The organism is Dictyobacter aurantiacus, assembly GCF_003967515.1.
GTDB lineage: Bacteria > Chloroflexota > Ktedonobacteria > Ktedonobacterales > Ktedonobacteraceae > Dictyobacter > Dictyobacter aurantiacus.
Genome location: NZ_BIFQ01000001.1, coordinates 5,190,439 through 5,305,781 on the forward strand (window position 1 = coordinate 5,190,439; position 115,343 = coordinate 5,305,781).

General features: G+C 57.7%; 85 protein-coding genes and 2 pseudogenes (1 of these 87 running past the window's edge). 50 read left to right on the top strand and 37 right to left on the bottom strand.

Features of this window, described 5'->3' with window-relative positions; genetic code table 11:
- Window positions 1-804, bottom strand: partial view of a hypothetical protein gene (locus KTT_RS20825; RefSeq protein ID WP_126597833.1) — the 5' portion only. Its footprint begins 171 nt before the window's first position; only the first 804 of its 975 coding nucleotides appear in the window; it begins with the start codon at window positions 802-804; its stop codon lies off the left edge, out of view.
- A gap of 534 nt (window positions 805-1,338) precedes the next feature.
- On the opposite strand from KTT_RS20825, the gene KTT_RS20830 reads away from it, so the two are divergent.
- The 6 genes from KTT_RS20830 to KTT_RS20855 all read left to right on the top strand — a co-directional run bounded on the left by KTT_RS20830 (window position 1,339) and on the right by KTT_RS20855 (window position 8,182).
- Window positions 1,339-3,174 carry a sialidase family protein gene (locus tag KTT_RS20830; protein WP_126597835.1) on the top strand — a complete coding sequence of 612 codons (1,836 nt, stop codon included), beginning with the start codon at window positions 1,339-1,341 and terminating at the stop codon, window positions 3,172-3,174.
- 592 nt (window positions 3,175-3,766) lie between these two features.
- Window positions 3,767-5,077 (top strand): MFS transporter, encoded by a 1,311-nt coding sequence (locus tag KTT_RS20835; protein WP_126597837.1) that lies wholly within the window; start codon window positions 3,767-3,769, stop codon window positions 5,075-5,077.
- 428 nt (window positions 5,078-5,505) lie between these two features.
- Window positions 5,506-6,159 carry a GNAT family N-acetyltransferase gene (locus KTT_RS20840; protein WP_126597839.1) on the top strand — a complete coding sequence of 218 codons (654 nt, stop codon included), beginning with the start codon at window positions 5,506-5,508 and terminating at the stop codon, window positions 6,157-6,159.
- Between the two features lie 104 nt (window positions 6,160-6,263).
- Window positions 6,264-6,854 carry a TetR family transcriptional regulator C-terminal domain-containing protein gene (locus KTT_RS20845; protein WP_126597841.1) on the top strand — a complete coding sequence of 197 codons (591 nt, stop codon included), beginning with the start codon at window positions 6,264-6,266 and terminating at the stop codon, window positions 6,852-6,854.
- Between the two features lie 72 nt (window positions 6,855-6,926).
- Window positions 6,927-7,670: an SDR family NAD(P)-dependent oxidoreductase gene (locus KTT_RS20850; RefSeq protein ID WP_126597843.1), complete on the top strand. Its 744-nt coding sequence runs from the start codon at window positions 6,927-6,929 to the stop codon at window positions 7,668-7,670.
- Between the two features lie 149 nt (window positions 7,671-7,819).
- The gene (locus KTT_RS20855; RefSeq protein WP_126599784.1) at window positions 7,820-8,182 is read left to right on the top strand and encodes a glyoxalase superfamily protein; all 363 of its coding nucleotides are present in this window, start codon (window positions 7,820-7,822) and stop codon (window positions 8,180-8,182) included.
- Window positions 8,183-8,322: 140 nt separating this feature from the next.
- Here KTT_RS20855 and KTT_RS20860 read toward each other — a convergent pair whose 3' ends face one another.
- On the bottom strand, window positions 8,323-9,156 hold the full coding sequence (locus KTT_RS20860) for a sulfite exporter TauE/SafE family protein (protein ID WP_371864902.1): 834 nt from the start codon (window positions 9,154-9,156) through the stop codon (window positions 8,323-8,325).
- Window positions 9,157-9,219: 63 nt separating this feature from the next.
- A pseudogene (locus KTT_RS37725) lies at window positions 9,220-9,603 on the bottom strand (DUF1634 domain-containing protein); the annotation flags it as partial.
- A gap of 258 nt (window positions 9,604-9,861) precedes the next feature.
- On the opposite strand from KTT_RS37725, the gene KTT_RS20865 reads away from it, so the two are divergent.
- Both KTT_RS20865 and KTT_RS20870 read left to right on the top strand, forming a co-directional pair.
- A complete protein-coding gene (locus KTT_RS20865; RefSeq protein ID WP_126597845.1) occupies window positions 9,862-10,299 on the top strand; it encodes a YidH family protein in 438 nt (145 codons plus the stop codon).
- Window positions 10,300-10,463: 164 nt separating this feature from the next.
- Entirely contained in the window at window positions 10,464-11,297 is an 834-nt protein-coding gene (locus tag KTT_RS20870) for a class I SAM-dependent methyltransferase (protein ID WP_126597847.1), read from the top strand.
- Window positions 11,298-11,427: 130 nt separating this feature from the next.
- Here the strand turns inward: KTT_RS20870 and KTT_RS20875 are convergent.
- Window positions 11,428-12,378 (bottom strand): annotated as a pseudogene (locus tag KTT_RS20875) (glycoside hydrolase family 16 protein); the annotation flags it as partial.
- 685 nt (window positions 12,379-13,063) lie between these two features.
- Between KTT_RS20875 and KTT_RS20880 the strand changes: the two are divergent.
- A complete protein-coding gene (locus KTT_RS20880) occupies window positions 13,064-14,698 on the top strand; it encodes a peptidoglycan-binding protein (protein ID WP_126597849.1) in 1,635 nt (544 codons plus the stop codon).
- Window positions 14,699-15,299: 601 nt separating this feature from the next.
- Here the strand turns inward: KTT_RS20880 and KTT_RS20885 are convergent.
- From KTT_RS20885 to KTT_RS37730, 4 genes are all read right to left on the bottom strand, one after another.
- Window positions 15,300-17,954, bottom strand: a complete 2,655-nt coding sequence (locus KTT_RS20885; RefSeq protein ID WP_126597851.1) for a LuxR C-terminal-related transcriptional regulator — start codon at window positions 17,952-17,954, stop codon at window positions 15,300-15,302.
- Between the two features lie 17 nt (window positions 17,955-17,971).
- Window positions 17,972-18,271 (bottom strand): hypothetical protein, encoded by a 300-nt coding sequence (locus tag KTT_RS20890; protein ID WP_126597853.1) that lies wholly within the window; start codon window positions 18,269-18,271, stop codon window positions 17,972-17,974.
- Between the two features lie 122 nt (window positions 18,272-18,393).
- Window positions 18,394-19,251, bottom strand: a complete 858-nt coding sequence (locus KTT_RS20895) for a DUF72 domain-containing protein (protein WP_126597855.1) — start codon at window positions 19,249-19,251, stop codon at window positions 18,394-18,396.
- A 316-nt stretch (window positions 19,252-19,567) separates the two neighbouring features.
- Window positions 19,568-22,510, bottom strand: a complete 2,943-nt coding sequence (locus KTT_RS37730) for a Gly-Xaa-Xaa repeat protein (RefSeq protein WP_443090103.1) — start codon at window positions 22,508-22,510, stop codon at window positions 19,568-19,570.
- 1,136 nt (window positions 22,511-23,646) lie between these two features.
- Here KTT_RS37730 and KTT_RS36805 point away from each other — a divergent pair.
- Window positions 23,647-23,886, top strand: a complete 240-nt coding sequence (locus KTT_RS36805) for a hypothetical protein (RefSeq protein WP_218030948.1) — start codon at window positions 23,647-23,649, stop codon at window positions 23,884-23,886.
- A 21-nt stretch (window positions 23,887-23,907) separates the two neighbouring features.
- Here KTT_RS36805 and KTT_RS37560 read toward each other — a convergent pair whose 3' ends face one another.
- Window positions 23,908-24,204 (bottom strand): hypothetical protein, encoded by a 297-nt coding sequence (locus KTT_RS37560; protein WP_218030949.1) that lies wholly within the window; start codon window positions 24,202-24,204, stop codon window positions 23,908-23,910.
- A 235-nt stretch (window positions 24,205-24,439) separates the two neighbouring features.
- Here KTT_RS37560 and KTT_RS36415 point away from each other — a divergent pair, with 235 nt between their 5' ends.
- The 3 genes from KTT_RS36415 to KTT_RS20915 all read left to right on the top strand — a co-directional run bounded on the left by KTT_RS36415 (window position 24,440) and on the right by KTT_RS20915 (window position 27,728).
- On the top strand, window positions 24,440-24,688 hold the full coding sequence (locus KTT_RS36415) for a hypothetical protein (protein ID WP_162511796.1): 249 nt from the start codon (window positions 24,440-24,442) through the stop codon (window positions 24,686-24,688).
- 634 nt (window positions 24,689-25,322) lie between these two features.
- Window positions 25,323-26,750 (top strand): transposase, encoded by a 1,428-nt coding sequence (locus KTT_RS20910; protein ID WP_126594302.1) that lies wholly within the window; start codon window positions 25,323-25,325, stop codon window positions 26,748-26,750.
- Between the two features lie 372 nt (window positions 26,751-27,122).
- On the top strand, window positions 27,123-27,728 hold the full coding sequence (locus KTT_RS20915) for a hypothetical protein (protein ID WP_126597857.1): 606 nt from the start codon (window positions 27,123-27,125) through the stop codon (window positions 27,726-27,728).
- Here KTT_RS20915 and KTT_RS20920 read toward each other — a convergent pair.
- Window positions 27,701-29,587, bottom strand: a complete 1,887-nt coding sequence (locus tag KTT_RS20920; protein ID WP_235845793.1) for a PAS domain-containing sensor histidine kinase — start codon at window positions 29,585-29,587, stop codon at window positions 27,701-27,703. The two genes, KTT_RS20915 and KTT_RS20920, sit on opposite strands and share 28 nt — an antisense overlap.
- 351 nt (window positions 29,588-29,938) lie before the next feature.
- Between KTT_RS20920 and KTT_RS20925 the strand changes: the two genes are divergently transcribed.
- From KTT_RS20925 to KTT_RS20935, 3 genes are all read left to right on the top strand, one after another.
- The gene (locus KTT_RS20925) at window positions 29,939-30,550 is read left to right on the top strand and encodes a hypothetical protein (RefSeq protein ID WP_126597859.1); all 612 of its coding nucleotides are present in this window, start codon (window positions 29,939-29,941) and stop codon (window positions 30,548-30,550) included.
- Window positions 30,547-31,296: a protease pro-enzyme activation domain-containing protein gene (locus tag KTT_RS37180; protein ID WP_126597861.1), complete on the top strand. Its 750-nt coding sequence runs from the start codon at window positions 30,547-30,549 to the stop codon at window positions 31,294-31,296. The genes KTT_RS20925 and KTT_RS37180 overlap by 4 nt, the downstream gene beginning before the upstream one ends.
- 86 nt (window positions 31,297-31,382) lie before the next feature.
- Window positions 31,383-32,291 (top strand): S53 family peptidase, encoded by a 909-nt coding sequence (locus KTT_RS20935; RefSeq protein ID WP_268904536.1) that lies wholly within the window; start codon window positions 31,383-31,385, stop codon window positions 32,289-32,291.
- On the opposite strand, the gene KTT_RS20940 is transcribed toward KTT_RS20935, so the two are convergent.
- Together KTT_RS20940 and KTT_RS20945 are read right to left on the bottom strand one after the other, a co-directional pair.
- Entirely contained in the window at window positions 32,192-32,584 is a 393-nt protein-coding gene (locus tag KTT_RS20940) for a hypothetical protein (RefSeq protein WP_126597865.1), read from the bottom strand. The genes KTT_RS20935 and KTT_RS20940 overlap by 100 nt on opposite strands.
- Before the next feature lie 249 nt (window positions 32,585-32,833).
- Entirely contained in the window at window positions 32,834-33,793 is a 960-nt protein-coding gene (locus tag KTT_RS20945; protein ID WP_126597867.1) for an NADP-dependent oxidoreductase, read from the bottom strand.
- A gap of 288 nt (window positions 33,794-34,081) precedes the next feature.
- Between KTT_RS20945 and KTT_RS20950 the strand changes: the two genes are divergently transcribed.
- Window positions 34,082-34,996: an AraC family transcriptional regulator gene (locus KTT_RS20950; RefSeq protein ID WP_126597869.1), complete on the top strand. Its 915-nt coding sequence runs from the start codon at window positions 34,082-34,084 to the stop codon at window positions 34,994-34,996.
- A gap of 167 nt (window positions 34,997-35,163) precedes the next feature.
- A complete protein-coding gene (locus KTT_RS20955; RefSeq protein ID WP_126597870.1) occupies window positions 35,164-37,668 on the top strand; it encodes a hypothetical protein in 2,505 nt (834 codons plus the stop codon).
- A gap of 112 nt (window positions 37,669-37,780) precedes the next feature.
- Here the strand turns inward: KTT_RS20955 and KTT_RS20960 are convergent, their stop codons facing one another.
- A complete protein-coding gene (locus KTT_RS20960; protein ID WP_218030950.1) occupies window positions 37,781-41,113 on the bottom strand; it encodes a GH92 family glycosyl hydrolase in 3,333 nt (1,110 codons plus the stop codon).
- 905 nt (window positions 41,114-42,018) lie between these two features.
- On the opposite strand from KTT_RS20960, the gene KTT_RS20965 reads away from it, so the two are divergent.
- The 4 genes from KTT_RS20965 (at window position 42,019) to KTT_RS20980 (ending at window position 47,551) form a co-directional block, all read left to right on the top strand.
- Entirely contained in the window at window positions 42,019-44,244 is a 2,226-nt protein-coding gene (locus tag KTT_RS20965; protein WP_126597872.1) for a serine/threonine-protein kinase, read from the top strand.
- 31 nt (window positions 44,245-44,275) lie between these two features.
- Complete coding sequence (locus KTT_RS20970; protein WP_160146009.1) at window positions 44,276-46,318, top strand: WD40 repeat domain-containing serine/threonine protein kinase; 2,043 nt, start codon at window positions 44,276-44,278, stop codon at window positions 46,316-46,318.
- Window positions 46,319-46,476: 158 nt separating this feature from the next.
- A complete protein-coding gene (locus KTT_RS20975) occupies window positions 46,477-46,743 on the top strand; it encodes a hypothetical protein (protein ID WP_126597875.1) in 267 nt (88 codons plus the stop codon).
- Between the two features lie 301 nt (window positions 46,744-47,044).
- On the top strand, window positions 47,045-47,551 hold the full coding sequence (locus KTT_RS20980) for a GNAT family N-acetyltransferase (protein WP_160146010.1): 507 nt from the start codon (window positions 47,045-47,047) through the stop codon (window positions 47,549-47,551).
- A 33-nt stretch (window positions 47,552-47,584) separates the two neighbouring features.
- On the opposite strand, the gene KTT_RS20985 is transcribed toward KTT_RS20980, so the two are convergent.
- Complete coding sequence (locus KTT_RS20985) at window positions 47,585-48,496, bottom strand: MmyB family transcriptional regulator (protein ID WP_126597879.1); 912 nt, start codon at window positions 48,494-48,496, stop codon at window positions 47,585-47,587.
- Between the two features lie 150 nt (window positions 48,497-48,646).
- On the opposite strand from KTT_RS20985, the gene KTT_RS20990 reads away from it, so the two are divergent.
- From KTT_RS20990 to KTT_RS21000, 3 genes are all read left to right on the top strand, one after another.
- Window positions 48,647-49,471 carry an SDR family oxidoreductase gene (locus KTT_RS20990; protein WP_126597881.1) on the top strand — a complete coding sequence of 275 codons (825 nt, stop codon included), beginning with the start codon at window positions 48,647-48,649 and terminating at the stop codon, window positions 49,469-49,471.
- 409 nt (window positions 49,472-49,880) lie between these two features.
- Window positions 49,881-53,174, top strand: a complete 3,294-nt coding sequence (locus KTT_RS20995) for a hypothetical protein (RefSeq protein ID WP_126597883.1) — start codon at window positions 49,881-49,883, stop codon at window positions 53,172-53,174.
- 105 nt (window positions 53,175-53,279) lie between these two features.
- The gene (locus KTT_RS21000; RefSeq protein ID WP_126597885.1) at window positions 53,280-54,758 is read left to right on the top strand and encodes a serine hydrolase domain-containing protein; all 1,479 of its coding nucleotides are present in this window, start codon (window positions 53,280-53,282) and stop codon (window positions 54,756-54,758) included.
- Window positions 54,759-54,820: 62 nt separating this feature from the next.
- On the opposite strand, the gene KTT_RS21005 is transcribed toward KTT_RS21000, so the two are convergent.
- The 4 genes from KTT_RS21005 to KTT_RS21020 all read right to left on the bottom strand — a co-directional run bounded on the left by KTT_RS21005 (window position 54,821) and on the right by KTT_RS21020 (window position 58,962).
- Window positions 54,821-55,534 (bottom strand): hypothetical protein, encoded by a 714-nt coding sequence (locus tag KTT_RS21005; RefSeq protein ID WP_126597887.1) that lies wholly within the window; start codon window positions 55,532-55,534, stop codon window positions 54,821-54,823.
- 161 nt (window positions 55,535-55,695) lie between these two features.
- Window positions 55,696-56,826 (bottom strand): L,D-transpeptidase, encoded by a 1,131-nt coding sequence (locus KTT_RS21010; protein ID WP_126597889.1) that lies wholly within the window; start codon window positions 56,824-56,826, stop codon window positions 55,696-55,698.
- 18 nt (window positions 56,827-56,844) lie between these two features.
- Entirely contained in the window at window positions 56,845-57,645 is an 801-nt protein-coding gene (locus KTT_RS21015) for an inositol monophosphatase family protein (protein WP_126597891.1), read from the bottom strand.
- A gap of 294 nt (window positions 57,646-57,939) precedes the next feature.
- The gene (locus KTT_RS21020; RefSeq protein WP_160146011.1) at window positions 57,940-58,962 is read right to left on the bottom strand and encodes a DNA methyltransferase; all 1,023 of its coding nucleotides are present in this window, start codon (window positions 58,960-58,962) and stop codon (window positions 57,940-57,942) included.
- Window positions 58,963-59,239: 277 nt separating this feature from the next.
- On the opposite strand from KTT_RS21020, the gene KTT_RS21025 reads away from it, so the two are divergent.
- The 3 genes from KTT_RS21025 (at window position 59,240) to KTT_RS21035 (ending at window position 62,356) form a co-directional block, all read left to right on the top strand.
- Window positions 59,240-59,569 carry a hypothetical protein gene (locus KTT_RS21025; RefSeq protein ID WP_126597895.1) on the top strand — a complete coding sequence of 110 codons (330 nt, stop codon included), beginning with the start codon at window positions 59,240-59,242 and terminating at the stop codon, window positions 59,567-59,569.
- A 280-nt stretch (window positions 59,570-59,849) separates the two neighbouring features.
- Window positions 59,850-61,019 (top strand): FAD-dependent monooxygenase, encoded by a 1,170-nt coding sequence (locus KTT_RS21030; protein ID WP_126597897.1) that lies wholly within the window; start codon window positions 59,850-59,852, stop codon window positions 61,017-61,019.
- Between the two features lie 515 nt (window positions 61,020-61,534).
- Entirely contained in the window at window positions 61,535-62,356 is an 822-nt protein-coding gene (locus KTT_RS21035; RefSeq protein ID WP_126597899.1) for a hypothetical protein, read from the top strand.
- 34 nt (window positions 62,357-62,390) lie between these two features.
- On the opposite strand, the gene KTT_RS21040 is transcribed toward KTT_RS21035, so the two are convergent.
- Together KTT_RS21040 and KTT_RS21045 are read right to left on the bottom strand one after the other, a co-directional pair.
- The gene (locus KTT_RS21040) at window positions 62,391-67,163 is read right to left on the bottom strand and encodes a HEAT repeat domain-containing protein (RefSeq protein WP_160146012.1); all 4,773 of its coding nucleotides are present in this window, start codon (window positions 67,161-67,163) and stop codon (window positions 62,391-62,393) included.
- 226 nt (window positions 67,164-67,389) lie between these two features.
- Entirely contained in the window at window positions 67,390-67,581 is a 192-nt protein-coding gene (locus KTT_RS21045) for a hypothetical protein (RefSeq protein WP_126597903.1), read from the bottom strand.
- Between the two features lie 562 nt (window positions 67,582-68,143).
- Between KTT_RS21045 and KTT_RS21050 the strand changes: the two genes are divergently transcribed.
- The gene (locus KTT_RS21050) at window positions 68,144-68,629 is read left to right on the top strand and encodes a group II truncated hemoglobin (protein ID WP_126597905.1); all 486 of its coding nucleotides are present in this window, start codon (window positions 68,144-68,146) and stop codon (window positions 68,627-68,629) included.
- A 71-nt stretch (window positions 68,630-68,700) separates the two neighbouring features.
- Here the strand turns inward: KTT_RS21050 and KTT_RS21055 are convergent, their stop codons facing one another.
- Window positions 68,701-70,986: a S9 family peptidase gene (locus KTT_RS21055; protein ID WP_126597907.1), complete on the bottom strand. Its 2,286-nt coding sequence runs from the start codon at window positions 70,984-70,986 to the stop codon at window positions 68,701-68,703.
- 533 nt (window positions 70,987-71,519) lie between these two features.
- Here KTT_RS21055 and KTT_RS21060 point away from each other — a divergent pair.
- The 6 genes from KTT_RS21060 to KTT_RS21085 all read left to right on the top strand — a co-directional run bounded on the left by KTT_RS21060 (window position 71,520) and on the right by KTT_RS21085 (window position 82,189).
- Window positions 71,520-72,212: a CBS domain-containing protein gene (locus tag KTT_RS21060; RefSeq protein WP_160146013.1), complete on the top strand. Its 693-nt coding sequence runs from the start codon at window positions 71,520-71,522 to the stop codon at window positions 72,210-72,212.
- Window positions 72,213-72,234: 22 nt separating this feature from the next.
- Window positions 72,235-74,241, top strand: a complete 2,007-nt coding sequence (locus KTT_RS21065; RefSeq protein ID WP_126597911.1) for a GNAT family N-acetyltransferase — start codon at window positions 72,235-72,237, stop codon at window positions 74,239-74,241.
- A 515-nt stretch (window positions 74,242-74,756) separates the two neighbouring features.
- Complete coding sequence (locus tag KTT_RS21070) at window positions 74,757-76,136, top strand: IS4 family transposase (RefSeq protein WP_126595959.1); 1,380 nt, start codon at window positions 74,757-74,759, stop codon at window positions 76,134-76,136.
- A 460-nt stretch (window positions 76,137-76,596) separates the two neighbouring features.
- Window positions 76,597-78,303: a serine/threonine-protein kinase gene (locus KTT_RS21075; protein ID WP_160146014.1), complete on the top strand. Its 1,707-nt coding sequence runs from the start codon at window positions 76,597-76,599 to the stop codon at window positions 78,301-78,303.
- Between the two features lie 72 nt (window positions 78,304-78,375).
- Window positions 78,376-81,072 carry a LuxR C-terminal-related transcriptional regulator gene (locus KTT_RS21080; protein ID WP_126597915.1) on the top strand — a complete coding sequence of 899 codons (2,697 nt, stop codon included), beginning with the start codon at window positions 78,376-78,378 and terminating at the stop codon, window positions 81,070-81,072.
- 163 nt (window positions 81,073-81,235) lie between these two features.
- Complete coding sequence (locus tag KTT_RS21085; protein ID WP_160146015.1) at window positions 81,236-82,189, top strand: PP2C family protein-serine/threonine phosphatase; 954 nt, start codon at window positions 81,236-81,238, stop codon at window positions 82,187-82,189.
- A gap of 152 nt (window positions 82,190-82,341) precedes the next feature.
- Here KTT_RS21085 and KTT_RS21090 read toward each other — a convergent pair whose 3' ends face one another.
- A complete protein-coding gene (locus KTT_RS21090) occupies window positions 82,342-83,433 on the bottom strand; it encodes an FTR1 family iron permease (protein WP_126597919.1) in 1,092 nt (363 codons plus the stop codon).
- 170 nt (window positions 83,434-83,603) lie between these two features.
- The gene (locus tag KTT_RS21095; protein WP_126597921.1) at window positions 83,604-84,872 is read right to left on the bottom strand and encodes an MFS transporter; all 1,269 of its coding nucleotides are present in this window, start codon (window positions 84,870-84,872) and stop codon (window positions 83,604-83,606) included.
- Window positions 84,873-85,587: 715 nt separating this feature from the next.
- Between KTT_RS21095 and KTT_RS21100 the strand changes: the two genes are divergently transcribed.
- The gene (locus KTT_RS21100) at window positions 85,588-85,827 is read left to right on the top strand and encodes a hypothetical protein (RefSeq protein WP_126597923.1); all 240 of its coding nucleotides are present in this window, start codon (window positions 85,588-85,590) and stop codon (window positions 85,825-85,827) included.
- A gap of 230 nt (window positions 85,828-86,057) precedes the next feature.
- On the opposite strand, the gene KTT_RS21105 is transcribed toward KTT_RS21100, so the two are convergent.
- Window positions 86,058-86,249, bottom strand: coding sequence for a hypothetical protein (locus KTT_RS21105; RefSeq protein WP_126597925.1), 192 nt, complete (start codon window positions 86,247-86,249; stop codon window positions 86,058-86,060).
- Between the two features lie 27 nt (window positions 86,250-86,276).
- Window positions 86,277-86,804 carry a response regulator transcription factor gene (locus KTT_RS21110; RefSeq protein ID WP_126597927.1) on the bottom strand — a complete coding sequence of 176 codons (528 nt, stop codon included), beginning with the start codon at window positions 86,802-86,804 and terminating at the stop codon, window positions 86,277-86,279.
- 545 nt (window positions 86,805-87,349) lie between these two features.
- On the opposite strand from KTT_RS21110, the gene KTT_RS21115 reads away from it, so the two are divergent.
- From KTT_RS21115 to KTT_RS21125, 3 genes are all read left to right on the top strand, one after another.
- Window positions 87,350-88,249, top strand: a complete 900-nt coding sequence (locus tag KTT_RS21115; protein ID WP_126597929.1) for an NAD-dependent epimerase/dehydratase family protein — start codon at window positions 87,350-87,352, stop codon at window positions 88,247-88,249.
- A 284-nt stretch (window positions 88,250-88,533) separates the two neighbouring features.
- Window positions 88,534-89,424, top strand: a complete 891-nt coding sequence (locus KTT_RS21120; RefSeq protein ID WP_126597931.1) for a cyclase family protein — start codon at window positions 88,534-88,536, stop codon at window positions 89,422-89,424.
- 211 nt (window positions 89,425-89,635) lie between these two features.
- Entirely contained in the window at window positions 89,636-89,830 is a 195-nt protein-coding gene (locus tag KTT_RS21125) for a KGG domain-containing protein (RefSeq protein WP_126597933.1), read from the top strand.
- A gap of 117 nt (window positions 89,831-89,947) precedes the next feature.
- Here KTT_RS21125 and KTT_RS21130 read toward each other — a convergent pair whose 3' ends face one another.
- Window positions 89,948-91,054, bottom strand: a complete 1,107-nt coding sequence (locus KTT_RS21130) for a DUF4037 domain-containing protein (RefSeq protein ID WP_126597935.1) — start codon at window positions 91,052-91,054, stop codon at window positions 89,948-89,950.
- A 102-nt stretch (window positions 91,055-91,156) separates the two neighbouring features.
- Window positions 91,157-91,669, bottom strand: coding sequence for a PadR family transcriptional regulator (locus KTT_RS21135; protein ID WP_126597937.1), 513 nt, complete (start codon window positions 91,667-91,669; stop codon window positions 91,157-91,159).
- A 137-nt stretch (window positions 91,670-91,806) separates the two neighbouring features.
- On the opposite strand from KTT_RS21135, the gene KTT_RS21140 reads away from it, so the two are divergent.
- Window positions 91,807-92,085: an antibiotic biosynthesis monooxygenase family protein gene (locus KTT_RS21140; RefSeq protein ID WP_126597939.1), complete on the top strand. Its 279-nt coding sequence runs from the start codon at window positions 91,807-91,809 to the stop codon at window positions 92,083-92,085.
- 196 nt (window positions 92,086-92,281) lie between these two features.
- Here KTT_RS21140 and KTT_RS21145 read toward each other — a convergent pair whose 3' ends face one another.
- The 3 genes from KTT_RS21145 to KTT_RS21155 all read right to left on the bottom strand — a co-directional run bounded on the left by KTT_RS21145 (window position 92,282) and on the right by KTT_RS21155 (window position 94,992).
- Window positions 92,282-93,079, bottom strand: coding sequence for an alpha/beta fold hydrolase (locus KTT_RS21145; RefSeq protein WP_126597941.1), 798 nt, complete (start codon window positions 93,077-93,079; stop codon window positions 92,282-92,284).
- A 21-nt stretch (window positions 93,080-93,100) separates the two neighbouring features.
- Complete coding sequence (locus KTT_RS21150; protein WP_126597943.1) at window positions 93,101-93,733, bottom strand: TetR/AcrR family transcriptional regulator; 633 nt, start codon at window positions 93,731-93,733, stop codon at window positions 93,101-93,103.
- A gap of 71 nt (window positions 93,734-93,804) precedes the next feature.
- Entirely contained in the window at window positions 93,805-94,992 is a 1,188-nt protein-coding gene (locus KTT_RS21155) for an MFS transporter (protein ID WP_126597945.1), read from the bottom strand.
- Between the two features lie 546 nt (window positions 94,993-95,538).
- Here KTT_RS21155 and KTT_RS21160 point away from each other — a divergent pair.
- On the top strand, window positions 95,539-96,069 hold the full coding sequence (locus tag KTT_RS21160; protein ID WP_126597947.1) for a DUF1349 domain-containing protein: 531 nt from the start codon (window positions 95,539-95,541) through the stop codon (window positions 96,067-96,069).
- Window positions 96,070-96,212: 143 nt separating this feature from the next.
- On the opposite strand, the gene KTT_RS21165 is transcribed toward KTT_RS21160, so the two are convergent.
- From KTT_RS21165 to KTT_RS36210, 3 genes are all read right to left on the bottom strand, one after another.
- Window positions 96,213-96,971: a response regulator gene (locus KTT_RS21165; RefSeq protein WP_126597949.1), complete on the bottom strand. Its 759-nt coding sequence runs from the start codon at window positions 96,969-96,971 to the stop codon at window positions 96,213-96,215.
- Between the two features lie 6 nt (window positions 96,972-96,977).
- On the bottom strand, window positions 96,978-99,782 hold the full coding sequence (locus tag KTT_RS21170) for a PAS domain-containing protein (protein WP_126597951.1): 2,805 nt from the start codon (window positions 99,780-99,782) through the stop codon (window positions 96,978-96,980).
- A gap of 467 nt (window positions 99,783-100,249) precedes the next feature.
- Window positions 100,250-100,624 carry a globin domain-containing protein gene (locus KTT_RS36210; RefSeq protein WP_160146016.1) on the bottom strand — a complete coding sequence of 125 codons (375 nt, stop codon included), beginning with the start codon at window positions 100,622-100,624 and terminating at the stop codon, window positions 100,250-100,252.
- 695 nt (window positions 100,625-101,319) lie between these two features.
- Here KTT_RS36210 and murD point away from each other — a divergent pair.
- The 4 genes from murD to KTT_RS21195 all read left to right on the top strand — a co-directional run bounded on the left by murD (window position 101,320) and on the right by KTT_RS21195 (window position 107,961).
- Entirely contained in the window at window positions 101,320-102,681 is a 1,362-nt protein-coding gene (gene murD / locus KTT_RS21180; RefSeq protein WP_160146017.1) for a UDP-N-acetylmuramoyl-L-alanine--D-glutamate ligase, read from the top strand.
- Between the two features lie 1,057 nt (window positions 102,682-103,738).
- A complete protein-coding gene (pckA, locus tag KTT_RS21185) occupies window positions 103,739-105,328 on the top strand; it encodes a phosphoenolpyruvate carboxykinase (ATP) (RefSeq protein WP_126597957.1) in 1,590 nt (529 codons plus the stop codon).
- A gap of 457 nt (window positions 105,329-105,785) precedes the next feature.
- Complete coding sequence (locus tag KTT_RS21190; RefSeq protein WP_126599792.1) at window positions 105,786-107,138, top strand: dipeptidase; 1,353 nt, start codon at window positions 105,786-105,788, stop codon at window positions 107,136-107,138.
- Between the two features lie 346 nt (window positions 107,139-107,484).
- Complete coding sequence (locus tag KTT_RS21195; protein ID WP_126597959.1) at window positions 107,485-107,961, top strand: hypothetical protein; 477 nt, start codon at window positions 107,485-107,487, stop codon at window positions 107,959-107,961.
- 38 nt (window positions 107,962-107,999) lie between these two features.
- Here the strand turns inward: KTT_RS21195 and KTT_RS21200 are convergent, their stop codons facing one another.
- Together KTT_RS21200 and KTT_RS21205 are read right to left on the bottom strand one after the other, a co-directional pair.
- Window positions 108,000-108,194: a hypothetical protein gene (locus KTT_RS21200; protein ID WP_126597961.1), complete on the bottom strand. Its 195-nt coding sequence runs from the start codon at window positions 108,192-108,194 to the stop codon at window positions 108,000-108,002.
- A gap of 114 nt (window positions 108,195-108,308) precedes the next feature.
- Window positions 108,309-110,219 (bottom strand): protein kinase domain-containing protein, encoded by a 1,911-nt coding sequence (locus tag KTT_RS21205; RefSeq protein ID WP_126597963.1) that lies wholly within the window; start codon window positions 110,217-110,219, stop codon window positions 108,309-108,311.
- A 382-nt stretch (window positions 110,220-110,601) separates the two neighbouring features.
- Here KTT_RS21205 and KTT_RS21210 point away from each other — a divergent pair, with 382 nt between their 5' ends.
- Window positions 110,602-110,814, top strand: a complete 213-nt coding sequence (locus tag KTT_RS21210; RefSeq protein WP_126597965.1) for a hypothetical protein — start codon at window positions 110,602-110,604, stop codon at window positions 110,812-110,814.
- A 58-nt stretch (window positions 110,815-110,872) separates the two neighbouring features.
- The gene (gene coaD, locus KTT_RS21215) at window positions 110,873-111,376 is read left to right on the top strand and encodes a pantetheine-phosphate adenylyltransferase (RefSeq protein WP_126597967.1); all 504 of its coding nucleotides are present in this window, start codon (window positions 110,873-110,875) and stop codon (window positions 111,374-111,376) included.
- Between the two features lie 80 nt (window positions 111,377-111,456).
- On the opposite strand, the gene KTT_RS36215 is transcribed toward coaD, so the two are convergent.
- Window positions 111,457-111,978: a DUF4231 domain-containing protein gene (locus tag KTT_RS36215; RefSeq protein ID WP_160146018.1), complete on the bottom strand. Its 522-nt coding sequence runs from the start codon at window positions 111,976-111,978 to the stop codon at window positions 111,457-111,459.
- A 183-nt stretch (window positions 111,979-112,161) separates the two neighbouring features.
- Between KTT_RS36215 and KTT_RS36220 the strand changes: the two genes are divergently transcribed.
- On the top strand, window positions 112,162-112,686 hold the full coding sequence (locus KTT_RS36220) for a hypothetical protein (protein WP_160146019.1): 525 nt from the start codon (window positions 112,162-112,164) through the stop codon (window positions 112,684-112,686).
- Window positions 112,687-112,814: 128 nt separating this feature from the next.
- On the opposite strand, the gene KTT_RS21225 is transcribed toward KTT_RS36220, so the two are convergent.
- Window positions 112,815-113,210 (bottom strand): hypothetical protein, encoded by a 396-nt coding sequence (locus tag KTT_RS21225; protein ID WP_126597971.1) that lies wholly within the window; start codon window positions 113,208-113,210, stop codon window positions 112,815-112,817.
- A gap of 333 nt (window positions 113,211-113,543) precedes the next feature.
- Here KTT_RS21225 and KTT_RS21230 point away from each other — a divergent pair, with 333 nt between their 5' ends.
- The gene (locus tag KTT_RS21230) at window positions 113,544-113,789 is read left to right on the top strand and encodes an SHOCT domain-containing protein (protein WP_126597973.1); all 246 of its coding nucleotides are present in this window, start codon (window positions 113,544-113,546) and stop codon (window positions 113,787-113,789) included.
- A gap of 74 nt (window positions 113,790-113,863) precedes the next feature.
- Window positions 113,864-115,321 (top strand): FAD-binding oxidoreductase, encoded by a 1,458-nt coding sequence (locus tag KTT_RS21235; protein WP_126597975.1) that lies wholly within the window; start codon window positions 113,864-113,866, stop codon window positions 115,319-115,321.
- Window positions 115,322-115,343 lie beyond the last annotated feature (22 nt).

Genomic DNA, 115,343 nt, shown 5'->3' on the forward strand with positions numbered 1-115,343 from the left:
GCTGGGATAGATGTCGGTCTCGGTTTCAGCGAACTCGTGACCACCAACGATGGTGATGCCGTCGGTCAGACCCGCGCTACCAGAGTTGACGAAGTTGGCGCCACAGCTCGAACCCGCGTCCGTGATGTAGGGCATGTTGGTATAGGCAATGTTGCCATAGCTTGAGCTCGTCGAACTGTGCCAGGCGCAGTACCGGGTGCCGAAACCGCTGGCATTATTTTTCGTGGCGGTATTGATCACATACTGAACCGTGGTATTCGAAGACGCGCTCGTGTTGCCGAAGTGCGCCGCAGCATTGACCGCTTCGCTGGCCAGCTGTGACTGCGAGGGTTTGGAAGGCGCCGCAGACGAATTGTCGTACCAGACACCCGCCAGCACACCGGTGGGGTTGGTGGCATGCGTGCCGGAAGTACCGCAGGTAATCGTGCCGGTGGCGACACCCTGACAGTACTGGGTTACCGAGTTGTTCCAACTGGAACCACCGACGCCATTGAAGAATTTCTGCTGGATAGCCGCTTCGCCAGATGGATCATTGTTGTTCCACTGTGATCCCCAGTAGATCAAATAGACTTTGTCCGCCCCGGTTTCGACACCGTAACCACCTGTACCACCATGGTAGCTCAGGTTGCTTGTCGTCGTGCTGGCGCAGTTGTGGCAGGAAGGCTTTACCTTCATGCTGTGGATGGAGTGAAGGACATCGCCTGAAGTTGCAGCACTGGCTGAGCCGAAAGAGCTCATGAGGCCGCTCATCGCAGCGAATGCCAAAGCCAACGTCATCGCAACGATAAAATAGGATCGTTTCATTGTTGGGCTCTCCTCTTAGGAAAAATAAAGTTGAGCGAAGGTATATTTACTCCTACTGTTTGTAAATATATTTACAAGTATAAATATGTTCATTCGCCCGGAATTTATAGTCTTTTCTTCTGAATTGAATTTTTAGAAAGACTCAGCAGAAGCATTTTTGACGCTCAAAAGTGAAAAAAGAAGCACCCCACTGCTTGCATTTGGGGCGTCTTATACCAATAGTCTTCTCTAAGTCTTATGTAAATTATTATTGCGATCCTATCACTTATCGTATTTTCCATCTGCTATATATGAGCCTGGCCGCTATTTTTCTCTTATGGATAAATTGCCTGCCAATCAAAAAGTGGCGAGTTAGCCGTTTAGTATATCAATTAACAATGGCTAATTTTTATAATCTTCTCTATCTATATAATGTTCAACATATTAGTTGAATGTTAAGAATGCTTATGGTATTCTTGCTATGAGATTTTTGATGTATCCGCATACTTCGATTTATGGGAGAGCGCGGATGCAAAGAATGAAGGAGGGTTAAACTTGCGTAAATGCTTTTTTGCGTGTCTAATCGTGATCCTGCTCATTCTGCTTATCCCTGCATCAACCCTGGCGCAGCCGCGTGTCTCAGGCTCTGGTGTGGGGAACATTCCGCAGGGGACGCAGACCAACGCGACCTATGCCAGGAGTGTCACGACGCATAACGTGACCAATGTATTTGCGACGACCCAGCAGACCAGCTGCTATACACCGGAAGTGCCATACGGGGTGAGCGATGGCCCCAATGATGGCTACAGCGGCGAAACGGCCTGCAACGGTGCCTCGACCACGGGAGAGGATCAGGGTCCCTATCCTACCCAGGCTGGTAGCAATCCAGGCTATCCCGCTTCAACCTCTATGCTGGTCAAAGGTCACGCGGAATCCGATATGCGCGTCGATCCGACCAATCCCAGGCACCTGATTGGTTCCTCCAAATGGTTTGTCAGCCCGGAGGGGTACAACCATCTGCTGGGCTTCTACGAGTCATTTGATGGCGGCACGACCTGGAGCGTCCAGGGGCACATCCCCGGCTATGAGGGTTGGACCGACAATACCGATCCGATCGGGGCCTTCGATGGCTTTGGCAACTACTATTCGTTCGTGCTGGGCTATCAATTCTTCTATAATAAGGATGGCTCGCATAACTTTACGGTCGGAAGCAGCCAGGAGCCTAACCCGGTTGTGGCTGCTGAAGTTGTCAGCGTTAGCGTCCATCCACATGGCGCGACGCGTGCCACCAGCTGGATTACGACGCACAATGCTCATCCCGATTACATCGCGACCTACGATAGCGTGGGCGGTGAGCCGGATAAGCAGTGGATCGCCATCGATACCAATAAGCTGCTGCCCAATGGCTCGCCCAATCCCAACTACAATATGATCTACGCCATGTGGACGCTCTTCGATGGTGGCTCAAGCAAGCCGTATGTCTCGACCGCCAGGGCGTTGTCGGATGGGACCCATACCGATTGGTCCGCGCCGCAGGTGCTGCCGACCCTTAGCAGTTCGGCGAGCGATACCTATTTGTTGCCACACGTAGACCCCTCCGGAGCCATCTATACCACCGTGACTAATTTTCCCGCGCAGCATTCCTACTGTTGCGCGACTATTGCGGTCGATAAATCGACGGATGGTGGCAAGACCTGGCAGGCACCTCAGGTGGTCGTGCAGAACGTGCAGCTTCCTCCGGGAAACTATGCGAATACGACCTTTCGTGATGGAATCGAGGATACCTTTGCCGTGGGTAACCAGCTGTCGGCTCAGGGCTCCTATCCGCTCTACGTGGCCTGGGAGGACTACAGCGCCGGGGTAGTCAATACCATTCTGTCGGCCTCCTACGATGGTGGCGCTACCTGGAGCGCGCCGATTCAGGTCAACGATAACGCGTCTCCGGTGGACGAGTTCCAGCCCAACCTGACGGTGGCCGCCGATGGGACCGTGAGCGTCGCCTTCTATGATCGTCGCCTCGCCTGTCCTACCGCGGGCACGTCGGAAGCCACTGGCGCGGGCCTCGCCCTTGACCAGAGCAATCCCAATTATGGCGGTAGTCTGCCGCCGTATGGCGCCAGCAATTATTGCATCAACGCCAGTGTACAGTTCTACAATGCCGCCCTGTCGCCATTGGGGAACAATATCCGGCTGACTCAGCATAGCTGGGATCCTCAGTTGAACGCGCCACATCCAGAGGGTGCCTCTAGCTCCGCTACGTTCATCGGTGATTACTTCGGCAATACGACCAGCGGCACGATCAACATATCGAGCTTTGTCAGTACGTACGATGACGGTACCAATCCTGCCCACCGTCAGCAGCAGGTTGTTGCTACCATCGCCATCCCCTGAGTCCACCCCGCTTGACTTTTTGCCTTTGCCGCAGGCGACTCTAGCCCGCTCTAGCAGTCGCCTGCGGCTCAAATCCTCTGCACCACATGCTCCAACTGATGCTTTCGCAGGCACACTACCAGCAAAACTCAAACGGACCGGGCGTGTCGGAGAACCAGAACCAAAACGCTATCCGGTTGGGGAGAAAGACTCCGAACAAGGCATGTAGCGTCGCGCCGAGATTATGTTGAGGGGGCATTTGGATCAAGACGGGCCAGTGCCTATGTAGAATGGCATTTGACGGCTGGGAACATTCTGTGCTACTCTTTAAATACTAAATATCTTTTCAAACAGCCAACAACAAGGATCGTGACGCAGCCATGATGAAACCACTTCACCTCTCCCTGATCTGCCTCATACACGTCCTTGCCCACTCTGTCGGTGTGTTCGCGCCGCATGCGGCGCGAATCGAGGAGTAAGCGGAGAGTCAAGCTCTCCCCATTGTTACCCCTGTCGGGGTCTATCCCCCTCTTTTTCGCACTGCACCCCCTCTTGAGACACGCTTGAATCGATCTCGCATCTCAACGCGGATGCCGCGTGTGAAAGGATTCCCATGTTTCCTCGCTTTTCCAAACGCCTGCTATCCGGGCCAAAGCTCGCACTGCTCATCAATCGCAACTATACCTTGTTGTGGCTTGGTGGCGCGATCTCGCTGATTGGCGATACGCTGTTCACAATGACACTCATCTTATGGGTCGGTACGCTGCTACAGAACCAGAGTGCGGCTCCCCTTGCTGTCAGCGGCGTGGCGCTGGCCGCCGCGCTCCCCGCTCTCCTGATCGGACCATTCGCTGGTGTGTTTGTGGACCGCTGGCCCAAACTACGGACGATGCGCCTCATGGATGCGCTGCGGGCCGTGCTGGTGTGCTCCCTTTTGCCAATTAGCGAACCGCTCCCGCTGCCACTGGCTGTCAAGCTCACCATTATTTATCTCGTTGTGGCAGCCGTCAGTGCTCTGAGTCAGTTCTTCACTCCGGCGACCAAGGCGATCCTCAAAGAGGTGGTCCCGGAAGAGCAGCTGACCCGCGCTTCGGCACTGATCGTCGGGGCCGTCACGTTCGGCTGGGCACTCGGGCCTTCTTGTGCCGGCATCTTCTACGTCTCCCTGGGAGCCGGGTGGGCGATTGCCTTGAATGTGGCCTCGTTTGCCTGTTCCTGGGTGTTGATCGGGCGCATGCGCGTATCTGCGGCAGAAAGTCGCGCGTCAGCCCAACCCACATCACTGTGGCACGTCTTGACTGAACTGCGTGAGGGATTACGATTCATCCAGGGCCAGCTCCAGCTCCGCACCATTCTGCTTACTCAGAGCTTGTTTTCCTTTGGATGGGGCATTGTGAGCGTCATGGCTTTCTTCTACATCACCCAGAATATTCATGTGCCCATGAGCCTGTTTGGCCTCCTCAGCGCTGCGCCACCAGTTGGGGGCATCCTGGGGGCCTTGCTCGTTGGTCGTGCGGCGGCCAAAGTCGGAGCGACCAGCGTCTATGCTCGCGCCTTCCTCTTTGCTGGGGTGATGATCGTCGTCTCAACCGTCCCGAATCAGGTGATCATCGATCTGGTGGGTTTCACGCTTATTGGCATCGCCACGATGCAGGCTGAGGCGCTGGTTGGATCCCTGGTTCTCTTTGCCACGCCAGAGCAGATGGTGGGCCGCGTCTTCTCCACGCTGGGAACCGTCACGGCCCTGAGTTCCTTGCTCGCCACGTTCCTCAGCGGGTATTTGAGCAGTACGCTGCTGCAAGGGGTCGTCATCCATCTGCCCACAGGCGAATTGAACGCGACCAACCTGCTTCTTATCGGGGCTGGGGTTCTCATCTTTGCGGGGGGACTGCACGCCTCTCGCCAGTTTAGAAAACGTCAATAGCGTCACCACATGGATAAGGAAGGTGGGCCAGCATCCATGCACATTGTGAAGCATATCTTGGCAGTAGATCTTGTAACACAAAGGCGCCCGACCCACGCGTCATCCTCACCCCAGCTAATTTGAGAAAATTGGTGCGGGGTGAGGGGCTTTTCCACGGACGCTCCTCACAAGCCGACTCAGACTTCCACCTGATGTCGCTTTGTGAAGGGTATCGTGCTCGATTTTGCCACAATATGCTGCAAAGTCACCAGCGGTTAATACGGAGGTTGCGCCCGCTCGCCTTGACATAGGCCCGAATCTGTTTATACTTAAAAACAGACCAATCGGTCTGGTATTTTTTTGACTGGTAAAACAGACCGAGCGGTCTGTTCTTTGTGACCATGTTGATTGAAAAGAATAGGTATTGCTTGCATATAAGGAGCCACTCTATGTCGCAAACCTTCTCGCTACTCTGCGCCCAGGATGCCATCCCGCGCAAGAGGACATTGGAGACCACAACGGCGACGCTCTTCTTGCAGGATTTTTGTGCCGCGCCCTTCGTGGAGTCGCTCAGGCCGGACGCAGGCCTGCGCGCCTTCACGCATCGTCCAGAGCTCGAATACCAGCTGCTGGGGAAGATCAGCCAGCGCGCGGACAGCCTGCTGTCTCTGGCCTATACCAGGCATGGCGTAATTGTGGGACAGGTGACCCTGACGCCAGCGGAAGACTACTGGCAAGGGCTCAACAATACCTATGAGATTGCCATCGAGGTGAGCTCCGGCTGGCGCAAGCTGGGCATCGCGCTGCAATTGCTCAAGCTGGTCTTTGAGCTGCGTTGCCTGGACGAGCTGATCATCATCGGCATGGGACTGAGCTGGCACTGGGATACTGATGGCCTCGGGCTGACGCGCTTCGCTTACCGCGCCGTGATCGAACGGCTCTTCGCGCGCTACGGCTTCACCGAATATCTCACCGCCGAACAGAATATCCGCATGGACCCGGCTAATATCTTTCTGGCGCGCATCGGCCGCCACGTCGCCGCCGCCAACCTGAACCAGTTCTATAATCGGCTCCTGCAATCTGATACCCTGCTCGGCATGTGATTCACCGCTGTTGATGGGACCCTGACCCTGTCTATCATTTGACATTTTCCGTCCCGCTCTGCTACAGTGCTTTCAGACCGGGCAGTCTGAAACAAGGAGTCCATATGGGTAAAGGTGAACAAACGCGAGCGATGATCCTGGCGCAGGTCGCTCCCCTTTTCAATCAACAGGGGTATGCTGGCTCGTCCCTCTCCGACATTATGCGGCAGACGGGCCTGGAGAAGGGTGGCATCTACAATCATTTCCAGAGCAAGGAGCAACTCGCCCTGCAGGCCTTTGACTATTCTTTTGCCCTCCTCGATCAGCGTATCCGCGCGGTGCTGGCCGACAAGAGGCACGCCCTTGAGCGTCTCTCTGCCCTGCTCATCTACTTCCAGGATCTGGCGGACGACCCGCCCATCCCCGGCGGCTGTCCCATCCTCAACACCGCCATCGAGTCGGACGACGCCGAGCCGGCCCTGCGCGATCGCGCGCGCACCGCCATGGACCAGCTACGCTCCACCTTCCGACGCATCATTTCCAAAGGCATCGAGCGTGGAGAGCTGCGCCCCGGCATCGATGTTGAGACCTGGACCAGCACGATGATCGCCGCCCTTGAGGGCGCGGTTATGCTGAGCCGCCTCTACCAGGACACGTCGCACATGAGCCGCACCGTCGCCTATCTGCGCCACTGTATCGAGCGCGACCTGGCCTGAGATTCATTCGCGCGAAATTTTCTTATGTTTGTGTCAACGAGCAAGCAATGATGGGAAGGAAAAGAAAGAGCGATGGACGATAGGAAACAAACCGGTTCGCAGATTGTGTTGGTGACGGGCGCCAGCCATGGCATCGGCCTGGAGGTGTGTCGCCAGCTGGCGGGGGCAGGCATGACGGTAATCCTCACTGCCCGTGATGTCGCTAAGGCCAGCGCCGCGGCCCAACCTCTAATTGAAGAGGGACGAGATGTGCGGCCCTATGCCCTCGATGTCGCGCAGGATGAGAGCGTGCGCGCCCTGGCTAGCGTCCTGGAGCAAGAATTCGGACGATTGGATGCGCTCGTCAACAATGCCGCCGCCTATGTCGATTGGACAGAGAAGGCGACGACTGCCGATCTGCAGGCCGCCCACGCGGTTTTAGAAACGAACCTGTTCGGGGCGTGGCGTACTACACAGATATTGTTGCCCCTTATCCGCAAGAGCCAGCATGGCAGGATCGTCAATGTGTCGAGTGGAGCGGGGTCCCATGGGGATCAGCAATTTGGTCTGACAACCAATCGGGGAGCGGTGGCGAGCTATGGCATCTCCAAGGCTGCGCTGAACGCGCTTACCTCAAAGTTCGCGGCGGAACTGGAAGGCACGGGCATCCTCGTTAATGCGGTCTGCCCCGGCCTGACGGCGACCGCACCTGGCATGGAGGCGATGGGTGCGGCTCCGGTTGAGAAGGGAGCATCCAGCGTCGTGTGGGCGGTACAGCTGCCTGACGACGGTCCAACGGGTGGCTTCTTCCGCTATGGAAATCCCTTGCCCTGGTAACGACCATGGCGAGGAGAGCGAGGCATGAATCAGGGCATTGGGTAGGAATTCAAAAAAACAAGGGCGGTTCCTGTCCCTCTTTCATAGTACACTGAGAACAGATGAAACGTTGAAGGCATACATACATGAAAGAGGAGTATAGGATGACTATGCAGATGAAGCTCGAACTGGTTATGGTGCCCGTGACAGATGTTGACCGCGCCAAAGCTTTTTACGTCGAGAAGATCGGCTTTCACGCCGACCATGACCACCGGGTCAACGAGCAGCTGCGCTTCGTGCAATTGACCCCTCCCGGTTCGGCCTGCTCGATCGCCTTCGGTGAGGGGATTACCACCATGCAGCCAGGGTCGCTGCAGGGCAATCTGCTGGTGGTCGAGGATGTGCGGGCTGTGCGCGCGGAACTGGTGGCGCGGGGCGTGGATATCAGCGAGATCGATGTGCAGGCCTGGGGGCATTTCGCCCACTTCAGCGATCCCGATGGCAATCGCTGGTCATTCCAGCAGATTGTGTAGGTTCGGCTCTTGCGGCCAATTGCCCCTCCAGGTACGACAATGTTCCCATAGGTTCGGCCCTCGCGGCCGATTTTTCTCCACCAGAAGAGACACGAAAACGCCGGAACGGGCCCGTTCCGGCGTTTTCGTGTCTCTTCTGGCTACAGCGCTACGCCAAACCCACGCAGGACCATCTCCAGGGCGATGATGACGAGGATGGGCAGGAAGATCATGCGTACCGTTTTGTTCTGCAGGCGCGCCAGCACTTTGGCGCCGACCAGCGCCCCGACCAGGATTCCCAGGGCGACCGGCGCGGCAATGACGGGCCGGATATCACCACGCGAGAAGTAGATGCCCGCGCTGGCCGCCGCGGTGACCCCGATCATGAAGTTTGAGGTCGTGGTGGAGACCTTCATCGGCAGGCGCATCAAGGTGTCCATGGCCAGCACCTTAAAGCTGCCGCTGCCAATGCCCAGCAGACCAGAGATCAGGCCCGCCACATACATCATGCCAAATCCATAGGGCGTGTGCGTCACTTCGTAGCTTACCTCGCCCAGATGCTGGTCTGGATAGCTGCCGTTCAGGCTGAGCAGGTTCGCCCAGTGATCATTCTTGATGCCCTGCGGCAGCTCCTCGGCCAGCTTAAAGACCAGCGGCGCGGCGGAGATGAGCAGCACGATCCCGAAGACGATATAAAGCAGAGTGGGATTGATGAGCCCGGCGATAAAGGCTCCGCAGACCGCGCCAACGGTGGTGGCGATCTCCAGAAACATGCCGACGCGCATATTGGTCATGCGATCATGCACGTACGCGGCGGCCGCTCCACTGGAAGTGGCGATGACCGAGATGATGCTGGCCCCGATCGCGTACTCGATTGGGAAGCCAAAGGCCAGGGTCAACAGGGGCACAATCAGGACGCCGCCCCCTAATCCGACCAGGGCTCCCAGCAGTCCGGCGATGATGGAACTGGCAAAGATCAGCGCAATGCCGATCACAGACGGCGCCGGGGTGGCCGGTGGCGGCGTAGATGGTCCCCCGGTGACAAAGATAAAGCTGACCAGCAGGATGGCGAAGACCATGCAGGTAATGATGACATACCTCAGGTCATGCTCAAGCGCGAAGGCCAGAATAGATACGATCACACGTACAACCGGTGTGGCGATCAACAGCAGCAGTCCTAAGACAATAATGGACTGGGGATGAAAGCCCTGCAGTCCCGTCCAGAGCTCGCTGAGGCTGTGTGGAAAAATATCTGTGCGCGACCCGCTCAGGGCGCCCGGACTGCTGATGAGCAGTAAAAAGCCGATCAGAACCAGTGCTGAACTGATGATGACGCCTCCCTGCAGTACCCAGCCAATAATCGAGCTCATCATATGGTCGTCCTGACGGACGTCGGACCGATTCATATCCCTCTCCTGGATTAGGCCATATTTTTTTTCCATGCGTATATGTTGTCCCCTTTCGTGATGCTTCCCTTCTACTTTTGCCAGGGCTAATGAATATTGTTCTATAGATATGTTACAATGGAATAGCTATTCCTGCAATTCATGTTTTTAATGATTACCATAAAAATGTGGAATGATTGTAGCTATATAAAGCCCGGGCGATGGAGAACATTCGATTGGTAGGAGATGTACAATTTAAAAGAGAGTTAAATATAAAAGTCTTCTACATATTATGCAGGAGGAAGGGAGTGCGGTGTGTTGATCGGGAGCCGTTATGTTCCTACGCTGGTCAAGGATGATCCTGGAACGGAGATGGCTGTTGAAGAAGCTACCCATTCCCAGAAAAGCAAGCTACCCATTAGCGAACATCTCGCCAATGAACGAACTTTTCTGGCCTGGGTCCGTACCGCACTGGCTGTAATCTCCTTTGGGGTGATGGTGGCGCGCATTGGTGGCCGCTTCGAGAGACACGATCCCCACTCCATGCCTCACTTCTCTTTTTCTTTGCTCCTGGGCGTCAGCTTCACCCTGCTGGGTGTGGTGCTTATGCTGGTGGCTCTGCGCAACTTCCTGTATGTGCGCTCATCGATTGAGCGGGCCTCTTTTCATCCTTACCGCGATTTCGCCATGCTCCTGACGGCTATGATCGCCTTCATCGCCATCGTCCTCACCATCTTTCTACTTACCTTTTAAAACGGAAAATTTACAACATGGGCAAAGATCTTGTTCCTAGGTGAAAATGCTTCTATAATTGGTAATATATTGATGGGCCGTAAAGTTGAAGAGATGCAGGCACAGTTGACCGCCGCGTTGAATAGGAGATGAGTGAACGCCGAGAGCGTATAAGGGAGAAATCGATGGCAACGGAGAAAGTCGCCTTCGCCAAAGAAAAAGAAACGATGCTCCTGACCCTCTATCCTCGGGCCTTGCAGAGCCAGTGGCAGAATCCCATTCTGCGCGACCCCTGGGCGGAAGAGGCTATTCAGCATATTGATTACGATTTCAACAAGCTTTACAAGAAACGGCTCTACCGGCTGATGCTCAATGTCGGATGCACGGTCGTAGCCACGCGCGCCAGTACCTTCGATCTGCTGACGAGCCGTTACCTGGCGGATCATCCTGACGCGGTGGTGCTGCACCTGGGCTGTGGCATGGATAGCCGCGCCTTGCGCGTTGATCCGCCGGCCAGCGTCGAGTGGTACGATGTAGACTATCCCGATGTGATCGATCTGCGCCGCCAGCTGTATCCGCAGCGGCCCGCCGTTCGCCTGATCAGCTCGCCCCTGGATAACCTGGGCTGGCTGGACGAGGTGCCGGGGGATCGCCCTGTCATGATGGTCGCTGAAGGAGTTTTACCCTATCTGTCCGAAGATATGGTAAAGGCGCTCCTGCATGCCATCACCCGGCATTTCCCCACGGGGCAGCTGGTATTCGACGCCATGCCCTCCCTGTTTGTGAAGAGTAAAAGCGGTTCCAATGTGGGAGACACGGGCGCGACCTTCCGCTGGGCCCTCGATGATCCCCAGGACATCAAGCAGCTTGAGCCGCGCCTTGAGCTGGCCAAAGAATTCAGAACGCGTGAACTGAACGGGTTCTCCCGCTTCCCCTTATGGATACGTGCGCTCCAGCGAGCGATGGAGCTCAACCCCTCGCTACGCAGGATGGACCGTATCCTTGTCTACCGATTTTAACTGTTCCATCTCCTTTGGGCCGCTCTCCAGGCGAAAAACGCTAAGCTGGCGTCAGTTCCAGGTTGTAATACCTGGGCATATGGCCCATTCAGCGTATGGGCCATATGTTTAAACACCTCTATCCAGGCTATGCTGTATAGACGTGCACGTAGTCAATGAGCATTGGAATACCAGAAGCGGTGGCACCTGTTGGATTGCCGGGCCAGCTCCCACCCATGGCAACGTCCAGGATGATAAAGAAGCTGTGGTCAACGGCGTTCGCCCAGGTGGTCGCATCCATACCGGGGTTGTTGGAGGCAACGTGCCAGAACTCGACACCATCCAGATACCAGCGGATCTGCTCAGGTGAGGTGCTGCGGTCAACCTCTACTCGATAGGTGTGAAAGCTGGCCTGGCAGGTCGTGCCGGAACAGGGTGTATTACCACCCAGGCCGTTGGTTTCGTTACAGGGGCCACCAGGGTTGACGCCACAGTGGAGCGTGCCATACTCTGTGTTGGTCCCGTTGACGTTTTCCATGCCGTCTATTTCACCAACGCCGGGCCAGTTATTATAATTGCCACGGAAGGCTGAGCCCAGCATCCAGAAGGCAGGCCAGTAGCCTTGAGCCGCGCGACCGGTAACATTGGGCATCTGAATCGATGCCTCAACGGCCATCTGACCCCCTGCTGGTGCCGAGAAGGATGAGTTCTGCGTCTCTATACGACCGGATGTCCAGTGTCCAGTTTTGTCACGGATCGGCTTGATTGCCAGATGACCAGCGCCATCGAGATACACATTTGAGATGCTGTTGGTCATTGTCTCAACCTCACCGGTTCCCCAGTTGGCTGCTCCACCTGGATAACTGGTTCCGGTATCATAGAGCCAGTTCGTCGAACTGGGAGCCGTATTTGCCGAACCACTGAAATCGTCGCCCCAGACAAGATTCCAGGTGGCTGCGTGTGCCTCTGGCCCGCGATTGAGGAAGGTGAAACTTACTATTGCCAGGATAAGCGCGGTTGTGAGAATAAGTGAGGAATTATATAAGGGCCGTAATGATAGTCTAGTGGTTGGTTGGTGAGCAGCGTCTGCCCCTCTCTTCATCGAGTACATAGGTTTTGTGATCCTTTCAAACTCTGAAAGTACAAAAGTTATCAATAAGCCGGTATTGCTTGTTCGCTGATCGGTTTTTCTCACCTCCTTAAAGATTTTTTTATACGAAAGGAACAACATGGTAAGCCGATGTGCATGCTAACCAGATAGGGATGACTGCGCGCAAAGAGCTGTAGCGATCATAGCGGGGCAGTCATAGTGTTCTTGCACAACGCCTATAACGCGCAGACCGTGTATCGGAGGACCGGGTGGATTGAGGCGAAGGGCACATGAGGCTGCGGCTTGTGAAGCCCGTGTCTGCTGAAAGATATTCTGGGCCGTGAGCTTTCCCTGCATATGTTTCTATACCCCTGCAACGAAAGAATAGAATGCAAGATGTGCTTCATGCACATTCATTCCGTTTCGTATGATTAAAATTTACCTGAGAAACCGGTTTCTGTCAAGGGAAAGCGGTTTCTGCGCAGAATGGATCGCATCCTTGTCTACCGATTTTAACTCAGGCCGGGGCAAGCCCGCACGTACTGGGGTCTTTGCTCTTTTCATGTTATAATACCGGAAGGGGGTTTTCTCGTGAATGAAAAAGAGAGCCCCTGCCGGTGCGATGTCAGGGAAGAAGCCAGAATGGTGCTCGCACCCTCATCCACCTCTATTGTTGGAATAAAAGGAGTCCAAATGCATGGATAGCAGAAAGGGATTTCATCTCCTCTTTCGCAGGCTGCTCCTTGCTCTCGTGTTGAGCATCGCGGCCGCTTCCGCCCTCTTTTCGTCCTCCGCCCCCACCCACGCGGCCACCTCGTCTTCCTGGCCGCTGGTCGGTCCCGGCGCCAGCGGCGAAAATGTTTTTTCCATCCAGTTGATGCTGCAGGCCCGTGGCTACTCGTTGTCCGTCGATGGTGCTGATGGACCGCAGACGAGCGGGGCCGTCGCCTCCTTCCAGTCCGCGCAAGGTCTGAGCGCCGATGGGGTGGTGGGGCCGCAGACGTGGCCGGTCCTGATCGTGACGACCAGCCTGGGGAGCAGCGGACCGGCGGTGACGGCGCTGCAGCGCCAGCTGAACGCGCATGGTGCCTCGCTGACGGTGGATGGCAGCTTTGGCCCGGCCACCGAGACGGCGGTCAAGAACCTGCAGAGCAGCCATGGTCTTACTGTGGATGGCATCGCGGGACCACAGACCTGGAATGCCGCCCTGGTCGGGGTGAGTGGTGCGCAGGCATATAGCTGGCCCGATGTCGGTCAGGGAGCCTCGGGTGAAAATGTCTTTTCCATCCAACTGATGCTGCAGGCCCGTGGCTATTCGCTGTCCGCTGATGGCAGCTTCGGCACGCAGACGACCTCGACCGTGAAGTCCTTCCAGTCCGCCCACGGTCTGTCGGCCGATGGGGTGGTGGGGCCGCAGACGTGGCCGGTCCTGATCGTGACGACCAGCTCAGGAAGTAGTGGAGCGGCGGTGACGGCGCTGCAGCGCCAGCTGAACGCGCATGGCGCCTCGCTGACGGTGGATGGTAGCTTCGGCCCGGCCACCGAGACGGCCGTGAAGAACTATCAGAGCGGCCACGGAATCAGTGTGGATGGCATTGCCGGACAGCAAACGTGGAGCAGCCTGGTCAGCACGGCCGGTTCGCCACCACCACCACCTCCGCCTCCGCCACCCCCCGGCCAGGTCCTGTGGGGCGTCGATACCACCAGCACGATCAACTCGTCGTTCCTCAGCGTCGTTGGCAACAACTATGGCACCCCACAGTTTATCGGGCGCTACATCGACGCCATCTCGTTCTCGCCGATCTCGTCCTCTGAAGCCTCGTATATCCATAGCCAGGGCATCCATATCCTGCCTATCCTCTCGGACTTCGGTGGGGACACCGGCTACAGCAAGGGCGTTTCGCGCGCCAATGATGCGCTGTCGAAGGCCAGCTCGTTGGGTATCCCCAAAGGCACCATCCTGGTAGTCGATATCGAGTCCAACTCGTCTATAGACTCGGGCTATATCCAGGGCTGGAACGACACCATCGCCGGGGCTGGCTATGTCGTTGGCTATTATGAGAATCCGCTCCCCGGCAGCAGTGGATTTAACAGCGCCTTCTGTTCGGCCATCGGCAGCGACTCGGCGGTCGCCGGCGCGACCCTGTATGCCAGTGAGCCCTCACCCGGCCGCACTCCAGAGTCCAGCGCGCCCGCCTTCGGACCCACCGGACTGCTCTGCAACGGCCAGAATCTCGGCGGCCATACCAGCATCTGGCAGTATGGTCTGCAGGGTAGCGGCTCCGTCAATATCGACACCGACGAGCTTCAGTCCTCGGTCCCACTCTGGTAATCACTAACTGACTGTAGAATTATGAGTCATCCCGGATTTTTGAAAAATCCGAAAATGGATTTCGCGCTCCCAATGCGGGAGGTGCAGGAGGGCGGCGAGCCCTCCTGCCGGGGGGCGGGGTGTCCTTACAGGTATAGGTTTTTTGGAGCGGGGTCCAGGGGCCGCAGCCCCTGGCGGGGTTTCAGGGGTGTCCCCTGATTTCCTCTCTCCTTGTGCCGCCGTCAGGCGGCACAAGCGCGCTCAAAGGGCAAGGCCCTTGAAAACCTATACTTGAAAGGACACCCCGCCCCCCGGCAGGGAGTTTAGCATGCCCCCGGCATGCTCGCCCTGCACCCCGGTTTTGGGAACTTTTTCAAAAGTTAGGGATGGCTCATTCGTAACGTAGGTTGTCTTTCAAACCTCAAGCTGGTCAGGTAGGCTTACCGAAGCAAGCCCCTAGCTTTAGCTATGGGGTTCCTGACATATTCTGAAGATCAGGAAATTAGAGATGCAATCAATTGAATCAACATCACAGGGCGGTGGCCGCCTTCTTCCTGAAGGATGTTCCGTTCTCCAAAGCGCGCACCTCGGCCCCCGCCGAAGCCGAGAACCAACCCGTCACCTACGAGAGCAAATGGTGTTCGAAGGCGAAGCGGGTGGCGGCGCTCCTGGATGAGACCTGTAGCTTGCTGTAGATGTTGGTCAGGTACCAGTTCACCGTGCGCGCGCTGATCACCAGCTTTTCCGCGATCTGGATATTCGTTAAGCCCTGGGCGACCAGCTGTAAGACCTCCAGTTCACGCTTCGTCAATTGATAGGGCAGGTCCTCTGTGTGTCTTTCTGGCAGTGGAAGAGGCGGTACATCTTCGCTGGCGAGTGGCGCAGGGGCCTTGACGTCCCAGGAAGACAAAAAGCGCTCGACCGCTCCTTTCTGGCCCTCTTGCCACATCAGCTGGAACTGCCCTTCCCCGCTCTGCTGGCGTATGCGCTCCAGCAGGTTGTCGTATTCGAGGCGTTCGGCCTCATTCATGTGCTTATCCGCGTCTAAACGCAGGGAGGCGGCCCCCAGCATCTGCGCCGAGCGTGCATATTCTGACTGCGCGCAGGCCAGGTTGGCCAGGCCGATCAGATGCCAGCCGGTCATGGGATTGTTGTTTATCTCGTGTGCCAGTGCCAATCCTTCGTGAAAAGAGTCAAAGGCCAGGACGTAGTTCCCTTGCTGAAAGGCGATATAGCCGAGGGTGTGCAGGGTGGTGCAGGTGAGCAGGGTGTATCCCAGGTCACGAAACAGTTTGAGACCTTGCTGGGTCAGCGTCAAGGCTTCGGCGAACTCCTTTTCATATGCCAGCAGGTAGCCGAGGTTCTGCAGCGTTGTCGCCAGCAGGTATTTATCTTCCAGTAGCCGGGCGATGCGCAGGATCTCCTGGTTGAACATGATCGCCTGTTTAGCAGCATTTTGTTGCATGGCCACGGCCGCCAGCAGGGAAAGAACCTTGGCGATCAATGCCTGGTCGCCGACGCGGCGCGCAATGGGCAGGCTTGCTTGCGCGCAGGTCTCCGCCTGCGGCACATCACCGCGCGCCCAGGCGATATACCCACGGGTGCGCAGGACATGCGCCAGCTCCCACTGTATGGAGGAGGCACGGCACAGCTTCTCCGCCTCGTCCAGGAGCTGAAAGGTTTTCTCACCCTCATTTTGTTTCTGCATCAGCAGAGACAGACAGCACAGTGCCTGGATGCGTTCCGCCACCAGTGTATGCGAGCCGGGAAGCGCCAGCCATTCATCCAGCGAGCGCCGGGCGGTGGCGATGTTATTCTGGTAAAAAATCAATTCGTCCAGTCGCTGTCTGACCTGCATGCGTAGCGCCGTTTCCGGGTGGTCAGTAGAGAGATCAAGCGCGGATTGCATCCATGCCCGGCTCTCTTTCCAGTAGCCGCGCAGGAACCAGAAGCGCGAGAGGGCCCGGCAGCACTGCAGCAGCGGCTCGCCCTCGTTGTGCGCGAGCAGCCACTGCAGCGCGCCCCTGAAGTTTTCATGCTCCTGCTCTAGCTTCCTCAACCAGGCGATCTGCTGCGGCCCTTTGAGCTGGCCTTCACCCTCTTTTGCCAGTGCCTGGTAATACTCCGCGTGCGCCTGCCGGGCCTGCTCGGTCTCTCCGTGCCTCTCCAGGCACGAGCGGCCAAAGACATGCATGGTTTCCAGCATATAGAAGCGGGGATACCCATCCTGATCCACCACCTGGTAGAGCAGGCAGTTGTCCATCAGCGCTGCCAGAATATCGAGTATATCTATCGTAGTGGAGCCCGCGCCGGGCAACGTGCTTTGCATTACGCTCTCGACCGCGTCGATGGTGCAGCCATCCACGAAGACTGAGAGGAGCCGAAACAGATGTTGCTCCCGCTTATTGAGCAGGTCATAGCTCCAGTTGAGGGTATTCAGCAACGTCTGCTGCCGCACAGGGTACGAGGAGACCCGGCTGCTTAAGAAATCCAGGCGCTGCGGGAGCTCTTTGAGCATCGTGTGCAGTGGTATGAGCTTGATGCGTGCCGCGGCCAGCTCGATTGCCAGTGGTAGACCATCCAGGCGGATACAGATGTCCGCGATGGCGCGCGCGTTTTCCTGGGTCATCTGGAAGCCAGGTAAGACCGCCTGCGCCTGGCGCAGAAAGAGTTGTACCGAGGGATAGCCAGCGATCTCCTCCGCGTCCATCTGCTCATCCTGCTCTGGAACGGGGAGAGGGGAAATGGGATACTGATGTTCGCCCCGCAGATGCAGGACGCTGCGGCTGGTCACCAGTAGACGCAGCGAGGGACAGCTGAGGAGCAGCCGCTCAAGCTCTGGAGCAGCCGCCGCCACATGCTCAAAGTTATCCAGGATCAGTAAGCACTCTTTTTGCTCAAGAAAGGTCCTCACCTGGTCAAAAAAGGAGTACTCGTCCCGGTCCCTGACTTCGAGCATATGCGCGATATGCGAGAATACCGACCCGGGTTCTTGAAGCATAGAGCATGAGAGAAAGTAGATGCCATGCAGAAAGCTACCCTTGAGCTGATGCGCTACCTGCAATGCTATACGCGTCTTCCCAACCCCACCCGGTCCCAACAGGGTAAGGAGACGTATATCGGGTTGTTGCATCTGTACGCAAATATCATGGACCTCTTTGTCACGGCCGATAAGAGAAGTCAGATACGCTGGAACCTTCCAGACGGCCTCAGAGGATTCCACGTTACGGGTGGCATCCGCGCCTGCGGCTTGCCGGTAAGTAGTATCTTCTGTCATGGCATCCTTTGCTTTACTTATCGGTCGGTAGGATCAAGTGTCTCAATCGACATGGAGTCAACAACAAAAAATGGCGGCTGGTTCGGCCGGATAATCTCTCCGGGATTGTAGGACTTGGTCTGGATATGGGATCCGGGATGCTGCATCGTAAGCGTGGTCATCCCATTATTATCCTGTGTGGCGGCAACATGGGAGCTAAGATAGCTGAGTGTATTCGCATTAATGATAAGGATCTGCTCATTGCATACCGGACATGTATACACTGCGTCCTTAACACTCACCGGATGAGCAGAGGTTTTTTTCTGCGACTCTGACATCGAAATTCCCTTTCTTGCTTAAATAGAAGTATCCTTATGTATTGACGATTGGTTCTATATAGCTTTAAACGCACTAGAAGATAATTTCTTGCCTATGCGTTAGTTAATGCCAGAAAAGTGTTTTAGAAGAGGCGCATCTGTTCGGGGCCTGAGTCGGGTTCGTCGGGCTGCCAGTTGAGGGGCGGTAGCGTGATGTGGGCGCGCACGCGCTGGTAGAGCTGGTAGCAGATCTGGGGCGAGTGTACTTCGTAGGGACAGTGGCAGAAGGCGTAGATGGTCAGCCCCTGCTGATACCAGTCGGCGAGCTGTCTGGCCCAGAAATCGAGCAGGGGGGCGTTAACTTTCATATCGGGATGGCCGATGTAGCGCACGAAGGCGAAGTCGCTGGTGGTGGTGATGTGCACGGGCAGGTGGGGTTTGCGCTCGCGGGCCTGCAGCTCCTTCTGCTCTTTGGGTGTGCCGGTGCGGATGGGGCGCGTATCCATGATCACGCGGGCGGCGTGGTGGGAGCGCAGCAGTTCGTCCAGTGCGTTGGCCTGCGGCTCCTCATAGAAGTCGGGATGGCGCACCTCGACGGCCAGCTTGAGATCGGTGGGCCAGAAGTCCAGCCACGCTTGCAGCTGATCGATCTGGGCGGGTCCAAAGTGTGGCGGCAGCTGCAGGAAGATGGGTCCCAGCCGCTCGCCGAAGACGCGCATGCGCTCCACGAAGGCCAGCGTCTCGCGCCTCTGCTGCGCGAGCATCCCCTCGTGGCTGATGCTGCGCAGCACCTTGGGGCAGAAGCGGAAGCTGCCCGGTGTCTCCTGCGCCCAGCGCGCCACCGTCTCGGCCGAGGGTAAGGCGTAGAAGACCGTGTTCCCCTCAACGGTCGAGAGCTTTTGAGCGTAGAGACGCAGAAAATCGTTGGCCGGCGTTCTGGCGGGAAAGAAATTCCCCAGCCATTCTTTATATCCCCACATCGGGCAACCAATATAAAACATACGATGTTGTGCTCCTTCAGTCGCTATCGCCCCACGCGAGCGATGATAAACCCTGTCTGCTGGCGTTCCTTCTATTGTACCAAAAAGCAACAGGATTATGCCGTTTTTAGCCCGGCACTGCATCCTTTTTCGGCCTATAAGGCGTTCCGTAACATACGTTTTTTACGGCCATGGTCGTGTGCCGATGGATGTATAGGCCACCTGGAAGCTTGTAGAGACAGATGAGAGGACGTATGGGTGGCGGTTTGCCACCCATACGTCCTCTCGCTAATCTTTACAGTTACTTAACGGCTTTGTAGGGAGTGAAGGATATTTACTAACTGCTTAGCTTCCACAACTCCACGGATGCGTTTATTGTAGGATTTGAGCCTCCAATATTCTCAGGAAGTGTAACCTCACCACTCGAAGTATTTACAACAGTCAGAACATCGTTAGCTTCCAACCTTACTATTGCTTCACCAATAGTTAACTTTGTTGTATCATCCGCACCAAATGTAGCAAGAGGTGTTGCTGTGGTGCTACCGCTATGTTGTACATCAAGGGTGAACTGATTGCCAGCGCCGCCCTGAACTCGAATTTGCACTCTATAGACTCCAGGATCAGTCACTGTAATTGCGGAGCTTCCAGCCTCATGCTGAATCCCTGATGTGTTGTCCGCCCTGTTCAAATCGAAGGTTATAGCAGTACCTGCTGGCACATTTAGCTGTTGTGAAGTGTTATAGATGTCGGCAAACTGCTGCGCGCCTATAGGGCCACTCGGACCAGAAGGACCCTCGGGGCCACTCGGACCAGAAGGACCTTGCGGGCCATCCTGGCCTTGCGGACCAGGAGGGCCTACCTGGCCTTGAGGACCTTGCGGACCTGTCTCTCCGGTAATGCCTTGCGGGCCAACCGGACCTTGCGGGCCAACCGGACCCAGGGGACCTTGATCACCTTGAGGACCGGCTGGGCCTTGCGGGCCGGTAGCGCCGGTATCACCCTTGGGGCCTTGCGGGCCAACAGGGCCTAGAGGACCTTGAATGCCTTGCGGGCCGGTAGCGCCGATATCACCTGCCGGACCTTGCGGGCCCTGGGGACCTTCCAGACCAGTGGCACCCTGGGGGCCAGACGGGCCGATGTTGCCCTGGGGGCCAGCGGGGCCAGAAGGACCAGAGGGACCGGAAGGACCGATGTCGCCCTGGGGACCAGAAGGACCGATGTCGCCCTGGGGACCAGAAGGACCTTGCGGACCAGACGGGCCGATATCACCCTGAGGGCCAGACGGGCCGATGTCGCCTTGCGGACCGGAAGGACCGATGTCGCCTTGCGGACCGGAAGGACCTTGCGGGCCAGACGGGCCGATATCACCCTGAGGGCCAGACGGGCCGATATCACCTTGCGGGCCAGATGGGCCGATGTCGCCCTGAGGACCCGAAGGACCTTGCGGACCAGACGGGCCGATATCACCCTGAGGGCCAGACGGGCCGATGTCACCTTGAGGGCCGGAAGGGCCAATGTCGCCTTGGGGACCGGAGGGACCGATATCACCCTGCGGGCCAGACGGGCCGATATCACCCTGAGGGCCAGACGGGCCGATGTCACCTTGAGGGCCGGACGGACCGATGTCACCTTGCGGACCGGAAGGACCGACGTCGCCTTGGGGACCGGAAGGACCGATATCACCCTGGGGGCCAGACGGACCGATGTCACCTTGAGGGCCGGACGGACCGATGTCACCTTGGGGACCGGAAGGACCGACGTCGCCTTGGGGACCGGAAGGACCGATATCACCCTGGGGGCCAGACGGACCGATGTCACCCTGAGGGCCAGAAGGACCTTGCGGACCAGACGGGCCGATATCACCCTGGGGGCCAGACGGGCCGATATCACCTTGCGGGCCAGATGGGCCGATGTCGCCCTGAGGACCGGAAGGACCTTGCGGGCCAGACGGGCCGATATCACCCTGCGGGCCAGACGGGCCGATGTCACCTTGAGGGCCGGACGGACCGATGTCACCTTGCGGACCGGAAGGACCGATGTCGCCCTGAGGACCCGAAGGACCTTGCGGACCAGACGGGCCGATATCACCCTGGGGACCAGACGGGCCGATATCACCCTGAGGGCCAGACGGGCCGATGTCGCCCTGAGGACCCGAAGGACCTTGCGGACCAGACGGGCCGATATCACCCTGAGGGCCAGACGGGCCGATGTCGCCCTGAGGGCCAGACGGGCCGATATCACCCTGAGGGCCAGACGGGCCGATGTCACCTTGCGGACCGGAAGGACCGACGTCGCCTTGCGGACCCGAAGGACCTTGCGGGCCAGACGGGCCGATATCACCCTGAGGGCCAGACGGGCCGATGTCACCTTGAGGGCCAGACGGGCCGATGTCGCCCTGGGGACCGGAAGGACCGATGTCGCCCTGAGGGCCAGAAGGACCTTGCGGACCAGACGGGCCGATATCACCCTGAGGGCCAGACGGGCCGATATCACCTTGCGGGCCAGATGGGCCGATGTCGCCCTGAGGACCCGAAGGACCTTGCGGGCCAGACGGGCCGATATCACCCTGAGGGCCAGACGGGCCGATGTCACCTTGAGGGCCAGACGGGCCGATGTCGCCCTGGGGACCGGAAGGACCGATGTCGCCCTGAGGGCCAGAAGGACCTTGCGGACCAGACGGGCCGATATCACCCTGAGGACCGGAGGGGCCAATGTCGCCCTGGGGACCGGAAGGACCGATATCACCTTGCGGACCAGACGGGCCGATGTCGCCCTGGGGACCAGACGGACCGATGTCGCCCTGAGGGCCAGAAGGACCTTGCGGACCAGACGGGCCGATATCACCCTGAGGGCCAGACGGGCCGATATCACCTTGCGGGCCAGATGGGCCGATGTCGCCCTGAGGACCGGAAGGACCTTGCGGGCCAGACGGGCCGATATCACCCTGCGGGCCAGACGGGCCGATATCACCCTGAGGGCCAGACGGGCCGATATCACCTTGCGGACCGGAGGGACCGATGTCACCTTGCGGGCCAGACGGGCCGGTGTGACCTTGTGGACCTTGCGGGCCTAGCGGGCCAGCAGGGCCAGCAGGGCCCGTAGATCCTTGCGGGCCAACCGGACCTTGCGGACCAGTATCACCCTTGGGGCCAGCAGGGCCAGCTTCGCCTTGCGGGCCTTGAGGACCAGTTGCCCCTTCTTGACCTGAAGGACCTTGCGGACCCGTTCCGCCAGCGGGACCTTGCGCGCCAGTAGGGCCTTGAGGTCCAACGGGACCCAGGTTACCTTGTGGACCTTGAGGCCCCGCTGGTCCGGCTGGGCCTTGAGGTCCAGTGGGGCCTTGCGGTCCAGGTGGGCCAGATGGGCCAGATGGGCCAGATGGTCCTTGCTGGATGACATCGGTAATGAGTGGCTGACTTTCATCCAAGAGGTTGGAATCGAGTGCGGATGTTTGTGGTGTCGTGTTGGCATTGGGGGAGTGCTGAATGCGTTGCTGCTCCCCGGAGGTGCTATGCATGATGTGCGTGCGCTGCTGCCCATGAGTGCTCCGCAATGCCTTTGCTGCATCGGCATGAGCACTGTGCATGGGTATCGTGAGCAGCGTTCCCGCAACCAGCACCAAACCGACCAGGCATCTGTCTAGCGGGGGGCATTTGCGCGGCGGCCAGCGGCGGCGATCCACCTTTGTCATAGATGCTATTCCTTCCTGTGTGAAGCCTGAAGGGTGTGTGGGCCATCCAGGCTTGCCGAACGGAATAAACAAAATACGTGGAACGAACATATAAGAGAAATTTCAGCATTCAGATAAATATTATCTAAAAGTGTTTCTCATGTATTAATTATATATAGTGTAGAAAACGAAATTTTTGGATGATATATGTTTTAATATTACAAATGTAGAAATTTTGCATATGGGGATGTAAATATCGAGCATAAATAGGAGCGGTTCTAGGGCGGTAAAACGAGCATGGGTACATGGAAATAGGTCGCGCTATGTGATGGATTATCTTAGACAGTATTTGATTCTCATAAATATCGCCTACAACCCGCATGAGCTTTCGCATTTGCCATGCTTAGAAGTTCGTTGTATGTTGGTGCATGCAGGACGCATTCGCGCCCTGCATGCACCAACATACAAAACCGGTGCGGCCGCGCACGCGGACGCCCGTGCGGGGGCGCTCATGTGCCCCACAATGGCGAGAATCAAACCTGGCTTGGGGAAGAAGATAGTAACAAGCTACGTAGCTAAGAGAGGGAATATGGCAAGTAGCTACCTGCTGGTTCCAGGTGCTTACCTTACTGGCAGAAGCTAGAAGTGGACGCAACGGAAACACCCGGATGCTTCAAACCATGCCGGGTGTTTCGTTCCGATCCAACATGTAGTGCTGTGTCGCTCCGCCGTATACGGGTGTATACATGACAATCACGTGTAGGCTCTGGTGGGCGACCAGTTTATTCAGGTTCATCAGTTACAGCTATGCATTTTTGTTGCTCATGGTCTCGGTTCGTTTTCTAGAAAGCTATTCACGCCGTCGTATCTCCCATCTATCCATGGTGCGGCAGATGAATCATACGGCCAATGTCTATAATGCCGAGATGACCTGTGACCTCGAAAATGCCTTGGGAACCGGCAATACCTATAATGCCGAAAGCTAATCCCACAAACCGGTTCAGGAATCACAATAGGAACCCGCAAAATAATGATCTGGGGAGGGCCAGCAGAGCCAGCAGAGCCAGCAGGACCGGCAGGACCTTGTGGGCCTTGTGGGCCTTGTGGGCCTTGTGGGCCTTGAGGACCGGCAGGGCCTGTCCCACCAGTATTGCCCCTAAGGCCTTGCAGACCTTGCAGACCTTGCAGGCCTTGAGGACCTTGAGGTCCAGAGGGGCCGGCAGGTCCAGAGGGGCCAGCAGGGCCAGGGGGACCCCCTGCACTACCTTGAGGACCAATCGGGCCTTCAGGTCCCGCAGGACCAATCGGGCCTTGCGGACCTTGCGGACCTTGCGGGCCAGTAGCACCAGCAAAGCCTTGAGGGCCAGCAGGGCCAGTCGCGCCAGTAGGGCCAGTTGCCCCTTGAGGACCTTCAGGACCTTGCGGGCCCGTTCCACCAGCGGGGCCAGCAGGGCCTATGGGACCTTGCGGTCCAACCGGACCCAGAGGGCCTTGCGGACCTTGTGGTCCAGGAGGTCCAGGAGGGCCTTGCTGGGTGACATGGGTAATAATGAGTGGCTGACTTTTGTTCACGAGGATGGAATTGAGTATGGGTGTTTGTGGCATCGTGTGGGCATTGAGGGAGTGTTGAATGCGTTGCTGCTCCCCAGAGGTGCTGTGCATGATGTGCGTACGCTGCTGCCCATGGGTGCTCTGCCACGTCCTTATAGCATTGGCATGAGCACTATGCATAGGTATTGTGAGCAAGGCTCCCACAACCAGCAGCGAACCGGCCAGGCGCCTGTCTAGCGGGGGGCATTTGCGCGGCAGCCGGCGGTGGCGATCCACTTTTGTCATAGATGCTATTCCTTCCTGTATGAAGCCTGAAGGGTAAGTGAGCTGGTCAGGCTTGTCGAATGGAATAAACAAAATACGTGGAACAAACATATAAGAGAAATTTTCAGCATTCAGGTAACTATTCGCTAAAAAGTGCTCTTCATGTATTAATTATAGCTCATGTAGAAAATGAAGGTTTTGGATACATATTTGAATTTCATCAATTATGTGGCAGCCGGGGGGTCCGAGCGTAGAGACGCAGAAAATTGTTAGTCAGCGTTCTTTTAGGAGAGAATTTTCTTTCATTAATATAAATGAAATATGCTTATACATGACTTGAAAAGGTTTATGAAATTTTTATAATGGGGTGTTGTATATACAGCCATTTCATATCTAAATGTGTGTTTGACTCTCGTCACCATGGGGCACGTGAGCGCCCCCGCACAGGCGGCCGCTACGCGGCCGCGCCGGTGTTCTGGTTGTTCATGAGTTACCCCGAACTTTAAGAACGGGAGTTCAGAGGTAGGAAAAAAGGGGGAAAAAGGCACCAAAGAACCCTTCTGAGATAAAACATATGTAGAACAAACCACTCAGGAGGGTTCTTTGTATGCACACACAGTATCGCACAGTTCCGGAACAGGAACAACTCATGACGCGCCTTGACCAGGAAGTGGCGGGCCAATTCGTCCATCGCTTGGATGCATGGCTCGCTCCGCTCTACGTCCTCTTAGATGCTTATCTCGATCGCCGCCTGGTTCGCACCTTTGCCGATGTGATTGTCAGCATCATCCAACTGCGGCATCGGGAAGCGGGTCTGTTGCAAACAGAATTGGGGGCTATGCTGCTGTCGCCCCAACATGCCCCGGCTGCCAGCAAGCGGATCCAGCGACTCTTGAGCAGCACCAAGTGGGGAGCCTGGCTCATTGACCAGTTTCTGTGGCAGCAAGCGACCAAGCAGTTAGAGACGTTGGAACACCAGGGGTGCCTGGCGCTGGTTCTCCATGATGGCAGTGAGTTGGAGAAACCCGAAAGTGTCAAGGTCGAAGGGTTGTGCCCGGTTCGTTCGTCCAAAGGACGGCGACTGAGCCGCCCGCGCCCCAAAGCCCACTGCATCAGCCCAACCAAGGGGGCTCCCATTCTGGTTCCAGGGATCCATTGGCACGGGGCCGTGCTCATCGGACTGCAGAGCCTGCCAAGTGTCATCAAGATGCACTACTGGAGCAGCCGCGGAAGCCATGCGAGCACGGGCCGGATTGAGGAAGAACGCGTGGTGCGTCACCTGGCTCAGCAGTGGGGCCGGAGGGTGATTCATGTCTTTGATCGCGGATGGGCTGGTGGCCCGTGGTTACAGGTCATGCATCGACTCGGGCAACGGTTTGTTGAGCGTTGGACGGGTCGCTATGAGTTGGTGGATGAGCAAGGTACCAAGCGCAAAGCGTGGGAAATTGCCCGGGGCAAACGCCAGAGCGTGCAAGGAACGCTCTGGTGGGCCGCGTTTGGTCGGGAGATCACCTTGACTATCAAATGGCGCCTCGTGCGGCATGCGGAGGTGGAAGGCATGCCGCTCTATCTGGTGGTGGCCAGTGCCAAAGAATGGAGCAGTCCCTGGTATTTGCTCACCAATGAGCCAGTTGAGGAAGCTGAAGCCGCCATGCGAATCGTGAACATCTACTGCCGCCGCTGGCAAATCGAGTGGAGCTTCCGCTTTGAGAAAAGTGAATTGGGGATCGAGCATATGCGGGTACGTGGATGGGAGAGGCAGCTGAAATTCCTGGGAATGGTAACGCTGGTCTATGCCTTTTTGCTCCAGCTGCTGATGTGTGAAGGGACGCTGGTACGTCTGTGGGCGCTCGATCGCTGGGATCATCAAACCGGCAAGCGGGCGCGTCAGACCCGGCAACCGCTCTATCGGCTGCGCCGAGGTCTCTCACGGTTATGGCAAGCGTACCGTCCGCAAGCGCAGGATCGGCCAGCGTGGCTCGGGGCCGATCTTGCGACGAGGACCCCGAACTTTTGTTCAGAAAGTTCGGGGTAACTCATGAAGGACTCTTGAGCACCGGCGGTGCTCAGAATTCCGTTGTGTGTTCGTGCATGGGGTGCACCAACAACCAAAGGACTCTTGAGCACCGGCGGTGCTCAGAATTCCGTTGTGTGTTCGTGCATGGGGTGCACCAACAACCAAAGGACTCTTGAGCACCGGCGGTGCTCAGAATTTCATTGTATGTTCGTGTGTGGGGTGCACCAACACACCAAAACAGTGCGGCCGCGTAGCGGCCGCCTGTGCGGGGGCGCTCACGTGCCCCCAACATGACGGAAGAAAGACACTCTTTAACGGAGCGCCATCAATAATTGAAGAGCTTTTCTGGTATCCGTGTATTTGCTGGTGGGGAGGAAGATCGTGAAGGTTATGTCTATTATCGCTATCATGGCATGGGTGTTGCTGGTATCGGTGGGACATGCGGCGAGTCGTACTGCGCCGGAGATAGGGGACAGTCCCAGGAGTAGTCAGCTGCCTGATACCCATGCGCTGATTGTCAATTCAGGCTCAACCAACACCTGTCCCTATACCATTGATGTGGCGCTCAATAGCTTCGCGACGTATACCGTGTGTCAGCGTCATGGCAGTGGAACCCTCGATGTCCCGCAGACCATTAGCTTTTTTGACCATGTGCTCAAGGCCACGCCACTGGATCACCTGCCTTATAAGCCTTGTTTGAAGCCTATCAGCTATGCCACGGAGACCACGGTCGACTATGCGCAGCAGAAGTCGCCCGATATTTCGTGTCCCAGCCATGATTCCCGCGTCACCCAACTCTACGATGATGCCGTCTCGATCCAGCATGCACTGGGGTTTTCAACCATCAGGCGGCCACAATCTCTCCCTCTGAAGACCGTTGAGATTCCTGATGCTCGGAACATGGTGGCACCACGTTATGGGAAACAAACATTTGCCCCACACCCCCTCCCGCGCACGATCACCTCCCCCTACGGCAGGGGGGCGTTTTGGGCATGAGCCAGAGGGAGATGAAACCAGAAGGTGGCCCCTCCGCCAGGGCTACTCTCGACATCGACTGTGCCGTGGTGCTGCTCAATGAGGGTCTTGCACAGATAGAGGCCCAGCCCCAATCCTTTCTCGGAGCCGCTTTGTAGGGGGACCTCTTTGACCTGGTGAAAGCATTGCCAGATGTTCGCTTGCGCCTCTTTGGCAAGGCCAGGCCCACGATCTCGCACCCAGACGTGCGCCATGTGGTTCTGGACCAGTATCCCTGTGCTGATTGGTTGGTCTACATATGAATAGCGCAGGGCGTTGGTGAGATAATTTGTGACAACCTGCTGAATGCGGGTGGGATCGGCCATGACGGTGATTGGCGTTTCCTGTGGCGTTTCGAACAGGAGTTGGCGCTGCGGAGCGACGAGCCGGAGATCCTCTACGGTCTCACGCACAATGGAGACCAGGTCGCAGCTCTGGAGTGACAGATTGAGCGTGCCGGTGGTGATGCGTGAAATGTCGAGCAGATCATCCACTAAACGGGTCTGGATGTCCACTTGCCGCACTCCTTCGAGCAGGTGCTCCTGGATACCGGCGAACAAAGTGGTCATCTCGGGCGTGACCTGATCCGTCCGTTTGATGAAGCGATTGATACGCCGATAGAGCAATTGTAGCGTACCCTTCAGAGCTGCCAGGGGGGTGCGTAGCTCATGTCCGGTAATGCCGAGAAAGATATCTTTTTGCCGCTCCGCCTCTTTGCGCGCGGTCAGATCGAGCACAAAGCACAGAAATTGTGGCGGCGCCCCTTCCCGGCGGAAGAGGGCACGCCCGATGAGCACCGGGATACGCCTGCCATCTTTCGCTATATATTCCTTTTCATAGGGCCATGCAATCCCTGTTCGCAAGGCCTCCTCGATCGCCGCGCAGTCCCGTTCCCGTGACTCCTGTGATGTGATGGTGTTCCATACGATTTGCCCCGTTTCGAGCTCTGCGCGTGTATAGCCCAGCAGGGCCAGAAAGGCGTCATTGGCGTCGAGGACGTTCCCCTGCTCGTCGGTGGTGATGATGCCGATGATGTTCGCTTCACGCAGGCGCTGGAAGCGGGCCTCGCTCTCGCGCAGCTCCTCTTCCACCTGCTTGCGCTCGCTAATGTCGTGTATATAGATGGTCATCCCATCTGGTTGAGGATAGACATGAACCTCGACCCAGATCTTGAATACGGGATGGATACCCTCGAAATGTATGGTCTGCCCGTTTTGCATCGCCGTGCGGTAATAGTCTTCAAAAGGTGTGCCAAGGAGCGCGGGGGCGACGTCCCACATACTTTTCCCCAGCATCGCTTCCGGCGTCTTCCCGTGTAGCGCTGCCAGACGCCGATTCACATAGCGGTAGCGCCACTGTGTATCGAGACCGACAAAGGCATCAGTAATGCTGTCGAGAATGGTGGATATCTGGTCTTTGGCCTGTTGAAGTTGTGCTTCCCGCTGCTTCTGTTCCGTAACATCGACGGTTGCGCCGATAACCTGGATTGGCTTCCCCGTCTCATCGCGTCTGACGTGTGCCTGATCGGTAAGCCAGTGCACGCTCCCATCGGGCCAGATGACCCGATAATCCTTCTTATATTCCTGCTGCCCGGCGAGCGCCCGCAGATTACGCTGGTGCGTGATCTCACGATCGTCCGGGTGCAGCAAGCTCAGAAAAAGCTCATAGGTAATGGGCGTCCCGGGTGGAACGCCGAAGAGGGCCCGCTTCTGATCGGTCCAGACGAGCTCATTGGTGAGAAGATTCCAATTCCAGGTGCCGACGCCGGAAGCTCGGAGGGCAAGTTGTATCTCCGTCTCATCCATGCCTGCTGTCGGTTCCTGTTGATGAAGATAAGCCATTGACTTCTCCCGGGTTAGCGCTACGTGTGATTCCTTCCATCGTATCATGCCAGATGAAAGGCGATCAAACACAGCGGTCGCCGTTGCCGGTCTCACCCCGGTTCAGGTCGTAAGCGAAGCAAAGCGGCCCGCTCGCGGGCGTACCCCTGCGAGGAGGGGAAATCGACCATGGAGAGATAGGGCACAGGGGATCTATTACGAATCAATTATTCTCATATATGGCTTGAAACGATTTGCAATTTTTTTATAATTAATCATATAGACTGTATCTGTGTATCTAAAATGTAATACATATGTTAAGAGTTTTTAGCTTATTTGAGCATTAGCGAGATTATTGGGTGGAGGGAAAGCATGAAGATCATATACGCTTTCATCATAGGATGGGTGCTGCTGTCATCTATGGGATATTCGGTGGCCTACGCCTCACCAGGGATAGGGACCAGCGCGAGGACCAGACTATTGCCTGCGACCCACGCGCTCATTGTCAATTATGGCTCGATGAATACCTGCCCCTACACTATTGATGTGATGCTCAATAGTGTCGCGACGTATACCGTTGGATCAATGTGTCAGAGTCATGGCAGTAGAACACTGGATGCAACGCGGACAATTCACTTTTTCGACGACGTGCTCAAGGCTATGCCACTGGATCAGCTTCCATTTGTCCCTTGTTCTAAGCCCTCCAGCTTTGGCACAGTGACCGTTATCAGCTATGGGCAGCAGAAAACCCCCGACATTTCGTGCCCCAGCCGTGATTCCCGCGTCACCCATCTCTTTGATGATTTTACCTCAATTATAAAAGCCCTGGGGTTTTCAATCTACAAACGGCCTCAAATTCGTGCTGTGATGGCCGTTCGAGCTCCTTTTTCTCTGAGCACGGTGGCACGGGTAGTGGCCCGGCGTCATGAGGGACAAAGATCTTATCGTTGGTCGTCGTCTAGCTCGTTGTGGAGGCAGTTATGAACAGATTTTCCCGATTGCTCTGGCGGTTCTCTGTGGTGCTGTGTGTTCCGGTGCTGGTGCTCATGCACCTGGCATCTCTGCTCCTGGGAGCGACGCCAGGTGCAATAGCGGCACATCCACAAGGGTCGCCTCCCTTGCAGATCATTCCCGGCCACCTGGTCCCCCTGGTGGAGAATATGCCCTCAGTTGGACCGACTTCACCAGGCACGGAGATGCAGCTCTCGGTTGGCCTCAAATTGCGTAATCTGCAGGCTCTGGACGCGCTGCTGGCCGCGCAAGACGATCCTGCCGCAGCCATGTATCATCAGTACCTGACGCGGGGGATGTTTCAAGAGCTCTTTGGGCCAGAACAGGCCACGGTCGACGCGGTCGCCGCTTTTCTAAAGCAAGGTGGTCTGAAGATTGGCATTGGCTCGATTAGCGACAATCGCCTCTTGATTAACGCCTCTGGAACCGCCCAAGAGGTGGAAAACCTGTTTCACACGACCCTGCAGAACTATCGCGTGGAGGGGCGCCTGGTTTACGCTCCCAAGAAAGATCCCTCGGCGCCCTCATCGATTGCCGAGACCATCCAGTCGGTTGGGGGGCTTGATAATGTAGGCTTGTATCGTCCTCATATATGGCAGAGCGAGAGGTTCCAGCACCTCGTCCCCCCCTGGAGGGGTATACGCCAGACGAACTGCGGACCGCCTATGATATCAATCCGCTCCTGCAGGCAGGGGCCGATGGTCACGGGCAGACGATAGCTCTCTTTGAGTTAGCCGGGTATTACCCGGACGATGTTAAAACCTATCGGGCACGCTTTCACCTTGGGACGGGCCAGTATTCGACGGTGCTGGTCGGAGGAGCTAAGAATACGCCGGGACCGGACTCCATGGAGGTGGCGGTGGACATGGAGAAGGTCTCTGCCATTGCCCCCGGGGCGCAGCAAAGGATCTATATCGGCCCGAACACTACTGCCGGGGTGAATGAGACGTTTAACCAGATCGTCACCGAGAACGTGGCGCGGGTCGTGAGCACAAGCTGGGGGGTGTGCGAACCGGCTGCGGATGAGGCGAATCTGCGCGAGCTTGATATGATTTTCCGCGAGGGAGCCGCACAGGGGCAAGCGTTTTTTGCCGCCAGCGGCGACCAGGGGGCCTATGATTGTCAGAACCAGGACCTGGCGGTGGATGTGCCGGCCAATGAGCCGTTCGTAATCGGGGTAGGTGGAACAACTCTATATACTGGAGATCACGGGGAATATATCCGCGAGACTGCCTGGCACACCCTTGACACGCCTATGAGTTACGGCGGCGGCGGCGGGATCAGCTCGATTTTTTCCCGCCCGGCCTATCAAAAGGGACTGGGTCCCGCTATCGACAATCGCCTGGTCCCCGATGTGTCGGCCAATGCCGATTCCTACTTTGGGTTTCAGGCATATTTTACCACTACCGGGCCTGACCCCTCGGGATGGTACCGCATCGGGGGGACCAGCATCGCGGCCCCCTTGTGGGCCGCGCTGGCTATCGATGTGAACCAGTATCTGATCTCCCAGCGCTGTCAGCCCCTGGGCCATGCCAATGCTTTGCTCTATCGGTTAGCTGCGATGAAGCGCCCATACCTTGCCTTTCATGACATCACGGAAGGGAACAATCTCTACTATCTGGCGGGCCCGGGATATGACCTGGCGACTGGACTGGGGTCGCCCGATGCCTGGAACCTGGCGCGTGACGCGGTGGCTATCTGTGCCCATACGTAGAAAAGCGTGACGTTTTGTCCACAGCAGGTTGATGAGGGGCAGGCGGCGATCGCCTGCAGGTTAATCTGGTGGGCCATCTCACGATCGTCGGGGTGGAGTGAGGCCAGAAAAAGCTCATAGGTAATGGGCGTCCCGGATGGAAGGCCGAAAAGAGCTCGTGTCTGGTTGGTCCAGATGATCTCATTGGTGAGCAGATTCCAATTCCAGGTGCCGACGCCGGAAGCTCGGAGGGCAAGCTGTACCTCCGCCTCATCCATGTTTGCTGTCGGTTCCTGTTGATGAAGATAAGCCATCGGACCTCCCCGGTGAATGTTACGTGCGATCCTGTTCATCGTATCATGCCTGATAAAAGATGATCAAACACAGCAGCCCCCAATGGCGGTCTCACCCCGGTTTAGACCGTGAACGCAACAGTATGGTTCTCTCTCCTTTTTACCTCATCTGACGAGGTGGACTCAAGCTAGTCGCAAGCCATTGAGCTTGAGTCCACCTCGTCGCAAACCACATTAGCTCTTTATATATGGAATGTTATGCTTAACAGACTATTCCATACTGAGGACGACTTTGCCTCGGACCCGTCCACCCTCGACCAGTTGATGCGCTCGCGCGGCCTCTTTCAACGGAAAGACCGCTTCAAGGTGCGTCTTTACCAGGCCTGCATCAAAGAGAGGTGCCATCTGCGCTAGCTGCTCTCCAGAGGGGTGGACCGGCTTAAAGATGAATTTTACCCCATATTGTGGTGCCAGTTCATCGCCGATAGCCTGAACGCCAGCATGACCCGGTAATGAGACGAGCGTGCTGCCACGTTTTATAACCTGAAAGGTTTCGCGCAGCGTCTCTCCTCCCACGGTATCCAGGACGGTATCCACATTGCTAGTGACGTCGCGGAGCGCTTGTTGCGTGTAATCAATCACGGTATCAGCCCCTAAGTTGGTGACAAAGGCCACGTTGCGTGTGGACGTTGTCGTCACGACTGTGGCGCCCCTCCATTTGGCGAACTGGACGGCGAGATAGCCTACGCCTCCGGAGCCACCGGTAATTAACACCGTTTGCCCTGTTTGCAGATCGATGGAATCAAACAAGGATTGCCATGCCGTCAGGCCCACCAGCGGTATGCTCGCCGCTTCCTGATGGGTCAACTTTGCGGGTTTGAGGGCAAGATCACGTGCTGGTGCCGCCACATACTCACTATAGGCTTTGGCCTCTTGAGGGAAGCGAGGCATCCCATACACCTGATCACCGACGCGAAATTGATCGACCCCTTTTCCCAATGCCACCACCTCACCAGAGATATCCCAGCCCAACGTATAAGGAAAGTGGGCCGCTCCAGTCGTTACCCGATAAGCATGGGCACGTGAAACGGTATCAATTGGATTGACCCCGGCGGCCCGTACTCGTACCAGCACTTCTCCTTCCTGCGGCTCAGGCCGTTCAACCTCTTCATATTTCAAAACATCCACATCACCAAAGCCATGTATTCGTACAGCTTTCATTGTAGCCATAGCGTATTGTTCCTTTTTCTCGCGTGTGTGCGCTCTTTGCAAGCGCCCGCGTGATCTTTTACTTTTTAACCGGGTATAACATGCCCTTTTGTATTCCCGCCTGGGGAGCGCAGAGGGCGGACCCTCTGCTTACGTTCGCACCTATGGGGCGGCTGCCCCTCCCAGCTTTTTTTCGTTGCAAAATGTGATGTACGTACACGATGAAGAGAGTGTAGCATTGAATGTTGGTATTATCTATGCCATACTGTCCATAAAATATGTCCGATCGTCCACAGAATGGAGCGAAGGATGGATGTTCTCACCGATGTACTCAACTCTCTCGAACTTAAAGGCTGGCTCTCTTCACGTGTAGAGATTGCATCACCGTGGCGCATAAACTTTGCGGCCAGTCGGGATAGTGTCTTTCATATTCTTAACTTTGGCGGTGGCTATTTATACACCGAAGGAGAGCCGACGCCGCTACGGGTTGAAGATGGAGATGTCGTTGTCTTCCCCTATGGGCACGCGCACGCATTGTGTGATGACCCTACCTCTCCTGTGATCAAAGTGTCGCACCTGGATTATGATGCCAGGCGTCAGTATGAGATCTCCTCCTTTGGGGGTGAGGGGACAAAAACCAGGCTGCTCTGTGGCGCGTTCCATTTTGAGCATCCCGGCGATTACCCGCTGCTCCAATGGTTGCCGAAAATCATCTATATCCCGGGAGAACAGGGGCGCATGACGCATGGCTTTGCCGATATTGTCAATCTCATTGCGCGAGAAGCCGCTTCACTTCAACCGGGTGTTGAGACGATGCTGAAACGATTAACCGAACTGCTCTTCATTCAAGTGATACGCATCTGGATAGATCAGCAAGAGCCGGCTAGCAGTGGATGGTTAGCGGCATTGCGTGACCAGCCCGTTGCGGCTGCTCTTGGCTTGCTGCATCAATACCCCGGGCGAGCATGGACCGTTGAGGATCTGGCCAGTGAGGTTGCCCTCTCGCGTTCGGCGTTTTCAGCTCGCTTTACTCAACTGGTGGGTGAGCCACCTATGACGTATCTCACGCGCTGGCGCATGCATACAGCAGCACGTATGCTCAAAAACGGCGTAACCATGGAAACAATCGCTGCGCAGCTTGGCTATGCTTCGGAAGTCGCTTTTCGCAAAGCGTTCCGGCGAGAAATGGGCATACCTCCAGCGCACTATCGCAAGACGCCGTAGATTCGACCCTTGCGGTCGATTGCCCCTCCACATACGACCACGGCCGCCGTAGGTTCGTTCGACCCTCGCGGTCGATATCGGGAGGGAGTTCCCTGTCGTTCTAAATTGAGAAAGGAAGACGCGAGCATGTCTGTTCGCGCACCTATGAGATGAATTTCGTCACGCTGATGCAACATGCGTCAGATCCTCAATGGCAGGCGACTACGCTTGCTGCAGTGCCACAACTCTCCGCTCAAGAAGGTGAGCAGCTTATCGGTCAATTGCTCCACGACGGCGACCAGGATGCGCGACAGCGCACCCGCCTCTATTTCCTGGCCGCCGCCTGCCTGGATCTTATGACGACGCCCGCTACCAGCGGGACTTCCGCCACCCCAAAACACTCACGGGAGATCCAGAGGCGTCTCAAGAAGCTGTTGCCGCCTAAAAATGTCAAAGATGCCGATAAACTGGCCGAGCAGGCAGGCGCGCTGGCGATCAAGCCGCTGGTTGATCAGATTAACGCGGGGGCGGCCCACTGGGGATCGTTGCGCACCAATAGCTTGCGCGCCCTGGCCCGCATTCCTGGTTTGCCAGCGCTCCAGGCCCTGCACACCTATCTTCAGCATACCAGCACGATGCCCTATCTCGAAGAAGGATTCAAACACTGGCGGATCGCTGCTGATCCAGATGGCTATGCGTGCGATGTCCTGGCCCCGTTATTTCAGAAGCGCGGCAAGACCGATCTGCGCCTCTATCGCGTGACAGAGTTGAGCGGACTACAACATCTCACGATGCTGGAAAGTCTGGAAATGGAACAATGTAGCGCCCTGCAGGATCTTACCCCGCTGGCAGGCTTAAGCAATCTTAAGGTCTTGCGTATGCCTGGCAGTAAAAAGGTCAGTGATCTGGCACCACTGGCCGCGCTAGAGCATTTAGAGGTGCTCGATATCAGCGAGTGCGCCAGTATTACCAGCCTTGCGCCGCTGCGCACACTGAACAGATTGCGCTGGATCAGCCTGACCAACTGCCACAAGGTAAAAGATCTCAGTGGGCTGATGCATAAGCCAGCGCTGACGGAACTGGTGCTCACGCAGCTCAACTATCTCACAGCTATCCCACCACTGACGGGCATGCATGGACTCAAGCGGCTCATTATCTCTTACGCCGGCAAGCTAAAGGATATCAGCGGCCTGAGCGAGCTGGAACAGCTGGAAGTGCTCGAACTGCGCAATTGCGATAGTCTCGTGGATCTCACCCCGCTGGCAAAGCTCAAACGGGTACGCGAGGTCAAGATAGTCACATGTCGCTCGATCAAGGATATTACGCCATTGGCGTCGCTGGAAGCTGTGGAAACGATCGAGGCCACGTGTGGGCTGCCTGCGGAGGTTGGCGACTGGAGCCATCTGCGGAAACTTCGTTCGCTCAGTTTAACAAACGGCAATCGCCTGACCAGTCTGCAAGAGGTCGGGCGCATTCCCAATCTGGAAGAATTACTGCTGAGCGACTGCACACAAATGCAGAGCTTCTGCGGCATCGAGCAGGCGCGCAACCTGAAGACGTTCGCCTTTCGTGGCGTCGATGGCTGTATCGCACCTGCGGATCTCACCCCTTTGCGCGGCCTGCCCGGGCTCCAGACGCTCTCGCTCTCCGCGGTGCATTGCCAGAATCTGACCGGTTTGGCCGATCTGCCCCACTTGAAGACGCTCAGCATCCATGGGTCTCCCATGCTTGCCAATCTGGCAGGATTACACCATGTCCCGACCTTGCGCGACTTGCGGCTGTTCAACTGCCCGGGGCTCCAGGATATCAGCGCCATCAGTGCCATCACCAGCCTGAAATCCCTGGAGATCTCATATACGACACAGGCGTACGACTTGAGCCCATTGGTCGCGCTCCCCGCTCTGCAAGAGCTCAATCTCACGGCGAACGCCAACCGCCAAAACATCGCTGGCCTGCAAGGACAACCTGCCCTGCGTAAGCTCATCATAAAAGAATGCCACGACTTAGAGGATCTTACGGTCCTGGCCGCATTGCCAGCGCTCGCAGAGCTATCCCTTAGCAAGAACGAGCGACTCGTCTGGAGCGGCCTCGCCAATTTGCCGAGCCTGACAGGCTTACACCTGTCGTATGTAACGCCTGCCAACCTTACCTTTCTGGGTAATGCTCCCATGCTTAAATCGATTACCATTGATCTCAGCAAGCAGATCGCCAGCCTGGATGGACTGGAAAATCTGCCGCGACTGGAAGCCATTCACTGTACATGGTGCCAGAACTTACAGGATATTGCCGCGCTGACCACACTCACCAGCCTGCGTACGATCCAGCTATCGGGTAATCAATATCTGACAAACATCGGCCCCTTGAGCGGCCTGTGTGAGGTGGAAACGCTCGACCTGAGCTATAGCGGAGTAGAGGATATTACCCCCTTGCGGTACCTCACCAAACTGCGCCAGCTCTCGCTGAAGGCCAGCAAGGTCAAAGATCTCTCCACGCTGGCGCACATCCCCCTCTTGCAAGAGCTCGACATCACCAACATGTGTGCCTATCAGCGGATTGAAGACATCCGACCATTGCTGAGACTGCCCGTGCTCCAGAAGGTCAAGCTTGGCAATATTTATCTCAACACAGATCTGCCCGGTTTGCAAGAACTGCGTGACATGCCCGGCATCCAGATCGATGACTCTCCACATTAAGCCAGGGGGTGGGGAAATCGGACGCGAGGTTCGAACGTATGGAGGGCGAGATCGAAGAGAGAAGAGGCGGGCAGGCGGCAATCGCCGCCTGCCCGCCAGGGAATGGGTCGGATCAGGAGATGGCCAGCGCGAAGACGTGCAGGGCTCCCTGATTGAGTGACGATGGGAAGGTGATGCTGGCAACCTGCTTGCTCGTGTTGAGCGCGATGGGTGCCGAGGCGAAGATGTAGGTGCCGACGTTGTCCGTGCCGGCGCCGGCGTTGCGGTACGGGGTTTTGACCGCGACCACGTTGCCGTACGATGGCTGGGAGGTGCCGGCCCCCAGGGTCCAGTCGCTGAAGCCGAGTTGGGCGGTCTGGGTGCTGCCATCGGTGTAGGTAATGGTGATGTTACCGACCGAGGGTCCATTGGTGGCGCTGCCCAGGAAGGTGAGCTGCGTCGCGCCCGCTTTGGCATCCGGCGTCTGGATGGTTTGGCCGGCGACCTGGACGTTGTCGTAGGCGGCGGCCGGAACATTGGGCCAGCTGTACTGGATGCCGTTGACGGTGACGGTGGCGCCCGGCGCGTAGCCGGCGGCCGTCAGCTGCTGCTCGGAGTAGCTATAGCCGTCGCCGTCGAAGTCGGCGTTGCCCTGTCCGTCGTTGGAGATGCCGGCATTGTTGAAGAGTCCCAGCAGGTCGCCCGGTTTAGCCACTACGACCGTGAGCGCCGAGATCGGCAGTTTGGTGCCGTCGCTGGTCTGGGCGCTGAACGGAACGCTGTAGACCCCTTCCTGCATGCTGGCGTCGGCGGCGACGGTGAAGGACTGGTTGGCGTTGCCGCCAGCCGGGACCGTGAAGCTACCCGAAGCCGGGGTGACGGTGAGGCCAGACGGGGCCGTGGTGCTCCACTGGATCGTGGTGGCATTGCCGCTGATGTCCTGCGCCGTGATGCCGCTCTGCGTCTGCGCGCCCGGCGCGACCGTGACGCGGCCAGGATTGAGCGCGACCAATGTAGGAATCGCTCCATACTGGTACGAGGGCGGTGCATCGTTGGGACTGCTGCCCCAGCTGGTGTTGGGCGTGCTGCCAATTGTATAGTCGAGTGTACCACCATTGGCGATAAAGGATGGTGGCAGCCAGGGTTTGCTGCTGGTCTGGCCGTTCACCTTCAGGCTCTGCACATAGTACGTGCTGGCGGTGGTGCCGGGAGCGTTGATGGTGATGGTCTGGCCGCTGGGACGATGGACGGTAATGCTCGGGAAGAGCGGACTGGCCAGGACCAGATTGGCCGTGCCAGGTGTCTCCGGGAACATGCCCATGCTGGCCCATACATCCCAGGCCGACATGGTGCCGAGATCATCATTGCCCGCCATGCCGCTGGGTCCCGGGAACCAGAGCGAGTTCTCGACTTTGTGCACGATATCCTGCGTCTTGTACGGCGCGCCGGCGTAGTCGTACTCCCAGGGCGTCTCGATGGTTGGCTCATTGCCCAGGAAAGCGTACGGGGCGTTGGGACCCGCGTTGAGCTGCGTAAAGAACGTATCGAGGCGCTGGATCGCTTTGGCGTTGCCGCCCTCGGCGCTAAAGAGTCCCTTCAGATTGAAGGGGACCATCCAGTTGTACTGGGAACCATCACCCTCGACCCAGCCGGTGCCGCTGGTGGGATCGTATGGGTTGGGGAAGGTGCCGTCCAGGTTGCGCGGCTCCAGCAGGCCATCAGCAGGATTGAGCAGGTTCTCCCAGTCCTGGGCGCGGGTAGTGAACTTCTGATAGTTGGCCGTGTCGCCGAGCGCCTGCGCGAAGGCGCCGATAGCGAAGTCCGCTGTGTTGTATTCCAGCGTCGTAGAGGCCGAACCGTAGAAGTTACAGCAGCCGTAGGTGCCGTTCTGCGGCTCGTAGCCCGGCGAGTCCAGGTAGTTCAGACCGGGGCGCACGTTGTTGGTCTGCGTGGCCTCGTGGATCATCGCCGCCAGCGCTCCTTTGGTATCGAAGTTCTGGGCGCCGAAGGCGTAGGCGTCGGCGATGATGGCGTCGGCCGGATCGCCGTTCATCACATAGGTCTCGCCGTTGGCGGCGGCCCACTTGGGCAACTGGCCGCTCTGCGTATAGTCATTAACCATTGACTGAATGATATCACTGGCCTGCTGCGGTGCCAGCAATCCCAACAGCTGCGCCTCCGAGCGATAGATGTCCCAGCCGGAGTAGTTGGCGTACTGGGCATGTCCCTTGGGCGCGGTATGCACCTGCCCGTCGAAGCCCGCGTACTGCCCGTTGACATCAGAGAAGACGTTGGGCTGCAGCAGCGTATGGTAGAGCGCCGAGTAGAACGTCGTCTGCTGCGTCGCTGTGCCGCCGCTGACCTGGATCTCGCCCAGTTTCTGATTCCACGCCTGCTCGGTCTGCTTCAGCGTAGCACTGAAGTCGCCCTTCGGGTTCTCCGTGTTGACGTTCTGCTTCGCGTTGGCCACGCTGACAAAGGAGAGGCCAACCTTGAGGCTGATCGCTGTATTCTTGCTGGTATCGAAGGTCACAAAGGCGCCGGAGCCGGGACCCGAAACGACCGTGGTCGGCGGGTTGGCCGCCGTCTTGACGTCAGCGGACGAAGCGGTCCCATTCGCCACTTTAGCCTGCGCCTGCATAAACTTCTTGACCGCCGGGGATACCGTGCTGGAGCCCTTCGCGGCCGTCGAGCCGGGCGTCACGATATCGTTGTGCCAGGTGCCGGTGGTCGCGAACGGCTGGCTGAACTGGGCGTAGAAGTAGACGTGGTAGACGTCGTTGGCGCCGCAGAAGCCGCCGCTAACCGCCGAACCGGAAATATAGTCTGATCCAATGGTCGCCTCGGCGTCGGCGTTGCCATTGATCGAGCCCGATGGATTTACCAGCATCGTCGCGGTCTTGCCGGCGGGATAGGTGAAGAGGCCCGCGCCGCTATGCTGGGTCGCCGTCAACTGGACGTTCGCCCCGTTGTCCAACTTCACCTGGTAGTAGCCGGCGTGGGCCGACTCATTGGAGTGCGAGAAGGTCGAGACGTACTGTCCGGGATTGGTCGCCGGCGACGTCGTCACCGTCCCGATGTAGGGCATGAACGGAATATCGCTATACACCGTACAGCCGGCGCCGCTGAGGTGCGTCAGGCTAAAGCCCTTGATCTGGTTGTTGCCGTAGTAGTAGCCGCCGGCCCAGGCCGTCGCGTTATCCGGACTAAACTGGACCATGCCGAAGGGCGCGTCCGCGCCGGGGAAGTCGTTGCCCACATTCCAGCCCGCCGGGCCATTGGTCGATGAACCGGTGGCTGTGAAGGGATCGACCAGGCTGGCCAGATTGGTGGCCGCCGGTGTGGTGGCATGTGGGGTCGTTGCCGCCTGTACATTGCCCGGAAAGAGTAGCAGACAGGTGGTAAATAACGCCGTAAAGGCGGCTACCATCCTGGCTAATGTACGCGTTGTCATTTGAGGGTGCATGCTTGCTGTCTCCTCCTTGTTCCAGCAATGACACATGCATACCTGGAGGGGGAGCAAGACACCGCCTGCGCGAAAATAGAGCAACACGCCGCGACCGAGCGTCGCTGAGAGGCAGAAAGAAGTAGAGGTCTTCTGGCATCTTTGCCATCACATAATGGTGGTGAGGTGTCGTGTGAATTCCTCTCACAAATAACTTGCATCCCTGCGGATATGCATCTTCATAAAGGCGTCTTCCTGCTCTTAACCCATCTGGCACATACCGTGCTGGATGAGATAAGACGATGAATTGAATCATCTCACCGAAGACATAGATAATAGTAACACACACGCTTAAAAAGAATCAAGCCCCGCATAAAACACGAGATGCAATTTTACACAAATACCGTACATCGTAGGTTCGGCCCTTGCGGCCGATTTCCCCTCCCCGTACGACCAGGCCCACCGTATGTGTGAACGATATGGGGAATGGCGTGGATGAACATCGCGTTTCCGAGGAACGGGATTGGATGGGGAGGGGAAATCGGCCGCAAGGGTCGAACCTACTGCTCTGTCAAAGTTCATTTGATGGGGGAGCGGGGATGCAAGGGGCGGCTAGCCCCTTGACTGGGGGTTCGGGGGCTGTGCCCCCGGCAGCTCCTCCCCCTCTCGCCCGCGTAGCGGGCGAACAATCCATCAAACGAAGTTTGACAAAGCACTACGGTGGGCGTGGTTGTGCGGGGAGGGGAATGCATCGGGTTATATTCATAACAGGCGCGTAGCTAAGCGTGAATTTTCATGTTTTATTTGCGTATATCTATATATAGGGATATAAGACTAGAGAAATGGTAGGTAGGGATAAAGCGTATTTATCTGTCCTTTTCGCTTTTTAGAAAAGCACCATTTGAATTCAGGAAGTTGTCAGTAGTATGTCTGGAGCGCAACAAGAGAATCTGGTCGGCAGGTATCTAGGTAACTATCGGCTGGTTCAACTGCTGGGGTCCGGTGGTTTCGCCCAGGTCTACCTGGGCATTCATCGACACCTGGAGACGCCGGCGGCGATCAAAGTTTTGCATACGCAGGTTAAGGATCAGGAGCAGCAGAGCTTCTTGCGGGAGGCGCGTATGATCGCTCGCCTGCAGCATCCCCATATCGTGCGCATCCTGGAATTTAACATCGAAGACGAGATGCCTTATCTTGTGATGCAGTATTCCGCCAGTGGCACGCTGCGCCAATATTTTCCCCGTGAACAGGCTGTGCCGCTGGAGCGCTGCCTGCCCTATCTCAAGCAGGTGGCCTCGGCGCTGCAGTACGCGCATGACCACAGGGTGATCCACTGCGACGTCAAGCCAGAGAATATGCTGCTGGATGAAAAAGGAGACGTTTTCCTCAGCGATTTTGGGATAGCGACGCAGGCACGCAGTTCGCGTTCGGTGACAATCTCCGATGTGATCGGGACGGTGCGTTATATGGCGCCCGAGCAGCTACGTGGCAAGCCGCGTCCCGCCAGCGATCAGTACGCACTGGCGATCATTGCCTATGAGTGGCTCTGCGGCCAGCTGCCGTTCCAGGGGAAGGAGTACCTCGCCATCGCCAGGCAGCATCTGACGGTCCCGCCCCCCTCGCTTCGGGAGCACGGCATCGCTATCTCCGCCAGCATCGAACAGGTCATCCTGACCGCGCTGGCCAAAGATCCCCATCAGCGCTATGGGCAGGTCCAGGATTTCGTGGAGGCCCTGGAGGAGGCGCTGCGTTCGGGTCGCTATATCGCGCCGGACTCCGATCGATGGCAACGGCGGGATCTAGCGTTATTGTCATCTTCCCGCATTGGAGCAGGTGCAAACACAGCTGTTCTCACCTCCTCTCAGTCATATCTCACCGTGCCGGACCCGCATATTCCGCCCGAGGATCTCACAGAAGCACCCACAGACCGGGTTGCCTCCATCCCTACCGGGGGCGGCGCGCCGCTGACCGGGCCGACGACGGCGAACACACCCGGCAAGCGCGTCTCGCGGCGCGCCACGCTTCTCGGCCTCGGCGCGGCTGGTATCCTGGTACTTGGCGGCGCCGGGCTGGCATGGAGAGAACTGGCCCCCAACCTTGCCGCCCCGGTGAGCCATTCCCGGCATCCCGCGCCGACCACATCAAGCCTCCCGCCGGCCACACCAGATCCCGTGCCGACCACGCCACGCGCCACACTCCTGTATACCTACCAGGCGCAGAATATGGCTATCTCGGCCGTTTCCTGGTCTCCTGACGGCCGATATATCGTTTCTTCATCCTCGGCTGGCACCGTCAATAAGCAAGTTCCCGCAGACAATGTACAGGTCTGGGAGGCCCGGACGGGGAAGCTGTCCTGGAAAGCATCAATAGGGTCGCCCGTTATCGCCGCCGCCTGGGCCCCTGATGGCCATGCTATTGTGGTTGAGGGCGAAGTTCTTGCCGATAATGTGTTAGACCTGACGACGTTATTGGGCGTGGATACGGGCCAGGCCATCTCTCATGAGGATCACGGGACGGCGGTTGACGCCAACGGCAACAATATGATCGGCGACGCCTACTGCGTTACCTGGTCGGCTGATGGGAAGCACCTGCTGATCGGGTATCAGGGCGAGGTGGGTATCTGGACCGGGGCCGCCAATGACTGGCCCGTCCTGTATCGGGTTGGAGATAAGCAGAAGCAGATCACTTCGGTGGCCTGGTCGCCCGATGGGAAGTATATTATCGGCGGGGTCAATAGCGGCTATGTGTATCAGTGGAACGTTGGTGACGCGGAGAAGATCGCGTCCACCTATCAAATGAACCTGCCCAATGTGTTAGCGGTGGCCTGCTCGCCCGACAGTCAGTATATCGCCGCCGCCAACGTGGCGGCGGTCCAGATCTGGGATAGCCAGGGGGGTCTGAGCTACCAGAAGAGCTATCTGACCTATGCCGCCCCCATCGCCTGGTCGCCCGATGGCAAATATATCGCGTCCGCGCATAGCGATCAGGCAGATTTTAGCATCGCCATCTGGGAGGCGCGCACTGGCAGACAGGTCAGCACGTGTGGCGGTCATACGGCCGCGCTCACCTCACTGGCCTGGTCGAAGCGGGGTGATATGCTGGCCAGTGGCAGCCAGGACAAAACGGTCCGCGTATGGACGTTCCAGGCATAGATCTCAAGCAGGGAAGAGGAGTTTTAGCGCTGTGAATACATATAGCGGTCAGCAGCTTGGCAATTATCGTCTGATCCGTCCTTTAGGACGCGGAGGATTCGCGGAGGTCTATCTGGGGGTGCATCGCTACCTGGAAACGCTGGTCGCTATTAAAATCCTGCACTCAAAAAATCTGGATCGAGCGATCTTCTTGCAGGAGGCGCGCCTGATCGCGCATCTGAACCACCGTCACATCGTTTCCGTGCGCGAGTTCGATATTAAGAACGATATCCCCTTTCTGGTGATGGATTATGTCCAGGGGGGCACCCTGCGCCATCACTGTCCACGAGGCACGTGCCTCCCCCTGGGACAGGTGGTCGCTTATGTGAAGCAGATCGCCTCGGCCCTGCACTATACGCACCAGCAAGGGATCGTGCACGGCGATGTGAAGCCGGAAAACGTGCTGGTGGCGACGGATGGCCATGTGCTGCTGAGCGATTTTGGCCTGGCCGGCATCATCAGTATGGCCGAGGCGCGGGATGGTGGTGTCTTGATAGGGACCGTCGATTATATGGCCCCGGAACAGTTTCAGCACCGCCTGCTGCCCGCCAGCGATCAATATGCACTGGGGATCATGGCCTATGAATGGCTGAGCGGCCGGCCACCGTTTGCGGGCTCATACATCGAGGTGGCTGTCCAGCATGCGCTGGAACCGGCGGCATCGCTGCTGGACAGCGTCGCCGAGCTTCCGGCAGAGGTCGATGAGGTGATCCTTCGCGCGCTGGCCAAAGAGCCCGCAGACCGCTTTGCCAGCGTTGAAGCTTTCGCTGAGGCTCTGGAGGCGGCCGCGATGGTCGCCCAGGGGATGGGGAATACTCCACAGGCAACGCCACATCGGCGGGGAACTACCATCCTGCTAGAGTCACAGCCAGCGCCAGCCTCGCCGTCACCGGTTTTGTCAAAGCTCTTTTCACGGCGTAACTTATTCGGCCTGCTGGCCGGCGTCGTCATTGGAGCCGGTGCCGTCGTCACCGAGAGCATCCTGCGGGACCGACCAGAGCCGCACAATTCGGTGGTAAAGCCAGTGGTAAAGCAGACGGCGAAGCCAGCCGCGACGGCGACACCACGCGAGGCATTACTGTATGTCTATCATGGCTCCCCACACTCTGTCGATGCGCTGGCCTGGTCGACCAATGGGCAGTATATCGCATCAGGAGGAGGCAAGCAGGAGCAGGGGCAGCAAAGGACAGATCAAACCTACCCTGTTCAGGTCTGGAAAGCGGCGACCGGCCAGACGATCAGCATATTCAATGGGCATGTAGATGTGATTTATGCGCTGGCCTGGTCCCCCGATGGCACCAGGATCGCTTCTGGTGGTACGCGCATGATGGCCGCGTGGGCAGCTAATACAGGCGTTGTCATTGGCCAGTATACAGCGACGCAGGCATATTTTCAGTGTAACGATATCTTCTGGAGCTCGGATAATCAGAGCGTCATTGTAACCGATGATTATGGCAGCGTCTATAAGCTGGTGCCCACTGATCTGCAGACATTCCCCGGCAATGCAACTGTCCTCTATGGGATGCCCGTTGATAGCCAGGGCGATTATGTGAGCACCTCACGCTGCGCGCCCGATCAGCAATACATTTCCATGCTTGAGCGACAGGGCATTCGTGTGATCAGGATCGCGGATAAGCAGCCGCTGGCTTACTTCCAGAAACTAGCTGGAGCGCCTTTCCAGCGCTCGACGACTCCCGACGCCGTCTTGAGCCTCTGGTCGCCTGACAGCACGCGGATCGCCGCCGGTGGCAAGGCTGGTCCATTCTATGTCTGGGAGGCGACTTCTGGCGAGGTCGTGCTCACATTTGAGGGGGACACGGCGATCACGGCGGCCGGCTGGTCCGCCGACGGCAGATATATCGCCTCCTCTGGCAGCTCCAGGCAGATTCAGATCTGGGAGGTCGCGACCGGCAACGTCATGCAGCGGCACGTGCGCAAGAGCACCTCTATCGTGCGCAGCCTCTCCTGGTCGCCAGACGGCCAGACGATCGCCTGCGGCTGCCAGGACGGCACGGTCGAACTCTGGCGTCGATAAAGGGCCTGAGCATGGTGCCAGGGATCTTTTATGCTCTGGCAAGCGTATATACCTTATGTTATTGACGATAGCAGGAGGGTGGGGGCCAAGCCGGTGGTGAACGTGGAGCCGCTGGAGCCGCCTCTTTTCTCCTGGAGGTTTAGAGGGAGGTTTTGCTGATGGAGACACGCTTGCTCGGTCATGAACGCGCGGATACGGTTCTCGACGTGGCGGCCTGGGCCAACGACCTGATCGGAAAAGATCTGCCCGGCCAGCCTGGCTATAGAGTGATCAAGGTGATCCAATTTCAACTCGTCCAACTCGACGCTGGCTACGACGCCATGGTCCTGGTAGAGGTTCAGAATGAAGGAGAGTTCCTCAACCTCAAGGAGGCCGACGTGGAGGCGATCGTCGATATCACCTCGGCCGTGGACGACAAAATTTAAGAGAGTGACTGACGTTTGTCCTCGTGGGGCGCTTGCGCGCCCCCGCACGCGCGGCCACTACGCGGCCGCGCTGATATTTATATTCGTGCCCGGGAGCGCATCCGCGCTCCCGGGCACGAATATAAATATAACTTTTGAGCATTTACAAATTGGAGCCGACTTTAGCAACGATGAGCATGTTATCGTGATAAAGCGTGCCGTCGACGTACAAGCATAATCATGGTATGCTTGATAAATGATTCAGGAAATACCCTCTTCTGGATCATTCATGATAATTTGTATAGTCAGGAGCATATGTATAGTGCTGCAACTTACCACGCCGCGTCTTCTATTTCTGCCACTTTCCCTGGAACTCAAGAAGGTGACCCTTCATGATAAGTCCCGGCTCGCCGAACTGATGGATATCCGGGTGCCCGAAGATTGGCCTGGCCCCGGTTACGCCAGGGCCTTGCCCTTTTTCATTCAATTGATGGAACAGGATCCTTCTGGCGCTGTATGGGATGGGGCCATTGTACGCCGCGAGGATCGTACGCTGATCGGTGATATGGGTTTCAAAGGTGGCCCGAATGCCAGTGGCCGTGTCGAGATTGGTTACAGTATCGTCCCCGCTTATCGCCGCCAAGGATATGCTTCGGAAATGGCGCGCGCGTTGATCGAGCGGGCCTTTCAACTACCAACCATCGCGGCGGTAACCGCCGAATGTGACGAATCGAACATCGCATCGATCAGAGTGCTGGAGCATGTGGGGATGCAGCGCCAGGGGCGTAAAGACCATATGCTCCTGTGGGAGATTCAGAAACCAGGTTGATCCTGTGTATAAGCACTATAGTGTTGCTTCTCCTCAAGAGGGTGCGCTGGCTAGCGCTGCGTAGACGGTACGCGCGGCCTCGTCGACCGGCAGCAGGGCCGCGACCGCGGGGTAGGTTTTGCTGCTGACGGAGATCATCATGTTGCGCACGCGGATGGGGAGCAGTTCGCCGGTTGTTGGCATGCGCGCAAACACCATCTTTGTCGGCGCGACCTCCTGCCGAGTGACTTCGTTCGCCTTTTCCCAGAACGCCTGGAAGTCCGCAACCTCACCATAGCCGCGCTTGACGAACTGCTGATACCAGGCATCATACTGATAGAGCGCGTTCTGCTGTTTGAAGTGTCGAATGGCATACAGCACGTGCTGTTGCCACATGGTGTATGCTTCCGCGTTGACCATGGCGTTTGCCCGAAATTTCGGATTCAGGAGGAAATGAAGTATCGTGCGTTGGTGAGCCGGAAGCGTATCAAGGGACGGCAGCTCCATCAGGCGTAGAAAGAGCTCGTTGGCGGCATGGACCTGCAGTGTGTGCGTGACCACGATGGCTGGATAGGGCAAGGTCTCCATGGTTAGTTGCGCCTGCTCCAGCGCTTGCCGCAAGGCGTCTCCTTCCCATCCTGGCTGTTCCGGCAGATATTGCGCCGCCAGCAGGATATCGTTGCGCTCGCTGAGCCTGCATTCCAGGTAGTCGGCGATCACCATGAGCGTTGAACGGCTCGGCAAGCGCTGGGAGCGCCCAATCAACCAGTTCTTATAGGTCGGACAGACTTCGTCATTGAGCTCTTGCTGCGTAAAGCGCTTCAACTGAGGATGGTGCCGCGCACGATACTCCTCCTGGCGCTTCTCGCGCACCGCCTCAATGGCTGCGAGCATCTGATGGAACACCCGCGCCTGCTCTTTGGCGGACGCGTTATCCTCGTTCCGCGCAGATAGTTGTAGTGACATCTCTTCCTCATACAATCCGCTATCGAATCCAGACCACAGGGCCGAAGGCTCAGGTGTATTTTTACTCTTGGTGCAACATCCGCATGCTTCTATACTATTCCCAGAAAGCAAATCTGCTCTTCATTTTATCACGAGAAAGAAGATTTTATTATGCGTGTTTTCGTAACAGGATCAACAGGCTTCATCGGTTCGGCCGTCGTGCGCGAACTCATCGGTGCCGGCCACCAGGTCGTCGGCCTTACCCGCTCGGACAACGGTGCCGCGTTCCTGAAGGAAGCCGGGGCTGAGGCGCGGCTCGGTACCATTAACGACCTCGACATCTTGCGCGCCGCCGCCGCCGACTCCGATGGCGTCATCCACCTGGCCTTTAACCACGACTTCACGGACTTCGCGTCCGCGCTGGCCACCGATCTACGAGCCGTCCAGGAGATGGGAGCGGGACTGGAGGGCTCCGGCAAGCCGTTTATAACTACCGCTCACCTGAACGGCGAGGCATCGGACAACGCGGTACTCAGGCTGGCTAATGTGCGCTCGGTGATCGCTACCCTCTCGTTGTCCGTACATGGCGAAGGCGACAGGCATGGTCTGGTGCCGCAACTGATCGACGTTGCGCGTGCGAGGGGTGTCTCTGCCTATGTCGGCGACGGGTCCAACAGCTGGTCGGGCGTCCATCGCCTCGATGTGGCGCGCATGTTCCGCCTGGCGCTGGAATGCGCTCCGGCCGGGTCACGCATTGACGGCGTCGGTGACGAGGCGGTGCCATTCCGCGACATCGCCGGCGTCATCGGTCGCCACCTGAACCTGCCGGTGGTCAGCATCGCCCCTGAAGAGGCCGAGGCCCACTTCGGTCCTTTCCTCGCCATCGTAGCGTCGATCGATGCCCCCAGGACGAGCGCCCGGACCCGTGAACTCCTGGGCTGGCAGCCCACGCACCCCGCGCTGATCCCGGACATCGAACAGCACTACTTCAACTAACCGCCGAGGCCCACGTGGGGCGAGATGTTCCCCACGTGGGCGCCGAACCGGCCGGGGACGAGGCCGCTTTGCGGCGGGTGACCGCGAGGGTCACCCCTACGGGGACGTGATCGTGTTGCGGGGGCTTCTCACCGTTCGGGGGAGATGGGTTATGCGTCGGTCCGGCGTACGATGCCAGCGCCCCAGATTTCGGCAACGCGTCCGTTTTCGATGCGAAAAATCTTCATTGGTTTCCTTGAATATTACATGGAAAAACGATATTATCTATGAAAAGAGCCTGTGTTGACATACTCATGTGTATCGCTTATAATCACCCTGGTGAATACATAAAATAATCGAAATACCCTCTTAAAATCCTCTAACATGTGCATGTTGCCCGTGCCAAATAATATAGGGCTATCTTTTCTGAATGGATAAAGCACAACTTCTCCAGGAAGTGGAAGCGCTTACCTTCGCGCAACGTTCTCGTCGTATGGTTGATTTTGGTCGCCTGTCTTTAACCGATGCTCGGATGGCTCAGACGCTGGCTGAGATGGCTGTAGGACCCTTCTATGAGCGTTTCCTGGCCTTGCAGGCTTGCTATGGCAGTCGCGACGGGGCGCTGGTTTTTGCCTCTCTGTCCGATCCTTCGTCGTGCATGCGCCGATTGGCTGTGAAGCTGGTGCCCCTGACCTGTGATCAGGAGCAGCAACGGCAGGCGTTGCGGATCGTGCCGCGTGAGCTGCGTAGCTCGCTGATCCGCTTTCTGCGCCACTATGATCTGCAGGAGCCGATCGACCTTTTTCTGCACTATCTGGCCGAACAGGCAGACCGGTCGCTGGGTAGCCTGCTCCCGTTTGGCTCGCCCGATGTGGTGGCTCGCTACCTGCCCCGGGTCTCGCCACGCTTCAGCCGCGATCAATGGCGGCGCCTGGCCCGCTGGCAGCCTGAGCTAGCGCTGGATGTGCTCCAGCGGCGCCTGGAAGACCTGGGCGAGCAGGAAGAGCTCTTCATCGCGCACCTGAACGCGACCATCCCCATTCTGGTTCGCGTACATCCTGATGGCCTGCTGGCGTTATTACGCTCCTCGCGTCTCACAGATCTGTTGTCCCGTCTCAAATTGGAGGAGCTCTGGCGTCGGCGTCCCAATGAACTGTTTGATCTGTTGTACGCGGCCCACATCGACATAAATCTAGATGAGTATATTATTAATCGTCATATCACGATGGATCGCCTGCACTTGCTCGCTCGCCATAATAGTAAGGATTATCGGATCATTGAAAGTTTAGGATTGCTCCCACCCGAGCAGCGAGTCGAGATCTTTGAGGCGCATCTGCGGCATGTGACAGACCGGGGAATGCCGCCATTCGAGGCTCTTGCACTCTTGCCACGTCAGCAGCGTGAGCAGGAGGCGCGCCATCTCTGGTCGCGTACAGACCTCGATTTGCGTCAGTGGGAGGAGCGGCGTCAGTATGCTCAATTGCTCCCGTGGCCGGAGGCGCGTGCGAAGCTAGATTATGATCTGCATCATGCCGATGTTCAGCGGCGCGACTGTGCATTGGGTATCCTGGCGCGCGCGGTGGCCTATCAACGTGAACATCTTGATGATCTGTTGGATCTGTTCCTGAAGCATCGCAATGAGCCTGATCCTGTACGCCTGTCTATGTGCGATGGCCTCAATGCGCTCCCTCCTGGTGCCTGGCGGGAAGCGCATCTCCCCGCGCTGGCTGCGTTTGTGCGCGCCAGCCTGGATGCAATCGACCTCTCAATGCACACATTGGAAAAATTGGCGCGTTTGTTGTTTCGGCTCGTTCCCTGGCATCTACAGTGGGCCAGTGAGCAGATCGCCGCTCTCCTGGGGGAGCGTGGAGCGTTTCCGCTTTCGGCCAGTGTTTATGATGAGCCTGCGCTTGAAAGCCTGCTCACGGCCCGTCATATTCGCGGCCTGGTTCCCATTCTGTTGCCGGTGCTCACCGATTGGTTGCGGCAGGATAAGCGCGAGGCCCTGGCAGCTTGCGCCGCCTCTCTCGGCTGCCAGTTGCGCCACTTTCCAGAACTGGGTCAACTGCTGGCTCAACTGGTCGCGAGTTCACAGACGACCACCGAGGCACAACGTATCATGAAGCTACTGATTAGATGGCAACCCGCGCTCTCACATACGCTGATCCCTGAACTGGTGGCGCGAGATCCCAGTTGGATCATGGTTTCAGCGGTTGAGGAGTATCTCCAGCGCTTCCGACAGGATCTGCTGTCCCCTTTCCTGGTGCGGACCACCATCCAGGGGCGTTTCGCCTCTGAAGAGGCTCACTTTCTCCCGAGCATGAAGTCTGGCCTGGTTTTGACGCAATCTCAGCAGGAGCGCTATGCCGAGCGCCTGGAAGGGGAGATTGCCAGCTCGTTTGAACATAGACTTTTGAGGAATGCATACTCACAACTGGCGCTCCTGCCCGCTATCGCGCCCGAAAGGTTGCTGAGCCTGGCTCAGAATACGCGCAATTATAATCGACAGATAGGTGCCATTAATGCTCTGGCCACGACCGATAATACCCTGATGGCCGCCACCATTTTCGCGCTCTTGCGCGAGCAGTCTGAGAAAGATGAATCGGTCTACATGCTGCGCGTTACCCTGAGGGCGTTGCGACGCGCCCTGCGCCGCTTGCCAGAAGAGGCGGCCTTTGAGCTTCTATCTTCGTACACGTTTCCGCAACTGACGATGCGCAAAGAGATTACACTGCTGATCGGACGCCTATCGCTGGACGCGGCCTATCAGTATCTCTTAGACCTGCAGACGCGGGAGGGACAACATCCCGACCTGCGTGCCGTCGGTATCCGCGCGCTCTGGAACCACCTGGATCGGCCCCTGACCTGGGAGATCCTGCAGCGGGCCGCCAGCACCGCCAGCAATAACATGGCCTTCAAGATCGGCCACATTCCGCCAGAGCAGCTTACGTCCCAGGAATTGCAGCAACTCTTGCGGCTTCTCCACACAACGCTGCAGCACGCGGGGCAGGAGGCGCGCCTGGACTTACTACAGAATATCGGAGAACTATCGCTGCGCGATACGCAGCGCATTCTGACACCGTTGCTGCTGAGTATGATGCTTTCTGAATCGGTCGCGGAAGCGGAGGCCGCCATTACCGCCTTCATGGCCGTCTGTACCGATCGCGATATTCCGCAACTTCAGGAGACCATTCGCGTGCTGGGTCGCGACCGCCGGCGCCTGTTGATGCTGCTCCCGCGTTTTTCGCTGTGGAGCTCAGTCAAGTATCGTCGCTATCGGAACCTCTCAAAGAGCAAGTTGCAGGGCAGGCGCCAGCTGGCTCTGGCCCTGATCTCAGTTCTGGGCGAATTTCCGGCCACCAGTCAGGTGCGTCTGCGTAACGTCTTTACTCTGTTATCCATCGCCGATGTTATTGAGCTCATCAAACAACTGGTCGAGACCGACCAGCTGCATCCCGAAGCCTTGATGGAGGCTTGTAATCAGCTCAATGTGGTTTATCATCCACGTCCTCTGGCAGAGGAGGACTTGCGAGCGGTACAGGATGCGCTGGCCGCCCATCCGGACGAGCGGCTGCGGCGTGTGGCTCTGGCCGCCCTGTGCGCCCAGGCCCACGAAACGCACTACTCCAGCGAGTGGACTCCCGAGCTCACTGAGCGCCTGCGTGTATACCAGTCCGATCCATCGCCGCTGGTCGCCGAGGCGGCCCTGAATATATTTCCCTGAGTACAGGAAAGGTGCCAGGCCCCGTGCACTTTTATTGAAATTGATGGGCACAGGCGATTCGCGGGCGCTTCCCGCGATCGCCTTATTGAACAGGGAGGGAAAACTATGCTTGAAGATACATTGTCAGAAGATACGCGTTTTGATGCTATTCGGGAGCGCATCCAGAGGGGATTGGTGGAACATGGTATACCTTCCCTTAGCGTGGCCGTGGCGCGTGGAGCAACCGTTCTGTGGGAGGAGGGCTTTGGCTGGGCCGATCGCGAGCGCCGCATTCCGGCGACACCCCATACGATGTATTCGCTGGCCTCGATCTCCAAGCCGATCACGACTACCGGGTTAATGATTCTCAAGGAGCGCGGGCTGCTCGATCTCGACCGGCCCATCAATGAGTATCTGGGCGATAGCAGGCTGCAGGTTCACGTTGGTAGTGCCACGGAGGCGACGGTGCGCCGCGTAGCCAACCATACCTCGGGTCTGCCGCTACACTACCAGTTTTTCTATGAGGATGAGCCGTATCGGTCGCCATCGATGGATGAGACGATTCGGCGCTATGGCCACCTGATGAACGCGCCCGGTGAGCACTATCAGTATTCCAACCTGGGCTACGGCATCCTGGGTGAGGTGATCGCGCGTCTCTCGGGCAAGAGCTACGCGGACTTCATGCGCGAAGAGGTGTTTTTGCCCCTTGGCATGCTGCGAGCGTCCGTCGATCTCGGTCCAGGCATGGAAGAATTCCAGGCCCAGCGCTACGATGAAGGCGGATCGCTCTATCCCTTTTATGATTGCGACCATCCGGCCGCGTCCTCCGTTTACTGTAGCGCCCACGACCTGCTGCGCTTCGGCATGTTCCACCTGAAGCAGCATCTGTCCGATCAGAAGGCCATCCTGTCAGACGAGGCCATCGATGAGATGCAGGTGCCAACGACAGCTTCGGGCGATACCGATGGCTACGGGATTGGCTGGGGCATCCACAATGGGATTCCTGATTATGTCGTTGTCGGCCATGGTGGTGGCATGGGCGGGGTCCGAACTCAGCTGAGCATAATTCCCGCCGCTCAGGTGGCGGTCGTGGTCCTTTGCAATGGCGACGGTGAGGCGGCCTCGGCCCTGGTTGACCAGGTGGCGGTTGATATTTTTTCAGAACTGCTGCCCCCCTATGCCGAGAATCGTGCCCTCAGCATGCAGAAGCGCAAACCGGAAAAGGATGACAAGGCTGAGCCAGACTTCCGTCCCGATGAGCGGCTGTTGGGGCAATGGAGCGGGCATGTGCATACTTATGAGGGCGATGTCCCGCTGACGCTCTGGTTTAAAGAGGATGGGGATATCCATGCCCGGCTCGGCAAGCAATTGAAGACTCTGCTCAACAGGCCCCGCTTCAAAGAGCAGCGCCTGACCGGCGAGATGACGGGCACCATCAACACGGTAGACACGCGGCGCTATCTTCATGGCCTCCACCTGGACCTCAAGCAGCGCGAAGATCGTCTCAGCGGATCGGCGACGGCGATGACCTATGAGACGGTGGTTCAGGGGTGGCGTTGTGGCCACGCCCTCAGCTTCTGGACCGAATTGAAGAAAGACGCTTAATGACCCGAACCTACGGCGGACCTTTTCGTGCGTGGAGGGGAAATCGGGCGCGAGGCCCGAATCTACGGCGATGGTGGGGCCGCCGGGGGCGGCAGGATGCGCAGGCGGCAGACGTGGCCGAGCTCGTTGAGCAGGGCCACGGTCAGGCTGCCGTCGGCGGCATGATGGGCCAGCGCCGAGCGGGCGCGTTCGTTGAGGGCGCGCAGCACCAGCGTCGGCGGATAACTGTCGGTGTGCAGCGCGACCGGCTGGCTGTCCGCCAGCGCCTGCGCGATCTCGCCGCCGTTATCTTTCTTATAGATCATCTTGCTGATCTGCGGCCAGTCGGCCTGGATGTATTCCAGCTTGAGCGGATCCGACCAGTGCTGGCGTCGCATGGGAAACGTTTCGATCGTGACGTGGGTTGTCTGCGCCTCGGTTATGACTGGCGGCATAGTTACCACTGGTGTCTGTCCGTGTCGCCCCGCGTCCCGTGGCGGGGATACGCGCAGGATACCCTGCAGCGGCGGCAGGAGCTGGACCTGGCAGGGGATGCCCATGGTCATTTCGATAGCCCAGCTGACCACGTCTTCCTCGACGTATGGGAGCAGATTTCGATACTGGTATATGGCCGAGGCTCGGATGACCAGCAGCGGGGGAGTGTAGCTTTCATCCAGGTCGAGCAGGGTACAGCCGTTGAGCAGGGCCGCGATTTTGGACCCGTTGTGAACGGTCCTGATGCGTCTCTTAATGTATTCCCATTCATGACGTATATAGTCGATGTTGAACTCTTGCATTTTCGATACCTTCTCTGTCCGAAATAACTTCATTGTTGGGCGCAAAAGCTTCGCTTGTTGAGTTGTGCCGGGTGGTTCATCGAACTGGATCTCATCCGGTGGGCGCCGTCGCCCGGGATGAGATCCAGCCAATCGGGCGCGAGGCCCGAACTTATGTTGTTTTAGTAGATGATTACGCCGGTAAAGAGCTTGACGTGGTCGTAGACCCATTGGGCGTCGCTCTTGGACAGGTTGACGCAGCCATGGGAGCCGATGTCGGCTCCGGAGTCGCCGGTGGTGTCCTGGTGCGGGAACTGCGTGAGGGGGCCGTATTCGGCGCGCCACCAGCTGTCATGGATATAGTAGCCGTCGCTGTGATATTGCATGGCGAAGTTGATGGGGGTGTCGGGAAACCAGAAAGGATCACCTTTGGGGGCGATGGACTTAAAGGTGACGTGCTTCTGGTGGCTCTCGACCCACCAGCTTCCGGGAGGGGAGGGCTTGTCGGGCTGACCGGTCGTGACCAGCAGGGTCTTGATCAGCTTGCCTTGCTCGTAGACGCGCATAGTCTGCTCGCTCAATGAGACGACCAGGACCTGCCGATCGGTCTTGCCATAGGTCTGCAGCAGCTGCAGGTCGGTCTGGTGCGGCTGGTTGTATGGTGTCTTGTCGCTGGCGTTGGCCATCATGGCTTTGAAGTTGGTGATATACATCAGGGTGTTTTCGACGATCTGCTGGTAGTCGGCGAACGTTTTGGCGGTCGATAGGTCATCTTTGATCCATGTGCCAATGCCGGTCTTGTCGTCGTATTCAAAGCCCATCTTATACGTTTTGTTGTTGAATGTGTCGTGGTAGGGATGGGTGTTTTCCCAGTTGGAGACCATCTGCTGCAGCTGTTGCTGGGTGCTCTGCTGCTCCTGCTTGATGGCCGCCAGCTTGAGATCGCTGACATGGCTGCGCGCCGTGTCCAGCGCGCTTTGATACGTGCTGGCGCTGTGCGCGTTCTGCAATGCCTGCTGATCGCCGGAATATTGCTGCTGATAGCTGGCGGTCTGACCACCATACTGCTTCATGGTATTGATCCACTGCTGCATGGTCTGCAGCTCCGTCGTTCCCTGGCTCTTCATGCTGGCGCTGATGGCCGGGGTCGGGGTCGGGGTCGGGACCGTGGATGGGCCGCCGCCGCTGCTATTGCTGGCAAGACCGGGCAACTGGCAGCCACTGAGAAGCAGGCAGAGTGTCAGACCGCACAGGAGATACGACAGCCGTGTGCGCCGCACAGCGGGGGTGGATGTGCTCTGTGTCGTATACATAGATATAAAGTCCTTTGATTATCCTTTGTGAATCCTGGCCAGAATATTCTGGTGCAGCTTCTTGTTGCCGGCCATGACCAGTGAAAACTTGTCATTGAGCGATGTGATCGGGCGCAGTGGCTGACCTTCATGGTCGCTAACGATACCGCCGGCCTCCAAAACAATGTTGGCTGATGCCAGGAACGACTCGCCAGTAATTTCATCTCCAATATCTATATACGCATCATAGGTGCCGCTGGCAACATAGACGCTATCAATGGCCGAACTACCGGTGCGCCGGACGATCCCCAGACGTGGATTTTCGGTTAGCAGGGCGCGCAGCGTGTCGCCGTTGCGACCGTCGAGGTTGAGGCCGGCCACGCAATCTTTGAGATTGCTGGTATTGCTCACCTGGCAGCGGCGTCCGTTGCGGAACGCTCCGCCGCCCTTCTGCGCCTCGAAGACGGTTCCGGTAAACAACTCGCCGACCAGAGCCCACTGGACGTTTTCCGGGGTAACCGGCGCGTCAATGGGGAGCACTGCCAAAGCGACCGCGGCCGTCGTAATCCCTCGCTCAACGTTGGTTGATCCATCGATGGGGTCTACCACGATCCGATATTGCGGATGTTCGGTTGTGGCGAAGGTGGGACGTTCCTCGGTAATGATCTCAAAGCCCTGGCCGCTCGCGGAGAGCCCGTTGATGATCAGGTCTTCCGCGTCTCGATCAAACTGCATTGTGGTGTGTTTGGATGATCGTGCGTAGACCTGCTTGCGATCATAACGTTCCGCCTGCGTGTAAGCTCTGACCTGTCGAAAAAGTTGTTCGAGAAGTTCTAGCATTGCTATTTTCGCCTATCTGTTGTGAGACATTATAAAAAATGTGCTGACTGTATCATATCAGCATTTATGCGCTACATGCAAAGGGGGGATCTCTCGCCCTTTCGCGCCGCCTGCGGCGGCACGAGGGGAGAAGGGAATGCCGGGACACCCCCGGCCCCCGGCAGGAGGACCTTGGCGGCCCTCCTGCACCCCCCGCCCCTGTTTGCCGTCTGCGGCGGCGATCAGAAAAGCGGGGATGCAAGGGGCGGCTAGCCCCTTGACTGGGGGTTTGGGGGCTGTGCCCCCAACTTCCCTTTATTCTATCCTTTTAACGGTTTGGAGCGCAAAAACGTTGCGGTGGATGTGGCGCAAAAGTCGGGTGAGGGTGACCGAAATGGCTACTTCGCTCTGGTCACAGGCGAGCCAGCGACGGCCGAGCTGTTCGGCGACGACGGGGGTGACGCCGCTGCCACAGAAGCAGTCCAGGACGAGGTCGTTTTCGTTCGAGGAGGCGAGCAGGAGGCGTTCGAGGAGCGCGGCCGGCTTCTGGGTGGCATAGCCGCTGCGTTCGGGATCCTTCTGGTGCAGGTGGCTGATGTCGTTCCAGACGTCGTCGCGCGACATGACGCTGCTCTCGGTATAGGTGTAGGTTTTGCCGGCGCTGCGGATGGTCCAGACCGGCTGGCCGTCGGGCCCGATGGTTTTGCGCATGTGGTTGCGCTTCTCGCTGCCTCTGATCTGGCCGACGCGTTCGGCGTGAAACTGGTAGTGGCGCGATTTGGTGTAGAGGAGGATCGTGTCGTGCTTGCGTGCGAATGATCTGGTGGCGCGTCCGCCCGATTGGTAGTGCCAGATGATCTCGTTTTTGAGCCCGGCCCCCAGGTGGCGCGGACCGGTCAGGAAGATCTCGTCCAGCAGGATGCGTGCGTAGTGGGTGGCGCGCCAGTCGAGATGGACATAGAGACTGCCGTTGTCGGCCAGCAGCTGGTGGAGGTAGTAAAAGGTCTCGTAGAGCCATTGCAGATAGACATCCAGGTCGTTATTCCAGATGTCCTGATAGGAGATGCTTCCTGTTGCCAGCAGTTGCGCACCTGTTTTAAAGGTGCGACCGGTCATAAACGGGGGGTCGATATAGATCAGGTTGACCTGGCCCTGAAATTCTGGCAGCAGCGCTGGCAGCACCAGACCTTTATCGGCGTAGATCAGGCGATTAAACCAGCCCTCAGGCGGAGTCGCGGGCCGCTCATCGCCGGGACCATAACAGGCGTCCACGCTCAACGCAAGTGTCGCGGGATCGTATCCCGGTATCCTCTTTCCCTTCCAAACCAGTTCTGCCATCGACTCAGAATACTCCCTGCCTGCATTTTCCTCTGCGCACACTGTAGCATATGACAGCCAAAATATCCACCACCTCCTCTTAATTTTCATCGCATGATATAATGGCGATGCAGGTAACGCAGACGCTGCAACAGATTTGTCTCGATACGTTATAGGTATCTTGCACGGGCAGCAAGCCGATATGCGTGCTCAGAAAAAATTTGAGGATTAAACATACATGTCAAATTTCTTATGGGTTTTATTCAGTATAGTTGGATATATCGCTGGACTATACATTATGTTAAAGACAACGCCGATGTTGCTCGCACGATCGTATGATGAGGGGCTGTTTATGGCGATCGCCGCCGCCGATATCCTCGGGGCGATCCTCGCCTTTGGGGGCATCATCGTCATGCTGGCGGTCTTCAACGCGAATATCTTCATCAAGATTATCGATTTTATCTTACTGATCGGTGTGATGTTGATCACGGCTCGCCTGGCCATGTTCAGCCTGCGCCCCAGGTATGCCACGCGCACCAACAAGATCTCGCAGATCGCGGCCGGTATCTACTGTATCTGCCTCGTCGTGGCTGCCGTCTACTGCATCGTCCAGCTCTTCATCTCCTGAACCATCACCCATATTCAACGTACTATAGAGGCCGCTCGCATCACTGTATATATAGATATATATTGATGCAGGCGGCTTTTTCTCTTCCCTCGTTTTAGTATGTCGAGAGGGCGGCATGTACAAGGCGTGGCTTGCTGCATAATCGTGATGGGACATATCAAAATGGCGCGAGCCTATGCCGCTACAGGGATACATGGTCGTGGTTCACCAACGATCCACTCTCAAAAAAGATATGCATGGCTCTGCCGCAGCCACCAGTCTATAGAACCAGGAGTAGATTATGACAACCCGGGAACAAGATTTTCCAATCCTGATTATTGGAGCAGGCATTGGCGGACTGGCGACGGCTCTGGCCCTCCAGCAGGCCGGTTTCGCGGTACAGATCTTTGAACGATCAAAGGAACTGCGAGAACTGGGGGCCGGGCTGACCCTCTGGGCGAACGCGGTACGGGTGCTAGAGGAGCTTGGTATGGCTGAACTGGTGCAACAACGGGTCCAGCAGTCCACCCCCACGCAGGCCGGTTTCTATACGATGCACGGAAAACAACTGGTTCACCTGCCACCACAGGTAGTTGAGGAACAGTGTGGGGGACCAACCATTGTCATCCACCGCGCGGAATTCCAGGCCGCGCTGCGGGAGCGGCTCGCGCCGGGCACACTGATCCTGGATCGGCAGCTGATCGATCTTGAGCAGGACGCCACGGGCGTGACCGCCTGTTTCGCGGGGGGCGAGCGGGTACGCGGCAGCCTGCTGATCGGGGCCGATGGCATTCATTCGCGGGTCCGCCAGCTGCTCTTTCCCCACAGTCAGCTGCGCTACGCCGGGTACTCGGCCTGGCGAGGTATCGCCACAGGTGTAACGCCATCACTGATGGGCGAAGTGTGGGGACGCGGCAAGCGCTTCGGCATTGTTCCCCTGGCGGAGGAGCGCATCTACTGGTTCGCCTCCTGCAACGCCCCGGAAAACGCGGCGGAGAGTCCGCAGGGACGCCAGAAAGAATTGCTGGATCTGTTCAAAGGCTGGCATCCTGTTGTTAGTACGCTCATCAATGCGACAGAAGAATCGGCGATCCTGCGCAACGATCTCTTTGATCTCAAGCCGTTGACCTCCTGGAGTAAGGGACGCGTAACGCTGCTGGGGGATGCGGCGCACGCCATGACGCCGAATATGGGCCAGGGGGCCTGCCAGGCGCTTGAAGATGCCCTGATCCTGGCCCGGACCCTGCGCCACGCGCATTCCTCTGAGAAGGCATTAGATATGTATCAGCAGAAGCGCCTGGCGCGCGCCAACATGGTCCTCGTGAACTCACGCCGCATAGGCCAGATAGGCCAATGGGAGCATCCCCTGGCCTGCTGGCTGCGTGATTCTCTGCTGGCGCTCACCCCACGACATCTGCTGCTGACACAACTCAAATCCGTGGCTAGTAGTCTGTCAAAGCAAGATTGCTAAAGCAGACTTTGTCAGATGTCGAGCATCTCAGGAGGTTTCGTGTTCAACGCCACGAAATGAACACCTTTTGAAAAGCTGAAGCAAACAGTGGCCGCTAAAGTGTAAATCCCAGAATTAAATTAAACGGTGAAACCTGTACAATTATCCTGGTGATACGGTATACTACGGGGAGATGGTGTTGTTCGTGCCTTTCAGCAGAGAGTGAATGGACGATGGCGGAAGTCCCCTTGCCGCTGATTTCACAGACAGAGAGGCAATTGCGGCGATTCTCCGTATTTCCAAAGGGAATATTCGTCTCATCGAACGCCTGATGTTGCAAGTCGAGCATGTACTTGTCGTGAATTAGCTGCACGTCGTTACCAGGGAGGTCGTCGAGACTGCTCGTCAGAATCTTATCATTGGACCTGATTGAGTGAGATGCAACAGGTGAGCTGTCTCAAAATCGTTTGGTCGCTGAGACTGATGGAGAGAAGCCAAAGGAGATATTGGCTGCAAGGATATGAAAGGCAGAGGAAATGCGCCAGATTGTACGGTTTCATCCAATACTTTCCCCTTTCTCGCAAATTGAACTCCGCGCTGGTTGCTGTACACTGAATTGTCCGCTGATTCTTTTCCTGCTGGTTATTCCTGCTGTTCTTTTGATTTGGCCGAGCTTAGTCCCGCTGGGATTTTTCCAGTTCTGGGGGTGGCGGGGCAGTTTGCTCAATATTACGCTCCTGATTTGGCCACTGTTGGCGTTGGGGCTGTTCTTTACTCTGCTCTATATACCAACTAGCCGTCGTTTTGCACACTACGCGCTCGTGTATGGGCGCCGTAGGTTGCTTATTTTTCTATTGGCTTCAATACTAGAGGAACTGATCTTCCGCTGGCTACTCTTTTATGGTGCGGCCCTCCTCATACCACTGGTCAACGTCATCAGCTTTGGTCTGCTGAAGTGGTTCTATTCAACCGTGCTGGGACCACTTGCCGACTTTTTGACCCTCCATCAATTGCACGTCTATCTATCAGGCACTCAATATAGCTGGGTGGTTGGCCTGGCGCTGATTTCAAGTAACGGATCATTTCGCGATGGACATAAGTATCAGGGTCGGTTGGGCTGGGCCTGGGCCTGGTTTTGCGGGATGGTGCTTTTCTTGGTCATGTTTCGCTACGGTCTCTTTGCTGCGATGTTTGTACATTGCTGCTATAACCTGTTTATCTGGTTGTTAAACTGGCTGATCGCGCGCTTGCAAATGACTCCAGAAGAGGCGCAAACGCTTCTCCAGCGGGAACAAGCAGAGCAGCAAGCTCAACTGGCGTCGTTTTCAATAGGTAGTCGAATTGTTGATACCATGTGAAGCAGTTCAACGCGAAAGATCTCCGGCCAGATATTCAGTCCACCGTCCCACTTCGTTCATCGTCTTCGATACCTGCCTCCAGCGAAAGAATCTGAGCCAGCGCATCATCTGCTGCATCCCGCACCGCCTTGATGCTATCCTGGCGCATGGCGAGCAAACGGAGCAGAGCGACATCTGGAATATTGCGCCGGATGTTGCCCAATGCCTCAGCTGCTTTGATGCGTACCTGCCAGTGAGGCCAATCCAGCAACTGCGTCACGCTGTCAAGCAGATCCGGCTCGCCTTTGCTCAAGAACCCGATAATCTCAGCTCTCCACCCCTGGGTGAGCGAACCAAGATATTTGCCTGATGGTTGACCCTTGAGGATGGCCTCCGCTTCAGCGAATACTTCACGCACCATTTCATCGTCCTCTCTTCCCTTGAGTGCTTTGAGTGCCGCCGCTCTGACATCGATATCCTCATCACATAACGCGACAATAAGTGAGGCTGTTGGGACACGCGCACCGAGTTTGCTCAGCGCTTCTGTTACTACCCTGCGCATATCCCTCTCAGGATCATACAGAGCCTCTATCAACGGCTCGACGGGCGCTCGTTCTCCTAGCTCTCCTAATGCATACGCTGCTACTCTGCGCACATCCTCCTCAGGGTCATGCAGCGCTTCTACCAACGGCTCGACGGGCGCTCGTTCGCCTAGCTCTCCTAACGCATACGCTGCTACTCTGCTCACAAGCATCTCAGGATCATGTAGCGCTTCTACCAACGGCTCGACGGGCGCTCGCTCTCCTAGCTCTCCTAACGCATACGCTGCGGCCTTGCGCACATCCCCCTCAGGATTATGCAGAGCTTCCACTAACAGCTCGACGGGCGCTCGTTCGCCTAGCTTTCCTAATGCTTCAACTGCGGCCTCGCGCACAAACAGCTCAGGATCATGCAGAGCTTCCACCAACGGCTCGACGGGCGCTCGTTCGCCTAGCTCTCCTAATGTTCGGGCTGCTGACGCGCGCACAAGCAACTCAGGATCATGTAGCGCTTCTACCAACGGCTCGACGGGCGCTCGTTCGCCTAGCTTTCCTAATGCTTCAGCTGCTGCCTCGCTCACAAGCAGATAATGATCATGCAGAGCCTCTATCAACGGCTCGATGGGCGCTCGTTCTCCTAGTTTTCCTAATGCTCTTGCTGCTGCCTCGCGCACATCCCCCTCAGGGTCATGCAGCGCCTCTATCAACGGCTCGACGGGCGCTCGTTCTCCTAGCTCTCCTAACGCATACGCTGCTTCCATGCGCACATCCCCCTCAGGGTCATACAGAGCATCTATCAACGGCTCGACGGGTGCTCGTTCTCCTAGCTCTCCCATTGCTCTTACTACTACGCTACGTCTAAATTCGTCAGGATCATCCACATATTCCATCAATAGTTCTGCGGGTATTTTCTTTCCTACCTCCCATAATATGTATGCCGCTGAATTTTGTATAATATAGCTTTTATTAAGCAACATACTTATAAGTCTCTCTATTGGTGCCTCTTCTCCTAATGCCCCGAATACTTTCACTACCGCACTGCGCACGCTCCACTCAGGATCAGATAACAGTGCCAGCAGTGGTTCTACAGGTGTTTGCTTTCCTAAATCCATGAAGCACTCAACAGTTGCTGTGCGCATTTTTGCATCAGTATCCTGTAGATAGATCAGAATTTTTTCAATAGCTTCTGGTATTTTTTTCTGTGTTAACAATTGTAAAGCTAAAAATTGCGTCACTTTCCCTTCACGATCGACCAACGCTCCTCTCTTTAGTAAAGAGATTTCCTCTCCTACCTTCCCTAATGCATACGCTGCTCGTCTGCGCACAGACGTGTCAGGATCGTGCAAAGCCTCCACCAAGGGCTCTATCGGCGCTCGCTCGCCTACTTTCTCTAATGCAAAGGTTGCTTCATATCTCACCAAAGCATCAGAATCATGCAGAGCCTCCACTAACGGCTCTATCGGCGCGCGCTCTCCTACCTTCCCCAACGCCTCGGCGGCTGCCTGGCGTAAAAAGCTTTTAGAATCATGCAGGGCCTCCACCAAGGGCTCTATCGGCGCGCGCTCTCCTACTTTCCCTAATGCATACGCTGCCGCCGCGCTCACATATATTCCAGGATCATGCAAAGCTTCTACCAACGGCTCGACGGGCGCTCGCTCGCCTAGCTCTCCTAATGCGTCCAATGCTGCTTTGAGCACCTCCCAATCAGGATCATTCAAAGCTTCTACCAACGGCTCGATTGGCGCTCGCTCGCCTAGCTCTCCTAATGCATACGCTGCGGCCTTGCGTACGTCCGCCTCAGGATCGTGCAGCGCTTCTACCAACGGCTCGATTGGTGCTCGCTCGCCTAGCTCCCCTAACGCTTCGGCTGCTGCCCTACGCACACCCCTCTGAGGATCGTGCAAAGCCTCCAGGAACGGCTCGACGGGCGCTCGTTCTTCTAGCTTCTTTAACGCACGAGCAGCACTAGATCGCATCCTGGAATCTTTATCATAAAGAGCAATTTCAAGCAACGTCTGTGGCAACCCACTTGGTTTTAATTCTGCTAGCACTTCTACAGCACAGCGACGCACATCGCTATACGTATGCCCTAGAGCTTGCTGCAATCTCTGTATCACCACCTCCGTCGTTTCATCGCTCAGATAAGCAAAATCCTCTGTCAACTGCTCAAGCCTTCGCCGCCTCAAATACTGCTGCTGTTTCGCAGCGCTCAGCAGCTCATTCACCCACCGCTCTGCAATCTCCCCCTCCAGCTGTGCAACCAGCCTATGCTCCCCTGTCGAACTTCCTACCAGTTCGACCAGGGATTTCAGCGCCAATACAAACCCCAGCAGCCCTGGATCGCCTTCCGCCGTTGTCTGCTGGTTCATCAATGCATGTATCCAGCGCACGGCTTCCTGGATACCCCGCTTGTCGGGGAGCTGGGCGAGCACGCCGACCATCAGCCGCAGCACTCCGGTCCAGCGACTGTAGGTGCGTTTGCTCCAGGCCAACGCCCATGCCTCTTCTCGTTTCTGCACATGCGGATCCGTCAGGCGGCGGGCCAATTCGGTTGCGGCCAGGTATTCCTGAAAGGTCTGGTGCCTGAAGCTGTAGGTGTCGTGGGCCAGGAGCTCCATCATGCCCGAATCGATGATCTGCTGCGTGACCTGCGTTGTCTCATCCCAGGGGTGCTGCTGCACCACGCCCAGAAACTCCAGCAGGTCATCAAGCGTGTAGATGTGCCCCTTCTTTTGATGCAGCCAGAGGGCCAGCGAGCTCAAGACTGGCAGCAATTGCTCCTGGCGTAAGCGGTTGGGCTCGCGCATGGTCAGGACTGCTTCAATTACCTCGCGGTAGAGCATGGCGCGCGTGGGGGGGAGCCCGCCCGTCTGAAAGTAGACGATGGCAGCCAGACTGAAGAGCAGCGGATTCTTGCCCCATGCCGCTGCCTGGGGATGCTGTTCCAACGCCGCCACAAACGCAGTGGGGGAGGGTTCTCCGGTCTCGGAGGCAGGCAACAAGCGCTGTAATTCGGAGAACAGGTGGAGCGTGAGGTCCAGCCGCAGCGTGGCATTCATTGGCAGCAGCTCCCACTCACGAAACTGGCCTTGCGTGAACTGGCCACCTTTGTATTCGGTGAAACGCGACCCGATCACCCAGCTGTTGCCCTTCTCCGTGGCCCAGAGGTTGATATGCTTGATGATCTTCGGGCGATGCTGCGGGGCCACTTCGTCCAGGCCGTCCAGGCAGAAGAAGGCGTGGCCCGCTTCCCTGGCTTTCCACAGCAGATCGGCAAAGCGATGCTCGATGTTGAGGTCCTCGACCTGCTCATGCAGATACTGTTGCAGCGTTTTGCCCGAACGCGCCAGGTCCGCCAGGGAGACGAAGATAGGCAGCGGAGCCGATGGATTGAACAGCGCGTCCCTGGCCGCTGTCCCAACGAGATGCTTGAGCGTGGTGGTCTTGCCCGTGCCCGGCCCTCCTAAAATGACGATCCGTTTCTGCGCGCTCTTTTCGAGGGCTTCTTCACTGGTGTTGACGGTGATGTCTGCCGGCTCAGCGGCTCGGGCGGAAAGGTCATGCAGAGTGGGCTCGTCCAGGTAGCGGGAGAACTTGCCGGGCTGCCTGGGGCGCTGCTCTCGCTCCAGGTCTTCTGCCGCTAAGGGGTTCTGACGCAAGCGCAGGGGCTGGAAGATGGCTGGTAAGGAAAAGCCCTCGGTCGGGCCAACGGGCAGACGCACGGCGCTGTAGAGCCGAAAGAGGTGCTCTAGATAGCGGGTGCGCGCGTGTTGGTAGAGAGGGGATGAGAGGTCGATGCCTGGCGAGGCGGTCAGTTGCTCATGCGAGGGTGACCACTCGTCGATGACGTTCTTGATGCCCTGCACGATATCGACAAGGGCGGCCTCCTGGTCCTTCCAGGTTTTGGCCGGCTTTCCGTTCGTTGGCAGCGGACGCAGGTGGCCGAAGGGGGTGCTCTGCCAGTCGGTGGAACGTACGAGGATGGGGATCACCCGTGCGTACCCCTGCTCGTGTCGTTGCAGAGCCTGTGCCAATTCGTTGCCATAGCAGTGCTCGGAGGCGATGAAGTCCGGGCTGACCAGTAAGAGAATGAGATGGGCCTCTTCCAGTTGCCGCTCGATCTCTCGCGCAGGCTCTGCACCCGCTATCACCTGTTGCCGGTGCCAGCTGGTGATGATGCCCTGCCGCTGTAGGGCGGTAAGATGGATATCCAGTTTTTTGCGCCACTCGTCATCTTGTTGCGCGTACGAATAGAAGAGCCGCAAGCCGCTTGTAACGTGTTCGTCCATCGATAGCATTCCTCGTTTCTATTTTGGACAAGGGACGTATTGTCAGCACGTAGACCAACGCTCCTATTTCTCTCTTTCTGCCTGGCTGGTCCTCCACTACCTATCCTCCCTGCGTGCGCCACCATGGGATCAGCAGGTCCAGGCACCAGTCGTGTCTCATACGCTCCTCCTGTCTCCATTGCTCGCTGCAGCTCGTCGTAGAGCTCCAGAATGACCTGCTCCTTGATCAGCGCATAATCGTCTGACCCTGAGCGAAAAGGGGATTGAATTGAATCAAGGGCTCAGGCCAGAGCACACCGTGCTGGAAGCGCTCGTGATCAACGAACAAGCGCATGGTGGTGTCGTGTATCTTGATGAAGCTCTGAATGTAGGTCGCGGAGTTACCAATGAGAGTGTTGCGGAGATCAAAAATAGTCATCAGCCAATCCTTGCTAGCTTGTTCACACATGAAGAGATTGTAACTAGTGTAGAGAGTGAAGTCAATACAGAAGAAAAGAAAACAGGGCTATTTAAAAGTAGCAATCAGCGGGGTCAAGGGGCGGCTAGCCCCTTGCGGGGCGTGGGGTGTCCCCACTCACCCTCTTCCCCTCTCGCCGCCGCCGAAGGCGGCAAAAAAGACTTTTAAATGCCCCTGAGAAGAAAACCGCTAGCTTGCTCTGATTGATGGTTATACACTTTGATTGTTATGGCCCTCAGACGGAAGACTGGACTATTAAGAGGAACTGGCAGCTCTTCAGACACACGGTCCAGAGCCGAGGACGGTTCCTGCCTGGAAGGTTCGCGAGCATGCTCTATCCTTCATGTGAGACATTGCACCTGTAGAAATGTACAGGGCAAGTCAGGTAGTTTGCAGAGGGCACAAAATATATCTGGCATGTTATAAACATAATGGGTAACCATTAATGTTGCATATGGTACTTTCAAGCAGAATATATATATAGCATAGTGTACGAGAAGAAGGAAAGGATAGGGTAGAATTCATGCCAGTTCCCACCCTTTATGAATGGGCCGGCGGGATGCCCGCGCTTGAGCGGCTGACGACGGTCTTCTACCAGCGCGTAATGGAGGACTCTTTGTTGCAGCCGATCTTCGCCAGCATGCCGAAGGATCATCCGCAGCACGTGGCCTGGTGGTTGGCCGAGGTCTTTGGAGGACCGGCCGCCTACAGCGGTCCCTATGGTGGTAGCCATCATTCGATGATGTCCAAACATCTCGGCCGCCATCTGACCGAGGAGCAGCGTGTGCGCTGGGCCCATATGCTTGGGGCCGCCGCCGATGAGGCCGGCCTCCCCACCGATCCCGAGTTCCGCTCGGCCTTTGTGGCCTATATTGAATGGGGAACACGCATCGCGGTGATTATGTCGCAGCCCGGCATGGAGCTTCCGGCCAAACCCGAGCCGATGCCTCACTGGGGCTGGGGTGAGGTCCTCCCCCCCGAATACGCCTCCACCAAAACGGAATCATAGGGAAATTATGATATGAGGTTGCCGGGTGGAAAAACTTTCCGCCCGGCAACCTCATGTGTGTATCGTTTAGTTTATAGGAAGCGCTCGAACCATTGGATGGTGCGGCGCAGGCGGTCGATGCGCTGGTGGGGTGCGCCGACGCCGGGCCAGTCCATCAGGTGGCTGGTGTTGGTGTAGCCGATCAGCTCCACAGGCTGCTTGCGCTTGCGCAGGGCGACGAAGAGCTGCTGGGACTCGCTGAAGGGGCAGCGCTGGTCGTTCTCGGCGTGCAACAGCAGCAGGGGGGTCTGGATGGCCTCGGCATGGGTGAGCGCGGAACGCTCGTGCTGGCGCGCCCACGTCTCCATGGAGAGGTTGAACCAGATGGTCTGGTCGGAGAGCAGGGCGGCGCCAGGAATGTAGCTGATGCCGTTGCGGCTCACGGCGGCCCTGAAGCGCTGCGTCTGACTGATGCTCCAATTGGTCATGTAGCCGCCGTAGCTGAGTCCGCTGATGCCAAGCCGCTCACCGTCGATCTGTTCCGTAGCGATGACGTGATCGACGCCGACCATCAGGTCCTTGAAGTCGTCGCCGCCCCAGTCGTTGAGGACGCGGCGCGCGAAGTCCTCGCCATAGCCGGCGCTGCCCCTGATATTTGGTGCCAGCACCGCGTAGCCGCGACCCGCCAGCACCTGGAACTCATGGACGTAGCCGTCGCCCCAGGCCAGCGAGGGACCGCCGTGCGGACATACGATCAGCGGGGCTTTGATGTTCTCGGGCAGCTGCGGCAGGTAGAGCCAGCCCTCGATCTCCAGTCCGTCGAAGCTCTGCCAGCTGATGCGCTTGGGGCGCGTCAGGCGGTGGCTCTGCAGGATGGCGTCGTTGACGCGGGTCAGCTTGCGTGGCTGCTTGCCCGTGCTATCCATGCACCAGATATCGCCGGGCGTAAACCAATCGGCGCGCACCATGGCGATCGTCTGCCCATTCTTGCTGAGCTGCGGGCTGATGTAGCGCCCATTGCCATTGGTCAGCCGCTCGCTCGTCTGCTGGGCGAGGTTGAGGCGATAGAGATGGAGCTGTCCGCGCTCCTGCACCGGAACGAGCAGGGCCTGGCTATCAGGATACCAGCGAGGAGGCGTCAGATATTCGTCGCGCAGCTCATCGATAATCCAGGATTGGCAGGTGAAGGCATCAGCTCCGGGGACCGCCAGGCGTGGTGTGCCGCCCTGCGCATCGACGATCCAGGGCATGATATTGCCCGCCTCGCTCTGGTCGGGGGTATAGAGGTAGGCGATCTGGCGGCCATCGGGCGACCACGCGGGCATCTGGGCCAATCCCTCCTCGGGCGTCAGGCGGCGCATCTGGCCGGTCGAGAGTGTCAGCACCCATAGCGCCAGGCTCACGCTCAGATCGGGATCGGCGCGGCGGTTGGCGCAGAAGACCACCTCCTGTCCGTCCGGTGACCAGCAGGACTGGGTGAGATCGACCGATTCGGAGGTCAGGCGCATCGGATTGCCGTTGAGCGGGATCAACCACAACTGCTGGTGGCGACCATTGGTGTGCCCCTTGCCGTCCCAGCGGCTCCCCAGCCGCGTATAGACGTTCAGGGTATTCTTGGGCTCGACGGCCTCGGCGGCCTGGTCATCCTGCGGCTTCCAGGCGCTGTGGGCCAGCAAGATCTGGCTATTGGGGTGCCAGCTGTATTCGCTGATCCCCTGCGGCAGATCGCTGATCTGCTGCGCCTCGCCGCCATAGAGCGCGAGCACATAGATCTGGGGGACGCCCGAGCGATCGCTGAGGAAGGCCAGGCTCTGTCCATCGGGCGACCAGCGCGGCGTGCTATCATGGCAGATTCCGCTGCTCAGCTTGCGCGGCACCGCCGTCTTGCCGGCCGTGATGTCGACGAGCCAGACGGCACTACTCGTCTCCTCCGCGTTGCTCTCCATTACGGTATAGGCGATCAGACTCCCATCCGGCGAGATCTGCGGATCGGACGCGATCTTGAGCGAGAGCAGGTCCTCGACATCCATGGGAGGCACGACCGGCATCGCCCCCGGCAACGGGGCTGAATGCGTCGCCGTCGGCGTCTGCTCGATCGGCATCTGGATCGTACTCGCCTGCGCATCGGCCGGGGCCGGTTCCGGCGGGCTGGACGGCTCTACCGGCTCAGGCGGCTGCTCATCGCTCTGCTCTGGTTGATCGGGTTGCGCGGGGGTGGGCGCGGGCGGCGCGTCAGCGGTCGCGCCGTCGCTCTCTTCTTGTGGCGCCAGCTGCCCCTGTTGTCCATCTAATTGTGATCCGGTGTCCTGCGCATACTGGGATCTCTGGGATGAAAGCTGAGTCGTCGGTTCATCATCCTGGTTCTCTAGCTCACTCATAACATATCCCCTCTATATCATTAATGTACATGTGTCGTATCGATATTTTACACGATGTATACGTGTCAGATCGAACGTAGGTTTGAATTGCTCCATCTGAACCATATCATAGCCATTGAACTTGAAAAATTAATGTAAATGGCATTGCCTGAGAGCAATTCGTGAGGGTGATGTGCTATGATACACATGATCATCCCATGGATTTGGTATCCAACACCTTCAATGTGAGAAAGAAACAAAATGCGCCGTGAGTCGCCATCGTCGCCGTAGGTTCGGCCCTTGCGGCCGATTTCCGTTCCGCGTATGAAACGCCCGGCGTAGGTTCGGCCCTTGCGGCCGATTTCCGTTCCGCGTACGAAATGCCGTGGTCAAACGCGAATGGTGATGCGAACGAGTGTTACGTGTGGAAGGGATATGATCGGGTAGGAAAAATCGGCCGCAAGGGCCGAACCTACGACGGTGGTGGTGGTCGTTGCGAGCAGCCAGGTGCAATGATGCGTTTTGGGAGGTGCGCCGTGATTGTCCAGGAAATTATGTCAACGAAATTAACGACGGTCGAGCCCGATGATACGCTGGCTCATGCCGCCAATCTGTTTCGTCAATATAGCTTTCATCATTTGCCGGTGACGCGTCGTATCTATCAGACCAATGGTGAGGGGGTGCGGGTGGCGCTGCTGACCTGCGAGGGCCTGCTATACGCGCAGGATATCGACCTGGCGGTGGCGGTGTCCGAGGGAGATGAGCAGGGGAGGCAGCCGTGGCAGGAGCGGCGTGTGGTCGAGGTGATGCATAGCGCCGCCATTCGTGTGACGCCTACGACCAGCGTGGCGGCGGCGGCCCAGCTGCTGGTTGAGCGCGGCCTGAACTGCCTGCCGGTGGTGGAATATAAACTGGTAGATGGCGAGACGCGCACCATCCTGGTCGGCCTGCTGACGCGCAGCGATCTGCTGATCGCGCTCTCGCGGGCCATGGGTGCCTTTGAGCCGGGTATGCAGCTCGACATCGCGCTACCCCACGGCGACATGACGCCGTTGGCGCGCACGCTCCAGCTGGCGGCTGAGCTGCACGTCCACATCCGCAGCGTCCTGGCGGCCCCGCAGAGCGACGGCACCCTTTCAGTCGCCACCGTGCGCCTGGGCACGATCAATCCCACGCCCTTGCTGCTGCGCCTGAAACAAGAAGGCATCCAGTACACCTTTGGCGGTCCCTTGCTGGCGTCCCATTAGTAGATCGGAGAGGCAAAGAGCTATGGCAGAGCAAAAATCCCCCAATCCCAATCATCGAGCGCGCCTCATATTTGATCCGCAGGAATTGAACTATGACTTCGGCGAGCAGCATCCCCTCAATCCCGGCCGGTTGCGGGCCCTGGTTGATCTGCTGGCTTGCAGCGGTCTCTGGGATGTCAATGATGAGCGCACGCGCCTGGGCCTGCGTCCCGCCTCGATTGAGCAGCTGAGCCTGGCCCATGATCCCGCCTACATCGCGGCCGTGCAGCGGCTCGGCGAGCCGGACGTCGCCGACAGGACGCCGGAAGAGGAGGAGCAGCGGCGCGAGCTGGCGCAGCGCTACGGCTTTGGGGATAGCGATACGCCGCCGGTTCCGGGCATGCACGAGGTCTCGGCCATGATCGCCGGTGGCTCGCTGGTGGCGCTCAGCGCCGTCATGGGACTGCCCGAAGGGGGCACCTTCGCCTCTGAAGAGGAACGTCCTCTGCACGTTTTCCATCCGCAGGGGGGACTGCACCACGCCTGGTCCGATCGCGCCTCCGGCTTCTGCATCTACAACGACGCGGCGGTGGCCATCGCGCACGTCCTGCGGGCCAGCGAAGCCAAGATCCTCTACATCGATTTCGACGCCCACCACGGCGACGGCGTGCAGCGCGCCTTCTACGATGATCCGCGCGTCATGACCATCTCGATCCACGAGACCGGCCGCTACCTCTTCCCCGGCAGCGGCGATGTGCTGGAGATGGGCAACGGCAGCGGACGCGGCTACTCGATCAACGTGCCGCTGGAGCCGTTTACCGAAGACGACAGCTATATCGAGACCATGGACCCCCTGCTGTCGCAGCTGGTGACGGCCTTCGCCCCCGACGTGATCGTGAGCGAGCACGGCTGCGACACCCACGCCTGGGACCCGCTGACGCACCTCAATCTGACCATGCGCGGCATCGGCGCGCAGATGAAGCTGGCCCATCAACTGGCCCATACCTACTGCGATGGACGCTGGGTGGCCCTCGGCGGCGGCGGCTACGCCCTCTACAGCGTGGTCCCACGCGCCTGGAGCCGGCTGTGGGCCGAGATGTCCGAGCAAGAACTGCCCGAGCAGCTGCCGCAGGAATGGATCGAGCGCTGGCAGCCCCTCTGGCAGGCCGCTCTGGAGCGTGAGCAGCAGGGTCAGCAGATCATGGGCAAGCAGCCCACGCAGGAGGAGTTCCCCACCACCTTCAACGACCGTCCTGAGCTCTTTCCACCGCAGCCGCGCCGCTGGGAGATCAACCACATCAACCGGCAGACTGTCGGTCTGGTGCGCCACCTGCTGATCCCATCGTCGATCCGTCAGGCCTTCCCCATCGCGCGCCACCGCTCGCCGCTCTCGGACCTCTTCGACCTGCTGCACCTCAACCGCAGCTCGACGCCCTCGCGCATCCGCACCCTGCAGACCATGCGCGGACCCGTTCTGCTGCGCGACTTCAGCCCGCCATCCCTGATTGAGCGCCTGCGGCCCGATCACGGCCTCAGCTCGTTCGCCCGCCTGCCCGAGCGCGAGCACCAGCTGCTGCTCGACATCGCCCGCAGTCCCGACTGCGCCCTCACCGTCGCCCACACCCCGGCCGGCGAGATCATCGGCCAGGTCACTATCGCCCCCGCCGACGAATGGTGGGAGGGTGTCGAAAACCTCTACGAGGTCGCCATCGAGGTCAGCTCCGACTGGCGCGGCCTCGGCATCGCGCGCGAGATACTGGCCTTTGCCCTTGAACTCGACGCCAAAGAGGACATGATCTTCTTCGCCATCGGCCTCTCCTGGCACTGGGACGCCGAAGGGCTCGGCATCTCCACCTTCCGTTACCGCGAACTGATCAAGCATCTCTTCGGCACCCAGGGCTTCGTCGAGTACGCCACCACCGAGCCCAACGTCAGCATGGAGCCCGCCAACGTCCTCGTCGCCCGCATCGGGGACCGCGTCGACCCGCGCGTCTCCAAACAATTTCTCAACCGCCTCATCCGCTCGACCGCCTTCACCCCGCATTGGTAACGCCACCAACGAAAAGAGAAATCGGGGCGTGGGTTCGAACCCACGCCCCGATTTCCCATATCCTCCCCGAAAATGAAACGCCCCCTCCAACACGAAACGCCCCCAAAAAATGGAACGCTCAATTCCATAAGGAACGTAATCGTAGAGTCGACCCTCGAGGTCGACTGGACCGCCAGCGTCAGCGATTGCGGTCCACGTCCCCGGCCGGTTCGGCTTCCCATGGAAAATTCCTCGCCCCACGTGGTACCCCGGGAGGAACGTTCGCTTAAAGGTTCGTGTGCGGAACGTTCCCCTCGGGGAACAACGTTTGCCAGCGTGTACGCCACGAGAAGGGTGTCGTGGGGGGACGTGGGCTGCCGCCGCTGGCGCTGGCAGCCCGGTCGACCTCGAGGGCATCTGTTGATACTAAATAGCCAAAAGGTCTCTGGATGGGGAGGGAGACTTGCCAGAGTGGCAAATATCGAGGAACATCCAAAGAAATTGTCATCACACGTTTTCGAAAGGATCTTCCTCGTATGCCTCATCATACCGCATCTGGGCCCGAAGAGGCGAATGCCGATTCGCTCTCACAACAGATCGTTGGCTGCTTGCAGCGCCTCATCGAACCCTCTGATCCCCCTGCCGCTGCGGTGAGCCGCCCTCGTGGACGACCCGCAGTGCTCTCCTCTGAGCATCTGTGTCTGGCGGTCTTGCTGGCGCTGCTGCGCGGCTTGAAGAGCTATGCCTGCGTCTGGCGCCTGATCACCTGGTCGGGGGTCGGCCACTTTCCTCTCTTGCCCCATACTCGTGACGCCATCCGCAAACGCCTCTTGCACACCTCCCTCGACGTCTGGCAGCGCCTCCTGCTGCGCGTGAGCACCGGCTTGCATGCCCAAACCCAGGCGGTCGCCCAGTGTGATCTGCTTCCCTGGGTTTCCCATATCTTCGCTCTGGATCAAACCACGCTCGATGCCGTCCAGCGGCGCATGCAGGATGTGCGCGATGAAGCCGTGGACAGTCCACGCCTGCTGGTCGGCAGACTGGCCGCCCTCTTTGATGTCCGCCGCCAGCAATGGGTTCGTATCCTCTTCCGTGAGGACGTCTTTGCCAATGAAAAACTGCTCGTCCAGGACGTGGTGCGTGGATTGCCCGCTGGCAGCCTGCTGCTGGCCGATCTGGGCTACTTCAGCTTTCCCTGGTTTGACTGGCTCACGGACCAGGGCTTTTTCTGGCTCTCACGGATGCGGGAGAAGACCTCCTACCAGATCCTGCACGTCTTTGTGCAGCAAGGCACCACGCTCGACGCCCTGGTCTGGCTGGGAGCCTACCGCGCCGATCGCTGTGCCCACCGGGTGCGCCTGATCCAGTTTGAGCATCACGGCAAGCTGTACCAGTATCTGACCAACATCTGCGAACCCGATCGCTTGAGCATGAGCGAGGCCGCTCGCCTCTACGCGCGTCGCTGGGAGATCGAGCTGGCGTTCAAAGCGCTCAAATGCACGCTGGGCATTCGCGTGTGGTGGTCCTGCGATCCTCTCCTGGTGCTTCAGCAGCTCTTCGCCGCCTTCATCCTGGCTCAGGTGCTCCATGCGCTCCACGCTCAGGTGGCCTTCGCCGCCCAGGTCCCTCTCTTCGACGTGTCCTTGCCCGTGCTTGCCACCTTGCTTGCTCAGGCGCCCACGCGATCGGGTGGGCAGCCCCTGATCCAGCGACTGCTCGAGGTGGGTCGGCGCCAGGGTTTGATCCGGCCCTCGCGGCGCATCGAGCCAGCCGTCCCTGCTCTGCTGAGGTCCTACACCCCGGCCCCACCTGATCTGCCGACCATCCGACCGCCACGCTACGCCCATCGTGTCCGTCAGGGACGTTCGGATCGACCCGACTTTGTGCCTCGTTTTTTCACCTTCATCGTGATTTAGTATCAACAGATGCCTCGAGGGTCGACCCTACAGGGGCGTTTCACGTTGGGGGGAGTGTTTCGAATTTTGGGTGCGTTCCGCGTGGAATTGGGGGATGTGTTTACCGTTGCGTTGAATGTATTGCTCCTTGCGGCGCAACTCCAAATCAGCAATATCCAGACTGTGGGAGGGGAGATGGGTAGGTTGTGCCAGCCAATGTTAATCTATGCTATTAATGTCTGGCTTATGCCAACCATCTAGAATGAAATGTATAGAAATGTAATAGTTGAGTCCTAAGTACTATCTACCTTCCTATTGTTTTCTACAGGATTATGCTGTAAAATCCCATCAATATGTATTGTATTAAGGTAATTAAACGCATATAAGGGTTTATAGTATGTCAAATTCGGGAATGATATGTTCGGTTTGTAAAGCAGAGAATGTTTTTAATGATGGCGTTTGTCACTTTTGTGGATCAGATTTGTCGCCACAAGATGATATCTATGGAGCGAACAATATTTTTGTCGCTAGCTCTGGTGGGCTGGTTTTGAGGAATCGTTATCGTATCAGGCAGACGATTGGCCAGGGCGGTATGGGCTCGGTCTATAGCGCGGAAGACGAGCAGCTGGGGAAGCGTCTGGTGGCGGTCAAAGAATTGGTGTATCAGCGGCTGTCGCCGCAAGAAAAGCGCGACGCGGCCACGCAATTTCAGCGCGAGGCGCATCTGCTGGCGAGTCTACAACATCCTAACCTGCCGAATATCTATGATTATTTTGAGGAAAATGGGCATTGGTACCTGGTGATGGGGCTGATCGCGGGCGAGACGCTGGAGTCATTTCAGCAGAAAGCTCTCAATGGACGCCTTCCGGTGGGGGAAGTGGTCAGCATCGGCATAGAGCTCTCTAATGTATTGGAATATCTGCATACACATCAGCCGCCGATCATCTTTCGTGATCTCAAGCCCGCCAATATTATGCGCACGGCCAATGGACATCTTTACCTGATTGACTTTGGCATCGCGCGCCACTTCAAGCCTGACCAATCGCGCGATACCGTCAGCTATGGCTCGGCCGGCTTCTCGCCGCCAGAGCAGTATGGCGGTGCCCAGACCAATCCACGATCCGACATCTACAGCCTGGGCGTGACGCTGTATGCCTTGCTTTCCGGCTATGATCCATCGCGCTCCCTCTTCAATTTACCTCCTCTGGCAACATTGGTGCCCGATGCGCCTCCCAGACTGGTACAACTTATCAGCCAGATGATAGAGTTCTCTGAAGAGATGCGTCCCGCCAGCGCCGCGGCCGTCCGCCATGCCCTACAAACCATCAACGCGCCGACCGGGCAGTCGCTGGCGCCACCACCTCCGCTCTCATTGCGTCCATTGGATACTCCACCGCCGCCTCCCCCATTCCACCAAGCGACGCAACCTGCATTTCCCGAGTATCAACAGATGATGACTCCTCCTCCAAATTCGGAATACCGGCCCTACCTCGAGGGGGCAGCGGTAGGATCTGGTGGGCAGCAACAAATAATGCAACCATTCGCGGCGCCAGCTCCATCGAATTCGCCTATGCGTGTTATTTTGAAGGTCCTTGGTGTGCTGGGATGCGTGGTTGGTGGTGGCCTGCTTGGGATGGGCCTTCTTTTTGCTCTTTTCGCGCTTGGCTCGTTTGCTAACTATACATTCTTTGCTAACGAAATCTGGGTGGGGCCTTTGTTCATTATAGTTGGATGGATTGTGTTGCGCATCGGGTTGCTGCCATTTCGTCATCCGCTGAACATTGATGCACCTGTCGGGGGGTGGCGCCGTGTGGGGATCGAAGGCGGCATCTTCCTGGGAGGCGCTATGGTGCTGGCCGGCGTTGTCTGTACCTTCTTCCTGCTGTACAGCTACTACCTCTTGAATCATCGAGCTGATTTATATAGCGCGGGCGTCGGCGGTAGCATTCTGTATGTGACGAGTGGCCTGTACATCTTATTGAATTCCAGGCTGAAGCCGCCGAAGATATCCTTCTCCCAGAACCGTCGCGAAGCGATCGCATATACAGGCAGCCTGTTTGGCGCCAGCTTTGGCATACCCGGCCTGCTCATGATCCTCGCGTTTTCCAGAGGAACGATGGTCCCCGGCGTAATCCTGTTGATCATTGGCGTATTCTTGACTTTTATCACACGCATACGCAAGAATTGATAATAAGAATGTAGCGAGATTCTATAGGGAAAGATCATCTGAGACATACCAGAGTGGCGAAGGAGCTTCCGTGTGCGTGACTCGGAGCAGCATCAATTAGAAAACAACGTCATCTCCTCCACTTTACAGGCGTTGCCGGATCTGGGAGAACTGGTAGGGCGTGAGGATGAGATGGGGGATGGGTTGCGGTTGCTGGCACGGCCAGAAATACGCCTGCTTACCGTGACAGGTGTCGGTGGGGTGGGGAAGACGCGGCTGGCCCAGGAGCTGGCGCGACAGGTTGCTCCTGCGTTCGCCGATGGCGTATTTATGCTGTCGCTGGCCGCGCTCAGCCAGCCCGATCAGTTGCTGCCAGCGCTTCTGCAGGTATTCGGCTTGAGGACGGAACCTGCGTATCCACTACTGGCGACGCTGGTGGCGTTTCTGCGCGACCGCCAGGCGCTGTTGCTGCTGGATACCTTTGAGCAGATCGTCCTGGGCGCTACCCTGCTCGTCGAGCTGCTGGCGCGCTGCCCGCGGATCAAGCTGCTGGTGACCAGCCGGGAGATGTTGCGCGTGCGCGGTGAGCATGTCTTCCAGCTTGATCCGCTGCCGCTCCCCGATCTCACCTCCTCCAGCGATGAAGCCGGACTGGCCGAGAATGCCGCTGTCAGGCTGTTCACGCGACACATGCGAGCGCTTCGATCTTCCGAGTCCTTATCGAGTGAAGATGTACGTGCGAGCGCCGAGATCTGTATCCGCCTGGATGGGTTGCCGCTGGCGATCGAGCTGGCCTCCGCTCGTTGTGTCCTCTTTGCGCCTCGTGAGTTGCTGACGCGGCTTGAGCGTCGCCTGCCCCTGCTTACACACGGTCCGCGCGATCTGCCTGAGCGCCAGCAGACGCTGCGCGATACGCTGGTCTGGAGCTATAATCTGCTTGCGGAGCAGGAACAGCGCCTCTTTACGCGCATGGCAATCTTCGCTGGCGGTTGTACGCTGGCTGCCGCGCAGGCGCTTTATGTAGATGATCCCGGCGCATGCCTGGATGGCATCACGTCACTGCTTGAGAAGAACCTGTTGCGACGCGTTGAGTCACCCGTGACCGGGCCACGCCTGCGCATGCTGGAGACGCTGCGTGAGTTGGGCCTGGAGTGTCTGCGGGCAAGTGGAGAGGAGCACGAGATACGGAACCGCCATGCCAGCTATTATCTGCAGCTAGCGGAACAGGCTGAGCCAATCGGTCCCGATGATGCCACGTGGCTGTCCTGTCTGGACCTGGAGCTGGATAACGTGCGCGGCGCGCTGCAGTGGTGGGATGAATCCGGCGACGCCGTCAACGTGTTACGCATGGGCGCTGCGCTCAGATATTACTGGATCAGCAGCGGGCATGCGGCCGAGGGCTATGGTTGGATCACGCAGACTCTGGACCGTACTCCCGGCTGTACGCCTGTGGTGCGCGCCCAGGCGTTGCTGGCCGCTGGGATGCTGGCGCCCTATCAGGCTCAATATACGCGGTGGTGGCAGCTCTGTCAGGAGAGCAGGCACCTGTTTCAGGAGCTTGGCGATGGGAGGGGGATGGCCGAGGCGCTCAACGAGCTTGGACTGGCGGCCCGCTGGCACGGAGAGCTGGCACGAGCGCATCAGTTTCACGCCGAGAGCCTGAATTTGTGGCGGGCATGCGCTGATCAGCAGGGGATCGCTAGCACGCAGCTGCACCTGGCCAGGGTCCTCTATGCGCAATCCGGCTATCATGCGGCCCGTGAGCTAACACTGCAGAGCCTGCAGCACTTCCGCGTCCTGGGTCAGCGTCAGGGGATCGCCCGATCTTTGATGTTGCTGGCGTTTATCGTGAGCTATTACCAGGAACATCGGCGCGCCCTGATGCTGGCCGAAGAGAGTCTGGACCTGTTTCGAGCGTTGGGTGTGCAGTGGGAGATGGCTGGTCAACTTCAATCCGCGGCGAAACTGGCTCTACGCCAGAATGATAGCGCGCGGGCATTGGCGTATACCGAGGAAAGCCTGGTGGTCGCCAGGCGCGCGGGCAATCGCGAAGCCGTGGCTAGTGGCCTCCACTTGCTAGCCCTCCTGCGCTGGAAGCGGGGCGCGTGGGAAGAAGGGCGACAGCTCCTGACCGAGAGTCTGGTTCTCTATGAGGAACTGGACTGTCAGGAAGGGATCGCCGATGTGCTCCTGACGTATTCCCAATTGGCGTCTGTGCGCAAGGAATATACGGAAGCACGGATGCATCTGGAACGCTGCCTGCGGATCCTCTTGCGCCAGGAGAACAAGCCGGCGCTTATCGCCAGCCTGGTGACGCTGGCGCGGCTGGCCGCGCGTGAGGGGCGGACCGACTGGAGCATTCGCCTGCTTGCGGCCAGCGATGCCCTGCGTGAAGCGATTGGTCGTCAGCCTTTTCCCCTCACGGATGCCTATCGGCGCACCGCGATGCTGGTCGCTTCTATACCGGAGAAAAGGGAATTTACCAGCGCCTGGCGGGCGGGACGCGCCATGACCCCCGCTCAGGCCGTAGCGGCGCGTGAAGAAAGCCCTCTCCTCGATCCATCCCCACGCAGCAATCCCACGCACTTCTTGTCTCCGGTCCATCTGACGGCCCGTGAGCGCGAAGTGTTGCACCTGATCACCCTCGGCCTGACCAATCCGCAGATCGCCCGGCTCCTGCTCATCAGCCCCGTCACGGTCAACGCCCACGTACGCTCTATCTATGACAAACTGGCCGTATCCTCGCGCAGCGCCGCTACCCGCTACGCGCTGCAGCACCATCTCTTCTGATCCTATCCTCTCGTCTATTTATACTATTTGCGCTAACGACATCCATTTTTCAATGGCCGAGAAATACTCCATTCAAACGATGTGTCTGCGCGCAGGTATAGGCTACACTCCTGGAAGAGATGGAAAGCATACATGCAGTGAAGCGAAAGGATGGGTAGATCAATTGGATAGTACATTGCAGCGGACAACAAAGGGGCTGCCTCCCCTGGCCTTTGTCAAAGCGGCCATCGCCAGCGAGGAGCACGAAGATGGCAATCGGGACCATGCCTTGATCGACGTGGAGAGCAGGCTGGCGGTTATCTGCGATGGCTTTGGTGATGTGCCCGGGGCCGCGCGGGCCGCACGCTTGGCTGCCAGGACGGTCAAGATACACTGGCGGCAGATGTTGTCCGCATTGGCGCGGGAATCCAGGCCATCTGGTGAGCAGCAGCCAGCATTCGATCTGGAGGCCAGTCTGCGTCAGCTGCTGGAGGAGGCCAGCACCGCGGTGCTGGCGCTGGATAAGCGCCTGGCGGATCACGCCAGGAAACAGGGGAGTCAACAAGAGCAGGAGAAAGAGGCTGAGAAGAGGAAGCCCGTGTATGCGGCGACGACGATCGCTCTGGCGCTGTTGCTGCCACAGAGCGACGGTTATCTGGTGGGCTACGCGCACGTCGGCGACAGCCGGGTCTATCTGCTGCCCAAAGAGGGTCCGCTGCGGCGCCTGACCGCCGACGATGGCTACTTTGAGTGGAAGATCGGCAAAGATGAGCTGAATGCCGAGGATGCCCTGCGCATCGAGCAGGCCTCCTCAGCCGAGCAGCTATCCGAGCAAGACCGCGTCCATTTCGATAATCGCAACCGCATCTCGCAGTCGCTGGGAGATCAGGAAATCAAGCTCCATGTCGGCCAGACCACTATCCATGGCGGCGAGCGCCTGCTGCTCTCGACCGATGGCATCCACGATAATCTGACCGACGCCGAGATAGAGGAGACCGCGCGTAAGAGCACGCGTACAACGGTAGCCCGCGAACTGCTCAAGCGCGTGGTCGAGCGCTCTAAACTGGGCAAGGAGGAGCACCTGCGCTCTAAAAAAGACGATATGAGCATTATCGCCATCACCTGCTGTATGGGCTGAGGATTAGTTGGCTGGTGTGAGGGTGAGGACCATATAAAAAGGATGGGAAATCACATTTCCCATCCTTTTTATGTGGCGATTTTTTGTATGACCCGAACGGATTATAGGGTACATTGTCACGGCCGAGGAATAATCGGACGCGAGGTCCGAACCTATGAGACGGGTTCGGCTACGCGGGCGGGCGGCGTCTCCGGACGCTCCGCGGGCCTCTCTCCACGCTTGCGCGGCAGCAGGACGGTCTGGTAGCGGGCCAGGAAGTAGGAGCCGATGACGAGGATGGCCGCCAGGGCCTGCGCCACCAGGGTCTCGACCGTCGGGAAGACGGCGAACCACAGTCCCATCCAGCCGGGGATCGGCAGGTTGAGCGGGGTGGTCGAGATCCAGTGGGCCAGCTGCATCTCCTGCGCCTGCTCACCGACCATGACCAGCAGCACAGCGCCCAGCATGACGCCGGTCAGCACCAGCATCTTCTTGTAGGGGAGCCGGTGGTGTACCACGAAGGTCAGCGCGCCCACGATCCCGGTCAGGACCAGTCCGATCAGCACGCCGTAGAGGACGATCAGCGAGCCGACCTGGAGTCGCAGGGTCTGCAGGAACAGCACGACCTCGAAGCCTTCGCGATAGACCGAGGCGAAGCCAAGCAGGATCAGACCAGACATCAGGCGCGATTGTGAGTGGCCCTCTTCGTTTTTCTGGCTCAGCAGCTCTTTCTTGCGCTTATTGTGCATGGAGATCCAGCCGGTCCAGTAGATCTTATGGAAGAACCAGTTCATGATCACCAGCAGCACGATGATAGCCAGCAGGCCCGTCGCCGCCTGGATGTCCAGGGCCGGTAGATTATTGGAGAGCGCGCTTAAAATACCCACCACCGCGAACCACGTCAGCACGACTGCGCCAAAGCCCATCGCCGAACCCATGGCGATCGGCTTCCGATAGCCCTGGTTTTTTCCCATCATACTGGCCGTAATGGCCATCAACACCAGGATACACTCCAGGCCTTCGCGGAACACCAGGATACCGGTGTTCACAATCGCGGCCTCAGGAGTAATGTGGGCGGCGGTTGGATCGGGATTGCCGCTGGCTGTGATACCCTGCCATATCAAAAGCGCCGCGACCGCGATCGCGCCAATAATCAGCACAACTTTTCCCGCGAGGAAGGTGGGGCGTGCTATCGCTGAAGAGATCCTCACGACATCAAATCCTTTCTGGTCATAATCGGGAGCGCGCGTCGTATGCACCCCCATGCAAAAAATCTTGCTCAGCATGAATATTAGGGTGCCCTAATATCCGACTTCGCTACTAAGATATTAGGGCACCCTAATGTTTTTGTCAAGAGGAAGATGAACTCTGTGATCAATTGTAAGCAGGCTTACAGTATAAATTCAAGCTCTGCCACATTGGTGGCGCGCATCTTCTATCCAGCTTGCCGCTGCTCTTCGGGTTGTGGTGCCACGGTAGAGATATGGATCGCCTCCCTGGGCAGATGGGGTTCGAGCAAGAAGGTTCCCAGGCTGGCCAGCAGGGCCAGTACGGTCCCGATCGCCCAGGGTAGGGCTGGATTGAGGCTGAAGGATACCGTAAACATGGTGGGGGCCACAAACAGGGCCAGCGCCCAGGAGAACTGGAAGACTGCCAGGTAGCGGCCGCGTAGCGCCAGGGGACTGGCCTCTGTCGCCAGAGCGTTAGAGGTTGGAGCATGTAAGGCTTCCCCGAATGCCTGCGTACAGGTGGCGATGATGATGTAGGGAATGATGATGGTCTGTGGCATCGGGAGGGCCAGGATGTAGAGCAGACTCCACAGGGCCAGGATCAGTCCCGCCAGGATGAGGATGCGCGTGCGACGCATCGCTCGCAGGTGACGGATGAGAAAGGTCTGTAGAAATGCGATCAGCGCCGTGTTGAGTCCCAGGGCGACCCCGACTACCCAGATCGGGATATGCAGGGCGTCAGTGGCATAGACAGGCAGTCCCAGGCCAATCAGGCAGAAGCAGAGTGCGAAGGCGGCGTTGGTGACGATCAGTCCCAGAAAGGGTCGATCCCTCAGCACCATCCGGTAGCTTCCCTGTTGTGCATTCTTATGCTCTGTGCTGTCCTCGCGCCGCTCGACCGGCACCAGGAAATAGAGCATGAGAGCCGCCACAAAGAAGCTGAGCGCATCAATCGCCACCACGCTATAGTAGCCCGGCGTCCCCAGCGTCCCGATCAGCACGCCGGTCAGCGCATTGCCGATGCCGATGCCCGTTATCTGTGCGGCTCCCAGCAGGCCGAACCAGCGATCCCTTTCGCCGCCTTCTGAGAGCTCGCTCACCAGCGAAAAATAGGCCGACCAGAAGATACGCTGTCCGACATTGACCAGGATTGCCATGATAATGAGCAGCGGCATATCACGCACCAGCAGGTAGCCAAGGAAGCCAACCCCCTGCAGCAGCTGCGCGCCGATCACCAGCCGCCGCGCCCCAAAGCGATCCACCAGCGTCCCGGTCAACGGTATCACCGGAAAGGTGAAGACGGTCGCGATACTCAGCGCCACGCCCACCTCCGTCAGCGGCAGCGCGGCGATCACATGGAAATACAGCAGCGAGAACGGCGCGAACAGCCCCGTCCCCAGTGCATCTATGAGCAGTATAAGTAAAAAGCTTTTTGTCCCTTTCCGCCGGGGAATACCCAATTGTTGAGCCAGCATAGCAGAAATTCTTTCCTTCACAGTAGAACCAGGACCACATTAAACAGAGCATTCAAATATAACACATATAGCAAAATTAATCCTCTTCAGCAGAGACAACTAGTCTGACCCTAATGTGACATCATTTCCAACCAATGCATGTACAAAAATGGTATAAAATCTCCTCTCCGTACGATCATGTTTCCCCGAACCACGACCTTCCTTATCATAGGACGTAGTACTTTTGGTGGGGACGAAAAAGGCTTGCTGCTAGCTGGTGGGCCGGTTTACGGAGCAAAGCTGGCTTGAAGGGCCAGAAAATATCGAGTATATAGATGATTGACAGCCCTGCGGTCGCAAAATGGTCTGTTACACGTCAGTAAGTATCATTCGTAGTGCGTTTGTCTCTTAGCGCATTTTCTGTAGTGTAAGTATCCTGTATATATCTTCTGACCGTTTCTGTGTCTTATGGTTGCATTTTATGCATTTCGCCATGAGATTAGCCAGCGCGTTGTACGCAGGTGCTGGCAGGCACTATCGTATCTTCAGGCAGCGGTAAGCTAGCCATAGCTTACCGCTTTTCTTTCTTCAACTGACGCTTTAGCTTAGAAATTGCTGAGAACGGGTGGTTTTAGCCAAGAATTCGTTAAGAAAACTGAGAAAAAACTGAAACCTCCTTCTCCAATTATACGTAGTATAGTCATGAACGATACGAATGATAAACGGGGGATTGCACATGCAGAATGTTTCACCTGTTCGTTTTCAAGATGACGATGAGAATGATAATTTCGCTGATATTGATCGTCTCTTTTCCAAATTAGAGCACTTTGATCCGCCTGCCGACATGGTCTCGCGTATCATGGGGGCTGTCAATAAGTTGCCGCCGTATCCTCTGATGGAGAAGTTGCTGCGCGAGCAATCCTTCCCGCTTGAAGAGGGCATGATCGTGCGACACGACGATAAAGATCCATCCTAGCCTGCTTAGAGGAGTGATCGAGGTGGGGTGAGAAGGGAAGGGAAGGTATTGATTGACACAAGGTCCGCCTTTTTGGTGAAACAGGGTGTGAGGATGTGTGGAAGAGCTGGAAAACAACCACAAAAAAGCGACAACCGCAACGATTGTCGCTGTGACGCACGTATTTCACAGAGCATGCCTACAGCTTAGAGCCGTGTGCAAGATAGAGGTTTTTTTCTGGCGCGCACCAACTAGGCAATCTGGTCCGAAAGTTTTCCTGTCGAGACCAGCCAGCGAATGAACTCCAGGCGCCGCTTCACGATCTGGGCCTGATTCTTCTCTCTTTCGCTGTAGTCCTTACGGAGCTTGCTTAGTTGAACAACCTCATTTTCAGCAAATCCACCCTTACGCAGAATTTCACGATCTTCGTAGCGGTCCGTCATATGAGCCTCCTTTGGTACTAAGAAGAATTAGTGAGCAGGTGAGATTGGCAGCATGCGTTGAATGCGCTTCAGAAGCGCCTGTAAAGGGTACGGCTTTGGCAAGTGATCCAAAGTCAGGCGCGTCTCTCCACGTTCGCGCATATACAAGCGTGCATGGCTAGCTGAACTCGACGTAATGAGAACGGGGATGGATGCCAGTGAGCGCAATGCTTGCAAGACATCCCAGCCATGAATTTCTCCTGTCAGTTCAAGATCAAGCACTACGAGATCGGGAATCGCGTGATGGAGAGTAGTGATCGCAAGCTCACCACTATGTACGGTGACGACGGTATAACCTTGTGCAGTTAATGTATCAGTTTCCAGCGTGGCGAGTGTTGGATCATCTTCAACCACCAGGATGTTGTATGTGCTTTTGGCCCCGCCCTCCTGTGGCTGGCCGGGCGTTCCACTATCCGAGAAACGTGATGGCCCGGATCGCTCATCAGCAGGCGATCCCTCCATCCCATGTGTCTGGCTGCCCTCCGATGAATCGTTCGCAGCGCTTTGGTCGTGCATACGGGCATCCTGCTTCCGCTAGCTACCATACCTTCAACCAACCGGGCAGAACACTTCCTGCAACGCAGATTGTGTCTTCAGACTGAGATTGTCGCTGCTGCGACACCATAGAGAAAGAATGTCCAGGTGATGTGCTAACTTTCTCTATGTACAGCTTACCTGATGATGAGTGAGAATCACGTGAATATCTGAGCAGTTGTGTGAAATTCGTGTGAAAATTTGTTGTTTTTGCCCGCGCCTACGGGGGCCCATTTCGTACGCAGAGGGGAAATCGGGCGCAAGGCCCGAACCCACGAGGATTCTGCTTAAAATATATATTGACATGCCTTGCCCTTCTTCGTATACTGATTTCTGTCATTTCTCCTGGTCTGGTCGTCCACCGTCGGATGGCTTTCCGCTGCTGCAAGCCGTTGATCAGCTCATGTGTATCTATTGTGTAATCCTCTTTTCCTGTTTTTGCGAGGTGACAGGGTGGTAAGCCCTTTCTGGCTGTGCACGCTACAGTGTCTGCCCTTTCTATTCTGATGTAGAAATGGATTCCTTTCATGAAAGTATTGATCACCGGTGCCCTGGGCTTTATTGGTCGTGCGCTAACCGAGTATCTTGGGCGGCGCGGGCATGAGCTGCGGCTGCTGGATATCGCTGATCCTACGGCGGTCTCGATGTATAACCCAGTGAAGCACGAGCGCGAGACGCGGTCCATCAAGCTGGACTGGCCCTTTGTGCGGGGTGAGATTACTGATCCGGTCGCGGTCGCCGAGGCTGTGCGAGGGGTGGAGGCCGTGGTGCACCTGGGTGGCATCCCTGTGAATATCCCGGATCAGGGGGCCACTATTTTCCGTACTAACGCGCTGGGGACCTTCGTGGTGCTGGATGAGGCGCGCAAGGCGGGGATTGCCCGCTGCATCTGCGCGTCGAGTGTGAACGCGTTTGGCACCTTTTACTGGCGCCTGAGCCGCCACCCTATCCCCTATACGCGTCTGCCACTGGAGGAGGAGTATCCACCGGCCCCGGAAGATCCCTATAGCTTGAGTAAGCTGGTGACCGAAGAGACGTGCGCGGCCTTCCATCGCGGCTACGGAATGACCACGGCGGCCCTGCGCTTTACCTTTGTGTGGCCCGAGGAGATGTATCAGCGCCTGCGGGGCGACCTGAAGATGACGGATCAGTGGCATGATGACCTGTTTAGCTGGCTGCATGTGCATGACGCCGTCGAAGGCATCGAGCAGGCGCTGCTATGTCCCGATCTGCCCGGTTACGGGGCCTATAACATGTGCGCCAGCGACACCTGTTGGCCCGAACCGACCGTCAAGCTGCTGGAGCGCTTCCGTCCCGATCTCCTCTCGGCCCTATCGCGTCCTCTACAGGGACGCGAGTCGTTGCTCTCCATCGAGAAGGCCCGGCTCACCTTTGATTTCTCGCCCCGCTACCGCCTCGGCGACTAATCTCCACTTCCTGATCGGCAATAGGCATCTGTCCTACGCGAATGCCTGTTGCCGCGCCCCCATCTCCATGGGGAAATTCCCTATTGCCGCTCCACCTTTTCTACGCCCCATTATTTTCTGACTGCGCGCCTCGATTGGCTTTCCGGGCTGCTGTATCTGTGTATGCAAATGATGGCAATTTTGCCTATTTACAGTCATCGATCAGCTCTTGTAAGATAGCTGCAGATGTACATATGAAGTGCCACAAGACATTCGGATTGCCTGACGGCTGGAAAGGTTGTGCGATGGATAAACGCGTTCAATTTGATTTTGTGATCGAATTTACCAACGGTGGCGGTGTGCAGGGACAGGGATTCCGCCTGGATATCGAGGGCGATGATATCTCCGATCAGGAATTGGCCGACTCCATCATCAGGGATATGCGCCTGCTGATGGTTGGCCGCGTCTCCATCAGCAACAAACAGATTTTGATGGAGCCGCATAAGCGCACGAGTACGCAGCCGCTGGCGTCCGCTGCTCCACGTTATGTCGATTTGAGCCATACTATCGAGAGCGGTTTGATTACGTATAAGGGATTGCCCGCGCCGCTGATCTGCGACTACCTGAGCCGCGAGGAGTCGCGCAAGCAGTACGCTCCTGGAACTACTTTCCAGATCGGCAAGATTGAGATGGTCACCAATACCGGGACCTACCTGGACTGTCCTTTCCATCGCTATGAGCATGGTAAGGATCTCTCGCAGGTTGGCGTCGAGCGGCTGGCGGACCTGGAAGGCATAGTTGTGCGCGCCGACTACCATGCGCAGATGGCGCTGGATGCCAGTTTCTTTCGCGACAAAGAGCTGCGCGGCCGCGCCGTGCTGGTCCATACCGGTTGGGATGCTCACTGGAACAGCGATGCCTACTTCGAGTATCATCCCCACCTGACCGAGGATGCCGCTCAATACCTGGTCGAGTGCGGCGTACAGCTGGTCGGCATCGATTCCGTTAACATCGACGACACCAGCGGCGGAGCGCGTCCTGTCCACACCACGCTGCTGGGCGCTGAAGTCCTGATCGTCGAGCACCTTTGCAACCTCGACCAGCTGCCCGACGAAGGCTTCCGCTTTAGCGCGCTGCCGCCCAAATTCAAGGGGGCCGGCACCTTCCCTGTGCGCGCCGTGGCTCGCATAGAATAAGCATTAATGCAGCTTTAATGCCGTATAATTGTTCTATATACTATTTACATATTTTGAAATTCAATAATATTTTCAAGTGTGTAAATACATTATTTACTATTTCATTGATATGAGTCCGTTTTTCCTGCGCATTCGTATACCATATAACGATCGCATGTTAAAGGATATGATCGTTGAAGAAATGTTGGAAGTGTTGAAATGGAGGAAATATATGGCATCTGAACATGATAAGAAAAGCGCCGCCGGCCACAAAGGCGGAGAGTCTGTAAGCCACGAGCAGCATCAAAAAGCTGGGCACGCCTCCCACGAGAGCGGCAAGGGGCATGAATTCGATAGCCGCGAGGCCCGCGAAGCTGGCAAGAAGGGCGGCCACGCCTCCCACCATAAATCATCATCGTCGTCGTAGGTGTCGGGCTTGCCCCGACTTTGGAGCGAAGCGACCCCGTCCTTACGATTCGTTTTCCCCGCGACGAATCGCAAGGGGACGGGGTCGCTTCGCTCCAATCGGCCGCAAGGGCCGAACCTACGACGACGATGATGGCGATGAGGGGTAAAGGTGGCGGCGTTTCTGGCGCGGCACGCCTTCCATGTCGGTGTTGTCGCTCCACTGGTTAAGGTTGCCAATCAGGGGCTGCGCGGCGATGTGCTTGACCTGGGGGTCTGTGATCTGCTCCAGTAGGGCTTGGGCGAAGCACTCGGCGTGGATGACCGGGAAGGGGCGCTCATGGAAGTTTGAGGCGCTTGCGGGTTGAGCCGGGCAGAGCTGCAGCGCGTTCTGACGGTGGGCCAGGATCTCGTAGGCGCGGGCCAGAGTCTGCGTGCGTTCCCGCCAGTGGCTGGCCTGTTGGGCACGCCAGAGCAGCGGCTCCAGTTCTTGCGCGCCGTTCAATTTCTTGAAGAGCGTGCCGAACCATTTGGCGTAGGGGGCGTACTGCTGCTCCTGCAGGAAGCAGAGGTTGATGATGTCGCGCACCAGCCGTGAGGCGATGAGAGATGAACCTAGCTCGTCGCCGACGCTGCCGGCGCGCGGCATGAGGTGCTCTTCCTGTCCGATGCGCTGCCAGCCGGCGGCCAGCAGATAGAGCCAGACGTCGTGTGGATACCAGGCGAAGCGTTCGCGCAACGCCGTCAGCTCGCCTATCTCGTCCAGGTAGACCGCTCCTTTGACCAACTCGCCCAGCGCGTGCGAGGGGAAGGTCAGCCAGTCGGCCGCCCGCAATGGCTGATCCAGATCGTAGTCGAGCAGGACGCGCACGAAGCTGCGTACCGTCACCAGCATGACGCGGTGCCGCACCGGACCGCTGAGCGGCCGGCTCAGCGCCTGTATGCTAAATGCCGTGGAGGGGGGAAAGGAGACCGCATAGCCGGCGAACGTCTCGGGCAGCCGCTGACTCAGCAGCTCAGCGATGCCGTCTCCCTGTCCTGCGTCCTCTTCGCGCAGGAAGATAAACTGACGCGGACCCCAGTCGTGGTCGACCGACATCTCGGTATCGCATCCGATTACCTCGCTGCCCGGACCGATCAACGCGGCCGCGTAACGCAATTCAGGAAAGGCGTCTGCGAGCAGGGGGCGTACCACCTGCTGGAAGAAACGGCGGTTCAGCTCAAGGCCCGGCACAAATGGAGGCATGGCGCATCCTTTCGAAAAGACGTTGACGAGATCGCTGCCCAAGAAGTCGGGGCAAGCCCGAGAAGTCGGGGCAAGCTCGAGAAGTCGGGGCAAGCCCGACACCTACGACGGCAATTGTTGGAGGGTCTCTTGCAGCCAGCTCAGCTCGGCTTTCAGAAGGGCCAGGCGGTGACGCATGGCGATGTCGACCCCCTTGCCAAAGCCGTGCGCCGGAGTCGCCTCGTAGACCACGATCTGTTGATGGGTCCGCTGCAGATGCAGCTGGAGCGCCGCCCGCAGCTCCTCGTGGCTGATGTGGTCCAGAAACATCAGTCCCACGTCGAAGGGAGAGGTCATCGGATCGGCCTGCTCCAGAATCTCGCGCAGCAGCTCATTGAACTTCTGCTCGCCTGCCTCGGTTAGCGTATAGACCTTCCTGACCGGTCGATGCCCCTCCTGTTCCGTGCGCTGCTCGACATAGCCCTGTTCGCACAGCCGGTCGAGGAGCGTATAGGCCGTCGAACGCTTCATATTGATGACGCGACTCAAATTTTTCTCGATGAACTCATTAATTTGATATCCATGCTGGCTCTGGGATTTCAGCATCCCCAGCAGGAGCAGGCTTCGTTCGTCCAACTTGCTTTTTCTCCTCGTTTTTTGTATGTATATTATAGTCGAACTTGACTATATTGGTCAAAGGTTGTATATTATCCATAGATCAAATAGTCGTATCCGACTAATCGAAGTTGATTATCAAATGAGGAGAGTTTCCAATGTTTATTGCGGTCAATAAAGTCGCGGTTCCGGCTGAGCGTCAGCAGGCTATGATGCAGGGTTTCCAGCACGCCATGCCCGGCATGAAGCAGTTCAAAGGGTTCCTGGGCATGGAGCTGTGGGTGGCTGACGACAACACCATTCTGGCCATCTCGCGCTGGGAGTCCAAAGAGGCGCTGGAAGAGTACACCAACAACGACCTGTTCAAGCAGCACCATGGTGGTGGTCAGGGTGCCCCCGGCCAGGTTACTTATTACAACGGCACGGTTCTGAGCTAATCTTAATAAGTTCAGCTTTAGAGCATGCATAAAGAAAAATGACGAGAGTACGTGCGGGCGAGCATGCTGGGAGCATGCTCGCCCGCACGTACTTTAGTTTTTGTTCTTTTTACGCAATAAAATGTATCGGGGGGCGAGCTTGTCACCTACGGTCACCTCCAGAGGATACATGATCGTGTGAAGGCAACCAGTTTTTTTATACCACCTGATCTCTCGCCCGAATGCGGTGGGCGAACTCGTCCAGAGCGTGCGCGAGCCGGGTGGGTTCGTTGAACGGAAGGAGATGGGTGTTATCCAGCCAGCTGAGAGAAAGCGCTGGATACTGGTTGGCGAGTTGTTCGCCGCCAGCGTGCCAGCGCGCGTTGTTGCGCTCGGCACGCTCCTCTTTTTCCCCGGCGCTTTTCGTTGCCAGAACCAGTTCGACCGGGCAATCAAGCTGGCTATAGGCCGAAAGAAGTTGTTCGCGGCGTCTATTGAGTTCAATGGTGAGAGTTGCATACGCGTCGGGTGAGAGGCGATAGCCCATGCCAACCAGGTAGAGCAGCAATGGCCCGATGCGCATCGCTGGCGTGTTGAGCCGGCGCCTTGTATCCTCAGGATCAGTCACGAGGTTGACCGGCACTGCCCCGTCAATGAGAAACAGTCCTGCCACTCTTCCTGGATGGCTCGCCGCATACCAGACAGCCAGGTCTGCTCCCAGAGACCAGCCGACCAGGATCGGTCGATCGAGAGCCACTTTGTCCATGATGGTTTCCGCATCCGTCAGGAAGCTATCAAGGGATGTGTCGTGCGAGGTGGTGGTTTTCCCATGGTTACGAAAATCGAAGGTCACGAGCCGATACTGTCCTCCGAGCTCGCGTATCATGCGCTTCCAGGACACCTGTGTTGCCCCACCACCGTTGAAGAACAGTAGCGTCTGCCCCTGACCACTCTCACTGACCGCGAGCTGCACTTCTCCGTTTGGCACTTTGTAGTGTTTTCTCTGTGTTCTCATATGCTGGTCCCCGCCTTTCTCTCATGCAAACAGACACTGGAACAGTGCCTGCAACCCAAAGTCAAACTCGTCATCAGGATTCCATTGCGCGATCTCCGGCAACAAGGCGTGGAGCGTCGGGTAGCGCTCTGCTGGAAATTGCCGCCACACCATCGGGCCATTGGGCCCGGGTTCCAGGCCAGCCACAGACTGAGACCCTATCTCGATCCAGGTGTGCCCAACAATAAACCCGACGAGGCACTGTAACGCATAGATGGCCTGAACTCCTGTGATCTGCGCACGCTGGACCGTTGCCAGCAGACGATCCAGCATCACCAGCGTCTCTGGGGTTCGCAGTGGACTCGTCGCCACCAGAGGGAGCACGCGTGGGTGCGCGCGTAAGATGTCTCGAAACGCATGGGCAAAAGTCCACAATTCCTCGCGTGGCGTGGCATCGGGTTGCTCAGGATATGGCTCCTGGGTGATGAGCAGCTCGATGACCCCATCAAACAAGGCCCGCTTACTCTCAACGTGGTTGTAGAGCGACATCGCCTCCACCCCAAGCATTGCTCCGAGTTTGCGCATGCTAAAGCCCTCCAGCCCCTCCTGGTCGATCAACTGCAGGGCCGCCTCCAGCACCCGTTGACGTGTGAGTGTTCCACCGGGTTTCGTCATTATTTCCCTCCCTGCCCTATACTTACACTGTAAGTTTACAGTGTAAGTATAGGGCAGGGAGGGAATGTGTGTCAAGGAGTTTCTTGCGACTCGTGTGGACGCTGTGGACGTAATGCCGGGGCGCAGAGGGAGGCAAGCAGGCAGAGCATCACGACCAGGGCCAGCGCGAGGCGCAGCCCGAGGTGATCCGCGATGAAGCCGATGATGGTTGGTCCGGCCAGTAGTCCGGCGTAGCCCCAGGTGGTGACCGCTGTCAGGGTATCGCCCGACCGTGCCGCTGAGATCCGCCCGGCCGCGCTCATGACCAGCGGCAGCGGGACCGACAGTCCCACGCCGACCAGCGCCAGGCCAGGAAAGGCTGCTGGCGTCCAGGTGGACAGCAGGGCCAGCGCCAGCCCACCGGCGGCCAGCAGGCAGGCGCTACGGGCCAGCGCGACCGCGCCAATGCGCGTCGTCAGCGCATCGCCCGCCATGCGTCCCATGGCCATGCAGACCAGGAAGGTCGCGAAGCCGGCCGCCGCCAGCCCTGCGTCCGCATGCAGCGTTCCAGTCAGGTAGATGGCGCTCCAATCGAACAGCGCCCCCACGCTGAGCAGGGCGCAAAAAGCTATTGTCCCCATCCCTATCAGTGTAGGAGAGAGGCGTAGCGAGCGCTTCTTCGACGCCCCACGCACCGGAGTCATTGATGGCAGGAAGCGCGCGCCCCCGACGAATCCGACCCCGGTCACGAGTGCGATGGCCAGAAAGTGCGTCCCAGGATCTACCCGCAGGGCCGCCAGCATACTGCTGAGCAGCGCGCCGACCAGGCTTCCCACGCTGAAGCAGGCGTGGAACGAGTTCATGATCGGACGGCCATGCGCGCGCTCGACCTCGACTCCCAGCAGATTCATCCCGACATCCATTGCGCCGCTGCCCGCGCCGAACAGGATCAGTGCCAGCACCAGCAGCGGGAGCGTGGGAGCCCACGCCATCAGGGGAAGCGAGCCGGCCATAAGCAGCGCGGCCAGCGTGGTGATGATCCTGCTGTCAATGTATCGGGTGCCGCGACCGGCGGCGTTCATCGCTATCAGGCTACCCACGGTACAGCCCAGCAGGGCCAGTCCCAGCTGACCGGCGGGCAGTGCCAGTTTCATCTGGATGCCCGGCAGGCGCGCCGACAGGCTGGCCGTCATCACGCCATTCAAGAAAAAGAACGCGACCACCGCCAGCCGGACCGTGAGTAACCGCGGTCTATCTTCTCGTCGCGATAGATATTTCATATATTCATTCCTTCACTTCAGGCTTATACTACAACTGCCAGGGAATTAAGCAGGCATGCTCGCCTGAATCGTGAAGGGGAATGCCGCGAGCGTCTTATGGCCAGCGCGGGATCATCTCACGGGGGCGAGATGCCTGGCGATACACGCACGGCGCGCGGAATAGATGGGGGGAGAGAGGGTGAAAGCCATAGGAAACAATCCGACATCATCATGTCGACTTGGGGAATATGCCAGATTGGTGGCCGCTTTCCTCCCGCATAAGCTCGGCGTGATCGCTTATGCGGGTCGGGCACATGCGTTGATCATGCACTCACAAATAGTCATCGATATTCTTTCTTTTATCTGCATTGCATATTTTTCAATTGATAATGTACCAATAGATGGCTCAGCCGTCAAGAGGCATATCAATACTCCATGATGGGCTCATATAAGCGCAACAATAAAAGAGAAGACCGTAGGTTCGGGGGTAATGGTTGTCGGAATGGGCGTTGTCTTCTATACTTATGGCATATGATTTACGTTTGACGATTTAGGAGGGTAAGGCTAATGGACTGGTATAATGAGCCTCCGCGCTGGTCGGATCGCGGCGATGTGGTGATGATTCAGTCGGGTCCGGGGACGGATTTCTGGCGTGTCACGCATAATGGCGCGGTCAACGATAATGGGCATTTCTATTATCAGCGGCAGAAAGGTGATTTTCAGGCGGATGTGTGCATTAGCGGCGAGTATCGCGCGCTCTACGATCAGGCGGGCCTGATGGTGCGCCTGGATGAATCCAATTGGATTAAGTGCGGCATCGAGTTTGTGGATGGCCTGCAGCATGCCAGTGCGGTGGTGACGCGCGATTATTCCGACTGGTCGGTTGTACGCCTGGAGAATAACCCCTCCTCATTCTGGTTGCGCGTGCTGCGTCATGGGCCCACCATCGAGATCTCCTACGCGCTCGATGGCCGCAACTACCGGCTTCTGCGCCAGGCATATTTTACTCCCATCGAGACGCTGGATGTCGGCCTGATGTGCGCCTCCCCCCAGGGATCGGGTTTCTCCTGTAAATTCGAGCAATTCCGCGTCCAATAGGTTCGGACCTCGCGTCCGATTATACGTATGGGGCGGGCATGGTCGTACGCGGAGAGGAAATCGGACCTCGCGTCCGATTATACGTATGGGGCGGGCATGGTCGTACGTGGAGGGGAAATCGGACGCGAGGTCCGAACTTATGATCATGTCAGGCTCTTTTCGACGTCGGGTGGGGGGACGTAGTAGCCGACGCCGAGTTCGTTGCGCAGGAAGCGGGGTTGCGAGGGGTCGGGCTCCAGTTTGCGGCGCAGGTGGCGCATAAAGGTACGCAGGTAGGTGTTTTCGCCGCTGTAGTCGGGTCCCCAGACGCGCTGCAGCAGTTCGCGGTGCGTCAGGACCTTGCCGGCGTTGCGCGTGAGCTCGCAGAGCAGGTCATATTCGGTGGGGGTGAGGTGGACCTCGTTGCCGCCGGAGCGCACGTGGCGGTGGGCGAAGTCAACGACCAGCCCGTTGTCACCGCCGCAGCGGTAGAGCGGGCGTTGCCCCTCTTTGGCGCCGGAGTTGTTGCGCAGCCGCTCGGTCTCTTCGGCGCGCCTGAGCGCGACGCGTACGCGGGCCAGCAGTTCGTTGATGCTGAACGGTTTGGTCAGATAGTCATCGGCCCCCAGGTCCAGCGCCTTGATCTTGACCGGCTCCTCGTCGTGGGCGGAGAGCACGATCACCGGGGCCGGGCTCCATTCGCGGAAGCGGCGCAGGAAGCTCAGGCCATCCAGCGAGGGCAGGGAGAGGTCCAGCAAGACCAGGTGTGGCTGAAAGATGGCCGCCATATCGATCGCCTGCGCGCCGTCGCGCACGGCCTGGCTGTAATAGCCCCTTGCCTTGAGCTGGGCGAGTAAAAATGTGCGCATCTGGGGATCATCTTCGACGCAAAGGATGCGTATCTTTTTCTCTGTGCTTGACATCTTCTCTCACTCTCCGTTAGCGAGCGCGGTCGTTGGTGGCGTGGTATTGCGCGCGGGCCGGCGCCTCTCCTTAAAGACAGGTAGCGTGAAGGCAAAGGTCGCGCCGCATCCCGGACTGCTGCTCACCTCAAGCTGACTATCGTGTGCTTCAATAATACCACGACTGATATAGAGTCCCAGGCCCGTGGCGGGACTCCAGCGGGTCGCCTTCTGGCGGCGCGCCACCTCTGGCTGGCCCGGTCGGTCGGCCGAGGGGCGGTTGGAGGCCGCGAAGGTGCTAAATCGCGTAAAGAGGGCGCTCTGCTGCTCCTGGCTGATGCCGGGTCCATGATCAACTACGCTGATCTTGACGTATTGCGCTCGCTGCCTGGAACCCTTCTGGATTGGCTCGACCAGTAGCTGCACGGGGTCACCTTCGGGTGCGTAGCGGAAGGCGTTGCTGAGCAGATTGGTGAGCACGCTCACGATCAGCTCATAGTCCCCGTAGACGGCCGGGACCTGCTCGGGCAGCTGGATCTGCAGGCCGCTGCTGGCCGCGTTGATCAGTGCCTCCAGCCTTTCCCGCAGGTCCTCGATCATCTCGGGCAGTAGGATGGGCTCGCGTGCCAGCCGCAGGGCGCCGGCCTCGACGCGCGAGGCATCCAGGAAGTGATTGATCATGCCCACCAGGCGATCGACCTGCTGGTCGGCGGTCTGCAGGTAATCAAGCTGCGCCTCGGGTGTCCAGTGCAGGTCGGGTGCCAGCAGCGCGCTCAGGTGGGCGCGGATATTGGCCAGCGGCGTCTTCAGCTCGTGGGCCATCGTGGTAAAGAAGTCCTCGCGCACGCGCTCTAACAGCTTGACACGACTGATATCCTGCAGCACCAGGATGGCGCTCTCGATGCCACCATCTAGCGCGCGCAGGGGCGCGGCATTGACCAGCAGGTAGAGCGCCTGCCCATCGTTGGTCTGCAGATGCAGTTCGGCCTCGCTGCTCTCTCCCTGCAGCAGCGCGATCGCCAGCGGCTGCTCATCGTAGGGGACCAGCGTGCCGGAGGGACCCAGCAGGGGGAGCGCCCGCAGCAGCCGCTCGCAGTCCTGATTGAGGGTACGTTGCAGGGCTTCGTCGAGGTCTTCGGCCGGCGGCAGCGGCGCTCCCAGCCGCAGCAGCAGTTCAACGGCCTGGCGATTGATGACCGAGATGTGTTTGTTTTCCGCCGCCACCAGGATGACCCCGCTGGGTAGGCGTTCGAGCAGCACCTGCATGCGCGCGCTGGTAATGGCCTGCGCCTCCTGGGCCTCCTGCAGCGCCTGGTTGCGTTGATTAAGCTCGGCGGTGCGCATGACCACCTCGGCCTCGATGCGCTCACGGTCGGCCACCTGCTCGGTGATATCGTGGTAGATTACGATAAAGGCGAAGATATCACCCAGCTCATCGCGGATCGGCGTATATGATATCTGCAGGGTATAGGCGCGACCGTTGGCGCTAGTCAGCTTGACCTCATCGGTCGTCCCGGACAGGGCGCGCTGCTCCAGATCCTTGATGACGTGTTCTGGATGCCAGGGGATCTGCAGCCAGTTCACGCGGTCGCGCCCAAAGGCCTCCTGCAGGCTCTGACCGACTACGTTCTCGCTCCATCCCAGCAGGTCGCGCGCCGCCTGGTTGACGTCGGCGATGCGCCAACGTGGATCAAAGATGATCACTCCATCCGGCATGGCCTGCATGATATTATCTTTCTGGCGCACGGTGCGGCTGGCGGTGCGGGCCAGGCGATCGACGCGGCGGAAGACGCGCGCGTTCTGGATGGCCAGGGCCGCCTGCTGGGCGAACTGTTCGAGCAGTGCCACCTCCTCGGCGGGAAAGCCACGGGCGCGCAGATGGTAGACCTCGATGGTCCCGAAGACGACGCGCTCCGCGTTTTCCACCTGTCCGGGTGTGAGCGGATCGTCGGCGTGCGGCTCGAAGATAGGGACGCATAGCACGGAGCCGGGCCGGTGCGGCTCTCCCTGGTGATTAAGGTAGGGAAAGACGTAGTGGGGCGCCGTGCTGGTATTGGTAATGATGCGTGTGCGATGCTCACGCGCCACCGTTGCCAGCAGGATGTTCTCGTCTATCCGCGCCTGCCAGTGCTGTGAAACCGCGTGCAGACCCAGCTGGGCTACCACGCGCGCCGTCTGGGGTCCATCGCTTTTTTCAAGCTGACTCTCTTCCAGATCAGCCAGGCGTGGCTCGATGGCTGGCACCGAATTGTCGCGCAGGATGATGGCGCAGCGCTTCGAGCCAAAGGTCTCCTGCAGCACGTTCAGGATGCGTTCCAGCACCAGGGGGAGGGAGGCCGGACCCGCCAGGGCCGACGAGATGGCGTGGACCGCCTGGATATGGAGCCGGGCACGTACCGCCTCGGTAATATCCTCCAACATAACCCGTAGGTGCCGGGTTTGCCCCGGCTTGGAGCCGAAGGCGACCCCATTCCCGGGCGCCCCGGCTTGCCCCGGCTTGTCGGTCGCCGTGTAACTCTCGATGGTGATGCGCCAGTAGGTGCGGCCCCGAATCTCCAGGAAGCCCTCAAAGGGTACCTCCGCCAGCTCGACACGTTCCCCGCCGCTCGCCACCTGCCGCAGCAGTGGCAGCAGCGCCGCGTTAATCGTCTCCGGCAAGAGTTCGCTGGCGCTGCGCCCAACGACCTCCTGTTGTCGCAAGAGGGCGACCAGCAACGACCGCAGGTAGGGATTTACGTAACGAATGCGAAAGTCACTGCCGTCCAGCAGGGCGACCCCCACCGATAGGGTATCCAGGGTATATTCGAGTTGTGTTCCATATTCAGGGTCCATTTTCGCCTGTTTCTATTGCTTCTATGACTGGCTATAAATGGTAGAGTGCTCTATATATTATATAAACAATTTATCTTCAAATTGTCCACCGCTTTTGTTATCTAAAGCTATTATACATCGTTTTTAAACGGCTGTCGCCGTATATCGTGTATCGGTGTATTCTCCAAACGTGGCAATGCTCGTAGATTCGGCCCTTGCGGCCGATTTTCCTTCCCCATTCAACCATGCCCCTTAAACACACCAATGTTTTTCGTATTTAACGGACATCTCGTACCTGGAGAGGAAATCGGCCGCAAGGGCCGAACCTACGATGGGGCGTTTTCATGCGTCGAGGGGAAATCGGCCGCAAGGGCCGAACCTACGAGGCATTCCGTGTTTCTTTTCGCTGTATCTCCTGGCAAAAAAATGACATACACCCGTTCGCTCTCTGACCCGAGAACGTCATTGTGGAACTATAAGTAAACTGATCAGTTGAGCTTTTGCGTGCCTTCGATCATCTGATTACTGATCAGCTCAAAAGCGTTGCTCCAGGCATCCTGCATGGCCGGGGTGAATTGGGAACCGAGATATTCGTGAAACGTCTCTAACAGAACGCCCCCAACCAGTGGATAGTGTTCTGGTGCGGCACCATAATGGCTGTGGCGTTTCCCCAGAGTGTTCAAGGTTGGAACCAGGCTGTCGCCTCGCTCTACACCTGCCACGACAACTGCCAGTGTAGCCATAAGCGAACTTTCTTGCCTGCGCATATCGGTCTGCGCGAAGAGGTGCTTTGTTTGAGGATAGTATGAAAAGAGGCGCTCATAAAAGCTATGCGCGAACTCCTCTTTGCGGGGGGCAATCATGTTGAAGCTTTCCTTTAAAAGCGCGATGTTCATTTCAAGTACCTTCCTGTCAAGATGTAAGCTAAGAAAACCATTAACTGTAAGCTCTGTAATTACGCGATAGACAGAATCTTCTGGCTTGTGTAGGAGTAGCGAAATACGCTCCGTGTCGCGCAGGCCATCTGACAACCAGAAGACCTGACGATATATACGCTGCCATGAGGAGGCCCATGGCGATGTATACACAGTTGTGCTGAGAGCATACGTCGTTCGTCGAGGTATAGGTTTGAGCTGAGGCAAACTTCCCCCCTTCCACTTTTGTAAAATGAACAATATTTCATGTTTTAATGCAATCTTTATAAGACGGCACTGCTTTATAAGCATATATAAATATTAACATGTAAATATAGTAAGAGGGTATATTTTTCACCAGATAGTACTGTAAGCATTCAAGCTGATAGCTATTCAGATTTCCAGGAAACATGCCAGGGCAAGCAGAACATGTGCTGCCGCCTCGTATTGTACGACGGTGTGTCTTCCAAAAAAGGAATCTCTGTATGTGTTGGGCGCGTTTTTTGTTGCGGGTCCTCCTTTGGACATCTGGATGGCACGTCGTGTCATGCGGGTTTGTGTCGGAGGATAAATTCTGCTATCATGCGGTGGAAGCATTTAGCGGCATCTGCGCGCTTCAAAACTGTGGAATTGAGGTCTTCGTTATGATGGATTTGCGTGGGAAACGAGTTCTGGTTATGGGACTGGGACTGCAGGGATCGGGGATGGCGTCGGCGCGCTACGCGGCCCAGCAGGGGGCGATCGTGCGCGTGACGGATATGAAGTCGCCGGAGGTGCTGGCTCCAAGCGTACAGGCGCTGTCTGGTCTGCCGATCGAGTTTATCCTGGGTGAGCACCGGGAAGAGGATTTTCGCTGGGCCGAGATCGTCATTCGCAATCCAGGGGTGCCCTGGACGTCTCCCTATATCCGCCTGGCGCAGGAGCATGGCGCGCGCATCGAGATGGAGATCGCGCTCTTCCTGCTGGCCTGTCCGGGTCGCGTGATCGGCATCACGGGAACGCGTGGCAAGACCACCACAGCCAGCCTGATCTACGATATTCTGCGGGCCAGCGGTGCGCCCACCCTGATCGGCGGCAACGTCGCTGGCGTCGAGACGCTGTCCCTGCTGCCACAGATCACTCCCGAGACGCTGGTGGTGCTGGAGCTTTCGAGCTGGCAACTGGAGGGGCTGGCCCCCCACAAGATCAGCCCGCAGGTCGCGGTGATGACCAATGTCTATCCTGACCACCTCAATACCTACAGAGGTATGGAAGACTATGCCGAGGCCAAGGCCAATATATTTCGCCATCAGAAGTCCGGGGACCTGGCTATCTTCAACTATGATAATCCCTGGACGCGCCGCTTCGGTGAGGAGGCGCCGGGCCAGATCTGGTTCACCAGCCTGGAGCGCGGCGGCAGCTTCGCCCGCCATAGCGAGCAGGTCGAGCCATTCCGCTTCCGCGACACTCCCATGGCCGGTCGCCACAACCTGGAGAACATCCTGTTGGCCACCACCACCGCCCGCCTGCTTGGCGTCCCCGACGACGTTATCGCCGAGACCGTCCGGCGTTTCCAGGGCGTGCCGCACCGCCTGGAAGAGGTGCGCGAGCGTAACGGGGTACGCTACATCAACGACAGCGCCAGCACCTCACCGGTGGCGGGCCAGGTGGCCCTGGAGGCTTTTGACGCCCCGCTCGTCCTGGTCGCCGGCGGCAACACCAAGCACCTGCCGCTAGATCAATGGCCCGAGCGCATCGTCCAGCGCTGCCGCGATGTTGTCTTGCTGGCCGGCAGCGGCACCGACGAACTGCTGCCCGCCATCCAACAGGAGGTGCAGAAGCAGGGAGTCGCCGACCCCGTGCGCGGCGTCTTCACCGATTACAGGGAGGCGCTCGCCGCCGCCGTCGAGCTTACCCGACCCGGAGACGTCCTCCTCTTTTCCCCCGGCTTCACCAGCTTCGGCATGTTCCTCAACGAATTCGATCGCGGCGACAAATTCGTCGCCTTCGTCCGCGCCCTCCCATAAAATCGGGCCTATGATATTGAAGAAAAGAAAAAGGGAGACACCGTGTTGGCAGAACACGAAAACGTTCCCGTAGGCGGCATAGGATTGCGGCCGGTGTATCGCTGTTCCTGTTTTGGAACCGCAGCAATCGGGCCTTGTGCATGCCGCACCCGTTCACGTACGATATCGTCCCCAAAAAACGAGAAAAGTGGTCGCATAACCATGCAGAAGCCAACGGGTCGTACGCCAACAGGGCGGCATGCACAAGGAACGATTGCTGCATTTCGTGTATCAGCGTATAGGAAAGGCCGCAATCCTATGCCGCCTACGAGGATATATTTCCGTGTTCTGGCAAACGATTTTTCTCCCTTCTCATTTCGTTAAAGGTTTACATTCCTTTTTTAAGGGGCGTTTACTCCCCATTGTCCCTCGCCGCTCGAAAATGCTCCCCCAATATAAAACGGGGAGGTGCAGGAGGGGCGTCAAGCCCCTCCTGCCGGGGGTGTGGGGCGAGCATGCTGGGAGCATGCTCAAGTCCCCCACCAATTCCTCTCCCCCTTCCCCGCCGCAGGCGGGGATACATCGTGATGGGTAGTCACTTCGATATGGGAAAATTCGTGAATAATTATGCGCGCCATATTTGCGGCCAGCGGCTATCTCACCATCACAAAATTTTATGCATTTGTAAATCTTTCTTTATAGAAGATGCGTACATATAGTATGAAGGGCGTTGCGCGCTCACTTTACCATTTCAGTTGTCGTATGGCAGAGTAGGGCGACAAAATGGTACAATATAAAGCACAGAGATATGCAATAGAACGTTCATTATCGTGAAAATCTATGAAAAAAAACTTCTCAGGTCTTCTTGAGAATGTGAGATTGAATCGAATATTCTATATATTCGAAAGTTACATAGTATGAGTATGTTTTATATGGTGGGTTGCACATAGGGCGCAGGTTTGTTAAACTAACGGTTGTTCGGGGTTGACGCGTTGAATAAAGTTCACCGAACGAACTTTAGACCATTAGAGTTGAGGGCAGCGCGATTTCATGAGAAAACCCCAGAGGAGAGTGTGTTATGACGATGATGATGAGCAGGAAGGCCCTGGAAGAGTATGGGTTGGTCAACCTTGGCACCATCAACTGGAATCTGTCCCCCGCGGTACTGATTGAGCACGCATTGACGCGGCAGGAAGGTTTGTTGGCGGCCAATGGGGCCTTGAGCGCTACGACTGGCGTACATACCGGGCGTTCGCCAAAAGATAAGTTTATTGTCTCAAATGAAGAGTCGACGGCACGTATCTGGTGGGGCGAGAACAACCATCCGATGACGCCGGAGACGTTTGAAATAGTGCGCAGAAGCCTGGCCGACTATTTACAGGGACGCGACGTCTACGTGTTGGATGCGGCGGCCGGAGCGGACCCCGAATATCGCATGCCGATCCAGGTGATTACCGAACTGGCCTGGCATAATCTGTTCGCTCGTCAATTGTTCCTCCGTGCTTCTGAGAACGATCTTACCACCGATCGTCCCGGCTTTACCATCCTGTGTGTCCCCCATTTCCGTACCAATCCCCGCACCCATGGGACGCGCTCGGATGCCGCTATTATCATAGATTTTAAAGAGCGCCTGGTCTTGATCGCCGGAACCGAGTACGCTGGTGAGATGAAGAAGTCCATCTTCACGGTGTTGAACTTTATCCTGCCCGCGCAGGGCGTGCTGCCCATGCACTGCTCAGCCAATGTGGGCGCCGACGGTGATGTGGCGCTATTCTTTGGCCTCTCTGGTACCGGCAAGACCAGTCTGTCGGCCGATACCAGCCGCATGCTGGTGGGTGACGACGAGCATGGCTGGGGCGAGAACGGCGTCTTCAACTTCGAGGGCGGCTGCTACGCCAAGTGCATCAATCTATCGCAGAAGTTTGAACCCCAGATCTGGAATGCGGCCCGCTTTGGCTCCGTGTACGAGAACGTGGTGCTCGATCCGAAGACGCGTGTCCCTGACTACACCGATAGCTCGCTGACCGAGAATACGCGCGTGGCCTACCCGATCGATTTCATTGATAACGTCGTCCCCTCCGGGATGGCTGGCCATCCCAACGCCGTCATCTTCCTCTCGGCGGACTCCTTTGGCGTGCTGCCACCGATCTCGAAGCTGACGACCGAGCAGGCCATGTACTACTTCCTGTCGGGCTACACCAGCAAGCTGGCTGGCACCGAATCTGGCGTCACCACTCCGCAGGCGACGTTTAGCTCATGCTTTGGCGCGGCCTTTCTGCCCCGCCGCCCAGGAGAATACGCCAACCTGCTGCGCGAGCGCATCGAGAAGCACAACGTGCGCTGCTACCTGATCAACACAGGCTGGACCGGTGGACCCTATGGTGTGGGATCGCGCATCAACATCAACTACACGCGCGCCATGGTACGGGCCGCCATCAGCGGTGAGATTGACAAGGCCGAGATGGTCACCGATCCCGTCTTTGGCTTCCAGGTCCCGACCTTCTGTCCCGACGTGCCCAGCTCGGTGCTCTCGCCGCGCGGCACCTGGGATGATCCCGAGGCCTACGACAGGCAGGCGCGCAAGCTGGCCGAGCTGTTCACAAAGAATTTCGAGCAGTTCCAGGTCCCCGGCGACGATATTCGCCAGGCCGGCCCCCGCGTATCATAAACGCGGGTCCGATTTCCGCATAACGCACGGAAACGTCCCATCGTAGGTTCGGCCCTTGCGGCCGATTTCCCCTCGATGCACGACAATGTCCGTTGAACACGAAAATGAAGATATGTAAACATGGCGTGTTTAAGGGACATGGTTGAATGGGGAGGAAAATCGGCCGCAAGGGCCGAACCTACGCATCCATGATTACGCGCAAGATGGCACCTTCGAGATCGTGATCTCCTCTTTACTCCATGTTGGTCTCCTCCATCGGTGACATCCGCGCGCGCCTCTCATCATCATCGCCCGGCACCTACGGGGGCGTTTTCGTGTTTTGGGGTACGTTTCGGTGCCTTTTATTATTTGACTTTGGTATGGCTGGTCTGCTATAACGACAGCTATATACATTTTTGATCAATGTATGGTTATGTAGCAATTCATGCAAATAATGGAAAGTCAGAGAAGAGAGATAATGTCTTTTGATGAGCTTCGCCAGGCTGTACACGCCGTGATGCCGACAGTTATAGATGATCTGGCGCGATTGGTACGGGTGCCATCGGTGGCGGCGCCGGGTTTCGCGCGCGAGTCGGTGCTGGAGGGGGCCCGCGTCACCAGCGATATTTTGCGCGGCGTGGGTGTGCAGGATGTGCGCCTGCTGGAGATGCCCAGCGGCTACCCGGCGGTCTTCGGTGAGATTCCGGCTCCGGCCGGGATGCCGACCGTGCTGCTCTACGCCCATTACGATGTGCAGCCGGCGGGCGAGGTCGATGAGTGGGAGACGCCGCCATTTGAGCTGACGGCGCGCCCGGATGGACGGCTCTACGGACGTGGCGCGGCGGACGATAAGTCCGGCATCGCGGTCCACGTGGCGGCTCTGCGTAGCTTTGCCGGGCGGTTTCCCGTTGGCCTGAAGGTCTTGATCGAGGGCGAGGAGGAGTTCGGCAACAGTCTGGCCTCCTATTTACCCGAGCACAGGGATCTGTTCCGGGCCGACGTGGTGGTGGTGGCCGATGCCGGCAATAACCACGTCGGCGAGCCCCTGCTGACCACGACGCTGCGCGGCTTTGCCTCGCAGGTGGTCGAGGTGCGTGCCCTGCGGGGACCCGTCCACAGCGGCGCCTTTGGTGGTCCCACGCCCGACGCCCTGGTGGCCCTGATCCGCATGCTCGCCACCCTGCACGATGAGCAGGGGAATGTGGCCGTCGAAGGCATGCAGAGCCAGCCCTGGCATGGCAGCGATATCCCGGAAGAGGAGTTCCGTCAGCTGGCCGGTGTCCTGTCGGGCGTGGATCTGATCGGCAGCGGCTCGATTGCCAGCCGCGTCTGCGCCAGCTACTCGATCAACGTCGTGGGACTGGACGCGCCGGCCGTACAGGGTGCGCGTAACGCCCTGATCGACGTGGCCCGTGCCCGCGTCAGCGTGCGCGTCCCACCCGGCCGCAGCGGCCAGGAGGCCCTGGAACTGCTGACCGCGCACCTCAAAGCGGTCGCCCCCTGGAATGTGCAGCTCGCCTTCTCGGAGGCCGAGACCGGCGAAGGACACGCCATCGCCACCGACGGACCCGCCTATATCGCCGCCTATAAAGCCCTGCAGTTCGCCTACGGCAAAGATGCCTCCGAGATCGGTAGCGGCGGCTCGATCCCGCTCATCAACGCCTTCGCCAGCGTCTTCCCCGAGGCCGAGATCATCCTCTGGGGAGCTGAGGACGCCTCCGCCAACATCCACGCCCCCAACGAGAGCGTTGATCCCAGCGAAATCGAGCGCGCCGCCCTCGCCGAAGCCAGCTTCCTCTCCGAACTGGCCCGCGAACAGACAGTGGATTAAGCCGCCAGAAGACAAAGCAAAGCAACCAAAAACACGAAACGTCCCCGTAAAAAAGGAACGTCCCTTAAAAAAGAAACGTAAACGTAGGGTCGACCTCGAGGTCGACCGGCCCGCGAGCGTCAGCGATTGCGGGCCACGTACCAGGCCGGTTCGTCTTCTCCTGTCTTACACGCCCACCAAGCGTGGTTCCCGTACGCCAACGTTCCACACATGAACCTTTAAGCGAACGTTCCTTGCCGGGTACCACGCGGGGCGAGAAAATTCCCATGGGAAGCCGAACCGGCCTGGCACGTGGCCCGCAATCGCTGACGCTCGCGGGCCGGTCGACCTCGAGGGTCGACCCTACATGGGCGTTTCTCGTTGGTGGGGCGTTTCGGTTTTATGGGGGCGTTTCTCGTTGGTGGGGAACGTTGATGATGGGACCACGGGTTCGCCGGCGACATCTGCGTTCCCGTGCTCAGGGCCTTCTTTCTCGCGTAAACTTCAAGGAGAAATTGAATGGGTACAGACCGTCGAGGCGAAAAGCGCCAGCGTGAAGATGTATCGCGACTTTGTGCACGACGAATGGACGTCGTTTCTTGAAGAGATGTACGAGTATGGCAGCAAAAGATGGTCCTATCTCGTCCCTGGTGAGCAAGAGGACCGCTCGCGGCTACGCCATCTTTGTGCTCGCACCCTCGCGTTTGAGAACCACTACCTGGAACGCTATAGGGTCTATCTCACGCAGCAGCTGCGATCACATGACCCTGACGCGGCGCTCGCTGCCACGCGGCAGCTGCAAATCATCATCTACCCAGATCAGGAAACGGCAACCACCCCATAAAACGGAAACAATCCTGTGGAAACGTTGCTTTTGGCGCTTCAATCGGTGGCGTTTTCGATGAGGAGCTTGACGAAGGTGCCGAGGACGAAGAGCACGACGCCGAGCAACAGAACCACGGCGTAGGTGGGTGCCTCGACCGTCGTCTTTCCATTGTCCAGCGAGAGGGTGAAGCGGTAGCGCTGCTGCTGCTTCACAAAGCGTTTGACTTTCTTGAGTGCGCGATCTGGCTGCATCAAAATAGCTCCTTTATCACGTATAAATCCATACGCGTGCAGTATACCATAATCTATGTGAAAAAGGCATTAAAAGAATCATTGTCCTGCATTCTTTGTCGTTTCTTATAGTTTTTATGTTGGTTGCTCTGGCTGTTGCGGCTCTTGATCGGGTTGCGCTATCTCCTCGGGCCAGTCTTCGAGGCCGAGCTGGCGCGCCTCTTTATAGGCTGCTTCTGCTTCCTGTGTGCGGCCAAGGTGGGACAGGACGTCCCCCAGGCCAGCATAGGCGTTGGCGTACGTGCTGTCCAGGGCCAGCGCCTGTTGGTAGGCGGCGACCGCCTCGCCCCAGCGCTCCATGGCCGCCAGCACGTTGCCTATGCTGACATTTGTGCCGGGTAGCTGCGCGAGCTGCTGCGCCTTCTGGAATGCCTGCAGAGCCTCTTCAAAGCGCTTCATGGCCGCCATGGCATGCCCACGGCCTCGCCAGGCGGTTGCGTCGTTTCCGTCTATATAATAGATGGCGTGTCTATAGGCTTCTAACGCCTTCTCAAAGTACTCATACTCCTGCGTTGATAGGCCGCTGGCCTCGATGGCGCGCCTGCGCTCTGCTTCTTGTTTTTGTCTGTATTCTTCCTGCTCGCGTCTGTATTCTTCCGCCCACTCAGGATCATCCAGATGTCGACGATCAGGACTACGCCTCGATAGCTTGAAGCGTTGTCCTGGTTGTCGCCTGAGTGGTAGGCTGTCGTAATCGGATGATGATGTACCTGAAGACATTGCTTTTTTGCGGTTGTTGACGATGCGCTCGATACCCAGGGCGATGTCGACGAAGGCGCTGTCGCGGTTGCGCCAGGTGACGACCGGTTTCTGGTTACTGGGCAGCGGTTTGAGGTGGGCGAAGGGCGCGCCGGTGAAGACCACGGGTCGCAGGAGGACCGGGATGACGTGGGCTTTACCGTCCTGATGGCGCTTGATCGCCTGCATCATTTCTTGGCTGTAGCAATAGTCGGAGGCCAAAAAGTTGGCGCTGATCAACAACAGGATGATATGGGCTGTGTTGAGATGGATATTCATCTGCTGGATGGTATCCTCGCCTGCTTTGATCTCTCTGGCGTTCCAGGTGGTGATCAGGCCGCGATACTTCAGGTTGCTGAGGTGGTTTTCCAGTTGATCGCGCAGGCTCTGGTCGCGCTGGGCGTAGGAGAAGAACACTCGCGTCTTCTCTGAGGATATACCGCCTTCCTCCTCACTGGCCGCCCTGAACGCCGTGTTAAATTCCTGGATGCTGCTGAAGCGTTGCGCGGGCTGTTTGGCCAGGGCGGTCATCATGACCCAATCCAGCACACGCGAGACTGTTGGCATCTTTGTTCGCAATGATGGAGGATCATCATGGATGTGTTGCTGGATGACTTCGCGCGGACTGCCTTCAAACAAGGGGTCGCCATAGATCCATTCGTAGATCATGGCGGCCAGGGCGTACTGGTCGGAGGCAGGTGTGGACTCATTTTGGAGGCGTTCCGGGGCCGTGTATAGAGCCGTTTTAAGCTGATCGAGCTTCTCTGTTCCCCCGGTGATGGCCGTCAGGCTAAAATCAGCGAGCAAAATGATAGAACCCGTTCGCATGATATTGCCCGGCTTCAGATTGCCGTGTATATATCCGTTCTGGTGTGCATATTGGAGGGCCGTAGTAATCTGGTCGACGTAGTCTACAAGCACGTCCATATGGATCGTGACACCCTGGGGATACCTGGTGCGTAGCGAACCGTCGGGCATATATCGCTGGATGATGAACGGCCTGCCATCCTGTTGCATTCCGAAATCCAGCACCGGGACGATGTGGGGATGCGCCAGCCTGGCTATGCGTGCCGCTTCCTGCAGAAAGACCTGGCTTTCATCTTCCGCCAATGGCCTCTGCCCGATCTTGATGATCGTCTGGCGCTGCGTCCGTATATGCTCAGCCAGGTAAACGTCTGCCCAAGCTCCCTGTGAGTAGTGATGTGTCAGGCGATACTGCTTTAATTGCTGCCCTACCAGGTCTGTCATTACGAGCTCCTGAACAAAAACTGTGCCGGTGCCAATGCCTACCCCAACCAATCTTCGGCCGTGACCACCTGGGACAGCTCACGCACCAACGGAAAGATAAGGCATGGGCACTGGAGTGCGAAAACTCATACAAGCCGCAAGCGATGATTATAAGAGTCAGACACTCCCTCAAAATTTGCTTACCTATAAATGTCTAAATGTCGATATTTACATGAGGAGTAGTATAGTGTATAGATTATGATAATGCAATTAGGGTAAGAGTAGAACTAGTAGGGACGATACTCTTCAGAGACTTGATCGTCAGAAATGTCCTCTACTGGTTCAATCGCTGGTACTGCGTGCACGCAAGTTATGTGATTGATAGTTGATAGGGGTAAGCTGAATGAGTGAGGTTGCTATGTTGAGGAAGCGGATCGAGATGGAATGCGAGGCGATGAGCCGGGCTATGAGCGGTTTTAGGGTTACCGCACCCCACGAAGTAATCAACCACGGGTATAATGCGTTAGGAGACCTGCGTGAGCAGCTTGCCGCCATCGTTGGAGAGCACGAAGCCACCAGGATCGCTGTCGACATGTACATCCAGGTTTTGGGATAATCCGTCCGCCACTGCTTTGCGAAGCCTTCTAAGGCCGGATTTTAAGGAGAAGAGTTCAATGCATAATCGAAACGCAGACGGCCGCATCGCCGTGTATCCAGGCAGCTTTGATCCCATCACCAATGGGCATCTGGACATCGTCAGGAGGGCCGCGCGCCTGTTTGATACGTTGATCATCGCTGTCTATGCCAATCCGAACAAGACGTTGCTCTTCTCGCTGGAGGAGCGCCTCGCCCTCTGTCGCGCCGTGGTCGAAAGCTCGGATCTGCCAGATGTGCGTGTGGAGAGCTTCAGCGGTTTGACGGTCGATTATGTGGCCGGACGCGGTGGACAGGCGATTATCCGAGGATTGCGCTCGCCCAACGACTTTGAGGGCGAATTCAGGATGGGATTGATGAATCATCGCCTGGCACCTGCCATTGAGACGCTCTGCCTCTTTACCAGCCAGGAGCACCTGTTTATCAGCTCATCCCGCCTCAAAGAAGTCGCCAGCCTGGGAGGGCATGTCGACGGCATGCTCCCTCCCATCGTCGTTGACGCCCTGCGGCAAAAATATTCTTGACGGTATCTACGGTTGAACATGCAAAAGGTTGAGCAGGCGAGCGCGGTCGGCGTTATTTTTAATCACAAAGACCTTCGGGTCTAGCTTTTTGTGGTCTGCGGCAACTGGACGCGCTTAAAATATTCTTCCGCCTCGCTATGGATTGTGCCCCGCGTCTCGTTGATGAGCTGTTCAGTTGCCTGTCGGGCTATCTCCATGCCCTTCTGCGCGTCGGGTTCGTGCCTGGCCTCCGCTATTTTCAGCTCCCAGAGCCAGAGGAGGTGTTCAAGCGTCATCTGGGCATGCATGTAGCCTTTCCAGCTATCTTCCCAGCGAAAGAAGGCGCTCAGACCGGTCAGGCCGGCGATCAGCAGGGCGATGATGGGGAGCACCGTGGTGCGCCAGGGTCCGTCAAGCGTGGCGAGAAACGGGATGCTCACGCTGAGGATGATGATCAGCGCACTGGAGAAGCGAAAATAATATTTGGCCTGTGGCGTGTGCTGCTTATACCATTGCAATTGCCGTACCGCGTACGTTTCCTTTATATGTGTCAGCTCCTGCAGTAAAGAGATAAAACGAGTGTCGCCCTGTTGATATGGAGTTGTTTTTTGCTCTTTCTCCATCCTCTTTCCTCCTTGAAACGATAGAACCGCAGCCCTGAGAGCATTATATGCCATCTGACCAGCCACGCGGGAGTGGTCAGGAAACTTTTTGTTGTGCCGGCCCGTGAAGAAAGCAAATAGTGAACCATTCGTGCCTTTAAAATGTATGAGCTGTATAGAGAAAGTGTGATAATGATGTCGGACTTGAATGATAGAATAGAAGAAGAGATTCGCAGGGGTAAATATGTTGAGGAGGCGCTGAGGCGCAATACTGATATCAGTAGCCCGGTTCATGAGATGGAGCCGCCTGCGCCCCTGGTGGAGAACGATACGCCAGAGAACGCCGAGGCCGGGCGCCCGGTCCAGCGCATTCAGCCGCGGGGCGGTGCGCCACGGGGCGAGCAGGAGCAGCAGCCGGGGTCGGCCGTGACCGATACGGCGCAGGATGATATGCAGGCGGCACAGCGCCAGGATAAGCGGCGCGGTGAGCGGCAGGGTGATGATATCAAGCTGGGCGATGTCTCCAAACGCGAAGGCGAGCCCGTCTATCAGCGCGAGCAGGGATCGAATATGGGCGGCGTGAATACCAGCGATAGCACGCCCGAAACCGGCCGCACCAGTCCAACCCATGCTGGATCCGCCAACTCACGCGAGCGCGGCTCCGAGAATATCGCCGATATGAGCGAAACGGGTGGCGATCCCCCTGCCGGCGGCAGCGACCGAGCGTAAAATCTTATCTTAAAAGCGGGCGCGGCCCGCACCTACGATAGCGTTCTGTGAGTGGCGAAGTAGGATCGCCACCCACATCGCTTGGAATCCACAACAATGAGGCGCAAGCCAGCATCATCATGATCATATTATTGCGTGTGGCTGTGTGATGCAATCATCGGTTGATCGAGATCTTGATCGAGCAACTGCATCTGGAGCCGGGTGATCGCCTGGATTAGCCATGTGTGTTCAGCTTCCAGCAGGGCGCGCAGGTGCCCATCAATCATCCATTGTTTGATATCCTGTACTGGCTCATCCTCTGCGGGTTGCCGCATCTGTTCCAGCGAGCGTACCACCAGCCGCAGGCGTTCCTCAAGCACTGTCAGCGCCTCTGGCAGCGAAAGGGTATGCAAAAAGAACAGGCTCAAATCCATCTCGGTCAACTCGCGCCCATAGGCACGCAGGGCCTCGCGAAAAAGCGTAAAGAAGCGTTGCTGCTCGCTACGCGTGACCGCGGGCAGGCATAGACAGATAATCTGCCACATCAAAAAACCTCCTTTTTTCTGCTACACACTTACTGTCTATCAGGCGATGTGCTTGCAGCTGTGCCATTGATTAGTAGCTATAGTCTAGCCGTTCGACATGACAGCAATATGAACTCTATGCCATCGCAAGGACGCTTTATGACAGATTCATGACAAAACTGAAGGTGAGAATTCATGTCCCGGTCATCTTGCGAATTTATACTTTAGACATCACCTGTGGTGGAACGTGGGTCGCTGCGCGACAAGCCGGGGCGAGCCCGGCACCTACGGGAGGGATGTGTGTGGGATGGATACGATAATGGCGATGTTTAAAAGATAGAAGGAGATATGTTTATGATGCATTGGGGATATGGCTTCTGGCCTATGATACCGGTGTTCTGGATTGGCTTTGTGGCGCTGATCTGCTGGGGCGCTTCGCGGATGTTTGGATGGAGAAACAGGCGCGGACCCTTTGGGATGGGGACGGAGCCAGATGCGATGGAGATTCTACGCCGACGCTACGCGGGTGGCGAGATTGATGGCCCTACTTTCGATCAGATGCGCGAGCGGCTGGAGGGATCGGCTCGTCCCCGCTTTTAATGCGGGGCGAGTAAGTCGGGCTCGCCCCGACTTCTACGCAGACCGACCAGACGTTCTAGGTGAAAAGTGTATATATGCTTATATCGGATAATATAAATAGAGAGTATGGGACAGACCTGGATTGGAAGCGGACCGCCGTTACGAATTGGAGTTTGACTGAACATTCTCTCTGTGATGTCTGTAGTGCGCGCGGCGTGGAGGAGATCAGGCAGGCACTCGACGTGGCGCGCGCTCGGGGTCTTTCGATCATCGCGCATGGCGCGGGACATAGCTATACGGACGCGGCTCTGAACGGAGGCGGTCTGCTTATCGATCTCACGACTATGCGTCGCATTCTGGCCTGGGACCCTGAGCGGGGAATCATGCGCGTCGAGCCGGGTGTGACAGTAGGTGAGGTGGCGCGTGTCGCTCTGCGGGACCGCTGGTGGCTGGCGGTTACCCCTTCCACTGCCGTGGCCACCGTCGGCGGTTGCGTCGCTATGAATGTGAACGGCAAAAATTCCTGGACGCATGGCTCCTTTGGTGAACATGTGCTGTCCCTGACAGTGCTGCTGGCCGGGGGACAACTGCTCACCGTTTCTCCCACGCAAAACAGTGAGCTTTTTCGGGCTGTGGTAGGTAGCGCTGGCCTGCTGGGCTTTATTACCTCGATCACGCTGCAACTGAAGCGCGTTCCCTCCGACCGGGTCGAGGTCACCGTGCGGCCCGGCCGCTCATTGCGTGAACTTTTCCAGTTATTTGAGGACGAGCAGGCGGCCGACTACCTGGAAGCCTGGGTGGATGGCTTCGCCGCCGGAGGCCAGCTGGGTCGCGGGATCGTCACGGCCAGCCGCTACAGCCAGAGAGTCGTTGCTACTGCGGCTTTCCCGACATTTCATCTCTCCGAACGATCCATGCATAGCTTAACCCATTGGGCCGGCACCCTCGGCAGACCCTTTGTTGAGGGTGGTGTACGCGGCGCGAATAGTGTAATTTACCGGGGGAGCCGCTGGCCTGGTAGAAACAGGCCGCGTCAAATATCGCTGATGCGTTCCACTTATTATGCGCCCGCTCTGTTTACGGGTTATCGCGCGCTCCTGCCCGGTGGGAGCGAGACCTTTCAGGCCTTTGTCCCGGCCGCTGAGGCCGAAGCCCTCTTCGCCGAAATTCTTCGTCGGTCACAGGAGCACAAGTACGATCCCCTCTGGTGCATCATCAAGCGGCACCGCCGGGACCCTTTCCTGCTCGGCTACCAGGTAGATGGTTTCTCGCTGGAAGTCAATTACCGGTTGCCCGTACGGGTACATGGGTTGCGCCAGCTGTTACGGGAATTGATGGAGCAGGTGATCGCGGCCGGTGGTCGCTTCTACCTGGCCAAAGATGCGCTGCTTACCCCTGTCCTCTATCGGCGTAGCGTCGGTGAGGCCGCCGTCGCGGCATTTCTCGATCTTAAGCAGCGCTACGATCCAGAAAGGCTGCTGCAGTCGAACCTCTATCGGCGCGTCTTCCAGCCATCTCCACAACAACCAGGAGAGCACGATGCGAAACGATGAAGCTTTTTGTATACTTTGAGCA

What these genes read in the sequence shown, in the direction of transcription:
- KTT_RS20920 (WP_235845793.1), bottom strand. Translation starts at nt 29,587, where the DNA reads ATGGCTTATCTTCATCAACAGGAACCGACAGCAGGCATGGATGAGACG.
- KTT_RS20945 (WP_126597867.1), bottom strand. Translation starts at nt 33,793, where the DNA reads ATGGCTACAATGAAAGCTGTACGAATACATGGCTTTGGTGATGTGGAT.
- coaD (WP_126597967.1), top strand. Translation starts at nt 110,873, where the DNA reads ATGCATAATCGAAACGCAGACGGCCGCATCGCCGTGTATCCAGGCAGC.
- KTT_RS21170 (WP_126597951.1), bottom strand. Translation starts at nt 99,782, where the DNA reads ATGGACCCTGAATATGGAACACAACTCGAATATACCCTGGATACCCTA.
- KTT_RS36215 (WP_160146018.1), bottom strand. Translation starts at nt 111,978, where the DNA reads ATGGAGAAAGAGCAAAAAACAACTCCATATCAACAGGGCGACACTCGT.
- KTT_RS21150 (WP_126597943.1), bottom strand. Translation starts at nt 93,733, where the DNA reads ATGACGAAACCCGGTGGAACACTCACACGTCAACGGGTGCTGGAGGCG.
- KTT_RS21090 (WP_126597919.1), bottom strand. Translation starts at nt 83,433, where the DNA reads ATGGGGGTGCATACGACGCGCGCTCCCGATTATGACCAGAAAGGATTT.
- KTT_RS21190 (WP_126599792.1), top strand. Translation starts at nt 105,786, where the DNA reads ATGTCTTTTGATGAGCTTCGCCAGGCTGTACACGCCGTGATGCCGACA.
- KTT_RS20955 (WP_126597870.1), top strand. Translation starts at nt 35,164, where the DNA reads ATGCAACATGCGTCAGATCCTCAATGGCAGGCGACTACGCTTGCTGCA.
- KTT_RS21195 (WP_126597959.1), top strand. Translation starts at nt 107,485, where the DNA reads ATGGGCGTTTCTCGTTGGTGGGGCGTTTCGGTTTTATGGGGGCGTTTC.
- KTT_RS21045 (WP_126597903.1), bottom strand. Translation starts at nt 67,581, where the DNA reads ATGACTATTTTTGATCTCCGCAACACTCTCATTGGTAACTCCGCGACC.
- KTT_RS20960 (WP_218030950.1), bottom strand. Translation starts at nt 41,113, where the DNA reads ATGCACCCTCAAATGACAACGCGTACATTAGCCAGGATGGTAGCCGCC.
- KTT_RS21050 (WP_126597905.1), top strand. Translation starts at nt 68,144, where the DNA reads ATGCCAGTTCCCACCCTTTATGAATGGGCCGGCGGGATGCCCGCGCTT.
- KTT_RS21120 (WP_126597931.1), top strand. Translation starts at nt 88,534, where the DNA reads ATGGATAAACGCGTTCAATTTGATTTTGTGATCGAATTTACCAACGGT.
- KTT_RS21030 (WP_126597897.1), top strand. Translation starts at nt 59,850, where the DNA reads ATGACAACCCGGGAACAAGATTTTCCAATCCTGATTATTGGAGCAGGC.
- KTT_RS36415 (WP_162511796.1), top strand. Translation starts at nt 24,440, where the DNA reads ATGGGTAATAATGAGTGGCTGACTTTTGTTCACGAGGATGGAATTGAG.
- KTT_RS21140 (WP_126597939.1), top strand. Translation starts at nt 91,807, where the DNA reads ATGTTTATTGCGGTCAATAAAGTCGCGGTTCCGGCTGAGCGTCAGCAG.
- KTT_RS21095 (WP_126597921.1), bottom strand. Translation starts at nt 84,872, where the DNA reads ATGCTGGCTCAACAATTGGGTATTCCCCGGCGGAAAGGGACAAAAAGC.
- pckA (WP_126597957.1), top strand. Translation starts at nt 103,739, where the DNA reads ATGACGATGATGATGAGCAGGAAGGCCCTGGAAGAGTATGGGTTGGTC.
- KTT_RS21040 (WP_160146012.1), bottom strand. Translation starts at nt 67,163, where the DNA reads ATGGACGAACACGTTACAAGCGGCTTGCGGCTCTTCTATTCGTACGCG.
- KTT_RS20990 (WP_126597881.1), top strand. Translation starts at nt 48,647, where the DNA reads ATGCGTGTTTTCGTAACAGGATCAACAGGCTTCATCGGTTCGGCCGTC.
- KTT_RS21110 (WP_126597927.1), bottom strand. Translation starts at nt 86,804, where the DNA reads ATGCACGACCAAAGCGCTGCGAACGATTCATCGGAGGGCAGCCAGACA.
- KTT_RS21035 (WP_126597899.1), top strand. Translation starts at nt 61,535, where the DNA reads ATGCGCCAGATTGTACGGTTTCATCCAATACTTTCCCCTTTCTCGCAA.
- KTT_RS21025 (WP_126597895.1), top strand. Translation starts at nt 59,240, where the DNA reads ATGTTAAAGACAACGCCGATGTTGCTCGCACGATCGTATGATGAGGGG.
- KTT_RS20880 (WP_126597849.1), top strand. Translation starts at nt 13,064, where the DNA reads ATGGATAGCAGAAAGGGATTTCATCTCCTCTTTCGCAGGCTGCTCCTT.
- KTT_RS37180 (WP_126597861.1), top strand. Translation starts at nt 30,547, where the DNA reads ATGAACAGATTTTCCCGATTGCTCTGGCGGTTCTCTGTGGTGCTGTGT.
- KTT_RS20985 (WP_126597879.1), bottom strand. Translation starts at nt 48,496, where the DNA reads ATGTCACTACAACTATCTGCGCGGAACGAGGATAACGCGTCCGCCAAA.
- KTT_RS20925 (WP_126597859.1), top strand. Translation starts at nt 29,939, where the DNA reads ATGAAGATCATATACGCTTTCATCATAGGATGGGTGCTGCTGTCATCT.
- KTT_RS21125 (WP_126597933.1), top strand. Translation starts at nt 89,636, where the DNA reads ATGGCATCTGAACATGATAAGAAAAGCGCCGCCGGCCACAAAGGCGGA.
- KTT_RS36805 (WP_218030948.1), top strand. Translation starts at nt 23,647, where the DNA reads ATGACAATCACGTGTAGGCTCTGGTGGGCGACCAGTTTATTCAGGTTC.
- KTT_RS20885 (WP_126597851.1), bottom strand. Translation starts at nt 17,954, where the DNA reads ATGACAGAAGATACTACTTACCGGCAAGCCGCAGGCGCGGATGCCACC.
- KTT_RS21230 (WP_126597973.1), top strand. Translation starts at nt 113,544, where the DNA reads ATGATGCATTGGGGATATGGCTTCTGGCCTATGATACCGGTGTTCTGG.
- KTT_RS21205 (WP_126597963.1), bottom strand. Translation starts at nt 110,219, where the DNA reads ATGACAGACCTGGTAGGGCAGCAATTAAAGCAGTATCGCCTGACACAT.
- KTT_RS21130 (WP_126597935.1), bottom strand. Translation starts at nt 91,054, where the DNA reads ATGCCTCCATTTGTGCCGGGCCTTGAGCTGAACCGCCGTTTCTTCCAG.
- KTT_RS20995 (WP_126597883.1), top strand. Translation starts at nt 49,881, where the DNA reads ATGGATAAAGCACAACTTCTCCAGGAAGTGGAAGCGCTTACCTTCGCG.
- KTT_RS20835 (WP_126597837.1), top strand. Translation starts at nt 3,767, where the DNA reads ATGTTTCCTCGCTTTTCCAAACGCCTGCTATCCGGGCCAAAGCTCGCA.
- KTT_RS21235 (WP_126597975.1), top strand. Translation starts at nt 113,864, where the DNA reads ATGCTTATATCGGATAATATAAATAGAGAGTATGGGACAGACCTGGAT.
- KTT_RS21115 (WP_126597929.1), top strand. Translation starts at nt 87,350, where the DNA reads ATGAAAGTATTGATCACCGGTGCCCTGGGCTTTATTGGTCGTGCGCTA.
- KTT_RS21160 (WP_126597947.1), top strand. Translation starts at nt 95,539, where the DNA reads ATGGACTGGTATAATGAGCCTCCGCGCTGGTCGGATCGCGGCGATGTG.
- KTT_RS20965 (WP_126597872.1), top strand. Translation starts at nt 42,019, where the DNA reads ATGTCTGGAGCGCAACAAGAGAATCTGGTCGGCAGGTATCTAGGTAAC.
- KTT_RS21105 (WP_126597925.1), bottom strand. Translation starts at nt 86,249, where the DNA reads ATGACGGACCGCTACGAAGATCGTGAAATTCTGCGTAAGGGTGGATTT.
- KTT_RS20845 (WP_126597841.1), top strand. Translation starts at nt 6,264, where the DNA reads ATGGGTAAAGGTGAACAAACGCGAGCGATGATCCTGGCGCAGGTCGCT.
- KTT_RS21225 (WP_126597971.1), bottom strand. Translation starts at nt 113,210, where the DNA reads ATGTGGCAGATTATCTGTCTATGCCTGCCCGCGGTCACGCGTAGCGAG.
- KTT_RS36210 (WP_160146016.1), bottom strand. Translation starts at nt 100,624, where the DNA reads ATGATTGCCCCCCGCAAAGAGGAGTTCGCGCATAGCTTTTATGAGCGC.
- KTT_RS21015 (WP_126597891.1), bottom strand. Translation starts at nt 57,645, where the DNA reads ATGCTAGAACTTCTCGAACAACTTTTTCGACAGGTCAGAGCTTACACG.
- KTT_RS20850 (WP_126597843.1), top strand. Translation starts at nt 6,927, where the DNA reads ATGGACGATAGGAAACAAACCGGTTCGCAGATTGTGTTGGTGACGGGC.
- KTT_RS20910 (WP_126594302.1), top strand. Translation starts at nt 25,323, where the DNA reads ATGCACACACAGTATCGCACAGTTCCGGAACAGGAACAACTCATGACG.
- KTT_RS21165 (WP_126597949.1), bottom strand. Translation starts at nt 96,971, where the DNA reads ATGTCAAGCACAGAGAAAAAGATACGCATCCTTTGCGTCGAAGATGAT.
- KTT_RS21020 (WP_160146011.1), bottom strand. Translation starts at nt 58,962, where the DNA reads ATGGCAGAACTGGTTTGGAAGGGAAAGAGGATACCGGGATACGATCCC.
- KTT_RS20940 (WP_126597865.1), bottom strand. Translation starts at nt 32,584, where the DNA reads ATGGCTTATCTTCATCAACAGGAACCGACAGCAAACATGGATGAGGCG.
- KTT_RS20840 (WP_126597839.1), top strand. Translation starts at nt 5,506, where the DNA reads ATGTCGCAAACCTTCTCGCTACTCTGCGCCCAGGATGCCATCCCGCGC.
- KTT_RS20895 (WP_126597855.1), bottom strand. Translation starts at nt 19,251, where the DNA reads ATGTTTTATATTGGTTGCCCGATGTGGGGATATAAAGAATGGCTGGGG.
- KTT_RS21210 (WP_126597965.1), top strand. Translation starts at nt 110,602, where the DNA reads ATGAGTGAGGTTGCTATGTTGAGGAAGCGGATCGAGATGGAATGCGAG.
- KTT_RS21055 (WP_126597907.1), bottom strand. Translation starts at nt 70,986, where the DNA reads ATGAGTGAGCTAGAGAACCAGGATGATGAACCGACGACTCAGCTTTCA.
- KTT_RS21065 (WP_126597911.1), top strand. Translation starts at nt 72,235, where the DNA reads ATGGCAGAGCAAAAATCCCCCAATCCCAATCATCGAGCGCGCCTCATA.
- KTT_RS21200 (WP_126597961.1), bottom strand. Translation starts at nt 108,194, where the DNA reads ATGCAGCCAGATCGCGCACTCAAGAAAGTCAAACGCTTTGTGAAGCAG.
- KTT_RS21010 (WP_126597889.1), bottom strand. Translation starts at nt 56,826, where the DNA reads ATGTATACGACACAGAGCACATCCACCCCCGCTGTGCGGCGCACACGG.
- KTT_RS21060 (WP_160146013.1), top strand. Translation starts at nt 71,520, where the DNA reads ATGTCAACGAAATTAACGACGGTCGAGCCCGATGATACGCTGGCTCAT.
- KTT_RS21000 (WP_126597885.1), top strand. Translation starts at nt 53,280, where the DNA reads ATGCTTGAAGATACATTGTCAGAAGATACGCGTTTTGATGCTATTCGG.
- KTT_RS21070 (WP_126595959.1), top strand. Translation starts at nt 74,757, where the DNA reads ATGCCTCATCATACCGCATCTGGGCCCGAAGAGGCGAATGCCGATTCG.
- murD (WP_160146017.1), top strand. Translation starts at nt 101,320, where the DNA reads ATGATGGATTTGCGTGGGAAACGAGTTCTGGTTATGGGACTGGGACTG.
- KTT_RS20890 (WP_126597853.1), bottom strand. Translation starts at nt 18,271, where the DNA reads ATGTCAGAGTCGCAGAAAAAAACCTCTGCTCATCCGGTGAGTGTTAAG.
- KTT_RS21005 (WP_126597887.1), bottom strand. Translation starts at nt 55,534, where the DNA reads ATGCAAGAGTTCAACATCGACTATATACGTCATGAATGGGAATACATT.
- KTT_RS20855 (WP_126599784.1), top strand. Translation starts at nt 7,820, where the DNA reads ATGCAGATGAAGCTCGAACTGGTTATGGTGCCCGTGACAGATGTTGAC.
- KTT_RS20950 (WP_126597869.1), top strand. Translation starts at nt 34,082, where the DNA reads ATGGATGTTCTCACCGATGTACTCAACTCTCTCGAACTTAAAGGCTGG.
- KTT_RS21100 (WP_126597923.1), top strand. Translation starts at nt 85,588, where the DNA reads ATGCAGAATGTTTCACCTGTTCGTTTTCAAGATGACGATGAGAATGAT.
- KTT_RS20915 (WP_126597857.1), top strand. Translation starts at nt 27,123, where the DNA reads ATGTCTATTATCGCTATCATGGCATGGGTGTTGCTGGTATCGGTGGGA.
- KTT_RS21155 (WP_126597945.1), bottom strand. Translation starts at nt 94,992, where the DNA reads ATGAAATATCTATCGCGACGAGAAGATAGACCGCGGTTACTCACGGTC.
- KTT_RS20975 (WP_126597875.1), top strand. Translation starts at nt 46,477, where the DNA reads ATGGAGACACGCTTGCTCGGTCATGAACGCGCGGATACGGTTCTCGAC.
- KTT_RS21145 (WP_126597941.1), bottom strand. Translation starts at nt 93,079, where the DNA reads ATGAGAACACAGAGAAAACACTACAAAGTGCCAAACGGAGAAGTGCAG.
- KTT_RS20870 (WP_126597847.1), top strand. Translation starts at nt 10,464, where the DNA reads ATGGCAACGGAGAAAGTCGCCTTCGCCAAAGAAAAAGAAACGATGCTC.